We start from the raw sequence: 96,497 nt of genomic DNA, 5'->3' as shown, positions 1-96,497 counted from the left end.
CGTTGTGGCCGCCACGGATATCGGCTTCCCCGGGCTGCAGGCCGTCGGCTCCGTCGAGACCTTCCGCCTTCATGCAGATGGCACCCAGACCAGTCATGTCCGCTTCTTCCTCCTGTCCAGGATCATGTCACCAAACGCCCTCATCGAAACCGTCAGAACCCATTGGCACATCGAAAACAAACTGCACTGGGTCCTCGACGTCCACTTCTGCGAGGACGCCGCCAGAAACCGCAAGGACAACGGCCCGCAGAACATCGCCCTCCTGCGAAAGATCGCCCTCAACGTCATCCGCTCCCATCCTGACAAGGCCTCAATCAGGCGGAAAATCAAAAAAGCTGGATGGGACGAGGACTTCCTCACATCGCTCATCAGCCATATGCGATAGCCCTGCCTCAAGGGGGAGGGGGTAGAAAAGCTGTGCCGTGGAAGCCAGACTGCCACCTTGTGCCAAGACGGGGGCAGGCCTCCCCTCCCCCGCTCAGCGCACCGGCCCGAGGATCTCGAACCGGCTTGTGGCCGTCACGCCGTAGCGGCTGGTGACATACATGTCCTCCACCGTGGCGGGCGGATGGGCATAGGAGCCTGGGGTCACTGCCCGCGCCAGATAGGCGAAGGTCAGCACCGGATCGCCGAAGCGGCGCTGGTCGACGGAGACCACGAAGCGGTCCTGACGGAACTCCACATGGTCGGGCATGTCGATGGTGTTGAGCCAGGACAGCGCGCCCAGATCGCCGGAGCGGACAAGGCGCGGATTGTCGATGACAAGGCCGCCGGGCAGGCGGTCCACCACGATCAGCCGGCCGTTGTTTTCCGTCAGCGGCTCCACTTCGATCACCACCACCAGGCGGCTGTTGTAGGGCACCGCGGCGGGGGCAACCTCAGTCCCGTCCAGATCATAGATCTTGCGGGAGATGGCAAAGCCCTCTCCGCCTTCCGGCAGCGGCTCGGTTGTCTGGCCGGTCACGGTCAGCATGACGCGCTGCGGCTTGCCGCTCGTGTTCACGAAGGTGACAGCATCATCCGAGACATCCTCGCCGGAGAAACGCCAGCCCAGACGGTCCGTCTGCTCCTGACCGTCCACGGTGAAGGTGGCCTTGCGGGCCTCTTCATTCGCCTGACGGGCAGCCATCAGCATCCAGGCCATTTCCTGGGTGGAGTTATAGGCGGTCACGTCCTGCTTGGCGGCGATGAAGTCCGCCACCGGGCCGCTCGCCTTGCTCTGCCCGGCTTCCGACATATAGGTCAGAATGCCCGCAGCATCGCGCACCGGCGAGCCATAGTCCGCGCGGAAGATGCCGGCCCGCTCCAGCGGCAGGGCATCGGCAGCCTTTTCAAAGCCGCGGGCCGAGCGCTGCTGTTCACCGTAAAGGGCGAGAGCAGCGGAGACCTGTGCCTTGGCAAGCGGGGTCGAGAAATCCTCGAACTTCACATCCATATAGTAGCGCAGGTCGCCGATGGAGGCCCGGCCCGTCCGTGACAGGACATAAAGCGCATAGGCAATGCCCTCCCCGCCCGACGAGAAGTCATTGGCGTAGGAGACACGGTTCTGCAGGCTGTCGAGCGCCGCGGTATAGGCCACATCCGGCACGTCATAGCCCTTTTCACGGGCACGCACGAGGAAGTCCGTCACATAGGCGTCGAGCCAAGTGTCGCTTTCGCCATAGCTGTTCCACATGCCGAAGGAACCGGAATAGTTCTGATTCGCCAGCACGCGGGCGATGGCGTTGACGACCCGCTCACGCAGTTCCGGATCCGTGCCGAGCCCGGCATCTGCCGCCACTTCGTTCAGATACAGCAGCGGCAGGGCGCGGCTCGTCGTCTGCTCGGTGCAGCCATAGGGATAGCGGTCCAGCGCATCCAGAAGGCCGGGCACGTCAATATCCGCCTTGCCGCCGATGGCAAGGCTGACGGATGCCGTGTCCGCATGGAAGCCATCGAGGGTGGAGCTGTCCAGCACCAGTTCCTCGCCTGCCCCCAGTTCGAACGTCTCTGTCTGGGTGGAATAGGGCTGGGTATCGCGCACGCCAAGCTTCAGGGATTTGGACGCCGTGGTGCCTTCCGGCCCGGACATGGCCAGATCAATGGCCGCATCACCCACCGCCTCCATGGCCTTCACCGGCAGGCGCAGTTCCAGCTTGCCGCCCTTGGCGAGGTCCAGCGTGCGGGTGGTCTGGCCGTCTTCCAGCTCCACCGGCCCATCGATGCTGGTCACCAGCTCATAGGAACCGGCGGGACCATCCACATTGTCGATCTCGATCAGGATGCGCGAGGTATCGCCCGGCGCCATGAAGGCCGGCAGGCTGGTGCTCATCACCACCGGATCGCGCACCTGCACGTCGCGGCTGGCTTCGCCCACGCCGCTGGCGGACCAGGCAACGGCCATCAGCTTCAGGGTTCCGTTGAAGTCCGGCACGTTGAAGGTAACAGCCGCCGTGCCGTCATCGCTGACTTCAACGATGCCGGAGAACAGGGCCACCGGCTCCTCGTCGGGCGGCGGGGCCTTGAGGCCGGAGCCGCCGTCACCGCCGGAGCGCACCGTGCCGCGTGTGCCGGCCGTGCGGTCAATCAGCTGGCCGTAAAGGTCACGGATCTCGATGCCGAGGCGGCGCTGGCCGAAGTACCAGGAACTGGGCTCCGGTGCCTTGTAGCCCGTGAGATTGAGGATGCCCACATCCACGGCAGCCAGCGTCACATAGGCCTTGTCGCCCGCAGGCAGGTTGGCAAGCTTCAGGGTTGCGGTCAGCTCCTGACGCGGGCGCATGGTGTCCGGCGCGGTGATCTCCACCGCCAGCTTGCGCTCGCCCGGCTCCACCTTGCCCCAGGCAAGGCCGATGCTGCGGGCGGGCATGCGCTTGGCGTCGATGTCCATCGGCCGCAGCAGGGTCGCCATCACATAGGCCCCTGCCCCCCAGTCATCAGTCACCATCAGGCTGACTTCGGTTTCCGAACCATCCACCTCGACGGTTTTGGTTTCCAGCAGGCCATCGCCAAAGACGTTGATCACGGCAACGCCTTCCGTCTTCGGCTTCAGGCGCAGGATGGCCGTTTCACCGGGGCGGTAGGCGGACTTGTCGAGGCCCACTTCCAGCCGGTCCGGCGTATCGGAAGAGCCGCCGGCCGAGTACCAGCCGGCCGAGAATGTATCGCTGGTCTCAGCCGGCTGACTGCCGCCGAGCGAGACTTCCAGCTTGTACTCACCCCAGTTCACCGGCAGGGAGAGCCGCGCCGGACCATCGGAGGGAATGTCGATCTTGCCGGAGGACACCCGTTCGCTGGAGGTCACCGGTTCGAAGTTCCACTGGCCGTCGCTGCGGTACCACTGATAGCGGCGGTCGATGCGCGACAAGGTCCAGGTGATACCCTTGCCTGCAATCTGCTTGCCGTTTTCATCGACGAGCACGATCTCGTAATCCGCCGGGCCGCCTTCATCGACACCGCCTGAGAACAGCGGCTTCACGCCGATACGCGGACCGCCGGGCAGAACCGGCAGGTCAAGGCTGCGCTCCACATAGCGCCCACCGGTTTCCACCAGACGGGTGATCAGCGTCGAGGTGTAAAGCCCCGACGTGGGTTGCAGCTGCGGCAGGGAGAGCGGGAACGTCACCACACCATTTTCATCGGTCGCAAGGCCCTCGGGCAGGCTGGCGCGTTCCGGATAGATACCCTCGTCCGCAAGGCCGAAGACATAGCCGGGGAAGCCCGCAAGGTTGCGGACCGGGGCAGCGATGATCTCGCCCTCAAGCGTCTGGTTGGCCGCCGGGGCGCCATAGAGGAACCGCCCTTCCACCGTCACGTCCACCGGGCGGGCAAGGCTCAGGGCATCGGCCGATGCCTTCAGCGTGTAGTCTACGCGTTCCGGCTGATAGTCCTCCACGAGGAAGGTCTTTTCGGCCAGCGCGTTGCCTTTGGGGTCCAGATAAACCCGCAGCGTCCAGGAGCCCTGCTGCACACCGGCCGGCAGGGACAGGTCCTGAAGATAGCCGCCCAGACCGCCGTCATTGATCACGGTACGGGAATATTCGACGCCATCGGGGCGGATGAAGATGAAGGTCAGCGGCAGATCCGTCTGCGCCTCAGCCTTGGCCGTGCGCAGCAGCGCCTGGGCGTGCACCGTCTCACCCGAGCGGTAAATGCCCTTGTCGGTCCAGCTGAACACGTCCAGCGGCCCGGGAGCCGGACGGCCCTCGACGCCACGGTCGGACAGATCGAAGGCCGGCTTACGCAGATCGAGGAAGGAGTAGTCGCCCTGCTCTGTTTCAGCAACGACCAGCGCCGGAGCCCGGCCGCCACGGCCACGCGACAGGCCGGCCGCAAAACTGGCAAGGCCGTTGGCATCGGAGACGGTCTCGCCCAGCACCTCATTGTTGACGGCAACGAGGCGCACTTTCACGCCTGCCATCGGTTTGGCATCGGAGAGCGAGCGCAGCGAGGCAATCACCCCTTCCGTGCCCGAATAGGAGCTGAGGCCAATTTCGGAGACGATGAACCACTGGGTGGCCTTGCTGCTCCACTCGTCGGTGTTGTCGAGCTTCGACTTGGCCGACATGGCATAGACGCCCGGCTTCAGCTCAAGACCCATGTCCTCCAGCGGGATCGCCGTCGTCACGTCCTCGTTCAGCGGGCTGGCCGTCTCCACGACGCCGGACCAGACCTTCTCGCCAAGCTGTTCCTCAAGCTGCTTGCTGTCATAGTAGGACAGCTGGCGCATGAAACGCTCGTCGCGCACCACGTCCACAAGGCCGCGGTCGCCGACGCGGAAGATTTCCAGCGCCACTTCCTTGCTGTTGACGGAAACAACCGGGATCGTCGCATCCTTGCCCTTCGGCAGCACATAGGCCCGGCCGAGGAAGTGGACGGACGGCGCGCGGTCGCGGATGTAAAGCGTCAGATTGGCGGTCTTCTCCAGCTTTTCGCCATCGTTGGCGGGCACACCGGCGCGCAGTTGCATGTCATAGCGCTGGCCATGGCGCACACCGGTGACGCAAAGCTGCGAGCCTTCGGAGGTAACCGCCGTACCGTTACCGCCCTGCACTTTCACGAAGTCAGAGAAATCCCTGTTCTTTTCCAGCTCATCGGAGAAGATGACGCAGATACGCGGTTCGGCCGCATCCGCGTCCACCCGGTGATCGAGAATGCGGAAGCCGTGGTCCGCGACCATCTTTTCATAGCGCTGTGTCAGGGATGGATCGGACGGATTGAGATCGCGCGCCTTGCGCAGGCTGCGGATCGCAGGCTTCCACTCCTGCGACAGGGCAAAGGCTTTTGACAGCGCGTCAAGCGCGGCGCCCTGCTGGCCGCCGTCAGCGGCGTTGAGGTAACCATTGACCGCCGCCGAAATGCTGTTGCGGCGCAGGGCCATGCGCTGCTCCCAGTCGTCCGGCTGCTGGTTGACCTGCGCCAGAGACAGACCGGTCCATGCGGCACTGTTGGCCGCATCCACGGCCAGAAGCGAGCTGAAGGCCGCCTGCGCCTGGGTATAGGAGCTCATCAACAGGTCCTGTTCGGCCTGCTGCAACTGGGTCTCGACAGGGGTGCTGGCCGGGCTGCTGGTCCGCGTCACCTGCGAGGCATAACGCTGGGCTTCTTCCATGTAGTAGTTGGAAACGAAGCTCAGCTCGGCCCGCCGCTCGGCAACGGTGGCCTTGGAAGAGGCCCTGACCTCGACCACACGGCCGGCAACGGCACCGTTGAAGGCCTGAAGCTCGCCCTGTGCATTCTTCAGGAAGCACCAGCGGGCGGAGGTGTTGTAGGTGAAGGCCTTGCACTGGCGGTCATCAAGGCAGGCACTTTCGCAGGTGGCGATGTCCACATCCTTGACCGTGCGGTAGTCGCCGCCGAAGTAATCGGCATTGGGCACCTGCACGATGCGCTTCTGCTGGGCTGCCGCCGGGGCCACTCCGGCCAGCGGCAGAATCACCGATGCCGCCAGAAGGGCCGCGAAGCCGTGCCGCACGAAGGCCGGAACCGGAGCCGCGCTCCATCCCTCCGGCGTGAACATCCGCTTCAAAATCCGCATGATAGTGCCTCCCGGGCGGTTTCTGACGGTTTCAGGCCATTCGAACCGCCGCAACATTGCCTGCCGGCAAAAAACTGCCGGCACAGCAAAACCTCAGACGCCCCAGGCGGGGCAAAATGACCTCAAAAAATCCATCGGGAGCATCGCGGCAGGACACCCTCCGCGTCAAGCGATGCAGATCACATTTTGGGCGATGGCATGGCTGATGCGAGACACTCGAAGAGCCCGGCTGAACGGGTCCGTCCGTTATTCGGCCTTCGGACCAAGCAGCGCAGCGATGGCCTGCATCAGGCTCGCAGCTTCCGCCGCCGCCTTGCCGCGCGGATCGGTCTCGAACACGGTCAGCCCCTCGCCCATGGAAGCGGCAAAACCGGTGCGGTTGCCGAGCATCGGCGCCAGCCGCTCCAGCCCCTGCGCCCGGATGGCTTCTTCCACATCCACCGTCAGGGCCGCACGCGGCGGCACCCGGTTGAGGATTAGGAATGCGGGTGTGTCCTCACGCTTTGCCATCTGGAAGGTCTGGCCCGTGGCCCACAGGTCCACCGGGGTCGGCTGCACCGGCACCAGCACCAGTTCGGCCGCATCGATGGCCGGCCTTGCGTCCACATCCGTCTTCGGCGGGGTGTCGATGATGACGAAATCATGGTCGCGGGCGAGCGCCTTGGCCTCACGCCGCGCGCCCCAGCCGCTGGCGGTGCGCAGGGTGATGCCGGTCGTCTCCTCACCCAGCTTGCGCTCACGCGCTTCATACCAGGTTCCGAGCGAGCCTTGCGGGTCCACATCCAGAATGGCGACCCTCAGCCCCTTGGGCAGTCCCGTCACGATGCCGTTCAGGAACCCGGATGCCACATGCGCGGTCAGGGTGGTCTTACCCGATCCACCCTTCTGCTGGGCGACTGTCAGAATATGTCCCGTCATTCCTGCCCCCGCGCAAGCAATCTGCAGCAGCCTACTGGCCGCCAAGCGCCTGATAGATGCGGTAACCCGGTCTGCCCGTTACAGGCAAGCCAAAGTTTTGTTCCGCTTTCTTGATGCTCTCACGGGTTGCCGGACCGACGCGGCCGTCAACTTCGCCGTCATAGAACCCGCCGCGAGCAAGAAGCTTCTGCAATTCCAATCGCTTGGCCCGTGAAAGACCGGGATCATCCGTTGGCCAGGCTGCCGCAAAAGGCTCTCCACTCGAAATCAGCTGCGACAAAAGCGCAATCGCAAGGCCATAGGACTGCGAGGCGTTGTAGGAGAACAGCGCATCAAAGTTGCGGGTGACGAGGAAGGCCGGGCCATTGGCACCCGCGGGCCGGATCAGCCCCGCCTCCGTGCTGCCGGACAGCGGCTTGCCATCGAGGCGGCGGATGCCGCGCCGGGCCCAGTTGTCGAGGCTCGCCTTTTCCCGGCGGCCAACGGGTCCCTTGTAGTCCTTCGGCAGGCGCACCTCATAGCCCCAGGGCCGTCCCTGCTGCCAGCCCGCATCCTTGAGAAAATTGGCGGTGGACGCCAGCGCATCGGCGGTCGTGCCGACCAGATCCTTGCGGCCATCGCCGTCAAAATCCACGGCAAGGCGGATATAGGTGGTGGGCATGAACTGGGTCTGGCCGAAGGCCCCGGCCCAGGAGCCGATGAACTTCTCCGGCGGCACATCGCCCCGGCTGGCAATCTGCAGCGTCTTGATCAGCTCGTCGCGGAAATATTTGGAGCGGCGGCTGCCGGCACAGGCAAGGTTCGCCAGGGCGTGAGGCGTGTAGAAATCGCCCATGGACTTGCCGAAGTCGCTCTCGATGCCCCAGACGGCGACGACCACATGCGCCTCGACGCCATAGGCCTTTTCAACGGCAGCCAGCACCGTCTTGTGCTGCTGCAGCAGGGCCTTGCCGTCGCGGATGCGCTCTTCATCCACCAAGGTCGCCATATAGTCCCAGATCGGCGTTTCATATTCCGGCTGGCTGGTGGAGAAGCGCAGGACGCGCTCGTCCGTCTTGGCTCCGTCGAGCATGCGGGAGGCGATCTCGGGGCGCACGCCGGCTGCCACTGCATCACTCTTCAGCCGCTCCAGACAGCTGCCGAGCGCGCGGGCTTCGCCCATGCCGGCAAAGCCGCCGAGCATCGCAGCCGCAACGGCGCCGCAGGCCGCACGCCCTGTCCCCGCCAGAAATCCGCTTTTCAGAAATTCACCCGCCAGAATCTGCCTCAGCCGCACCGTCATTCTCCTCGCCTGACGCCGGATGCCCCCACCCTGCGCCGTGCCGCAAATCACCTGCCCGCATCACCTGCAATTGCAAACTGTAGCGGATTTGTGGCGGCTTCGTGAGATGCTGCGGTGCAAATTGGCCAAAAGAAGTAGAGGCTACCGCAGCAGGCGCATCAATGCGGCGGAAAGGCCGCTCGCCGGATCGCACAGATCGAAGACGATGTCGAAATGGTTGCGGCCGGGCACCACCAGTTCCGGAGCACCGAGCGCCGTGGCATAGGCGCGGGTCTGGCGGTGGAACCCGGAAACCTCATGCTCTGCGACCGCAATCACCGAGGCAGGCGCTCCCGAGGGAGCACGCAAAGGGCTGAGGGCTTCAACCTCCTGCGGCGTCAGGCTCATCCAGTCCTGCACATGGCTTCCGGCAATGGGCGCCAGCTCGAACAGGCCGCTGAGCGGCAGCGCGCCTTTCAGCACCTGCCCCGGCAGATCAAAGTCCTGCTGCCAGCCGTTCATCATGAGTGTTCCGGCCAGATGCCCGCCGGCGGAGCTGCCGGTGACCACAATGCGGTTGCGGTCGATGCCGAGACTTTCCGCCTGATGCCAGAGCCAGGCAAGGGCCGCGCGCATCTGGCGGGTGATTTCGGTGAGCGAAACGGCGGGAGCGAGTGTGTAATCCGGCACGGCGGTGGCAATGCCAAGGTCGGCCAGCAGCGGCGCCATGAAGGCCGACTGATCCTTCGACAGCGCCCGCCAGTAACCGCCATGGATGAAGACCAGCAGAGGCCGCAGCTCGCCCGCGCGGGTGCCGTAAAGATCAAGCTTTTCCCCGCTCGCCGCGTCATAGACCAGATCGAGCTTTGCCCCGGCCATCGCCTTGGCCGGGCGGGAGCGGCTACCGTACTCCGCGATGATCTGCGCAAACTGCTCGGGCGTCACACAGTTCTTCGCGGTGTAATCCGCGTCCAGCCGGTCGCGTGGCCAGGCGCCTTCGGCAATCAAAGTCGTGACAGTGGCAGGAACGTCGGACATGGCTCAATTCCTTCAAGCAGAAGCTGCGGCACTGCCCGCGTCAGAGCACCAGCGCGCCCGCGCGGTTCTCGATCAGGCGCACCAGCGACAGGGCGGTCATTTCGGAGGATTTCGGATTGGAGGCGAGCGGCTTGTTGGTCAGCATCAGCTCCATGCTGCCGAAGGCACCGCTGGCCGTGAGGCGGTGAGCATTGCCGGCAGCCGCCGGGTCCGCCACCAGCGCCACTTCCGTCCGGTCGAGACCGAGCCCGGCCATGGCGGAGATGACGGCAACATTGGCATTTTGCGGGTAGGCGGCAGCCGCTTGCCGGGCGGTGCCGGTGAAAAAGGTATGGGCCGAGGTGAGATGGTCCAGATCACAGGCCGCCATGGCCGGTGTGCCCTGCCATGCGGCGGGCGGTTTGATGATCTCGTGGCGCACATGATCGAGCCCCAGCCGGGAAGCTGCGGCCAGCGCATCAATGCCGCCGAGGGCGCCGGGGGGCACGAGGATCTGGGCGCCGGTGCCTGCGGCCAGCGCCAGCAGTTCGTCCAGCAGATCCCCTTCCGCGAAAGCCGATGTGGAGGACACGGCAAAGTCCATTCCGGCCGCAAGGGCAGCGCGGCCAAACGGGGCGACGCTCTCCCGCCCTGCGGCTTCCAGCACGAGGCCCGGCCTCTGCCCTGCCCCCTCCGTCAGCTCTTCCGGAGAACTGATGTGGCGGCACGCGTCCGGCAACCCCCCAAGATCTGCAGCCGCATCACGGGTGGCAACCGCAACAATACGGACCGGCGCCTTGCGCTCAGCCAGAACCGCCGCCACCCGGCGGGCGATGGCGCCCCAGCCGATGAGGGCGACGGCCAGCTCAGAGCCCTGCATAGGCCTGCACCTGTTCTGCGTCCCGGTCCATGTCCTCACCCGTACCGCTCCAGACCGTACGGCCTTTCTCGACCACATAGTGCCGGTCGGCAAGGCGCTTGAGAACCGACAGGTTCTTGTCGATCAGCAGGATTGACTGACCCTCGCGCTTCAGGTGCTCGATGCAGTGCCAGATTTCCGTGCGGATGACCGGGGCAAGCCCTTCGGTCGCCTCGTCAAGGATCAGCAGGCGCGGGTTGGTCATCAGCGCGCGGCCCACGGCCAGCATCTGCTGCTCGCCGCCCGACAGGGTGGCCGCCATCTGGTGCGCCCGCTCCCTGAGGCGGGGAAACAGGTCATAGACCCGCTCCAGCGTCCAGGGGTCCTTGCGCTTCAGCCGGTTGGAGGCGGTGGCGACAAGGTTCTCGCGCACATTCAGCGTGGGGAAGATCTGGCGCCCTTCCGGCACCAGCCCTGCCCCCAGCCGGGCAATGCGCTCCGGCGCAAGGCCTGCGGTGGCCACGCCCTCGAACTCGATGGCGCCGCCGCGCGGGGCCAGAAGCCCCATGATGCAGCGGACGGTGGTGGTCTTGCCCATGCCGTTGCGGCCCATGAGCGTCACCACCTCGCCCTCGCGGATCTCAAGGTTGATGTCGAACAGAACCTGGCTCTTGCCATAGGCGGCCTGAAGGTTGGAGACGCTCAGCACAGTTCGTCCTCCGCTCCGAGATAGGCCTCACGCACGGCCGGATTGTTGCGGATCTCGTCCACCGTGCCGCTGGCGATGATGCGGCCATAGACGAGCACAGAGATACGGTCGGCAAGCGCAAAGACCGCCTCCATGTCATGCTCCACCAGCAGCATCGCAGCGCTCTTGCGCGTCTCGTTCAGCATGCCGATCATCGCCTGGCTTTCCACATGGCCGAGACCAGCCATGGGTTCGTCCAGCAGCAGCAGGCGCGGCTTCATGGCAAGGGCCACCAGCAGTTCCAGCTGCTTCTTCTCGCCATGGGAGAGGTCCGACACACGCACACCACCCCGCCCGGCAAGGCCGCTGGATGCCACCCGCTCCTCCGCCTCGGCCCAGACGGAACGGCGGCCGCGGACGAGATCGAAGATGCGGAAATTGTGGCCCTCGCGCACCTGGATCGCCATGCCGATGTTCTCGAGCACGGTCATCTCGTCGAGCAGGCTGGTGATCTGGAAGGTGCGCCCAAGGCCGAGCGCCACGCGCTCCGGCACCTTGAGACCGGAGATCTCCTGACCGGCCAGCCTGATGGAGCCTTCATCAGAGACAAGTTCGCCGCAGAGCTGGTTGATCAGGGTGGACTTGCCAGCGCCGTTCGGGCCGATGAGGGCGTGGATCTCGCCCTCACGCACATCAAGGCTGACGTGATCGGTGGCAATGAGGCCGCCGAAGGTTTTCACCAGCCCCTCGATGGACAGGATGACGCTCATTGGCCGCCTCCCCTGACAAGACGTGACACGCGGGCGATGAGGGCCTGCAGGCCGCCGCGAGTGCCCAGCACCAGCAGCAGCAGGATCAGGCCGAGCGCCAGAGGCCAGTGCTCGGACCATTGCGCGAGGAATGTTTCCAGCACCAGGAAGGCGCCTGCGCCGAGGAAGGGCCCGAACAGGGTGCCGACACCGCCGAGGATGACCATGATCATCAGCTCGCCCGATTTGGTCCAGTGCATCATGTCCGGCGAGGCAAAGCGCAGGAAATTGGCCATCAGCGCCCCGGCAAGCCCCGCGCCCATGCCCGACAGCACGAAGGCGTAGAGCTTGTAGCGGTAGGCCGGGATGCCGAGGGCCGCCATGCGCCGCTCGTTCTGGCGGATGCCGGAAATCACCGCACCGAAGCTCGACTGCGTCAGGCGGCGCAGGCCGAAGAAGAACAGGACGGTTATGGCCAGCACCACGTAATAGAAGGTGGCCCTGTCGCGCATGTTGAGCCCCGGCAGCTCGTTGCTGCGGCGGATGATGATGCCGTCCTCGCCGCCATAGGCCTTCAGCGAAACGAACAGGAAGAACAGCATCTGCGCAAAGGCGAGCGTGATCATGATGAACTGCACGCCGCCGGTGCGCAGCGACAGCGAGCCGATGACCGCCGCGAAGAGCCCGGCCACCAGAACCGCCAGAGGCAGGGTGATCAGCATCTGATCCGTGCCGGGAATGAAGCCGAACAGCGGCTCGCCGCTGGAATGGTGGGTGGCGAGAATGCCCACCACATAGGCGCCGATCCCGAAGAAAGCGGCATGTCCGAAACTGACCATGCCACCATAGCCGAGCACGAAGTTGAGGCTGGCAGCGGCCATGCCATAGATGAGAATGCGTGTTGCCAGCGCCAGCAGCGAGGCCTGGCCGAATTCGGCCGTGAGCGTGGGAATGGCGGCGAGAAAGACGATGAGCAGAAGGGCAAGGATAGGCTTGCGCATCACGACCCCGCTGCAAACAGGCCCTTGGGCCGGACAAGAAGGACAAGGGCCATCAGCAGGTAGATCCCCATCGACGAGATGCCGGTGCCGAGCGCATCGGCTTCCGGCCCGGCCATGAAATTGCGCAGAAGGCCCGGCAGGAAGGCGCGCAGGCAGGTGTCGATGACACCAAGGCCGATGCCCGCCACGAATGCGCCCCGGATCGAACCGACCCCGCCGATGACGACCACAACAAAGGTCGCCAGCAGGATCTGCTCACCCATCCCCACCTGCACGGCAAGGATCGGACCGGCCATGTAGCCGGCGAGCCCCGCCAGCAGCGCACCAAGGCCGAAGACCACCGTGTAGAGCAGGCGGATATCAACGCCGAGCGCCCGCACCATCTCCCGGTTCGTCGAGCCTGCCCGGACCAGCATGCCGATGCGGGTGCGGTTGATGAGGAAATAGAGCCCCACCGCCACCAGCAGTCCCGTGCCGATGATCAGCAGCCGGTAGGGCGGATAGTAAAGCCCCGGCAGCAGTTCCACCGAGCCTTCGAAGCCGGAGGGAAGCAGCGTGAAGACCGGCGAGCGGCCGAACAGCATGACGATGATCTGGTTGAACATCAGGATGAGCGCGAAGGTCGCCAGCACCTGGTCCAGATGATCGCGGCTGTAGAGCTTGCGGATCACCAGCGCCTCGATGGCAAGGCCGGTGAGGGCAGCGGCGCCAAGGGCTGCGGGAATGCCGAGCCAGAAGCTGCCCGTCTCCCCTGCTACCCAGGTGCCCGCATAGGCGCCCACCATGTAGAGCGACCCATGGGCGAGGTTGATCACCCCCATGATGCCGAAAATCAGCGTCAGCCCGGCCGCCAGCAGAAACAGCATGACGCCGTACTGAAGGCCGTTCAGCAATTGCTCGAGTACTAGGATCATCCGCCCGTCCGGTAATTATCAGAACTATGACTGGCAAGGCACAGAGGTGCAGTCCGGCGCGCCCGTGGCGGACGTCCGGCTGGCCGCATCCGGCAGGCCTGAGGGTCAGGCCGGCAATCGGATGCGCCCTTGCGCCGTGAGACAGGTCCGGCGCAGCGGAGCCCCCCGCCACGCCGTATCTGTCAGCTTACATCTTGCACTGATCGGCGTAGGCGTCGCCATAGTCTTCAAGGAGCTTGTCCTTGGTGACGGCCACCGGCTTGCCATCGGGACCGGCGATGATATCCAGCAGATACCAGTCATGCACCGGATGCTGGTTCGGGCCGAACTTGAACTCGCCGCGCACGCTGTTGAAGTCCGCAGCGCGGACAGCTTCGCGGAACTTGGCGATATCGTCCAGGCCGCCGGTCTTGGCCAGAGCGGAGGAGATCAGCTTGGCCGTGTCATAGCCCTGAGAGGCGTAATAGGTGATGGGGCGGTTGTATTTCTTGTCCCAGGCCTCAACGAACTCAAGGTTCGCGTCGTTGGTGAAGTCACGGTTCCAGTGGGCGGTGGCAAAGATGCCAACGGCAGCGTCGCCAACGGCGTTAAGCACCACCGCATCGGTGGAGGGCTCGGACAGAACCATCGGAATGTTGCCGTTCAGGCCAGCCTGCGCATACTGCTTCAGGAAGGCGATGCCGAGGCCGCCCGGGTGGAACTGGAACACCACTTCCGGATCGGCCGCGCGGATCTGGGCCATTTCCGAGGCAAAATCGGTCTGGTCGAGCTGGGTGTAAAGCTCACCGACGATTTCACCGCCGAAGGTGCGCTTGAAGCCGTTGATGGCGTCCTTGCCGGCCTGATAGTTCGGCGCCAGCACGAAAGCCTTGTTGAAGCCGAGCTTCTTGGCGGCGGCACCGGCTGCCTCGTGCAGGGCATCATTCTGCCAGGACACGACGAAATAATTCTCGTGGCACTCGGAACCGGCGAGGTTGGACGGGCCGGCGTTCGGGGAAATATAGATCACGTCATTGTTGACGATATCGGGAACCGTGGCGCCGGCAACGTTGGAGAAGACAATGCCGGTGAGCAGCTTCATGCCGTCGTCGTTCATGAACTTTTCGGCGATCTGGCGGCCGTTGCCCGGCTTCAGACCATCATCCTCGACAACCAGCTCGACCGGAACGCCGCCCAGCTTGCCGCCTTCCATTTCGATGGCCAGCAGCATGCCGTCGCGGATGTCCTGACCGAGATAGCCGCCGGGGCCGGACAGGGTCGTGATCATGCCGATCTTCAACGGATCCTGCGCCAGGGCAGTGCCGCTCATCAGCGCAGCGATGCCCGCTGCGGCCAGAAACAGTCTCTTCTTCATCTCTTCACCCTCTGTTGTCGCCTTGCGGCAGCCAGCCGGATGCTGCCATCTTTGGTCAGCTCCAGTCTTGATCTTTTTTCCGGGGCCCAGCTTGCACAGGGTCCAGAAATATTTCAAGCCTAAAACATTTACAGATTGACCCAACCTGCAGGCGGCTCCTTGCCGGGGTGGATGGTGCCGCATTTCGGGCAGGTGCGCTTGGCCTCGTCCGCGTAGAAGGCCTTGTAGATCGGCGGCAGGTCGTCAACGATCGACTCAAGATCCACCTCGGCCCTATGCACCAGCGCCTTGCACTCGAAACAGTACCACTCCACCGCATCCAGCGCGCCTTCCGGGCGGGCCGGTTCGATGACGAGGCCGATGGAGCCTTCCTGCGGGCGCTGGGGCGAGTGGCGCACATGCGGCGGCAGCAGGAACACATCCCCTTCCCGGATCGGCACGTCGTAGAACTCTTCCCCATCATAGAGCTTCAGCAGCATGTCGCCCTTCAGCTGATAGAAAAACTCCTCAACCGGATCATCATGATAGTCGGTGCGCTTGTTCGGCCCGCCGACGACCGTGACCATCAGGTCCGCGTCCTTGAACACCATCTGGTTGCCGACCGGCGGCTTCAGCAGGTGCTTGTGCTCGTCGATCCACTTCTGGAAATTGAAGGCTTTCAATCTGGCCATTGCCGTTCTCCTCAGGGTCTTCAGACCGCTCTTGTCATTTTGGGGTAGCGGAACGCGGGATCAGGAGGCCTTGCGGGCGCCATCATCCAGCCTGAGCCCGCAAGCGTCAAATGCCGCCCGTGTACGGGCCTTCTCGTCTTCGGTCAGTTCCAGCATGGGCGGGCGCACCCGTCCGCCGGTCTGGCCCAGCAGGTCCTGCCAGTATTTCTGGTGGGCATGGGGCTTTTCGGCAGGACGCGTGTCCTTGAGCGCCCGGCGGACCGGCTCAAGGGAATCGCGCAGCGCCCGCGCCTCTTCCGCCCTGCCCGCAAAGGCCAGATCCGTGTAGGCACGCATCCGCCTGTCAGCGGCGGTCTGCAGCAGATAGGGCGGTGACGAGCAGAGATAGAGCTGCCAGTTCAGCTCCAGAATGTTGTCGAGCCACTCCTCCTCCGAGGCGGTGGAGACGAGGATCCGGTCTCCGGCGAGCGCGGTCAGCTTTTTGTACATCTCGCGCGGCACGGAATATTTGATCGCCACCACCGTCTCGATATCCGCCAGCCGGTTGCACAGTTCCGGGCTCATCAGATAGCCGCTGTCCGGGTGGGACCACAGCGCGATGCCGATATCCACCTTCGAGGCGATGGTTTCGTAATAGCGCAGCAGCGTCTCGTCCTGCGCCTTGAAGAAATGCAGGATGGGCGCGTGGACGACGATATAGTCCGCGCCGCAGGCCTGCGCGTGGCGGGCAAGATCAATCACCACATCCATGTTCTGGTCCGAGCAGGACATGATCGTCTGCGCCCGCCCGCCCGCCGTCTCGACCGCCAGATCAAAGCAGCGCTTGCGCTCGTCCACGGACATGGAGAAGAACTCGCCCTGCTTTCCGGCAATGAAAAAGCCATCGATGCCAAGGTCATCGATCCAGTGGTTCATGTTGGCGCGGAAGCCGTCCTCATCGATGGACAGATCCGCCCGGAACGGCATCAGGGCCGCTGCCCAGATGCCGCGCATGGTGGCAAAAGCATGCGCCTTGGCGTCCTTGCGTGTGTATTTCATCCTCATTGCCTTTCGGGCAGGTGCCCTCCGAGGGGCAAAGTTGCGCAGGACGGCTGCTTTGGCCGTCAGATTTCCATGCGGTGGGAAACGGTCTTCACCACCGTGTAATGCAGGATGCCTTCCGCCCCGCCCTCACGGCCAAAGCCGCTTTCCTTGACGCCGCCGAAGGGCGTCGCTGCCACCGAGGCTTCCAGCGTGTTGATGGAGACATTGCCCGCCTCCACCTCGTCGGTGATGCGGTCCACGTTGGCGGCGGAGTGGGTGAAGGCATAGGCAGCAAGGCCGTAGGGCACGCTGTTTGCCCGGGCAATCGCCTCATCCAGCGAGCGGACGGGATTGATCACCGCCAGCGGGCCGAAGGGCTCTTCCTGCATGACACGGGCATCATCGGGCACCTCCGACAGAACTGTCACGGGGTAGAAATAGCCCGGCCCCTTGGGCCGCTCTCCGCCGCACAGGAGCTTTGCCCCCTTGGCCAGCGCATCGGCCACCAGCATTTCCATCGCCTCCACCCGGCGATGATTGGCGGTCGGCCCCATCTCGGTGTCCGAAGCAAGGCCATTGCCCATCTTCACCGCCCTGGCGCGGGCAACGAAGGTGTCCCGATAGGCGCCGAAGACGGCTTCATGCGCAAAGAAACGGGTGGGCGAGGTGCAGACCTGACCGGCATTGCGGGCCTTGCGGATGGCGGAGACGGTGCCTGCCTTCTGCGCATCCGCATCCTCGCAGATGATCACCGGCGCATGGCCGCCCAGTTCCATCAGCACCGGCTTGGCGTGGCGGGCGGCGATGCCCGTCAGATGCTTGCCCACCACCGTGGAGCCGGTGAAGGCAACAAGGCGCACCAGCGGCTTGGGGATGAGATACTCGGAGATCTGCGCCGGAACGCCGAACACAAGGTTCAGCACACCCGCTGGCAGGCCAGCATCGTGGAAGGCGCGGGCAATGTGCCAGGCACCGGCGGGCGTTTCCTCTGCCGCCTTCAGGATGATGGAGCTGCCGGACGCGAGCGCCCCTGCCACCTTGCGTGCGGGCTGGCTGAGCGGAAAATTCCAGGGCGAGAAGGCCGCCACCGTGCCGATGGGCTGGTGGTGGACGATATAGCGGATGCCCGGTTCACTCGGGATCACCCGGCCATAGAGCCGTTCGGCCTCGCCGGCATCCCACTCGAAGAACTCCGCGCCGCGGATCACCTCCAGCCTCGCCTGCTGCAACGGCTTGCCATGTTCGCGGGTGATATCGGCGGCGATTGTCCCGATCCGCTCGCGCAGCAGGGAGGCCGCCGTGCGGATGATCCGCGCCCGCTCCATCGGCGCGGTGCGCCGCCACACGGCAAAGCCCTTTGCTGCCGCCTCCAGCGCGTCATCCAGATCCGCCGTGGCCGCAACGGGCAGCCTGCCGGTCTCTTGTTCGGTGGCCGGGTTGATCACGCGCAAGGTCTCGCCGGTCTTGCGCCATGCGCCGCCGATGTAGAGCTGGAGGTCCGGATAGTCGTGCATGATGGGGCCTTCTGTTCCTTGGCTCTTTCGCCCTCGCCAGCAGCCTGTGAAGCCGCAGGGCGAAGCGTGTTGAAGGCAGGATCGGCGAAAGCTGAATTATCGACAAGACAGATTTATCTGATAAATTTATACTTCATTTCATATCAATCAGACCGGTGGCGGAGTGCCCCATGAAAATCACCCTGAAGCAGATCCAGAGCTTTCTCGCCGTGGCGGAGGCTGGCAGCTTTTCTCTCGCCGCCAAGCGCCTCAACACCGCCCAGCCGGCATTGTCTCAGTCCGTCAAGGATCTGGAGACTGATCTTGGAGTGCGCCTGTTCGACCGCACGACCCGGCGGGGGGAGCTGACGGCGGCAGGCGAAGAGTTCCGCCACTCCTCCGCCAAGGTGCTGGAAGATCTGGAACATGCAGTGGAAGGCCTGCACATGCTGGCAGACCGGCGGCGCGGCAAGCTGCGCGTGGCGGCCCCGCCGCTTCTCGCCAGCTTCGTGCTGCCGCAGGTGATCGCCAGCTTTCAGGCATCTTCACCCGGCATTGCCGTGCAATTGTCCGATGTGGGCACCGAGCAGATCCTGGAGGCCGTGCGCAGCGGCAGGGCCGACTGCGCCGTCGGCACCTTTCCCCCGGCGGGCGATGACATCGAGCGCCAGCCGCTGGTGCGGGACAGCCTGATGCTGTTCTGCCGGGAGGACAGTGCTTTTGCCGCAAGGGACAGCGCGGTCTGGTCCGGCCTTGCCGAGGCGCCGCTGGTGACGCTGACGCGGGACTCCGGCATCCGCCTGCTGGTGGAAGTGGGCTTTGAAAGCGTGCGGATCGAGCCCCGGATCAGCTTCGAGGTGACGCAGATCACCACCGCCCTAGCGCTGGTGGAGGCAGGGCTTGGCGTTGCCGTCCTGCCCGCCTATGCGCGCGCCGCCGTGCGCGGGCCCGGCATTCGCGCGCTGCCCCTGGAAGAGCCGGTCATCACCCGCGAGATCATGCTGCTGAAATCCCGCGACCGCATGCCCACCCCTGCCGCACAGGCCTTCATCGAGCACCTGACCCGCGCCCTCAGACGGCTGGCGGCGGTATAAGGGGCCGGACTCAGCCCCTTCCCTTCAGCTCGCCTCCTTCAGCCGGAACCGCTGGATCTTGCCGGTCTGCGTCTTGGGCAGGGCATCGGTGAAGAGGATACGGCGCGGGTATTTGTAGGGCGCGATGGTTGCCTTCACGTGGTCCTGCAGGCGCTTGATGGTGGCGGCGTCCGGCTCGACGCCGGCGCTCAGTACCACATGGGCTTCCACGATCTGCCCGCGCTCCTCGTCCGGTGCGCCGATGACGGCGCATTCCAGCACATCGGGATGAGCCAGAAGCGCGGCTTCCACATCGGGACCTGCGATGTTGTAACCGGCGGAAATGATCATGTCGTCGTTGCGGGCGGCAAAGTGGAAGTAGCCCTGCTCGTCCTGCCAGAAGGCATCGCCGGTGATGTTCCAGCCCTCGTGCACATAGCCGGTCTGGCGGCTGTCGGAGAGATAGCGGCAGCCGGTCGGCCCGCGCACGGCCAGACGCCCCACCTCGCCGCGCGGCATCTCACGGCCCAGATCATCAACGATCCGCGCCTCGTAGCCGGTGACGGGGCGGCCGGTGCAGGCCGGGTGGCTGTCGCCGAAGCGGTTGGAAATGAAGATATGCAGCATTTCCGTTGCGCCGATGCCGTCCAGCATCGGCTTGCCGGTCTTGGCCATCCACTCCTCGTAGACCGGCGCCGGCAGCGTTTCGCCGGCCGAGACGGCGGCACGCAGGCTGGACAGGTCCGCGCCCTCGTCCATGGCCTTCAGCATCACGCGGTAGGCCGTGGGGGCAGTGAAGCAGACCGTGGCGCGGTATTTCTGGATGATCTCGATGAGGTTCGGCGGCGAGGCGGTTTCCAGCAGCGCCGCCGCCGCCCCAAAGCGCAGCGGGAACACGGCAAGGCCGCCAAGGCCAAAGGTGAAGGCGAGCGGCGGCGAGCCGACGAACACGTCGTCCGGCGTCACGCCCAGAACCTCGCGGGCATAGCCGTCCGCGATGATCAGGATATCGCGGTGAAAGTGCATGGTCGCCTTGGGATCGCCTGTGGTTCCCGAGGTGAAGCCCAGCAGGGCCACGTCATCGCGGCCCGTCTTCACCGCTTCAAAGCGCACCGGCTTGCCCAGCGCCGCCCGGTCCAGCTCCGCATCATGATTGGCGGTGCCGTCGAAACCGATGACGGTCTTCAGGTAGACAGAATCCTTGGCGCAGGCGACCATCTCGTCCATCAGCCGCGTGTCGCACAGGGCAACCGTGATCTCGGCCTTGTCGACGATCTTGGCCAGTTCGCCTGCCCGCAGCATCGGCATGGTGTTGACCACCACGGCACCGGCCTTGGTCGCCGCCAGCCAGCAGGCCACCATGGCCGGATTGTTGGCGGAGCGGATCAGCACCCGGTTGCCGGGCTTCACGCCATAATCCTCGACCAGCGCATGGGCGATGCGGCTCGTCCAGTCGGCCAGTTCCTTGTAGGTGCGCTGGCGGCCATTGCCGATCAGCGCCACATGGTCGCCGAAGCCCTTTTCCACCATGCGGTCGGTCAGCTCGACGCCCGCGTTGAGGTAGTCCGGGTAGTCGAAGCCCTCAAGCTTCAGCTCCGGCCACAGTTCCACGGGCGGCAGGTTGTCCCGGGTGAATGTATCCACATGGGCACTCGGGCCCAGTTTCAGCGCAGCTGTCATCATCAATCCCCTGGATGGTTGCCCGCTGACGCGGACCTGCGGCTCTTCCTTTTGCGGAAGCGGGTTTTCCCTTGGGCCGCCTTGTCTTGTTCCTGAACGTCGTCTTCCCAAATCTCACGATCCGCGCCTGCGGATTACTCCGGCACCACGGCGGTTGCCTCGATCTCCACCAGCGCCTCGTCTTCCACGAGGCCGGCCACCTGCACCAGCGCCATGGCCGGGAAGTGCTTGCCCAGCACCTTGCGGTAGACGGCGCCCACATCGCGCAGGCTGGCGAGATAGAGCTGCTTGTCGGTGACGTACCAGGTCATCCGCACCAGATGCTCCGGCCCTGCCCCGCCCTCGCGCAGCACCTCGACGATGTTCTTCAGCGTCTGCTCCACCTGTCCGGTGAAGTCCTTCGCCTCGAACTCCTGCTGGCCGTTCCAGCCGATGAGGCCGCCAAGGAAAAGCATGCGGCCGCTGGCGGCAACGCCATTGGAATAGCCCTTGGCGGGCTTCCAGTTGCGCGGGTTCAAAAACGCGTGCGGGCTTTCGGCGGTGGAGGCATCTGCCGTTGTCTGTGTCATGTGGCCTTCCCGTCTTCCTGCGGGGCCATCTGCCCCGTTGATTGCATTCAAATTCCGGTTCGCTCAGCGCGCCTCGCCCAGCGCGGCGCGGGCGATGACGATCTTCTGCACGTCGCTGGCGCCCTCGTAGATGCGCAGGGCGCGGATCTCGCGGTAAAGGCTTTCCACGGCAAAGCCCTTGCGCACGCCGTCGCCGCCATGCAGCTGCAGGGCCGTGTCGATGACGCGCTGGGCCGCTTCCGTTGCATGCAGCTTGGCCATTGCCGCCTCGCGGCTGACGCGGGCCGCGCCCATGTCCTTGGTCCAGGCAGCGCGGTAGATCAGCAGCGCCGAAGCATCCACCTCCAGCGCCATATCCGCGATATGCCCCTGCACCATCTGCAGCTCGGACAGCGGCGCACCAAAGAGCTGGCGCTGGCGCACGCGGGCCAGCGCCTCGTCCAGCGCCCGGCGGGCAAAGCCCAGCGCCGCTGCACCGACGGTGGAGCGGAACACGTCCAGCACCGACATGGCGATCTTGAAGCCATCGCCGCGCTTGCCGATCAGTGCCGTTTCCGGCAGGCGGATGCTGTTGAAACGCAGATGCGCCAGCGGATGGGGTGCCATCACCTCGATGCGCTCGACGATCTCCAGCCCCGGCGTGTCCGCAGGCAGCAGGAAGGCGGAAAGGCCCTTGGCTCCCGGCACTTCGCCGGTGCGCGCAAACACGACATAAAGGTCCGCAATGCCGCCGTTGGAGATGTAGGTCTTCTCACCGGTCAGGATGAAACCGCCCGGCACGGCCTCAGCCGCTGCGGTGCTGTTGGCCACATCCGAACCGGAGCCCGGCTCCGTCAGGGCAAAGGCGCTGATCGCGGTGCCGGCACGGGTGCGCTCCAGCCATGTGCGCTGCTCCGCCGTGCCGAACAGAGAGACGGCCCCCATGCCCAGCCCCTGCATGGCAAAGGCAAAATCGGCAAGACCATCATGCCGGGCCAGCGTTTCGCGGATGAGGCAGAGGCTGCGCACGTCCAGCGTCTCGCCCTCGCCAGCACCCGAGTGGCGCAGCCAACCGGCCTGCCCCAAATCGCGCACCAGCGTACGGCAGGCCTCGTCCGTGTCGGCGTGATCGACATGAAGATGGGCGGCGCACCAGGCATCCAGCGCCTCGGCCAGTTCGCGGTGGCGGGTCTCGAAGAAGGGCCAGGAGAGGAAAGAGCGGTCTGCCATTTCAGTTGCCCTCGAAAACCGGCTTCTGCTTGGCGACGAAGGCATGATAGGCGCGGGCAAAATCCTGCGTCTGCATGCAGATCGCCTGTGCCTGCGCTTCCGCCTCGATGGCCTGCTCCAGCCCCATGTTCCATTCCTGGTTCAGCTGGGTCTTGGTGATGCCATGGGCAAACACAGGCCCGGAGGCGAGCCTTGCGGCCAGCGCCATGGCTTCCTCTTCCAGCTTGTCCGCCTCATGCAAGGCATTGAAGAAGCCCCAGCGTTCACCCTCGGCTGCACTCATGGTGCGGCCCGTGTAGAGCAGTTCCGCAGCCCGGCCCTGACCGATGATGCGCGGCAGCATGGCGCAGGCGCCCATGTCGCAGCCCGCAAGGCCGACGCGGGTGAAAAGGAAGGCGGTCTTTGCCTCCGGTGTTGCCAGCCGCAGGTCGCTGGCCATGGCAATGATCGCCCCGGCTCCGACGCAGACGCCATCCACCGCCGCGATGATGGGTTTGCCGCAGCCGATCATCGCTTTCACCAGATCACCGGTCATGCGGGTGAAGGCAAGCAGGCCCTTCATGTCGAGCCCAACCAGCGGGCCGATGATGTCATGCACATCCCCGCCGGAACAAAAGTTGCCGCCATTGGAGGTAAAGACCACCACATCCACGTCCTCGGCATAGACGAGGGCGCGGAAGGTATCGCGCAGCTCGGCATAGCTGTCGAAGGTCAGCGGGTTCTTGCGGTCGGGACGGTTGAGGCTGACGCGGGCGATGCGGTCCTTCACCTGCCAGAGAAAGTGCCGGGGCTTCAGATCAGCCAGAGCAGTCATTGCGCGTCCTTCCCGAGTTTCTTCAATATGTCCTTGAGCGCGTCCAGATCCGCGTCCGTCAGCCTGGCGAAGAGCTGGTCCACCTCCCGCTCGTGATCGGCGGCCAGCTTTTCGAACTGCGCCAGCCCCTCGTCCGTCAGCGACACATGCACCGTGCGCCGGTCCGCCTCGAAGGGCACACGGCGGACGAGGCCGTCCTTCTCCAGCCGGTCCACCACCGTGGTGGCGTTGCCGTTGGAGACGAGCAGCAGGCGCGACAGTTCGCTCATGCTCAGCGGCACGCGGCGGCGGTAGAGCGCGGCCATCACGTCGAAGCGCGGCAGCGTCGTGTCATGCTCCACCCGCAGAAACTCGCGCAGATGCGCTTCCGCCATGCGGGTGACGCCGAGAATGCGGATCCAGGTCTTCAACCGGCGCTTGGACAGCGGCACGGAGGCTGCTTCCGTTTCCTGCACGGCTGTTCCCTTCTCTGCGCTCATACCTCGCCTCCCGAAATGGCCATTGCCTGCCCGTTCACCCCGTCAGATCCGGCAGCGCACAGATAAAGGGCCATGGCCGTCACCTCCTGCGGGGTGATGAGGCGCTTCTGCGGATTGGTGTCCGCAAGGGCAGCCATGGCGTCATCCCGGCTCTTGCCGGTCTTGGCCATGATGTTCTGAACGGAGCGTTCCGTCATCTCCGTATCAAGGAAGCCGGGGCAAATGGCGTTGACCGTCACCGGACGGCGGGCCACTTCCAGCGCCAGCGCCTTCACAAGGCCGACAACCCCGTGCTTGGCCGCCACATAGGGCGCCACATAGGGATAGCCCTTCAGACCTGCCGTGGACGCAATGGCGATGAGCCGCCCCCAGCCGTCCATCCGGGCTAGCCCCTCGCGGAAGGTGAGGAACACGCCGGTCAGGTTCACCGCCAGCATGGCATTCCACTGATCCAGCGACGTGCGCCCAAACGGGGCGCTTTCGGCAGCGCCCGCATTGGCAATCACCACATCCACCGGGCCTGCGGCCTCGAACAGCGCCTTCACGGAAGCCTCGTCCGTCACGTCCGCCGTCAGCGCCCGCACGCCCGGCAGGGAAGCCGCCACCGCCTGCAGCGGCTCCGCCCTGCGGCCAGTGATGATGACCTGCGCTCCGGCAGCATGGAAGCCGCGGGCAAGATCTGCCCCTGCGCCCGTGCCGCCGCCCGTGATGAGAACGCGCCGTCCTGCCACCGTCATGCCCGGATCACCTCTCCTGCTGCCCTGGCGCCATCCACCTTGGCTTTTGCCTGCTCGGCAAGGCGCAGGGCCTGATCACGCCCGGCAAGATACGGCAGCGGCCAGCTGGCCTTGCGGTCGCCCTGCTCCACCGCCGCATGCAGCGTCCAGTAGGGATCGGACAGATGCGGACGGGCAAGGCAGACCAGATCGGCACGGCCCGCCATCAGGATCGAATTCACCTGATCGGCCTCGGTGATGTTGCCCACTGCCATGGTCGCCAGCCCCGCCTCGTTGCGGATGCGGTCGGAGAACGGGGTCTGGAACATGCGGCCATAGATGGGGCGCGCCTCCGTCGTCGTCTGACCGGCGGAGACGTCGATGATGTCGGCACCCGCCTCAGAGAAGGCCCGGGCGATCTCCACCGCTTCGTCCGGCGTCACACCAGCCTCACCCACCCAGTCATTGGCGGAGATGCGCACCGACATGGGCTTGTTCTCCGGCCAGACGGCACGCATGGCGCGGAAGACTTCCAGCGGATAGCGCAGGCGGTTTTCAAGGCTGCCGCCATATTCATCGTCCCGAACGTTCGACACCGGTGAGATGAAGGACGACAGGAGATAGCCGTGAGCGGCGTGCAGCTCGATCATGTCGAACCCGGCGCGCTCCGCCATTTTCGCCGCCTCGACGAACTGGCCGAGCACCAGATCCATGTCGGCCCGGTCCATAGCCTTCGGCACCGCATTGCCCTTGGACCAGGCAATGGCGGAAGCAGACAGCAGCGGCCAGTTGCCATCCGGCAGCGGCGCGTCCATGCCCTCCCAGCCAACCTGCGTCGAGCCCTTGCGGCCCGAATGGCCGATCTGGCAGCAGATCTTCGCTGCCGTCTCCGCATGGACGAAATCCGTCAGCCGCTTCCAGCCCGCCTCATGCTCCGGCGCATAGAGGCCGGGGCAGCCGGGGGTGATGCGCCCGTCCGCCGACACGCAGGTCATTTCGGTGAAGACGAGCCCTGCCCCGCCCTTGGCCCGCTCGGCATAATGGATCAGATGCCAGTCGCCCGGCACACCATCCACCGCCTTGTACTGGGCCATGGGCGAAACGACGATGCGGTTTTCCAGCCGCATGCCGCGCAGCGTGAAGGGAGCAAACATCGGCGTGCGGCCCGGCTGGCCGCCGGCCTGCTTCTGGAACCAGTCCTCCGCCGAGCGCAGCCATTCGGGATCGCGCAGGCGCAGGTTTTCGTGGGAAATGCGCTGGGACCGGGTGAGCAGCGAATAGTTGAACTGCACCGGATCAAGATCGAGATAGCGCTCCACCTGCTCGAACCACTCCAGCGAGTTGCGGGCGGCAGATTGCAAGCGCAGCACCTCGATGCGGCGCTCTTCCTGATAGCGCTCGAAGGCCGCTTCCATGCCGGCTTCGCTGTGGAGATAGGTGGCCAGCGCAATGGCACTGTCAAAGGCAAGCCGGGTGCCGGAGCCGATGGAGAAATGCCCCGTCGCCGCCGCATCGCCCATCAGCACCACATTGCCGTTGTACCACTTCTCGCAGATCACCCGCGGGAAGTTCATCCAGACGGCAGAGCCGCGCAGGTGCGCCGCGTTGGACATGAGCTTGTGGCCACCGAGATGCGCGGCAAACACCTTCTCGCAAGTCTCGATGGTCTCTTCCTTGGACATGCGCTCGAAGCCGAAGCGGTCCCAGGTCTCCTGCGTGCATTCGACGATCACCGTCGCCGTGTCGGCATCGAACTGATAGGCATGCACCCACATCCAGCCGTGTCCGGTCTTCTCGAAGATGAAGGTGAAGGCGTCATCGAACTTCTGGTGCGTGCCGAGCCAGATGAACTTGCACAGGCGCAGGTCCACATCGGGCTTGAACACATCCGCATATTCGCGCCGCACCAGCGAGTTGATGCCGTCGCTGGCGACCACGAGGTCATAGTCCTTGCGGTACTCTTCAGCGGTCTTGAACTCCTGCTGGAACTCCAGATTGATGCCAAGCTCCCGCGCCCGCTCCTGCAGGATGATCAGAAGTTTCTTGCGGCCAATGCCGGCAAAGCCGTGGCCGCCGGAAACGGTGCGCACGCCATCATGGACGACCGCAATGTCGTCCCAGTAGGAGAAGTTGGCGCGGATCTCTTCCGTGCTCTTCGGGTCATTGCGCGCCATGTTGCCCAGCGCATCATCGGACAGCACCACGCCCCAGCCGAACGTGTCATTCGCCTTGTTGCGCTCCAGCACCGTGATGTCATGGGCCGCATCACGCAGCTTCATCGAGATTGCAAAATAGAGCCCCGCAGGCCCGCCTCCCAGGCACAGGATCTTCATTGCCGCAGTCCCTTCCGTTTGTCTTGTTGAGCATGAGCCTGCCACCAGCCGGAAATTATTTCAAGCTTGAAATATCGGCATGCAAAAGGAAACTTAATGGGCGGAGTGAGCAGGCCGATATGCGGATTCGGGAGCCGTTTCAGCATGGCGCCTTGCCATTTGGCATTAAATATCTTATTTTTTGCCAAAAGGAGCTGACCATGTTGCAGGAAATCCCCCGCACCCGCGCTGCGCCGGACGTGCCGCAGATCACCACCGAAGAAGCGGCGGCGATGGCGCGGGCGGTGATCCGGCTGTTCGAACGCTGGCAGCTTTCCGATGCGCAGGCGCGGGAGATCCTCGGCGGCCTCCCGGCCCGCACCCATGCGCGCTGGAAATCGGGCGAGCCGGGGCGCATCGACCGCGATCTGCCCCCCCGCCTCTCCCTGCTGATGGGCATCCATAAGGGCCTGCGTTATCTCTTCACCGAAGCGGAACGCGGTTACGCCTGGGTGCGCAAGCCCAACCCGGTGTTTGGCGGGCGCACGCCGGTCGAGGTGATGGCGCAGGGCGACATATTCTCGCTGGCCCGCGTGCGCGCCTATCTCGACGCGGAGCGCGGCGGCTTCTGATGAGCGCCCTGGCCCTTACGCGGGTGGAGTGGCAGAGCGCCTTCCGCCTCATCCGCTCCATCCATCCGCCGGTTGATCTGTTCGAGGACATTGCCGACCCGCAGGACTGGGAAGCGCTTGCCTCGGCCGAATCGAAGACCAATCCGCGGATCTGGGACCATCTCGGGCAACTGGATCTGGTGCCGCCGCACCGGCGGGTGAGCGGCCCCGGCGCCAGCTATCTGATGGCGCCTTTCGTCCATGTCAGCACAGACCGGCCGGGCCGCTTCACCGATGGCACCTATGGCGTCTACAGCGTGGGCAATGCAGAGGAAGTGGCGATCCGGGAAGTCGCCCATCATCACGGCCGCACCATGCGGGCCACGCAGGAAGCGCCGGGCTGGACCTCCCAGTTCCGCATGCTCACCTGCCACCTTGACCTTGACCTGCATGATGCAAGACCGGATGTCCGCTATCACCACCCGGATGACTATGCCCCCTCGCAGGCGCTGGGCCGGGAACTCAGAGCCTCAGGCGCCAACGGTATCCTCTACCGCAGCGTCCGCTGCGAAGGCGGAGAATGTGCCGCCATCTTCTGGCCGGACCTAATCCCCGTTCCCCTGCAAGCCGATCACTTCGACTTCCACTGGAATGGCACCACCGCCGACAAGGTGCGCAACTGCCGGACGGGGGCGATTTTCGGGCTTTAGGCATTAACTCGGGGGATCGACGGTGCAACTCCTCCGTTGGCCGCTGAGACCGGCAAAATGTTATCCCTCAGTCAATTTTTGGCGATACACTAGGACATCGAATTGCCGTATGCGTCTGGCCAGTCAGGCGTACGCAGGTGATTGACACGGTTTGCCTCGCCGCGCTACGGATTGCGGAACTTGGCACTTCGCGTGACTACACTACATATGTGAAGGGGCTTTTAGGGCGACCCTCAGGAGAGCGGAAATGCCGAAGCTTTCATCGATGCAGATCAAGCGGACAAAACTCCACACTTTTGCTGCGGCACTGGGCCTGCTTGGCCCTGCGGTTATACTTGCCCCTCAGTCAGGAGGCACGGTGATCAAGCGTGGTGAGAGTGTTCGTCATGCTTGGCAATCTGCGGGCGATGTACTCATTGGCGCAGCAGGGCGTTACAAGAATGAAGTCAGAAAACGAGGGCAACACGGACAGTGATCGTGTCAGCTCTGATGCCATTTCCCATACAGAGGGCATTAGAGAGCAGAGTAATCTGGATGAACTCGTTGAAACGATTGCCTACGACTCTGCCTCGAAAGTAATACCCCCGAACCAGCTCAAGGCTTTTGCCTCAAAGTTCAGAAAGGCATTCCTGTCTCAAGTGGCAGCCGGCTCAGATCCTGATCAAGTCTTTGTAATGGGTGAGATTTCCAGAACACACTCCGGCCCGCTACCGCCGCCAGATGTATTGCTTGCCTATGAGAACAGCCTTCCCGGCGCAATGGATCGCATTTTCCAAATGGCGGAAGCCGATCAGGCAGCCTATCTCGCGTCGATCGAACGGCAGCAGAAATCTGACAACACGTTCCGGCTCATATCTTATTTTGGCGGCCTTTTTGCATTCGTTCTCGCTCTTGGAACAGCCACACTCCTGAGTTTCCACGGCTACACAGACGTTGCACTCGCCGTTGTCGGTTCAGCTGCGCTTGGCGCAATCGCAGTTTTCGTGAATGCATGGCAGGGTAAAAAGCCCGAATAATACCAAAGGTCTGAGATGCAGACACATAACGCCTTGAAATTGCTCAAGCGCCGCACTGGCTTCACCAACTCTGGGAGTGTCAGGCTCATCGAGAGTTGGCATAATTCAAGCTTGAAGCGACTGGTCTATTTTGCAACAGGGGCCAGGCAAGTGGCGCAGGGGCGGTTTTTAGGCCGTTGCCCCGGTTGCCTGCTGTCTGTGGCTGCGCTAGGCAAACAGGCATGAACACGCAGATGATCCGTATGGGCTGGTGGTGGCAGGACGCTTGATTGGCGGCCTTGCGATTTCTCATGTTCTGACGTGATCGAAGTTGACCCAAAGGCCGCCGCGGCAAGACCCGCAGGCGGCCTTTGGTCTGTCTGGGGTCTGGCTGGGGAAAGCCTGGACCTGAACTGGAGGATGGACGAATGCCGGTACCGGCTGAGCAGACTTTCAAGACCAAGGGCGGCATTGCCGTCACACGCGGCGCACGCCCGGCAGACTATGCGGAGGGAACCTCCCGCTGGATCGACCGGCTGGATGCAGAGCGCGGCGCGGTCCTCTCCTCCTCCTATGAGTATCCGGGCCGCTACACCCGCTGGGACATGGCACTGGTCAATCCGCCGCTTGTGCTGGAATCGGCCGGGCGCAACGTCGAAATCCGCGCCCTCAACGCCCGTGGCCTCGTTCTGCTGCCCGCCATTGCCGGGGTGCTGTCAGCCCATCCGGACGTGGAAGCCTTTGCTGCCACCGAAGGCCGCATGACCCTGACGGTGCGCAAGCCCGCTGCCCCCTTCCGCGAGGAAGACCGCTCGCGTCAGGCCTCCACCTTCTCCGTGGTGCGGACCATCAAGGAGCTGTTCGCCTGCGATGACGATCAGCTCGGCCTTTACGGCGCCTTCGGCTACGACCTTGCCTTCCAGTTCGAGCCGATCGAGTTGAAGCTGAAGCGCCCGGCGGACCAGCGCGATCTGGTGTTGTTCCTGCCCGATGAAATCCTCATCGTCGATCACCATGGCCGCCGCGCCTATGTGCTGGAATATGACTTCGAGGTCGATGGCAAGCGCACCCACGGCCTGCCGCGTGATGGGGAGAAACAGCCCTATCAGCCGGCCAATGAAGATCCGGGCCGGGGCGACCATGAACCGGGCGAATATGCAAAGATCGTGGACCGGGCCAAGGAATATTTCCGCCGGGGCGACCTGTTCGAGACCGTGCCGGGCCAGACCTTCTACGAGCCCTGCGCCAACCCGCCCTCGGCCGTCTCCCGCCGCCTGCAGCAGATCAACCCCTCGCCCTATTCCTTCTTCATCAACCTCGGCAATGCGGAATATCTCGTCGGCGCCTCCCCGGAGATGTATGTCCGCGTCACCGGCGGGCGGCGGGTGGAAACCTGCCCCATCTCCGGCACCATCCGGCGCGGCAAGAATGCCATCGAGGATGAGGCGCAGATCCGCAAGCTGCTGAATTCCGCCAAGGACGAGGCGGAACTGACCATGTGCTCGGACGTGGACCGCAACGACAAGAGCCGCGTCTGCGTGCCCGGCTCGGTCAAGGTCATCGGCCGCCGCCAGATCGAGATGTATTCCCGCCTGATCCACACGGTGGACCATATCGAGGGCATCCTGCGCGAGGACATGGACGCGCTCGACGCCTTCCTTTCCCACGCCTGGGCCGTCACCGTGACCGGTGCGCCGAAACGCTGGGCGATGGAGTTCATCGAGAACAACGAGAAAAGCTCCCGCGCCTGGTATGGCGGGGCCATCGGTGCGGTGCTGTTCAACGGCGACATGAACACCGGCCTCACCCTGCGCACCGTCCGCATCAAGGACGGCGTCGCCCAGATCCGTGCCGGTGCGACGCTGCTCTATGACAGCATTCCGGAAGACGAAGAGGCCGAAACCGAGCTGAAGGCCGAAGCCATGCGCGCCGCCGTGCGCGAGGCGGGGCTGGCCGTGAAGGCCACGGAAACCGTGCGCGAGAAGAAGCCCGGAGCGGGCCTCAAGATCCTGCTGGTGGACCACGAGGACAGTTTCGTCCACACGCTGGCCAACTACTTCCGCCAGACCGGCGCCGATGTGGTCACCTACCGCACGCCCGTTGCCGACCACGTGTTCCATGACGTGAACCCGGACCTGGTGGTGCTCTCCCCCGGTCCCGGCAGCCCGAAGGACTTCGACTGCGCCGCCACCATCGGCCGTGCCCGCGCGCGCGGACTGCCGCTGTTCGGCGTCTGCCTCGGCCTGCAGGCTCTGGCCGAAGGGCTGGGCGGCGAACTGGGCCAGCTGGACGTGCCGATGCACGGCAAGCCCTCGCCCATCAGCCTCACCGGCAATTCGGTGCTGTTCGAAGGCTTGAGCTCGCCGGTCACGGTCGGCCGCTACCACTCGCTGTTTGCGAAGAAGGACAAGCTGCCCGCAGACTTCCGCATCACGGCGGAGACGGAAGACGGGGTGATCATGGCCATCGAGCACACCAGCGAGCCGATCGCCGCCGTCCAGTTCCACCCGGAAAGCATCATGTCCCTCGACCAGGACGCCGGCCACCGCATCATCGAGAACGTGGTGACCTGCCTGGTGAAGACGCGCCGGGCGTAGGGCTTACCTGTCACAAGAAGAAGACCCGGCAGGCTCGCCCTGCCGGGTCTTTTGCTTTCCTGCAGTTCTCACCGCCGCCAGGTCTTCACCGCAGACAGCATCAGGCTGGTTTCGGTGGCGGAGACGCCTTCGATGAGGCGGATGCGGTGGAGGGCGGCGTCGAAGGAGGCGAGATCCGGGGTGGCGAGTTCGATCACCAGATCCCAGCGGCCATTGGTGGTGTGGATCGAGCGGGCCTCCGGCATGCCGCTGAGGCGGCGGATCACCGCATCGGCCCGCTTGCCCTCGATGGCCAGCATCATCATGGCGCGGATCGGCAGGTCCTGCCCCTCGTTGCGCAGAACGGCGGTGAAGCCCTGGATCTCGCCGCTTTCCACCAGCCGCGACAGGCGCGCCCGCACGGTGGCGCGGGAGAGTTTCAGGTCCAGCGCCAGATCCGAGATCGAGCGGCGGCCATCCGCCCGCAGCGCTGCGATCAATGCAAGATCCGTATCGTCCAGCATGCGGCATCCTTCCAGTTTGGAAAGTTTAGCTTATCACTTTGGATGGTCTACTGCCCAGAGTGCGCAATTTTTTGTCTTCAGACTGCCATCTGATGGCTGCACTCTGGAAGAGATGCAGATCCGCAGTGAAGGAGGCCGAGGGATGACGCAGATTGCGCTTGTGGGAGCACCGGTGGAAGCAGGCGCAGGGCGCAGGGGCTGTCTGATGGGACCGGCCGCCTATCGCACCGCGGGCCTTCAGGAAGAGCTGGAAGCGCTCGGCCTTGTTGTGGAGGACCACGGCGACGTTGTGCCGGATCAGGCGCTCGACGTTCCGGACACGGACCCGAAGCTGAAGAACCTGCGTGCCGTTGCCGGCTGGACGCGGGCGCTTTACCGCAAGGCCCGGTCTTTGGCGGCGGGGCCGCAGATGCCCATCTACATGGGCGGCGACCATGCGCTGGCTCTTGGCACCCTCGCCGGGCACGCAGCCCATGCGGCCGGTGCCGGGCGGCCGCAATTCGTGCTGTGGCTCGACGCCCATTCCGACATCAACACCTTCGAAAGCACGGTCAGCGGCAATCTGCACGGCACGCCGGTTGCCTTTGCCTGCGGCTTGCCGGGCTTTGACGTGCTGCTGGGGGAGAAGCTGGACACGCCTATATCGCCGGGCAACCTCTGCCTGCTGGGTCTGCGCTCGGTCGATCCGCCGGAGCGGGCGCTGATCCGGGAATTCGGCATCACCGCCCATGACATGCGGGCCATTGACGAGAACGGCATCGCCCGCCTGCTGGAGCCGTTTCTGGAGCGCTGCGCCCGCGCCAACGGCTTCCTGCATGTGAGCCTTGATGTGGATTTCATCGACCCGGACATCGCTCCGGCGGTCGGCACCACCGTGCCGGGCGGCGTCACCTTCCGCGAGGCACATCTGGTGATGGAGATGCTGCATGACAGCGGCCTCGTAACCTCGCTGGATCTGGTGGAACTGAACCCCTTCCTCGACGACCGGGGCCGCACCGCCCGGCTGATGGTGGACCTGACCGCGAGCCTCTTCGGACGGCGCGTCATGGACCGCCCCACCCGAAGCTATTGACCCGGAGCCAGAAAATGACCACCACCGCCAGCCATCCGGCACAGGATGCCCCCTCGCCTCTCGCACTGGTACCCTTCGTCAGCGTCGGCAACATGATGCGCATTCTGAATGCAGTGGGCGTCGAGGCCTTCATCGAAGGGCTTGCGGCTGTGATCGAGGAGGATTTCCGCCGCTGGCCGCTGTTCGACAAGACGCCGCGCGTCGCCTCCCATTCGAGGGAAGGTGTCATCGAGCTGATGCCTGCGTCGGATGGCGTTGCCTATGGATTCAAATATGTGAACGGCCACCCGAAGAACACCCGCACCGGCCGCCAGACCGTGACGGCCTTTGGCGTGCTGGCAGAGGTGGAGACGGGCTATCCCGTTCTCCTCTCGGAGATGACGATCCTCACCGCCCTGCGCACCGCCGCCATGTCGGCGCTCGCGGCAAAATATCTGGCCCCGGCCGATGCCCGCTCCATGGCGATCATCGGCAATGGCGCGCAATCGGAGTTTCAGGCGCTTGCCTTCCGCAAGCTTCTGGGTGTGGACCGTTTGCGGCTCTATGATATCGACCCGGCGGCCAGCCGCCGCTGCGCCCGCAATCTTGAAGGCTTCGGCTTCGACATCACCGTCTGCTCCAGCGCGGAAGAGGCGGTTGAAGGTGTTGCCATCATCACCACGGTGACGGCAGACAAGCAGCGGGCGACCATCCTCACCGACAACATGGTGGCCAGCGGCCAGCACATCAACGCGGTGGGCGGCGACTGCCCCGGCAAGACGGAACTGCACCGGGATATCCTGCTGCGCTCGTCCATCTTTGTCGAATATACGCCCCAGACCCGCATCGAGGGCGAGATCCAGCAGCTTGCGGCAGATCATCCGGTCACGGAACTGTGGCAGGTGATTGCCGGAGACGCGCCGGGCCGCCGGTCGGCGCTGGAAACGACGCTGTTCGATTCCGTCGGCTTTGCGGTGGAGGATTTCTCTGCCCTGCGTTATCTGCGCGGGCTTTTGAAGGATCTGCCCTACTGCGAAATGCTCGATCTTCTGGCGGACCCGGATGATCCGCGGGATCTGTTCGGCATGGTCCTGCGCGCCAGTTCCTCTGGCTGACGGATCCAGCGCGGGAAATATCATGCAACGGGACAAGGGATGTCAGATCCGGTCAGCACTGAGTCGGATCAGCATCCGTATCAAGCCCGTTTCCACACCTTGAGCTCAACCTCGGCGCGATATTTTCCAGATAAAGTTTCAAATTCAAGAAACAAACTTCTCATGATGCGAAGGTCTTTTCGCCGTAGGCGATATAAACATTTATCACCCTTAGTAATACAATTCAAAAAACCTACATTTCCTTCTCTCTCAAAGATTTTCACGTGACAAGAGTGCAGCCTATGACATACCAAAGTTGCGCATCAGAGACATAGCTGCTTACCAGTCCTGCAGGAACCGGCGGAAGCCCCCATGCAACGCAACGTGATTATTGAATTGATGAGCATGATCGCCGGCTTCTTCGGCGGCATCGTCATTTCTTACATTTTCGGCTGGGGCCTTCTGTTCGGCATGCTTGTGACGGTAAGCCTCGGCGTTTTTGGCGATTGGCTTTACGGCCGCAAGGCGCGGGGGCGCGAGGCGCGCAGCCGCCGGAACTGAGGGCCGGTGCCTTGAACTGGCCAAAAGAAAAAGCCGCCGGCAGAACCGGCGGCTTTTTCTTTTGGTGGCCATGCCGCCAGCTTACTTGCGGGTCAGCTGGTCCACATCACGCACGGCGCCGCGGGCGGCGGAGGTGGTGAGAGCGGCATAGGCCTTGAGGGCTGCCGAAACCTTGCGGGTGCGCGGCTTTTCCGGCTTCCAGGCATCAGCGCCTTTGGCTTCCATCTTCGCCCGGCGTTCGGCCAGCACTTCGTCGCTCACATCCACGCGGATGATGCGGTTCGGGATGTCGATGACGATCGGATCGCCATGCTCCACCAGACCGATCGCGCCGCCTTCCGCCGCTTCCGGGGACGCATGGCCGATGGACAAGCCCGAGGTGCCGCCGGAGAAACGGCCATCGGTGATGAGCGCGCAGGCCTTGCCGAGGCCCTTGGACTTCAGGTAGCTCGTCGGATAGAGCATTTCCTGCATGCCGGGGCCACCCTTCGGGCCTTCGTAACGGATGACCACCACATCGCCTGCCTTGACCTTGCCGGTGAGAATGTCGCTCACCGCCTGATCCTGGCTTTCGCAGATATAGGCCGGGCCGGAGAACTTCAGGATGCTCTCGTCCACGCCCGCCGTCTTCACGATGCAGCCATCCAGCGCGATATTGCCAAAGAGCACGGCAAGGCCGCCGTCCTTCGAGAAGGCATGCTCCGCCGAGCGGATGACGCCGGTCTTGCGGTCGGTATCAACGCCTTCGCTGTAGCGGCGCGACTGGGAGAAGGCTTCCTGCGTCGGCACGCCGCCGGGGGCAGCCGAGTAGAAAGTATGCACCGCTTCGCTCGAGGTGCGCACCACATCCCAGCGGTCAAGCGCATCCTTCATGCTGGCGGCATGAACCACCGGCAGCGAGATGTCGATGAGGCCGGCACGGTCCAGTTCGCCCAGAATGCCCATGATGCCGCCAGCGCGGTGCACGTCTTCCATGTGCACATCCGGCACAGAAGGCGCGACCTTGCAGAGCACCGGCACGCGGCGCGACAGCCGGTCGATATCGGCCATGGTGAAGTTCACCTCGCCCTCATAGGCGGCGGCGAGAAGATGCAGAACCGTGTTGGTGGACCCGCCCATGGCGATGTCCAGCGTCATGGCGTTCTCGAAGGCCTTGAACGAGGCGATGCTGCGCGGCAGCACGCTTTCGTCGTCCTGCTCGTAGTAGCGGCGGGCGAGATCGACGATCAGGTGGCCGGCTTCCACGAACAGGCGCTTGCGGTCGGCGTGGGTGGCCAGTGTCGAGCCATTGCCCGGCAGCGCCAGGCCCAGCGCCTCGGTGAGGCAGTTCATCGAGTTGGCGGTGAACATGCCCGAGCAGGAGCCGCAGGTGGGGCATGCGGAGCGCTCGATCACCTTCACGTCCTCTTCGGACACACGGTCATCGGCTGCTGCCACCATGGCATCCACCAGATCCAGCGCCTTGGTGGTGCCGTCAGCCAGCACCGCCTTGCCCGCTTCCATCGGGCCGCCGGAGACGAAGACCACCGGAATGTTGAGGCGCATGGCGGCCATCAGCATGCCCGGGGTGATCTTGTCGCAGTTGGAAATGCAGACCAGCGCATCGGCGCAATGGGCGTTGACCATATACTCGACCGCATCGGCGATGATCTCGCGCGAGGGCAGCGAATAGAGCATGCCGTCATGGCCCATGGCGATGCCGTCATCCACCGCGATGGTGTTGAATTCCTTGGCAACACCGCCTGCCTTCTCGACCTCGCGGGCGACAAGCTGGCCAAGGTCCTTCAGGTGCACATGGCCCGGAACGAACTGGGTGAAGGAGTTGGCAATAGCGATGATCGGCTTGCCGAAATCGCCGTCCTTCATGCCCGTGGCGCGCCACAGGCCGCGCGCGCCGGCCATGTTGCGGCCGTGGGTGGAGGTTCTGGAACGATAGGCGGGCATCTGGAACTCCCTGGGATTGTCCTATTGGCGGTCTCTTTGTCCGCCTCACGCTTGCTGCGTGCTTCAAATGTAGGGTTTGGCAGGTTTTTGGGGCGAGCGAAAGGGCAGAAAACCCAAAAAGAGTACGCTGCGGTACGGTTCCGGTAAAAGTTCCGCTATAGTTAGCCATTGACCTCACAATCGGATCAGAATAGTTATCCATATGGCTAACCAACAGCAGCCACTCGACGCCCTGTTTCATGCCCTGTCGGATCCCACCCGGCGGGCAGTGCTTCAGCGTCTGGGCGCGGGAAGTGCCAGCGTCAAGGATCTTTCCGGACCCTTTTCGATGGCCCTGCCCTCGTTTCTCAAACACCTCGCTGTCCTCGAGGACAGCGGGCTGATTACAACGCATAAGTCGGGCAGGACCCGAACCTGTAACCTCAACAAGGCGGCTTTTGCGCCGGTGGACGACTGGCTTTCAAGCCAGAAGGCGATGTGGACGGCACGCACGGACCGGCTGGCGGCCTTTGTCGAGGCGGAAACCGCATCTGAGGAGGACTGACATGTTTGATCCCGCGCTTGACCTCGAAATTTCCCGCATCATCAAGGCGCCACCGGCCGCGATCTGGAACGCCTGGAAGGATCCGGCCGCGCTCGCCAAGTGGTGGGCACCGGAACCGGTCGTGACCGAGGTACACCAGCTCGACCTGCGGCCTGGCGGCGCCTTCGAGACGACGATGACCCTGCCGGACGGCACGAAGATGAACAATATCGGCTGCTTTCTCGATGTGATCGAGAACCGCCGGATTGTATCAACGGACGCTCTTCTGCCGGGCTACCGGCCGCGCAAGGAAGGTTTCATGACCGCGATCATCACGCTTCAGGAGGTCGATGGCGGCACGAACTATGTCGCACGTGTCCTGCATGGGAATCGCGAGGACAAGGACATCCACGAAAAGATGGGCTTCCACGATGGCTGGGGCACCGCCCTGACGCAGCTGGCAAATTTCGTCGAAGGCCACTGACGGAAAACGGCCTCGCGGTTGGGGGTGGCCGCGAGGCCGTCCCGGCTGGCACACAGAGAGGACTGCACCAGCCGGAAAGCATGTTCAGGCTCAGGTTCAGGCTGGGGCTCAGGCGGCCGCGCTGCCCTCAAGGGCCGGATAGTCGGTGTAGCCCTTGGTGCCGCCGCCATAGAGCGTGTCGCGGTCCAGCTCGTTGAGCGGGGCGTCACGGCGCAGGCGCTCCACCAGATCCGGATTGGAAATGAAGGGGCGGCCGAAAGCGACCATGTCCGCGCGGCCGCTTTCCACCGCCTCGATGGCGCTCGCCCGGTCATAGCCGTTGTTGGCGATGTAGATGCCATTGAAGCGGGCGCGCAGGGCGCCGATGTCCTCGCCCGGCTTCAGCTCGCGCGTGCCGCCGGTCTGGCCTTCCACCATGTGCAGATAGGCAAGGCCGTAGCCGTTGAGAATGTCCACGGCGCGGGAGAAGGTCTCGACCGGGTTGTCATCATGAATGCCATTGGCATTGGAGAAGGGGCTGAGGCGCACGCCCACCCGATCCGCGCCGATGGCATCCACCACCGCGTCCATGACTTCCTTGAGGAAACGGGTGCGGTTTTCCAGGCTGCCGCCATAGGCATCCGTGCGGGTGTTGGAGCCGGTGCGCAGGAACTGGTCGATGAGATAGCCATTGGCTGCGTGTATCTCGACGCCGTCGAACCCGGCGGCAATCGCGTTGCGGGAAGCCTTCACATAATCAGCGACGATGCCGGCGATCTCGGAGGTCTCCAGCGCGCGCGGCTGCGGCGTGTCGACAAAGCCGTTGCCGTCATAGACCTTGGACTGGGCAGCAATGGCGGACGGCGCAACCGGTGCGGCGCCGCCCGGCTGCAGCACATTGTGCGAAATGCGGCCGACGTGCCAGAGCTGGATCACGATCTTGCCGCCCTTGGCGTGAACGGCATCCGTCACCTTCTTCCAGCCCTCCACCTGGGCATCGGAATAGATGCCCGGCGTCCAGGCATAGCCCTTGCCCTGCGGGCTGATCTGCGAGGCTTCGGTGATGATCAGGCCGGCGCTGGCACGCTGGGCGTAATACTCCACGTGGATGTCATAGGGCGTATCATCTTCGGCGCGGGCGCGGTTGCGGGTCAGTGGCGCCATCGCAATGCGGTTCGCCAGCTTCATGCGGCCAGCCTGAACGGGGGAGAAGAGCTTTGCTTCCGTCATGATGTCTTCCTTCTTCCGGGTTGCTTTCCGCCCTTTCTGGATCAATCAGTCCATAATTGGGCGGGATTTGAGATCTGGTTATGCGTGAGGGGGTCTAGGCGGGGACGGCTTGCGGCGGAGCCAGAAGCCGGGCAAGCCCTTCGTCCAGCGCCGAGGTGATATAGGCCTCGTCCAGGCCGGACTTGCGCAGGGTCAGCGTGCCGATGGCAAGCGCGGCCAGCGCCCTTGCCCGGGCCCGCAGGGGCTCCGGCCCGTTTTCATCCAGCGCCTCGGCGATAATCGCCTCGATCCGCTCCAGATGATGGCGGCCAAGCGCGGCCACCTCCTCGTTCTGGGGGGCAAGCTCGGTGATGCAATTGACCAGCAGGCAGCCATGCTTGCCGCCGGACGGGTCCGCCAGCGCCCGCAGCATGGTGGCCACAGCCTCTGCCCGGTGCGCATGCGGCGCATCACCGATGGATTTCAGCGCCTCAAGCGCCGTTGCAGAATAGCGCCGCAGGGCGGCCAGCAGCACATCCTGCTTGGAGCCAAAGGCGGCATAAAGGGAGGAACGGCTGATGCCCATCGCCTGTGTCAGGTCGTCCAGCGACGTCGCCTCGAAACCCTGACGGCGGAACAGCTCCAGCGCCGCACGCAGAACCTCACCCTCGTCATAGGAACGCGGGCGGCCCGGACCGGCAGTTGCACCGGCAGCAGAGAGGCGTGGTTCGGCAGTCTTTTTCGTCATGGCCTTGAATATGGACTGCTCAGTCCGTAATTCAAGGGGGACACGAACAGGCCACCCTGCCTGTCCACCCTTTGCACCGCAAACAGCACGGAGGCGCATATGCTGCCCTACAGCATGCTGGATCTTTCCCCCATTCCCGAAGGCTCGGACGCGCGTGATGCGCTGGCCAGCACGCTGGATCTTGCCCGCCATGCGGAAGACCTCGGCTTCATCCGCTACTGGCTGGCCGAGCACCACAACATGCCCGGCATCGCCAGCGCGGCCACGGCCATCGTCATCGGTCAGGTGGCCAATGCGACGAAGCGCATCCGCGTCGGTGCGGGTGGCATCATGCTGCCGAACCATGCTCCGCTGGTGGTGGCCGAGCAGTTCGGCACGCTGGCGACCTTCTTCCCCGGCCGCATCGATCTGGGTCTTGGCCGTGCACCCGGCACCGACATGGGCACCGCCCGCGCCCTGCGCCGCACGCTGCAGGCCTCCGATGACTTTCCGGCCGATGTAGAAGAGCTGATCGGTTACCTCTCCCCGGCCCAGCCCGGTGCGCAGGTGCGGGCCATCCCCGGCGAAGGCACGGAAGTGCCGGTCTGGATCCTCGGCTCCAGCCTTTATGGCGCGCAGCTGGCAGCTCACTTCGGGCTCCCCTATGCCTTTGCCTCGCATTTCGCGCCGCAGGCGCTGGATCAGGCAGTCACCATCTACCGCAGCCGCTTCCAGCCGTCCCGCCATCTTGAGCGCCCGCATTTCATGCTGGCGGTGAATGCCTTTGCCGGGGAGGATGACGCGGAAGGCATCTATCTGCGCTCTTCCATGCAGCAGGCCTTCGCCAACCTGCGCAGCGGCCGGCCCGGCCCCCTGCCCCGGCCTGTCGGGAACATCCAAGCGGTGCTCGATCCGCAGATGCTGGCCATGGTGGAGATGGCGCTCTCCTGCAGCGTCACCGGCGGGCCGGAAACCATCCGCAGCCAGCTTGCCAGCCTGATCGAGCGCTACCAGCCGGACGAGATCATGTTCAACGGCAACATCCACGATCCCGCCGCCCGCAAGGCGTCCTTCACCCGCACGGTGGCCGCCCTTAAGGACGTGACGGGAGCGATGGCACCCCAGGCGGCCGGGTGAAAATCCGGCCATGGTGGGCGCCAGGGTCTGGACTGTGCTAGGCTGGGGCCAAGGAGCTTCCTGATGCCGACTGTCCGTGCCTTGTTTCCTGTCTTCTGTCTCGCCGCCAGCCTTACGGCGGCGGGAGCGGTGCCGCCTGCGGCCGCTCAAGGGCAGGACATGACGTGTGATGCCTCCGCGCGGGACTTTGCCAATGCCCACGCGGGCGGCGGGCGGGACATGGGCACCAGCATTCTGGAAGGCGCGATGAGTGGCACGGTTGCCGGCGGCGCCTGGGCTGGCCCTTCCGGCGCAGAGCGCGGCGCCCGCGCGGGAGCAGCGCTTGGCGTGCTCGGCACCATGGCGCAGGACCCGCGCGTCTGGCAGGCACTTTACGACAGCGCCTACCGGACCTGCCTGACACAAAGATACAGCACACCGGGACACAGCGCGCCTGCTTACGGTGTGCCTGCCTATGGCGCCCCGGTTTTCGGCGGGCAGGCTCAGGGCGCGCAAATGCCACCGCTGCCGCCCCAGCCGCCTGCACCATCCGTGCCTCTGGAAGAGTTTCAGTCCTCGGGCGCGCCCTGCGGCTCGAGCGCCAGCTACCGCAAATTTGCGCCCGGCACCCAGCCCTCGACATTTACCGCAAGATCCGGCGGCAACTGCCAGTAGGGCTGGCACTCAGGCCTTGAGGCTTGCCGTGGCCTTTTCCAGCGCCAGATGAAGCTCGCCGAGCCTGCGCTTCAGGTCGCGGATTTCCGCAAGATCCAGCCCTGTTGCCCCGCCAATGCATTCCGGGATCGCCTGCCCGGCCTTGCGCATGTGCGCGCCCTTGTCCGTCAGCTTGACGCGCACCTGCCGCTCGTCTGCCGCATCACGGCGGCGGGCGACAAGCTCCATGGCCTCCAGACGCTTCACCAGTGGCGTCAGCGTGTTGGATTCCAGCCCCAGCCGCTGGCCGAGCCCGCCAACCGTCTGGTCATCCTCCTCCCAGAGCACCATCATCACCAGAAACTGCGGATAGGTGAGCCCCAGCCCCTCCAGCAGCGGCTTGTAGGCGCGGTTGAAGGCGTGATTGGCCGAATAGATGGAAAAGCACAGCAGGTCCCCAAGGGTGCGAGGACTGGAGCCGCCGGCACTTTCGGGGGAACAGGTGGATGGGGTCATGGGTTACTCCTTCAGGAGAAGAATTTAGTTCGCGCACGATTGAATCGCAACGCTTGACAAGCAGGTATAACCAGCCTATCTATCTCTTGCGATTAAATCGCACACGACTTAAATACAGGAGACCGAAATGCCCGTGAACGTTCTGTACACCACCGCAGCCCGCGCAACCGGTGGCCGTGACGGCTCCGCCGAGACTCTCGACGGCACCTTCAAGGTCAGCCTCTCCACCCCGAAGGAACTGGGCGGCGCAGGCGGCGACGCAGCCAACCCGGAAAAGCTGTTTGCCGCCGGCTACTCGGCCTGTTTCCTTGGCGCCATGAAGTTCGTGGGCGGCCAGACGGGCGTAAAGGTTCCCGCCGACACCACGGTCACCGCAACGGTGGGCATCGGCCCGCGTTCGGAAGGCGGCTTCGGCCTTGAAGTTTCCCTCGCCGTTTCCCTGCCGGGCCTGCCGCAGGAGCAGGCGCAGGAGCTGATCGAGAAGGCGCATCAGGTGTGCCCCTATTCCAACGCCACCCGCAACAACATCGACGTCAAGCTGTCGCTCGCCTGAGCGAAAGCCCTGTCTGACGGACCGGCGGCAGGAGCCATCCTGCCGCCTCCCTTTTGTAGGCGGTTGACGGCTTCCGCCTGACGGGCCACCCTCTCGCAACCTTGGAGAGACGGAGTCGCCCGATGAAAGCCCTTTCCCGCAGCAGTCTCATCCGCACCGCTGCGCTTGCCCTTCTGACCGGCCTTGCCGCCACGCCCGCCTTCGCGGCGCAGCAGAAATGCGGCGGCGATTTCAAGACGTTTCTTGCAGGCGTGGAGCAGGAAGCCGTCGCCAGCGGCGTCCCGCAAGGCATTGCGGCGCGCGCTCTTGCCAATGCCCAGATCGACAAGAAGGTCCTCTCGCGCGACCGGGGACAGGCTGTCTTCAGGCAGACCTTCACCGAGTTCTCCGCCCGCTCGGTCAGTTCCGCGCGCCTGCAGCACGGCGCCAACAACATGAAGAAATATGCGCAGGTCTTTGCCCGCGCCGAGGCGGAATACGGCGTTCCTGCCGCCGTCATCACCGCCTTCTGGGGGCTGGAGACGGATTTCGGCGCCGTGCAGGGCGACTTCAACACCTTCAACGCCCTCGCCACACTGGCGCATGACTGCCGCCGCCCGCATCTCTTCCGGCCGCAGTTGATTGCCGCCCTGCATATGGTGGCCCATGGCGATCTGGATCCCGCCACCACCACCGGCGCTTGGGCAGGCGAAATCGGCCAGGTGCAGATGCTGCCCGAGGACATCATCCGCTATGGCGTTGATGGCGATGGCGACAACCACGTGGACCTGAAGAACTCTGCGCCCGACGCCATTCTGACGGCGGCGCATTTCATCCAGTCTCTCGGCTGGCAGCGCGGCCAGCCCTGGCTCATCGAAGTGGAGACGCCGGACAACCTGCCCTGGGCGGACAGCAGCCTCGACAAGACCAAGCCTGTCTCCGAATGGGCAGGCCTTGGCGTCAAGGCCCGCAGCGGCGCGTTGCCAACCGGCGCCCTGCCCGCGTCTCTCATTCTGCCGCAGGGGCGCAAGGGGCCGGCTTTCCTCGCCTTCCCCAATTTCGGCATTTACCTGAAATGGAACCAGTCCTTCATCTACACGACGAGCGCCGCCTATTTCGCAACGCGCCTCGCCGGTGCGCCGGTGCTGGCCAAGACATCGCCGGAACCGGGGCTGGATGATGCCGGCATGCGGGCGCTTCAGACAAAGCTGCAGGCCCGCGGCCATGACGTGGGCAAGATCGACGGCATCCTCGGCTCCGGCACCCGCCGCGCCGTCCAGGCCGAACAGCAGCGCCTCGGCATCCCAGCCGACGGCTGGCCGACGCCGGCCTTGCTGCAGAGGCTGTGAGGGAAAGAGGCTTGCCGTCCGTTGTCAGCCACAGCTTCGCGGGCAATGTTTACAACGGACTGCCAGTCAGGCTTCCTGGTTACGGTTTGAGGAAAGCCTGTGTTCTGGTCATTCCGGCACGGCGTTTCAGCTCCCCTCCCCCTGGTGGGGAGGGGTTAGGGGTGGGGGGAAGGCCTTTCCGGCTGGCAGAGTATCCATTGATTACAGACAGTCTCCCCTCTCCAGCCTCTTCAGGAAGAGTTTTTTCAAACCCTTGCAGGCTCAGAGCCCCCCACCCCTTACCCCTCCCCACCAGGGGGAGGGGGGCGGAGGCGCACTGCCATCATGCCGGTGCATTCTTCCTTCGTGCGTCCAATGTAAATACTGCAACCTTCATGGAGACGACAACGGAGCAGGAACCCTGCCAAACGAAAAAGCCCGGAACCGTAAAGCTCCGGGCCTTTCTATTTCACACGCCGGAACGCGGTTACTTCCAGCTCTGATGATCGGCAGCGGTGCAGCCGTAGGGTGCGCGGTCGTGGCCGAAGCGGGCCTTCAGCTGGTCACAGCCCCAGCGGTTGAGCGGCTCGGGCATCATGTTGTTGATCTCCATGCCCGGCTGCTGGAACGCGGTGGGCGAGCTGGTCACGTACCAGACCCAGAAGCCAACGGCACCCACGAACATCAGCAGGATGATGCCCACGAAAGCCTTCACACCGCGCATCACCACCTGACCGGCCGACGGAGCGGGAGGACCCGCCATCGCCTGCGTGGCAGCCCCTTCATCGGACGGCACGTCGAGGCCTTCCAGCGGCCGCAGAGCGGTCTGGCGCTCTTCCTCCGTCATCTCGATGCGGGCAAGCTGATCATCCAGCAGCACCGGCAGGGCCGAATTGCCATGGCGCACGGCAAGAGCCACCGCATGGCCATTCTGCTGGCCGACAATCATCGGCAGCTGGCCGTTTTCCAGCCGCGTATGGGTCACCCGGCCCGTCTTGTCCTCGGCGAGATTGTCCGTATAGGTGATGAAGAGGCTGTCCTTCCTTGTCTCAAATCCGGTCACTTCGACCGGGATTTCCTTCAAGACGGCCGGATTGCGCAGGCGCTTCTGCACCCCAAGGGCGCGGATATACTGGAAGATATTGTAGAGGCAGATACCGAACAGCAGCAGGCAGAAGCCGCCAAGCGTCAGGATACGGTTCCAGAGCTTGTCGAGGCCGAGCGTCAGCGTTGCCAGTTCCGGGTTGTCACGGGAGATGACGACGCCCGCCTCATAGTCCCCCATGTGAATGTCGAGGAACATGATGCGCACATCGCTCTGATAGGCCTTGCCGTCGAAACTATAGGCAACCTGTGCCTTGCAGTCGGTGAAGACGCCGCGCCGGGTGGTGCACTGGCCGTTGCGCACATCCCCTTCCACTTCAACCGGATTGAAGCTGATGCGGATGTCACGCCAAAGATCCGGCCCTTCCCATGCGAGAAGGAAAATGCCGAGCGCCAACACGATGGGCACTGCCCAGAACAGCGCCTTCGGCATGGATACAACATCCCCCTTCAGGGAGAGGGGGCGTGCGGGTAAATCAAGCAGTTGGGGTGCCATGAGACCTCTTTCTCGCAACTAGCAGGTGCGTCCCTGCGAGTTCTACGGAGATGCAAAGTCCAGAACTGGCATCCACATCACAAAGTTCCGCTTTGGCGGCTGTGTGAGCAGATTTCTTCATGGCTGCGGAAGAGGTCTGTGGAAAAGCGCAAGAATGCGCGCTCCTGCCCGGCAGTGATACGCCGCCAAACAAAAACAAACGCCGCATCAAGTCCTGATGCGGCGCCTTGCAATCTGCCCCATGGGCATCAATGATTTGCTGCATCAAGCCAAGGCCGGCATCAGCGCGGGGCCATACGGATGGCACCATCAAGCCGGATGGTTTCGCCGTTGAGCATTTCGTTCTCGCAGATGGCCTTCACCAGCTGCGCATATTCGGCGGCCTTGCCGAGGCGCGAGGGGAACGGCACCTGCTCGCCCAGCGACTTCTGCACGTCCTCCGGCAGCCCCAGAAGCATGGGCGTTTCAAAAATGCCGGGGGCGATGGTCATGACGCGGATGCCCGACTTCGACAGGTCACGGGCGATCGGCAGGGTCATGCCGGCAATCCCGGCCTTGGAAGCGGCATAGGCCACCTGCCCCACCTGCCCGTCAAAGGCGGCGACAGACGCGGTGGAGACGATGACGCCGCGCTCGCCGTCTGCGTTCAGCGGGTCCTGCGCCGACATGCCGGTGGCTGCATGGGCGATGCAGCGGAAGGTGCCGGAAAGATTGACCGCGATCACCTTCTCGAACAGCTCCAGCGAATGCGGCTCACCGCGCGAGGTGGTCTTGGCGGCAGGGGCAATGCCCGCGCAGTTGACGAGAATACGTTCCACGCCATGGGCGGCGCGGGCGGCGGCAAAGCCGGCCTTGACGCTCTCCTCATTCGTCACGTCGACGCTGACGAACAGCCCACCGATCTCCTTCGCAACCGCTTCGCCCTGCTCCACGTTGCGGTCGAACAGGGCCACCTTCACGCCGCTGGCGGCCAGAAGCCGGGCCGTCGCCGCGCCCAGGCCCGACGCACCACCGGTGACAACAGCCGCAATGGCGGATGAAAGCTGCATGAGTTCCTCCTGTATATATATCGATCAAGCCAATGATTCATATCGTCTTTTACCGCTTTCATTGACGAAAGCGTCATATACAGGAGACTCTGCGCCGAAAGTCGCAGGCGGTCAAGCCGGACAGCCTTCGGCGAAAGAGGGGATGGCGGAGCAAACTTCCGTAGCGGAGGCGGGGACGCGGAAACAGGGGCACCCGCCCCGGTAAGACCAAGGCTTCCGCTGCTCACGCATCACGCCTTGAAACGGCTCAACGCCGCACGGGCTTGAGAAAATCCCCGCCTGCGGCTTTATGGCCGCAGGATCATGCCTTCCATGGCGGTCAGGCAGCCTGGATAGGCGGCACTTGCGGCGGCGGCAATCTCGTCCATGCCATCATCCATGCGGCGCGGGTCGTGGTGGAAGAGGACGGGCGTCTTCACCCCGGCCTTCTGCGACAGTTCCACCGCCTTCTGCCACGTGGAATGCCCCCAGCCGCGATAGGTGGGATATTCCTCATCCGTGAACATGGCGTCGTAGATCATCACATCCGCGCCTGCGACGAAGCGCTCCACATTGGCGTCGATCTCAGGATCGCCATGCTCGTGGTCAGTGATGATGCAGATGGATTTGCCCTGAAAATCGAAGCGGTAGCCGCAGGCCCCGCCCGGATGGTTGAGGCGGATGGTGCGGATCGACAGGCCATCCTGCCGCGGCAGGTTTTCCCCGGCGCGGAAGCTGCGGAAGGTCACTGCCTTCAGCGTGTTGGCGGCCACGGGGAAGATCGGGGGCGACATGATCCGGCAGATGATATCGGTCAGGTCCGTATCGTCCTGAAAGTGACCGGCCCAGGCATTGATGGTGAAAGAGGGGTCATAGGCGGGCTTGAAGAAGGGCAGGCCGCAGATGTGATCGAGATGCGTATGGGTGAACAGCAGGTCAAAGGACCGGCTGCCCTGGGCGCACAGGTCCGCACCGAGCTTACGCGCGCCAGAACCGCAATCGACCAGAACGAGCGCGTCCCCCGCCCTCAGTTCAAAACAGGTCGTCTCGCCGCCATACTTCAAGGTGCCGGCCCCAGGAGTGGGGGTCGAACCACGCACGCCCCAGCACCGGAGCCAGAAATCTTCCGCCACGCGGCCTCTCCCTATGCTGCCGCTTCACCAGACCTGGCAGCGGCCAGATCGCGGGTGGTGCGCTCAAGACGCTGGGCCAGAGTTCTCATCACTTCCAATGACATATCAGGAAATTCTTTCAAAAGTTTCAGGAAATCGTCCTTGCTGACAGACAGCACATCCATATCGGTTCTGGCAACCAGCGTCGCGGTTCGCGGCACATCGCAGAGAATGGCGATCTCGCCGACAATGGAATGCTGGCGGGCGATGGCCACGGTCTGGTCCTGGCCGTTGCTGCGCACCTGCACATCCGCCTCGCCCTTCAGAATGATGAAGGCCGTATCGCCCTCCTCGCCCTGCTCGCACAGATGCTCTCCCGGCTGAAAGCCGATCCGGTCACTGATAAATGCCAGAAGCCGCAATTTGGTTTCATCGATGCCCCGGAACAGGGGCACCTTGCGCAGGGCGTCGACTTCCAGATCGAGAGACACGGCCAACCTCCATTACACCATTACTTGCAGCCAGAGCTTGTTTCAGGCTTGTTCTTCCCTGTTGTCCTGCCGGACGGTCCGGCCCTGATCCATGATCACGGCCTGATCGAATTCCGAGGCTATGTCAGCATGCGCCGTTCCGAACAGTACCGTACGGCCCGCAAGGATCTCCCGCAATATGCGGCGCAACTGTTTGTCATCCTCACCGGGACCGGCGGCAACATCGTCCAGAATAGTGACCGGCGCATTTTTCAGCAGGCCTCTGACGAGTGCAAGCTTGCGCCGCTGGCCGGCGGACAGGCGCGAGCCGCTGACACCCACATGGTAGTCAAAGCCGGTGAAGATGATCGGCTCGCGCAGCCCCTCCTCCTCCACAACCTGCCGCACCAGCGCGTCGATCCGCTGGCGCGCATCGCGCCTGTCGAGACGGGCGCGGCCGAAGAGCAGATTGTCCTCGATGCTGAGAGGCGGCAGATAGACGGCCGGATCAACCGCGATGAAATTGCGGCTGCCGTTCACCACCTTGTGCCGGAAGTCGCGCCGGGCCTCGACAACCTTCGCCCGCATGTCCTCGTCCAGAACGCCCAGGCGGTGGCGGGCGGGAATGAGGCGGAAGGCCAGCGTCACAAGGCGCGCCCGGTCAGCCGGCGTGATCGTGTTCTTCAGGGCTTCGGAACGGAAGGCCCGCACGATCCGGTCAAACTCGGGCAGATCATCCTGCGTGATGAAGGAATAGGTGCTGAGCAGCCCTGAATCGCCGCTGACATTGGCAAAAAGCTCCACCATCGTCTCGGCAATGCGCAGGCCCAGCAGCTGCAGCTTCGTCTCCAGTCCGGTGTCAGACAGGAACTGCTTGACCTCCGGCATGGACGGCATCTGGTCCATCATCACATTGGGATCAGAGGGCACGGCAAAGAACAAGTTCTCGGCCAGCGAGGCATTCTGGTTGAAGGCGTTGACGTCCCACAGTTCGACCAGCGCGGCGATGCGGCCATCTTCGGCAATACGCTCGCCAATGTGGGCGCGCACGGCCAGAAGGCGCTCGACAAAGCCCGGATCGCGCGCCGGATCAAAGCGGGACTGGAGGCCAAGGCGGTAGATGTCCCCCTCCATCCCGGCCGCAGACAGCAGCGCCAGCGCCAGTACGTCCAGATCCTCCCGCGAGGCAACGCCCGCAGCCCGCAGATCTTCCCAGGTGGCATGAATATCATGCAGCGGATTGCGGGTCTCCCGCGCCTCGCGCAGGGCCCGCAGGAAGCTGTCAAGATCCTTGCCTGTGCGCTGCACCTCGTTCTGTGGCCGGTGCTTCAGCCCGTAATAGAGATTGTCGCGGATGGTGCCGGTCCAGATGTGCACCGCGCCGCCCACATAGGCGATTTCCCGGCCGAGAGTTGCCTCACCCAGCTTCTCCAGATCGTGACCGCCAATCTCCACCCGGCCCGAAGTGGGACTGACCAGCCCTGCGGCAAGTTGCAGCACTTCCGAACGGCCGGAGCCATCTCCGCCGGCGATGGCGCAATGGGTGCCTTCCGGCACATTGAGGGAAATGCCGAACACTTCCTGACCTGCCGCGCCGCCGGAGAAGCTGACATTGTGCATCTCGAGCGCACCCGTGAGGCTGGTGCGCTCATCGGCCACCAGCCGTTCGACCGGATAGATGTCTGCGGCGTCGAAGTTTTCCACAACGGTCTGGTATTTCACCTGCACGTCAGCGACGAGCTGGTAATAGGCCAGCAGTTCCTTCCAGGGGCCGGCCAGATCCTTGTAGGCGGCAATCACCGCCAGCAGGGCACCGATGCTGAGATTGCCCTGGATGACCAGATAGCCGCCGATCAGATAGAAGAAGAACGGCGTCAGCTGGTTCATGAAGTTATTCACGAACTTGATGAAATATTTCCGGTTGTAGATCTCGTAGCGGATCTTGAAATTTTCATAGAGACGGTCGGCAATATCGGCAGAGTGCAATGCGGAGGTATCGTTGGCGTGGATCTCATGCACGCCGGTGATCGTCTCTCCCAGCTTGTCGGAAATGACGCGGACGTTCTTCACGCGCTGGCGCGACAACAGCACGACCTTCCGCTGAAGCTTCGGGATGATATAGGCCTGAAGCGGATAGGAGCTGACGGCGGCGAGGCCCAGCAGCGGGTCCTGCATGAAGATGAAACCCACCTGCACCACCAGAAGGCCGCCCTGATAGGCGGGCAGCGCTATGGCATCGCCGACGAAACCGCCCACATCCTCCACCTCGGCGGTGATCATCGGGATGATTTCGCCGGAGCTCACCTTCCGGAAATGCGGCAGGCGGAACCTGAGCACACGTTGAAAAAGTTCAAAGCGCAGGCGGCGCAGCATGCGCTCGCCCAGCCGCCCCTTGTAGACGTTGATCCAGAGCTTCAGCCCGTTGCTGACGACAACGAGGGCCAGAAACGTGAGGCAGAGCAGGAAGAGATAGGAGATCTGGTCAAACTCAAATCCCTGAAACTCCCTCGGAAAACCGTCACCCTGCACCGCATCGTTGACGATCTGTTTTGGCAGCTCCAGCAGGATGTAGCTGATCGGATAAGACAGGACTGTGAGAAAAAGAATGAAGAGCTGCTGCCGCGCACTGAACTTCCAGATGAAGCGAAAAAGGCTTTTTTCCATAGGTGAAGTCCAGTCTGGCGAAACTGCGGCCATCCTTGTACTGGTATGACGTTGCCAGTTAACTCGCAACGCCGGATATGCCATAGAGGCAGAAAGTTTTTCTGATCCGCCCCAAAACTGCCGGAATTCAAGAGAGCAAAAGCGCAGGACGGACAGGGATTGGCTTCAGGCCGGAGCGGCTGACGCTCACGGAAAGCCGCGACAGAGACACAAGACGGGGCATGCACGCGGGGGCACATGAAGTCCGAATCGCCACGAATCCTGATCTACAGCCATGACTCCTTTGGCCTTGGCCATCTGCGCCGGTGCCGTGCCATCGCGCAGTCACTGGTCGGCAAGTTCGACACGCTGTCGGTCCTGATTCTCTCCGGCTCGCCCATCATCGGCAGCTTCGAATTCCGCTCGCGGGTGGATTTTGTCCGGATTCCCGGTGTCATCAAGCTGCGCAACGGGGAGTACACCTCCCTGTCGCTGCATCTCAACATCGACCACACGCTGGAGATCCGCTCCTCCATCATCGAGCATACGGCGCAGGTCTTTGCCCCGGACATCTTCATCGTCGACAAGGAGCCGCTGGGCCTGCGCGGCGAGGTGCTGGGCACGCTGGAAATGCTGAAGGAAACCGGCACCCGGCTGGTTCTGGGGCTGCGCGACGTGATGGATGACCCGCAGATCCTGCAGCAGGAGTGGGAGCGCAAGAACGTGCATCCCGCGCTGGAAGACCTTTATGACGAGCTGTGGGTCTATGGCCCGGAAGGCATGTGCGACCCACTGGCCGGGATCGACCTGCCGCAGTCGGTCTTCGACAAGATGCTCTACACCGGCTTCCTGCGCCGCGACATGCCCAAGGGCGCAAAACTGTCCGAACCCCTGCCCTTTGGCGATGAGCCCTTCATTCTGGTCACGCCCGGCGGCGGCGGCGATGGGGTGGAGATGGTCGACTGGGTGATGCGGGCATATGAATCGCACGGGCGGCCGCTGTTTCCCGCCCTGATCGTGCTTGGTCCCTTCATGCCGGGAGCCGCCGTAACGGATTTCATGGCGCGCGCCGAACATCTGCGCGACGTGCATATCATGCGCTTCACGCCGCAGATCGAGCCTTACCTTCAGGCGGCAACGGCCATCGTCGGCATGGGCGGCTACAACACCTTCTGCGAGATCCTGTCCTTCGACAAGCCAACGCTGCTGGTGCCGCGCATCATCCCGCGCCGGGAGCAGGCGATCCGCGCCGCCCACGCCGAGGAAAAGGGCCTGCTGACGGTTCTGCCGATCGAGCGCTATCCGGAGGTCAAGCCCATGCTGAACGCGCTCGCCGCACTGCCCGGCCAGCCTCGCCCGTCCATGGCGGGTGTCGACAACCTTCTTGGCGGTATCGAGGTGATCGAGACACGCGTGGAGGAAATCCTGTCCGCACGCTCCCGCTTCCAGCAGCCGCGCCGCTCCGCCGTCTGAGCGCGCCCTTCCAGATCAAGACCAGAGGCCCCTCCCATGTCCCGCATTGCTGTTGTCGTGAAAGGCTATCCGCGCCTGTCGGAAACCTTCATCGCGCAGGAAATCCTCGGGCTGGAGCGCCGGGGCATCGGCCAGCTGATCGTTGCGCTGCGCAAGCCCTACGACCCCTTCATTCACGAGTTGCACCGGCAGATCAGCGCCGAAGTGCTGTACCTGCCGGAATATCTGAAGGACGATCCGAAGCGTGTTGCCCGCGCCCGCCGCTGGGCGGAGCAGCAGCCCACCTATGCCGCTGCCCGCGCCCTGTTCGAGGCGGATCTGAAGCATGAGAGCAACGCAGGACGGCACCGGCGCTGGGGTCAGGCCTGCGTCTTCGCCCATGAACTGCCCGAAGATGTGACGTGGATCCACACCCACTATCTGCACACGCCCTGTTCGGTGGCGCGCTATGCGGCGCATCTGTCCGGGCGCGGCTGGTCCTTCTCGGCCCATGCCAAGGACATCTGGACGAGCCCGGAATGGGAGCTCAGGACCAAGCTCGATGACGCTGCCTGGGGCGTGACCTGCACCTCCGTCAATGTGGATTATCTGCGCGGCCTTTCGGCCGACCCTGCCAAAGTGGAGCTGGTTTATCACGGGCTGGATTTCACCGGCTTTCCCGAACCCTCGGGCCGCCCCTCCACCCGCGATGGCAGCGGCGAGCCGGTGCGGCTTCTGTCCGTCGGCCGGGCCGTGGCGAAGAAGGGCTATGACGATCTTCTGACCGCCCTCGCCCGCCTGCCGCAGGGGCTCAACTGGCATTTCACCCATATCGGCGGCGGCGAACTGTCGGACACACTCAAGGCGCAAGCGGACAAGCTCGGCCTTTCCGCCCGCATCACCTGGATGGGTGCCCGCCCGCGTGAGGAGGTGATTGCCGCCTCCCTTGAAGCTGACCTCTTCGTGCTGCCCTCCAAGGTGACGAAAAGCGGCGACCGGGACGGGCTGCCCAACGTGCTGATGGAGGCCCAGTCCATGGGCCTGTGCTGCCTGTCCACCGCCGTTTCCGCCATCCCCGAGCTGATCGACAACGGCGAAACCGGCATTCTGGTGCCCCCGGCAGATCCCGCAGCACTGGCCGAAGCGATGGCCCGGCTGATCACCACGCCCGCCCTGCGTGATGAACTCGGGCTTGCCGCCTCGCGTAAGGTGCGGGCCGAATTTGCCACTGCGCCGGGGCTGGACCGGCTGGCGGTGAAGTTCAAGGCGCTGGTCTGACGGGATGCGCGCCGCCTTCTACGCGCCGATGAAACCTGCCGATGATCCGGTGCCCTCCGGCGACCGGACCTTTGCGCAGCTTATCCTGCGGGCGCTGGAGACGGGCGGCCATGACACCCGCGTGGCCAGCCGGCTGAAGACATGGCGCGCCGCGCCGAAGGACCTGCCGGAGGCCCATGCGGCGGCACAGGGCGAAGCAGAGCGGATCATCGGTGGCTGGGAAGCCGAAGGCTGGCGGCCGGAGGTGTGGGTGACCTATCACCTCTATCACAAGGCGCCGGACTGGATTGGGCCTGCGGTGGCGGACCATTTCGCCATTCCCTATGTGGTGCTGGAGGCAAGCCGGGCGCCCAAGCGCCAGACCGGCCCTTGGGCATATGGGTTTGCCGCTGCCGATGCGGCCCTTCAGCGGGCTGACGCGGTGGGCGCGATCCACCGGGCCGATGCGGGCTGCCTTGAGCCGGTGCTGCCGCCGGATGTGCTGCATCTCTTCCCGCCGTTTCTCGATGCAACGCCGTTTCTGAAGCCGCGCCCGGCCCTCTCCGAAGAAGGCCCCGTGCGGCTGCTGGCTGTGGGCATGATGCGCCCCGGCGACAAGGAAGCCTCCTACCGGGTTCTGGCTGAGGCACTGGCGCAGCTGATGGATCTCGACTGGGAGCTGACCCTCGTTGGCGGCGGACCTTCCCACGAGGTTCTGACGCCGCTGTTTCCCGCCGCCCGTTGCCACTTCGCCGGGGCCCTGCCGCCCGAAGCGCTGCCTCAGCAGTATCTCTGCCATGATGTGTTTGTCTGGCCCGCCATCCGCGAGGCCTTCGGCTTCGTCTTTCTGGAGGCGCAGGCAAGCGGGCTGCCGGTGGCAGGCGGCGCCACCTTTGGCGTACCGGATATCGTCGAGGATGGCCGCACCGGGCTGCTGTCCCCCGAAGGTGACGCTGGCGCCCTTGCCGCCAGCCTGCGCCGCCTGATCCAGAGCCGGGGCCTGCGCAGCACCATGGGAGAGGCTGCCCGCGCCCATATTCTCGCCCGGCATGATCTCGCTGCAGGCGCTGCCCGGCTCGATGCCCTTCTCCATACGGCGCAAAAGCATTATCTGGGTGTGAGGACAAGACCTTGATGACCAGCACATCCACACGCCCCTTGCACGCCTTCATCCATGTTCAGCACCTTCTCGGCACTGGCCACGCGGTGCGGGCGGCCGCCATCGGGCAGGCGCTGGCGGCACGCGGCGTGGACGTGACGCTGGCGACCGGCAACATTCTGCCGCCGACGCTGGATGTCACCGGCCTCACCGTCATCGCCCTGCCGCCGGTGCGCAGCCCCGATGCGGTGTTCAACCGGCTGGTGACACCGGAGGGCATTGACATTGACGAAGCCTGGATGGCCCGCCGGGCAGAGGCCACGATGGCGGCCTTCACGGCGCGGCCCGTCGATATCCTCCTCACCGAAACCTATCCCTTCGGCCGCCGCCAGTTCGAGTTCGAGCTGGCACCGCTTCTGACCCATGCCCGTGCCTTGCCGCAGCGCCCGCTGACCGCCAGCTCCATCCGCGACATTCTGGTGCGCAAGCAGCAGCTCTGGAAGGAAGAGTGGATGGCGGATCAGGCACTGGCCTCCTATGACCGGGTGCTTGTTCATTCCGATCCGGATTTCGTCGAGCTTGGCGACAGCTTCCCCTTCGCGGACCGCATTGCCCATCTGGTGCGCTACACCGGCTATGTCAGCACGGACGGGCGTCCCGAGGCACCCGGTGAGGATGGCCGGGACGAGGTGATTCTCTCCTGCGGCGGCGGCGCCGTCTCTGCTGCGCTGATCGAGGCCGCTCTTGGTGCCCGCGCCCTGTCTGCCCGCGCCAATGACGCACGCTGGCGTCTGCTGGTGGGCCACGACGTGGAGGCGGACGCCTTCGCCTCCTATGTGGCACGCACGCCGGACGGCGTGATCGTGGAGCGGGCACGGCGGGATTTCCCGAACCTGCTCGCCCGTGCAAGGCTGTCCGTCAGTCAGGCGGGCTACAACACGGTGCTCGATATCCTGCGGGCGGGCGTGCCTAGCGTGCTTGTGCCCTTTGCGCAGGTGAAGGAAACCGAGCAGACCCAGCGCGCCGAAGCGCTGGCCGGCCACCGCCGGGCTGTCATGCTGGCCGAGAAGGACCTTTCTGCCGCAGCCCTTGCGCGGGCGGTGGATGAGGCCTTGTCCCTGCCCCATGCCGCCACCTCCGTGCGCCTTGGCGGCGCGGAGGCGAGCGCCGACATTCTCCTCAAGGATCTGGAAGAGTTCCGCACATGACGATTGAGCTTGCCGCGTTCCGGGACAGCCTCAGGGCGCATCTCGACTGGTTTGCGGAGCGGGACCGGAAAGTGCGTTTCTGGTGGCGCGATGATGATGCCATTGAGCCGACGCCTGCGCTTGAGGCCATCCTTGGCCTTGCCCGTGCCCACAAGGTGCAGGTGGCCCTTGCCGTCATTCCCCGAAACGCAACGCAAGCGCTGGCGCAGCGGCTGGCGGAGGATCCCCATGCGGTGGTGCTGCAGCATGGCTGGCAGCATCTCAACCACCAGCTCAAGGACCTTGGCGAAAAGGCCGCCGAATTCGGCACGCGGCGGGATGAAACGGAAGCGCTGGCGGAGTTGAAGGCCGGATACGAGAGGCTTGGCCAGCTGTTCGGGCCGCGCTTTGTGCCTGCCATGGTGCCGCCCTGGAACCGGATTGCCCCCGGCATCATCCGCCTTCTGCCGGAGGCCGGGCTGACAGGCCTGTCCACCTTCACCTGGCACTACCACGGGCCGCATGTGGTGCAGGCGCATGTGGACATCATCAAGTGGAAGAAGGACCGGCGCTTCATTGGCTGGAAGAGTGCGAGGAAGCGGCTCGACCTGCAGTTTCTGCGCCGCCGCAACACGGACGGCGAACCGCTGGGCATTCTCACCCATCACCTCGTTCACGACGAGGGGTGCCAGGCGTTTCTCGAAGACTTTCTCGCCATCGCCGCGCACCATCCCGGTGCAGACTGGCCGGACGTGCCGGGCCTCTTCAGCGAGTAATACAAGCACTCAACGAGCTTGATTTATTGGGTGCTGGTCAAGCCCGTGCGGTGCATGAGCAATTTCAAGGCCTGATGCGTCAGCAGCGAAAGCCTTGGCATGAGAAACTGTCATTGCGCGGCAGCGGCATCCTTGCAGGTGCAGCAGAGGCCGCGCAGTTCGATCACCGTCTTGTGCAGGACGAAGCCTTCGCCCTTGGCCCAGCCGCTGAGCCGCTTGGAGACCTCTTCATCGGCAAACTCGGTCACTGAGCCGCAGGTTTCGCAGATGGCAAAGGCCGTGCTGGCGTGATCCTCGCAGGAAGGATGGCGGCAGGCGACGAAGGCATTGAGGCTTTCCAGCCGGTGCACCATGCCCATTTCAACGAGCTTTTCCAGCGCCCGGTAGACCTGCAGCGGCGCACGGAACCCCTCCACCCTCAGCTTGTCGAGGATGGTATAGGCCGTCAGCGGCCCTTGCGCCTCTTCCAGCGCGCCGAACACGAGGTTCTGGTTGCGCGTCAGGCCCGAGCGGTCGTGGTGATGGTGGTGATGATGATGGTCGTGGTGGTCACTCATCGTCGTTTCCTTCTCTCCGCCGCCGGTCAGCCCTGGCCCACACTGTCTGCGCGCCGCTTGCGGCCCAGCATGGCCCACGCTGGAAACAGGCTTACACCGAAAAGCAGCATAGCCGCCACCACGATGGAAGGTCCTGAGGGCGTGTCAAAATGCAGTGAGGCAAAAAGCCCCATGACGACGGCACAGGCCCCGACCAGCGCCGCGACCACCGCCATCTGCTCGGGCCCGCCGGACAGCCGCCGGGCGGCCGCAGCAGGAATGATCAGCAGAGCGGTGATCAGCAGCACGCCGACAATCTTCATGGCAATGGCGATCACGGTCGCCATCAGCACCATGAAGATGAGGTTGGCCCGCTGCGGCTGCATGCCTTCTGCTTCGGCCAGATCCGGATTGACGGTGGCGGCAAACAGCGGCCTCCAGATCATCGCCAGCACGACCAGCACGGCTGCGCCGCCTGCATAGATGATGCCGATGTCCAGCCGCGAGACGGACAGGATATCGCCGAACAGGAACCCCATCAGGTCCATGCGGATCCAGGTCATGAAGGCAAGGCACACGAGGCCCAGCGCCAGAGACGAATGAGCCAGCAGCCCCAGCAGCGCATCGGACGACAGCCCGCCGCGCCGTTGCAGGGTCAGCAGCAGCAGCGACACCAGCGTGCAGATGACGAAGACCGCCAGCGTGATGTTGACATTCAGCAGGAACGCCAGCGCCACACCCAGCAGCGAGGCGTGGGACAGGGTGTCGCCGAAATAGGCCAGCCGCCGCCAGACGATGAAACAACCAAGCGGGCCCGCCACCAGCGCAACGCCGATGCCGGCCAGAATGGCACGGGTGAAGAAATCATCCAGCATGGCGCTCATCCTTCTTCACACCGCCACAAGGCTCTGCGCCTGCTTCATGGGCGTGATCATGTCCATGGTGATGGTGACCATGATGGTCATGACTGTGGCCATGGCTGTGATCGTGATGCCCGTCGCCCGGATGGCAGCTGTCGGTGACCGAGCCATCCGCATGGCGGACGCGGCCATCAGGCAGATGCTCGTGATCGTGACTGTGCTCATAGACCGCCAGCGCCCCTGCGGCACGGATGCCGAAGAGTTCGCGGTAGGCGCTGGAGCGGGCGACATTGACCGGCGTGCCCCGGCAGCAGACATGGCCATTGAGGCAGATGACCTGATCGGTGGCGGCCATCACCACGTGCAGGTCGTGGGAAATCATCAGGATGCCGCAGCCGATCCGGTCGCGCAGGTCCTTGATCAGGTCGTAGAGCAGGATCTCGCCGTTGTAATCCACGCCCTGCACCGGCTCGTCCAGCACGAGGAGGTCCGGCTTGCGGGCAAAGGCGCGGGCCAGCAGCGCCCGCTGCATTTCGCCGCCAGAAAGGTTGCGCATCTCGGCCTTGATCAGATGGGCGATGCCGGTGGCGGACAGGGCCTCGACGGCTTCGGCTTCGGACAGCGGCGACGTCAGGCGCATGAAGCGGCCGACCGTCAGCGGCAGCGTCCAGTCGATGGCAACCTTCTGCGGCACGTAGCCAACCCTGAGCCCGTGCTTGCGGGCCGAAGTGCCCTCCGTCGGCGCGATGATGCCGAGCGACATCTTGGCCGTCGTGGACTTGCCGGATCCATTGGGGCCGATGAGCGTGACAATTTCACGCGGGGCCACGGTCAGATCGACGCCGCGCACCAGCCAGCGGCCGTCGCGCTGCACGCCGGCATTGGACAATTGGATGAGATGGGAACCGCTGGGAGACAAGCCGGTTGCTTTCCAGTGTGAGGATCGGGGTTGCCGCGACTTATCTCATACGTTATACGATCACGCAAACAATGTAACAACATAACATCACAAGTTCCGCCTGACGCGCCTCCTGCGCCGGGCCTTTCCCCCGAGGACTGAAGGAGACTTCCCATGTCCCAGACTTCCCGCACCGGCTCCAAGAGCCGTCTCGCCCGCGCAGCACTGGCCGGCACGGCCCTGATGCTGCTCAGCCTTTCCCCTGCACTCGCCGCGCCCAAGGTCGTTGCCTCGATCAAGCCGGTGCACAGCCTCGTTGCCGCCGTCATGGACGGCGTAGGTGAGCCCTCCGTCATCGTCGATGGCGCCGCCTCGCCGCATACCTTCGCGCTGAAGCCTTCAACCGCCAAGCTGATCGCGGATGCGGATGTGGTGTTCTGGGTCGGGCCGGAGCTGGAGCCTTTCCTCTCAAAGCCGCTCGAAACGCTGGGCGAAAAGGCCGAGGCCATCGAACTGTCCGAAGCGCCGGGCGTCAACAAGCTGCCGGTGCGCGAGGATGCCAATTTCGAGCCGCATGACCATGGTCATGAAGAGGGCGAAGCAGGACACAGCCATGCGGGGCATGATCACAGTCATGGCCATTCGCATTCACATGACCACGGCCATGGCCACGAGCATGGCGAGTTCGACGCCCACGTCTGGCTGGACCCGGAAAACGCCAAGGCCATGGCGGACGACATCGCCCACCACCTGTCCGAAGCCGATCCGGAGAACGCGGCCACCTATGCCGCCAATGCCGCTGCGCTGAAGGAAAAGCTGACGGCGCTGGAAACCGAGCTCGCCGCCGAGCTGGAGCCGGTGAAGGACAAGCCCTTCATCGTCTTCCACGATGCCTACCAGTATTTCGAACAGCGCTTCGGCGTGCGGGCGGCCGGCTCCGTCACCCTCAGCCCGGAAGTGCAGCCGGGTGCCGAGCGTGTCGCCGCCCTGCGCACCAAGCTGAAGGACCTGGGTGCCGTCTGCGTCTTCTCCGAGCCGCAGTTCGAGCCGAAGCTGGTCAGCGTGCTCATCGAAGGCACGGATGTGCGCACCGGCGTTCTCGACCCGCTGGGCGCGGATGTGGCCAATGGCAAGGACCTCTATTTCGAGGTGACCCGCAACATGGCCGCCTCGCTGAAGTCCTGCCTGTCTGGCGCGAACTGATCGCGCACATAACGGCAAGGCTGAAACATCAAGGGCGCGGAGATGATCCGCGCCCTGTTTTTCGTTGAACGACAGTCATTTCGTCATGGCATGACTTGATCATGCCATCCATGCCGAGACCTCTCACAACGGGCAGTCAGCATGGGAAGACAGCAATGTTGAGGCCTCGCCGGGCAGAAGCGTCACGGCATGGATGCCATGGCCGTAGCCATGGCATGACGAATACGGTTTGCGTTCCCCGCAACCGGCGGCCCCGCATGTGCCCGCCTTCAGACTCATACCAAGGCTCCGGGATGCTGACGCATCACGCCTTGAAATTGCTCAGGCGCCGCACGGGCCTGACCAACTCTCGATGAGTCGAGCTCATCGAGAGTTGTTATCAAATCCCCTCGCCGGCCGCGAAATAGCCGATGGCGGGGATGATGCCTTCCCGGCGCAGGTGGTTGAGCACTTCCTCGGCCAGAACCTCGGCCTCACGCCCTGCGGTCTTGAGGTGCAGTTCCGGGTTTTCCGGTGCTTCATAAGGGCTGCTGATGCCGGTGAAGTTCGGGATCTCGCCCGCCATCGCCTTCTTGTACAGGCCCTTGGGATCACGCGCCTTGCAGTCGTCCAGCGGCGTGTCCACGAAGATCTCGATGAACTCGCCCGGTTCCAGAAGTTCGCGCGCCATCTGCCGCTCGGCCTTGAAGGGCGAGATGAAGGACACCAGCGTGATCAGGCCCGCATCGGTGAAGAGCTTGGCCACCTCGCCGACGCGGCGGATGTTTTCCACCCGGTCGCCGTCGGTGAAGCCCAGATCCCGGTTGAGGCCGTGGCGCACGTTGTCGCCGTCGAGCACATAGGTGTGCCGACCTTCCAGATGCAGCTTCTTCTCCACAATGGAGGCGATGGTGGATTTGCCGGACCCCGACAGCCCGGTGAACCACAGCACCACCGGCTTCTGCCGCAGGCTCTCGCTGCGGGCCGCCTTGTCCACGTCCAGCGCCTGCCAGTGGATGTTGCTGGCCCGGCGCAGCGCATGGGCCACCATGCCCGCTCCCACCGTCGCATTGGTCATGCGGTCGATCAGGATGAAGGCACCCATGGTGCGGTTGGCGCCGTAGGCCTCGAAAGCAGCCGGAGCGGCCAGCGATATGTTGCAAAGACCAATCTCGTTCAGTGCCAGCGTCTTGGCTGCCGTCTGCTCGAAGGTGTTGACGTTGATCTTGTGGCGGATCTCCGTGACCGATGCGGTGATCGTGCGTGCGCCGATCTTCATCAGATAGGAACGGCCCGGCAGCAGGGCGTCTTCCGCCATCCAGATCACATGAGCGGAGAGCTGGTCTGCCACATCCGGGCGCGCCTGAACGGGCGCCAGCACATCACCCCGGGAAATATCGATCTCGTCCCGAAGGACGATGGTGACTGCCTCACCGGCGCTCGCGCTGTCCACATCACCGCCAGCACCCAGAATGCGGGTGACCGAAGACGTCTTTCCGGAGGCGGCGACAACCAGCTCCTCTCCCACGGACACGCGGCCGCTGGCGATGGTGCCGGAATAGCCGCGGAAGTCGAGGTTCGGGCGGTTCACCCACTGGACGGGGAACCGGAAGGTGCGGGCCTCCTCAGCCCCGTTCACATCGACGCTTTCCAGATGCTCCAGCAGCACCGGACCATCATACCATGGCATGCGGGCGCTGCGGGTGGTGACATTGTCGCCATAGCGGGCGGAGATGGGGATCGCCTGGAGCGTCTCGAAGCCGAAGCCACGGGCCAGCTCCTCGAAGGCCTGACGGATTTCGTTGAAACGCTCCTGCGAGAAATCCACGAGATCAATCTTGTTCACCGCCAGCACCGCGTGGCGAATGCCCAGCAGCGAGGCAATGAAGGCGTGGCGGCGGGTCTGGGTCATCAGCCCGTGGCGGGCATCGACCAGCAGCACGGCGAGATCAGCCGTCGAGGCACCAGTCGCCATGTTGCGGGTGTATTGCTCGTGGCCCGGCGTGTCGGCAACGATGAACTTGCGCTTGTCCGTGGCAAAGAAGCGGTAGGCCACGTCGATGGTGATGCCCTGCTCGCGCTCGGCCTCAAGACCATCCACCAGCAGGGCCAGGTCCATGTCCTCGCCCACGGTGCCGTGCTTGCGGCTGTCCTTTTCGAGTGCCGCAAGCTGGTCCTCGAAGATCAGCTTGGTGTCATAGAGCAGGCGCCCGATCAGGGTGGACTTGCCGTCATCAACACTGCCGCAGGTGAGAAAGCGCAGCTGGTCCTTGTTTTCCTGCGAGCGGATGTAGTCGAGCACGGCCTCTTCGGACGTGAGGTTTTCGGAGAAGTCCATGATCAGAAATACCCCTCGCGCTTCTTCTTTTCCATGGAGGCGCTGTCGTCGTGGTCGATCAAGCGGCCGGAGCGTTCGGATGTGCGCGCAATCAGCATCTCGCGCAGAACAGCAGGCAGCGTATCAGCCTCAGATTCAATGGCACCGGTCAGCGGATAGCAGCCGAGCGTGCGGAAGCGGACGGATTTTTCTTCCACAGTCTCCCCGGCACGCAGCTTCATCCGGTCGTCATCGACCATGATCAGCATGCCGTCCCGCTCCACCACCGGGCGGGGTGCGGCGTAATAGAGCGGCACCATCGGGATGTTCTCCGCCAGGATGTACTGCCAGATGTCCAGCTCGGTCCAGTTGGACAGGGGGAAGGCGCGGATGGATTCGCCCTTCGCCACGCGGGCGTTGTAGAGGTTCCACAGCTCCGGCCGCTGGTTCTTCGGGTCCCAGGTATGGGCCGCCGTGCGGAAGGAGAAGACGCGCTCCTTGGCGCGGGACTTTTCCTCGTCGCGGCGCGCGCCGCCAAAGGCCGCATCGAAGCCGTATTTCGTCAGCGCCTGCTTCAGCGCCTCGGTCTTCATGATGTGGGTGTGGACCTGCGAACCATGGTCGAAGGGGTTGATGTTCTGCGCCAGCCCGTCCGGGTTGGTGTGAACGATCAGTTCCAGCCCGAGCCGCTTTGCGGTCTCGTCGCGGAAAGTGATCATCTCGCGGAACTTCCAGCCCGTATCCACATGCAGGAAGGGGAAAGGCGGCTTGGAAGGATAGAAGGCCTTCATCGCCAGATGGAGCATCACGGAGGAGTCCTTGCCGATGGAGTAGAGCATCACCGGATTGCGGAACTCTGCCGCCACCTCGCGGATGATGTGAATGCTCTCCGCCTCAAGGCGCCGGAGATTGCTGAGCCGGTCTGACATGCGATTGCCTTCTTCCACTCCCTCTTCCCGCCGCGTTGCTGCACCGGGAACATGTGCGCGAGACTATAGGGCGCTGCCCTTGCGCATAAGAAACAGTTTTGCGCAGTTTGCCGGAAGCCGGACCTTTACTCCCGCTTTTTGGGGTCCTGGGAGAAATCCCTTCGGCAGCATCAATTCAGGTGTCATGCGTCCAGGCAGGCTTGGACCCGGGCCAAAGCCGTGAGACATGGGCATGTATCAATCCATCAGCGCGCCATTCCGGCGGCAAAGCGCAGGCAGGCCTGCATCAGGATCAGCGCCGGTGTCGGCGGCGTATCAGCGCGGGTGGTCAGCCCCACCGGCCCCAGCGTTTCCGCCGTCTTCACCGGCAGTTCCACCAGATCGCCGTTGGCAATGTCGCGGGCGACCACGCCGCTGGAGATGATCCACACCGCGTCACTGTCCAGCGTGTAGATGCGGCCGAACGTGTCGGAGATGGTCTCCACCCGCTTGGGCAGATGGGTGACGCCGTTGGCAATCAACAGCCGCTCCACATAGGGCCGGATGATGGCCTCTCGCGTTGGATAAAGCACGGTGAAATCCGCGATCCGGGCCAGATCCGCCGAAGGCTCATCCAGCAGCGGATGCCCCCGGCGCACCACCAGCGACACGCTTTCGGAATAAAGATGCGTGAAGGAGAGCCCCTGCATCTGTTCAGGATCAGCCAGCCGCCCGACGACGAGATCCAGTTCTCCCACCCTGAGACGCCCTAGCAGGAAGCGGTTGGGCCCAGTCTCCATCGTCAGAACCGTGCCGATGGCCTCTGCCTCGAAGCGCTGCACCGCCTGCGGGAAGATGCGCGCTGCGACGCTGGGCAGCACGCCGACATTCAGGAACGAATCCCCCGACATGCGCGCCTGCGCCACGCTGTCGAGCCCCTGCTTCAGCGCAGCAAGGCTGGCGCCTGCATAATGCAGCAGCACGTCGCCGAACTGGGTCAGTTCCACGCCTTTGCGCGAGCGTTCGAACAGGCGCACGCCGAGAATGTCCTCCAGCTCCTTCAGGGTCTTCGAAACAGCTGGCTGGGTGATGGCCAGCGCATCGGCGGCTTTCACCAGACTGCGCCTGCGGGCAACCTCCAGAAAGCACTGGATGTGGCGGTATTTCACCCGGCCATCAATGATCATCCATTCCCTCCGGTTATGCTGACTGGACAATTTGTCATTTTACATAACCGATGGATGAATGAAATAGTCTGCCTCAGGAGAAGACGTGTTCCAGATGGGGCGCTACGAGTTCACTTACCGCTTTCGCGCAAGAGACTTCAGACTGAAGATGGCTTGCTGCACAGCATCTCAGCCCCCCTCCCCCTCGTGGGGAGGGGTAAGGGGTGGGGGCTCTGAGCTTGCAACTACCTGAAGGATTTGCCGCCTTTTGAAGAGACCTTCAAAAGGAAGTGCGCCCCAAGAGCATTTGTTTCTCTGGCTGCCGGATAGGCTTCCCCCCCACCCCTACCCCCTCCCCACGAGGGGGAGGGGGGCGGAAAGGCCTACCAAAGAAACGGGAATTGGGGCCTGCGAGACAGTCCGGAATGAACATCGCCCGCAAGGGAAACGCGGCAAGAGGGAGAGAGTGCGTTGCAGATGATCCGCGCAAACGGTGTGTGCCTGCATGTGAGCGACAGCGGCGAGCAGCACCTGCCTGTTCTCGTTTTCGCCAATTCGCTTGGCACGGACTTCCGATCCTGGGACCGGGTGGCGGCGCATTATTCCGGCAGGTTCCGGATCCTGCGCTACGACATGCGCGGCCACGGCCTGTCCGAGTGCCCCGATGGCCCCTATTCCATTGAAGATCTTGTTGCCGACCTCGACCAGCTTCTGGCGGCGCTCGGCATCACCTATGCCATTGTCGTGGGCCTGTCCGTGGGCGGGCTGGTGGCGCAAGGTCTGGCGGCTCTGCGCCCCGGTCTGGTGCGGGCAGCGGTGCTCAGCAACACGGCGGCCAAGGTGGGCACGGCGGAAATGTGGGCCCAGCGCATCGCCGCGATTGAAGCGGCCGGAATTGCCTCCCTGTCAGAACCCATTCTGGAACGCTGGTTCTCCGCCGCCTTCCGCAAGAGCCGCCCGGAGGAACTCTCCGGCTGGCGCGCCATGCTGACCCGCACCACGCGGGAGGGTTACACCGGCATCTGCCATGCGCTGGCTGGCGCAGATCTCACCGCTTCCACCGCCAAGCTGAAGCTGCCGGTGCTGGTGATTGCGGGCAGCGAGGATGGCTCGACCCCGCCCGACCTGGTGCGTGGCACTGCTGATCTCATCGAAGGCTCACGTTTCACCCTGATTGAGGGGGTGGGCCACATCCCTTGCGTCGAGGCGCCGGAGGCCTTCTGCGCTGCCGTCGATACTTTCCTTGAGGAGCATTCCCTTGTCTGACCGTTCCCCCGGCTCGCGCCATGCCACCGGCATGAAGACCCGCCGCTCCGTTCTGGGCGATGCCCATGTGGACCGGGCCATCGCCAACCAGACGCCCTTTGACGAGGACTTCCAGACGCTGATCGTGGAAAGCGCCTGGGGCACGGTCTGGGCCGATGACAGTCTGACAAAGCGCGAGCGCAGCCTTGTCACCATTGCCCTGCTGGCCGGGCTCGGCCACCATGAGGAACTGGCCATGCATGTGCGGGCCAGCGCCAACACCGGCGCCAGTGCTCGCGACATCCGCGAAGCGCTGCTGCATGTGGCAATCTACGCCGGGGTGCCTGCGGCCAACACCGCCTTCAAGATTGCCCGCGAAACCCTGGCCGCCAACGGGCGGATGGGCGAAGTGGAGGAAATGCGCAAACCTGCTGATCTGGATCAGGGAGGCCAGTCATGAGCGAGACCCCAAGCAACTTTCCGAGCCCGGGACTGGGCGACTATTACCAGCGCGAGCTGTCCATGCATCCGCCAGCCTATGCGCCGGGCTACAAGAGCTCCGTCCTGCGCTCGCCGCAGAAGGCGCTTCTGTCGCTGGAACAGGGCATGGGCGAGATCACCGGCCCGGCCTTCAACCACAACGACCTCGGCCCGCTCGACAATGACATGATCCTCAACTACGCCAAGACGGGGGAGCCCATCGGCGAGCGGATCGTGGTGCATGGCCGCGTGCTGGACGAGAACGGCCGCGGACTGCCGGAAGTGCTGGTGGAAGCCTGGCAGGCGAATGCAGGCGGCCGCTACCGCCACAAGAAGGACACCTATCTCGCCCCGATCGACCCGAACTTCGGCGGCTGCGGCCGCACCCTGACGGACGAGAACGGCTACTACTTCTTCCGCACCATCAAGCCGGGCCCCTATCCCTGGCGCAACTACATCAACAGCTGGCGCCCGGCCCACATCCACTTCTCGGTGTTCGGCCATTCCTTCACGCAGCGCCTGATCACCCAGATGTATTTCGAGGGCGACCCGCTCATCGATATCTGCCCGATCGTCAAGACCATCCCGGATGCCGGTGCCATCGAGCGGCTGATCGCCCCGCTGGACATGAAGGCCTCTGCACCGCTCGACTATCGGGCCTACCGCTTCGACATCGTGCTGCGCGGCCGCCGCTCCACGCTTTTCGAAAACCGTCTGGAAGGAAACTGAACCATGGTTCTGCCGCTTCCCTATCTTCAGGAAACCGCCAGCCAGACGGCAGGCCCCTATGTCCACATCGGGCTTGCCCCGCAGGCAGCCGGGTTCGACATTTTCGAAAAGAACTTCAGCCATGTGGTGGCCGGGCCAAACACGCGCGGTGAGCGCATCCGCATCGAGGGCCGCGTCTTCGACGGCTCCGGCACGCCGCTGAAGGATGTGCTGATCGAGAGCTGGCAGGCCAACAGCGATGGCCGATACAACCACCCGGAAGACAAGGGGCCAGGCCAGCTTGATCCGGATTTCCGGGGCTGGGGCCGCAGCTGCTCGGATTTCGACACCGGCGTCTTCGTCATCGAAACCATCAAGCCCGGCTCCGTGCGCTGGCGTGACGGGCGCCCGCAGGCCCCGCACATCAGCCTGTGGATCGTCGCACGCGGCATCAACATCGGCCTCAACACACGGCTTTATTTCTCCGACGAGGAAGAAGCCAATGCCAAGGACCCGGTCATCAATCTGGTGGAGCACCCGGTGCGCCGCAAGACGCTGATCGCCCAGCGCGGGGAGCGGAATGGCGAGGTGGTCTATACCTTCGACATCCACATCCAAGGTGAAAACGAGACGGTGTTCTTCGACATCTGACCGCAGGCGGACAAGATACGGACCTGACCGGGGGGAGATCCAGATAGCCCATCAAGCCCTGATCAGGAACCGTGCATGGAGCCGGGCCAAAGACGGCCCGGCTCCAGTCTTTTCTGCGCTGCTCCAGCACCCGGCATCCGGCCCGCCCTTGGCGGGCTCTTGCCGTTCCAGTACCAATAGCCGCCAGTGCCATTTCCGGCCGCATCAGGGACAGCCATGACCGTCAGCCCCTTCGATTCCCCTCTCCTCTCCGGCCTGCTGCAGGATGGCGAAACGGCGGCGCTGTTCAGCGATGCGGCCGCCCTTGCGGCCATGCTGGAGGTGGAGGCAGCTCTCGCACTTGCGCAAGGGGACTGCGGCCTCATTCCGCCGGACGCTGCGAAGGCGATCAGCGCGGCGGCAAGACACCTGACGCTGGACCCGGCCGCCCTTTCGTCCGCCACCGCGCAGGATGGCGTGCCTGTGCCTGCACTGGTCGCGGCCCTGCGCAAGGCCGTGCCGGCAGAGCATGCTCCCTTCGTCCATTGGGGCGCGACCAGTCAGGACATTGCCGACACCGGTCTGGTGCTGCGGCTGTCGCAACTGGCAGACCTTTTCGAAACGCGCCTGCGTAATCTCGCCCGCCTTCTCCTGCGCATGGCTGAGGCACACCGGGCAACGCCCATGGCGGCGCACACCCGCATGCAGCAGGCAACGCCCACAAGCTTCGGCCTGAAGGCTGCCGTGTGGCTGGCGCCGCTGCTGGCGCATCTGGAACGTCTTGCTCAATTGCGCCCGCGCCTGCTCCGACTGTCGCTGGGCGGGGCTTCCGGCAACCTTGCCGCGCTGGCCCCGCATGGGCTCGCGGTGGAAGCAAAGCTGGCCGAACGGCTGGGCCTCACGATTTCGCCCGTGCCCTGGCATGTGAGCCGCGACGGGCTGATGGAATTTGCGAGCTGGTGCGCCCTCGTCACCGGCAGCCTCGGCAAGACCGGGCAGGACATTGCCCTCCTCTCCCAGAACGAGATCGGCGAGTTGCGCCCCGGCAGCGGCGGCGGCTCGTCCACCATGCCCAACAAGGCCAACCCGGTGGGCGCCGAAGTGCTGATCGCCCTCGCCCGTTACACCGGCGGCCAGCTTGGCACCCTGCAGCAGGCAGCCATCGCCGAGTATGAGCGCAGCGGCGCGGCCTGGCTGATCGAGTGGCTGAGCCTGCCGCAGATCGCTGCCGCCACCGGCAAGGCGCTCGCAACCGCCACCAGCCTGCTGGACAGCCTCGTCATCGACACCGCCCGCATGCGTGCCAACATCGAGGCGAGCAACGGCCTGCTGCTGGCAGAGGCCGCCAGCTTCGCGCTCGCCGCCACCATGCCCCGTCCGCAGGCGCAAGATTTGGTAAAGAAAGCCTGTGCTACAGTCCTCGCAACCGGCACCCATCTCTTCGATGTGCTGGCCGCCATGACCCCGGTTCCCGCAGACTGGAGCACCCTCAAGGACCCTGCGCTCCACATGGGTGAATCGGCGGCGCTGATTGACCGGATTGTGGAGTCGGCTCAGGCACTTGGCCTTGAGAGCTGAGAGACAGATTCGGCTTCTTCACACATTGATTCAAGCACTTGGCATTTTGAATCCGCTTTTCCGGCCAAATCGGCGGAGGTGATTCATGTGGCAGGTGCAAGCGGCTGATGCCGCTGAGTCAGTGTGTTGAGACGGTGAGTCAGCAGCCGCTTGTATCAAGGCATCCGGGATGCTGACGCATCACGCCTCGATAATGCTCGAACGCCGCACGGAATTTGGTCTTAGCGGCAACCGAACTGGTCCATCAGTTCCCGCACCTTCTGCAGATTGCGCTGCGTGCTGTCACCGCAGACCTTTTCGCAAGGCACCCCATCACCGTCGCCGTCCGCACGGGAATAGCCGCAGACACACCAGAGATAGACGGCCTCCTCGCAGGAGCGCACCGTTCCGCAGGAGCCGCCGCAGCTGAACCGCTGCGCCACCTGCAGCTCATCCAGGGCAAGGGAGAATGGCTCCGCCTCAGCGCGCACCTGTTGCGCGGCGGCAAGCAGGATGGCGATCATCGCCAGGACAACACGCATGGCCAAGCAACTTCTTTCGTGAACCGGCTTCCATTGTAACAGATCTGCAAAGCCGGAAAAACCGAAGGCGCCGGTTTCCCGGCGCCTTGCAACTCATTGGCATTGATCGGCAACTTACTGTGCAGCGCCTTCCGGAGCGGCGCCCGGGGTAAGGAACACCTGTCCCGGATAGATCAGGTCCGGATTGCGGATCTGGTCCTTGTTGGCCTGATAGATGGTGGTGTAGCGGAAGCCCGTGCCATAGAGTCGGCGGGAGATGTTCCAGAGATTGTCGCCCTTGCGGATGATGACATTCGGCACCTGCGGGGCAGCAGCGGCATCGGACGCGCCTTCAGAACCGGCTTCCTCGACCTTGCTCAGAACGATCTCCTGCGGCTCGGCCTTGCGGAACGATACGGCAGCACGGGCCAGAACCGCACCGGTGACCGGGTCCACATGGTCGGCACGAACCTCGACGTCACCAACCGGAATCTCAGCCGTGGTTTCCAGCAGCCAGCGGCCATCCCCGTTGGCCTTCGTTTCACCAACCAGAGCATCGGCCACATAGATGCGCAGCAGCGCATCCGCCGTGCTGGTGCCAGCCACATAGAGCTTGCCATCCTCGGACTCGACCGCTTCCACGGTGACCGGCGCGATGACGGGCTTGACCTCTGCTGCGGGCGCTTCTGCGGGCGCAGGCGCGGCAGCAACCGGTGCAGGCTCGGGCGCGGCCCGGGCCGGCACGGCCGCCTGTTCCGGAGCGGCCTCCGCGGCAGCTTCAGGAGCGGCGTCTGGGGTTGCGTCTGAGGCTGCGTCTGGGGCTGCTTCAGCAGTGGCTTGCGGGGCAGCTTCAGGTGCAGATGCAGGTTCCGGTGCAGATGCTGCCGCCGGTTCGGTGGTGCCGGCCTCCGGCACGGCGGTTTTAGCGGCCGCAGGCGCCGGCTCGGCAGCAGCTGCTTCTGCTGCAGGCTCTCCTTCGGGCGCTACCGCCGGTGCCGCTTCAGCTGCTGGCGCGGTCTCCTCCGGCTTCGGAGTGGCCTCAGCGCTCGCCACCTCGACAGCGGCGGGCTGCTGCAGCACGCTGGACGGCGCATCCGGGCTGTTGAGGACGATCAGAGGACGTTCCTGACCGCTGCCCGGAAGGGAAACGGTCAGGCGCTGCGCCGACTCGATGGTCTTCCCGTCAGCCGTTTCCATGCGCAGCAGCATGTCGTAGTCGCCGGGCGCCAGCGGCTTGTCGAGGACCATCGACCATTCCCCTGCCTCATTGGCTGTGGCGGTGCCGATCACCTCGCCATTGGCCAGCAGAGACACCTTCGAGCCCGGTGCCGCACGGCCCGCAATCACGGCTGCGCCATCGGCTTCAATTCCAGCAACGTCAAAGCTGGGAGCTTCCGGTTCGGGAGTTGCGGCAGGTTCAGCCGCCGGGGCCGGGGACTGGACTGCGGCCGGCTGGGACGCGGTATCAGGAGCCGTTGCCGCCGGGGCCTCGGCCTGAGCTGCAGGGGCGGCCGTCTGACTTGCGGCTTGCGGGGCACTTGCCGTTTCCCGGGGCGCTCCCGCATCCTTCTGGCTCAGATAGCCTGTCAGCAGCGCAATGATCCCCACGACCACGGCAATGACCAGACTGACGGTAACCCCTTTACGTGTCATCTCAGACCCCAAACCCTGATTGGAGGTGCGGCGACTCTCTTCAACAGCCGCGCAGCTCGCCCCCTGCCACATGCCCGGCTGCACCGGACACCCAATTTCTGAACAGTTCCCCAGCGTTTCACGAAGAACACCACAAGATCTAGCAGATTCGCCGCATAAACGGCATTTTGCACAAGGCACGCAAGCTTTGTTGCCGCAGGCAATGCTTGACCATGGCTGTCTGCCAATGCCAAACATTTTGCCATGACGAATCTCAAAAGCATTTGTGTCTATTGCGGATCAAGCTTCGGCCATGACGCAACCTATCTGGACGCTGCCCGAAGCCTCGGCCGGTTGATCGGCGAGGCAGGGCTGTCGCTTATCTATGGCGGCGGTTCCGTTGGCCTTATGGGGGCAGTCGCCAAGTCCGCCCTTGATCATGGGGCACAGGTAACCGGCATTATCCCGGAGTTTCTCGAGCAGCGCGAAGTCATGCTGCATGAGGTGAGCGATCTCATCGTCACCCGCGACATGCACGAGCGCAAGAAACTGATGTTCCAGAAGTCGGATGCTTTTGTCGCCCTGCCCGGCGGTATTGGCACTCTGGAGGAGGTCGTCGAAATGATGACCTGGGCCCAGCTGGGACAGCACCGCAAACCGGTACTTCTGGCCAATATCAACAGTTTCTGGTCTCCGCTCCTGGAACTCCTCGACCACATGCGTAACGAGGCTTTCATCCGGCTCGAGCAGGATGTGCCCTATCTCGTTGCTTCTGACACTGCCAGTATCATTCCGATGCTGCAGGAAGCCTTCCAGTCCTCACAAAACGCCCAACTTGTTGATGCCGCAGCGGGACTTGAGAACTTCTGACAAGGTATACGTATAACTGCCTATAACAACTCAAGGAAGTATTTGCCGGGGCACACACCTATAATTCGAGCGCCCGGGCAAACTATTGATATTTTGACTCTTTCCCCGCCGCCGGCACCGCGTCAAATTAGTCATTTGAGAAAAATTGACGCGTCAGGATAACTGTTTGTTTGTGATTGGCATTCACTATTCTCGAAACTTTTATCAATGCCGGCGGACAGATATGCAGAAGATCCTTCTCGTCGAGGATGCCGCCTTCTTTGAGAAGGCTGCACTCAAGAAACTCGCTGAGATCGGAGAGCGCCGGATCACGGTGGCAAGGACCCTTGCCCAGGCGGAAGCCCAGCTCACAGGCGGCGGCGAAGCCTTTGAGCTGGCCCTTGTCGACCTGACCCTGCCCGATGCTCCGGACGGTCAGATTGTGGACCTGTGTATCTCGCACAGGGTTCCCACGGTCGTTTTCACCAGCCGCTTCGAGCCCCACCTGCGCAAGGCGATGCGTGACAAGGGGGTGCTCGACTACATCATCAAGGATAGCCCTTCCAGTCTCGACTACCTCGGCGATCTGGTGCAGCGGCTGGGCCGGAATTCGTCCATTGGCGTGCTGGTCATCGATGACGCGGTGGTCGAGCGGACCTATATGAGCGAGACGATTGCCCGGCACCGCTACAAGATGTTTGTGGCCAGTTCCGCCAAGGAGGGCATGCAGTATCTGCAGGATTATCCGGAAATCCGGCTGGTCATCGTGGATTACTTCATGCCGGAGGAAGACGGATTCTCGTTCCTGAAGGCAATCCGGCGCAAGCGCAGCCGGGAATCCCTCGCCGTCATCGGTATTTCCGGATCCGAAGACATGGAAAACCGCATCCGCTTTCTGAAATACGGCGCCAGCGACTTCCTGCACAAGAGCTGTCCGCCGGAAGAACTGCTGCTGCGGGTTTCCCAGAACCTCGATGTCATCGACCGTTTTGCCGATCTCAGCGACCGCAGTTTCCGGGACGCTCTGACCGGGCTCTACAACCGCCGCTTCCTGTTCAGTGAAGGCATCCGCCTTGTTTCAGAAGCCCAGGAGCGCGGCGAAGTCCGCTGGCTGGCGCTGGTTGACGTGGACAAGTTCAAACATGTCAACGACACCTACGGCCACGAAGCCGGAGACCGGGCGCTGATTGCCCTGTCGGACGAACTTCTGCGGCTTGCAGGCGAAGAAGGTCAGGCGGTCCGGCTGGGCGGTGACGAGTTCTGTGCCGTATTATGCGGAAAGAGCGAAGCAGAGGTCATGACCCGCGTCGAAGCCTTCCGCTGCCGGCTGCAGAGCCTCGACATTTCGTCCGGCGAGCAGACCTTCCGCATTGCCGCCAGCATTGGCCTGTCAGTCATCCCCGGCCATGACTTGTCGGAAGCCATCCGGACCTCCGACGCCCGGCTGTATTCCGCAAAGGACTCCGGACGCAACCAGCTCGTTGCCTCTTGAGCCTTCGCGTTCAGTCACCCCTGCCTCGGGCGGCAGGGGCTGATCTTATACCAATGCTTGATGAGCTTGACTCATCGAGCATTGGTTAAGCCCTTGCGGCGCTTGAGCATTTTCAAGGCGTGATGCGTCAGCATCGAAAGCCTTGGCATTAGGGGTCCTATCCCGCCGACTTCAACAGCGCATAGGTGATGGAATCCGTCAGCGCCTGGAACGAGGCATCGACGATGTTGGACGACACGCCGATGGTGAACCAGCGCTGGTGCGTGGTCTTGTCGTGGCTTTCGATCAGCACGCGCGTGATGGCGCCCGTGCCGCCATCGAGGATACGCACCTTGTAGTCCACCAGCTCCAGCCCCTCGATGGCCGACTGATACTTGCCCAGATCCTTGCGCAGCGCGCCGTCCAGCGCGTTGACCGGGCCGTTGCCCTCACAGACGGACATGCGGGTTTCCCCGTCGATGTCCACCTTCACCACCGCCTCGGACATGGTGACCTGCTCGCCCACCGCATTGAAGCGCCGCTCCACCATGACGCGGAAGGACTTCACCTCGAAGAAGCGCGGCACCTTGCCCAGGATGCGCCGGGCCAGCAGCTCGAAGGAGGCATCGGCCGCCTCATAGGCATAGCCCTTGGCCTCGCGCTCCTTCACTTCCGTCAGCAGCGCATCCAGCTTCGGATCGGCCTTGTCCACGTCAATGCCAAGCCGGGAGAGCTCGCCCAGCAGGTTGCTCTTGCCCGCCTGGTCAGACACCAGAACCTTGCGCTTGTTGCCAACGCTTTCCGGCTCCACATGCTCATAGGTCTTGGGGTCCTTGAGCAGGGCCGAGGCATGGATGCCGGCCTTGGTGGCAAATGCGCTTTCGCCCACATAGGGGGCATGGCGGTCCGGGGCGCGGTTCAGCATCTCGTCGAAAGTGTGCGAGATGGCCGTGATGTCCTTCAGCCGCTCCGGCCGGACGGAGAGTTCCACCGTATCCCTGTAAGGCGCCTTCAGCATCAGCGTCGGGATCAGGCTGATCAGATTGGCATTGCCGCAGCGCTCGCCGATGCCGTTTAGCGTGCCCTGGATCTGGCGCACGCCAGCCTCCACCGCCGCCAGCGAATTGGCCACCGCCTGGCCTGTGTCATTGTGGGCGTGGATGCCCAGATGACTGCCCGGCACCACCTGCTTCACCCGGGCGATGATCTCCTTCACCTCGCCCGGCAGGGTGCCGCCGTTGGTGTCGCACAGCACCACCCAGCGCGCGCCCGCTTCATAGGCCGTGCGGGCGCAGGCCAGCGCGTAGTCCGGATTGGCCTTGTAGCCATCGAAGAAATGCTCGCAGTCGATCATGGCTTCGCGGCCAGCAGCAACAGCGGCCTGCACCGTGTCGCGGATGCTTTCGAGGTTCTCCTCGTTGGTGCAGCCGAGCGCCACTTCCACGTGGTAGTCCCAGGACTTGGCCACAAAGCAATTCGCATCCGCCTTGGCCTCCAGCAGCAGCTGCAGGCCCGGATCGTTGGAGGCGGAGCGCCCTGCCCGCTTGGTCATGCCGAAGGCGGTGAAGCGGGCGGTCTTCGTCCGCTTTTCCGAGAAGAACTCGGTATCCGTCGGGTTTGCACCCGGATAGCCGCCCTCGATGTAATCGACACCCAGCCGCTCGAGCAGTTCTGCAATCGCAATCTTCTCCGCGATGGAAAAGTCGATGCCGCTGGTCTGCGCCCCGTCACGGAGCGTGGTGTCGAACAGGTAGAGTTTCTCGCGGGTCATTGTCTGGATACCGGTTTCTGGCTGTTTTTTTAGCTTCAAGCCTCGGGAAGGCCTGCGAACATGTCGGTGGCGCGGATCAGCCGGTCGAGGATGCCCGGCTCGTTGAAGGCGTGCCCCGCCCCTTCGATGAGGTGGAAATCCGCCCGCGGCCAGGCCTTGTGCAGGCCATAGGCATAGCGCACCGGGCAAGGCATGTCGTAGCGGCCATGGACGATCACGCCCGGAATGTCCTTCAGCTTGCCCGCGTCGCGCAGCAGCTGCCCCTCTTCCAGCCAGCCGCCATGCATGAAGAAGTGGTTCTCGATGCGGGCGAAGGCATGGGCGAATTCGTCCTCGCCGAACTGCTGGCTGTTGTCGAGGCTCGGCAGAAGGGTGATCGTCTCCCCCTCCCACAGGCTCCAGGCCTTGGCCGCCTCCACCCGCACACTCTTGTCCGGATGGGTCAGCAGGCGCTGATAGGCCGCCATCATCGCTTGGCGCTCGCCCTCCGGCACCGGCGCCTGAAACCTTTCGTATTTCTCCGGGAACATTTCGGAGACACCGAACTGGTAGTACCAGTCCAGTTCCGCCTTGGTCAGCGTGTAGATGCCGCGCAGCACCAGTTCGCTCACGCGCTCCGGATAGGTCTGGGCATAGGCCAGAGCCAGCGTCGAGCCCCAGGAGCCGCCGAAGACAAGCCACTGGTCCACGCCCGCCAGCTTGCGCAGGCGCTCGATGTCCTCCACCAGATGCCAGGTGGTGTTGGCTTCCAGTTCCGCGTGGGGCGTGGAGCGGCCGCAGCCGCGCTGGTCGAACAGCAGCACGTCATAGTGATCCGGATGGAACAGCCTTCTGTGCGCCGGCGAAATGCCGCCGCCCGGCCCGCCATGCAGGAACACCGCCGGCTTTTTGCCCGGTGTGCCGGAGCGTTCCCAGTAGATGGTGTGACCATCGCCCACATCGAGCATGCCGGAGGCATAGGGCTCGATTTCGGGATAAAGGCCGCGCAATTCCGTCATTGGATCATTCCTTCCTCAGGCCACCTTCCGGCGGCCAGACGTCTGTATCATGATCGGGGTGCTGGAAGCTGACGATGGCAGCCAGAAACGCCGCCGCCGCAACATCCTCCTCCGTCTTGCGTTCCGGCAGATCCGGCACCGCATCGGCATAAGGCAGCTTGCCCTCCACCCCATAGGCAACAATGGGCACGATCCCGCACGGATCGTCAAAGGCAGCAATGGAGATGGCCATGCCGTCCGGCGCCTCATAGGTCAGCGGCGTGCCGCAAGCGGAACAAAAGCCGCGCGACACAACGTTGGAACTGCGGAAAACGGCCCGCTCCCCGCGCGTCCACTCCACGCTGTCCGCCTCGCGCACCGACACCAGCGGCGCATAGAAGCCGCCGAAAGCCTTCTGGCACATGCGGCAATGGCACACCGACGCATGCCCCAGCTGCCCCCGCACCCGGAACCGCACCGCCCCGCACTGACACCCGCCAGACCGTTCACTGGTCATGATTGGTTCTCCCTGCTGCAACTCGCCATACCTCGCGCCTAGCCATGACACACAACACTGGCCAGTTTGCATTCTACTGCCGAGCCCCCCACCCCTTCCCCCTCCCCACCGGGGGGAGGGGGGCTGTGAGACCTTGCTTCACGTCACTTTCAGACCGGAGGAAACTCAACACAAAGGAAGTTTTCCCTTACCCGCAGTGAGGAGGCCTATTTGAAGCCCTGCCTATCCGCCCCCCTCCCCCTCGTGGGGAGGGGTTAGGGGTGGGGGGCACACTCTCGAGGGACGCCCAGCTCAAGTCACCCGGCACTCCCCTGCAGCCCCAACCGCCTCAGCACATCTTCGACCACGCCCTCAAGATTATGTTCAACATCCGCAGCCGCATAACGCCAGACTTGAAACCCTTCCTTCTGAAGCCACCTGTCCCGGGTTTCATCCCTTGAAACTTGAACCCCGGTCCCATGCACCTCACCGTCGGCCTCGATAACCACACGGCGCGAGAGAATTGCGAAATCCGCGACATATGGACCAACCGGAGCCTGGCGCCGCACGTGAATTCCATATGCCTTCAACTGTCTCAACTGCACCCAAAGCGCTTTTTCCTGAAAGGTCTGCTCCCTCCTCAAGCTGACCGCCCGGCGTCGTGTGTCCTTCGAGATTGCGGTCAAGTTACACACCCCTTTTGCCTGCAGTCAGTCGCGCTTTGAAGCCCAGCTTCCTTGCAACCGCAGAGCCCCCCACCCCTTACCCCTCCCCACGAGGGGGAGGGGGGCTGAGAGGCTTTGCCAAGATCCACTTCCAGAGGAGAGGAAGCTCATCACAAAGGAAATTTTTCCCTCAACCGCAGTGAAGAGACCAGCCTGAAGCACTGCCTATCCGCTCCCCTCCCCCTCGTGGGGAGGGGTTAGGGGTGGGGGGCAGACTCTCGAGGGACGAAAGGCCCCTCAGCGCTTCACCTCCCACGTGGTCACACGCTTGCCCGTTGCAGCGTCCTTGCCGTCCTTGAGCTGGATGCCCATGGCGGAGAGTTCGTCGCGGATGCGGTCGGCTTCAGCCCAGTTTTTGGCTTCAAGACTGGCAAGGCGGTCTGCAACGAGGGTTTCGATGCGGCCCGTATCCACGCCCTCCAGCACAGCAGCAACAGGCGCGAGCCCGAGCAGACGCGCACTGGCCCAGTAGACCGGAAGCAAGGCACTGTCCTTGGCGGCGTCCTGCGCAAGGCCATGCAAGGCCTGCACGGCAGCAACCGTATTGAGGTCATCCGTCAAGGCAGCCAGAATCTCCGCTGCCGGAGCCCCATCGGCGTCCTGAACCTCTGGCCACTTCGCCAGCAGCCGCTCAGCCTCCTCCAGCCGTTTCACCGAAAAATCAATCGGCTCGCGGTAGTGCGTCATCAGCATGGCAAGGCGCAGCACTTCGCCGGGCCATTTGCGGCCGCCGAATTTTTCCGTGTGCAGCAGGTCATGGATGGTGACGAAGTTGCCCTCGGACTTGGACATCTTGCGCCCTTCCACCTGCACGAAACCGTTGTGCAGCCAGAAGTTTGCCATGACGCTGGTGCCATGGGCGCAGCAGGACTGGGCGATTTCGTTTTCGTGATGCGGGAAGATGAGATCCAGCCCGCCGCCGTGAATGTCGAATACCTCGCCCAGATGATGGGCGCTCATGACCGAGCATTCGATGTGCCAGCCGGGGCGGCCACGGCCCCAGGGGCTGTCCCAGCCCGGCTCTTCCGGGGAAGACAGCTTCCACAGCACGAAGTCGCCCGGGTTCTTCTTGTGGGCGTCAACGGCAATGCGCGCGCCTGCCCTCTGGTCCTCCAGATTGCGCTTGGACAGCTGGCCATAGGCCTCCATGGAGCCCGTGTCGAACAGCACCTCGCCCCCGTCTTCCGTCTGCGCCACATAGGCATGGCCGCGGGCAATCAGCGTCTCGATCATCGAAACCATGCCCGCAATGTGCTGGGTCGCGCGCGGCTCATGGTTCGGCTCAAGGCAGCCCAGCGCCTTCACGTCCGCGTGGAACTGGTCCGCCGTGGTGGAGGTCACCCGTGCGATGGCATCGTTCAGCGGCAGGCCGGGAAAATCACGCAAGGCGCGGGCGTTGATCTTGTCATCCACGTCCGTGATGTTGCGCACATAGGTGACGTGATCGGCCCCGTAGAGATGGCGCAGCAGGCGGTACAACACGTCAAAGACAATGACAGGCCGTGCATTGCCGATATGGGCGAAGTCATAGACCGTCGGCCCGCACACATACATGCGCACGTTCTGCGGATCGATCGGATGGAAGACATCCTTCGTCCGGGTGAGCGTATTGGTCAGGCGCAGAACCGGGGCGTCCGGGCTGGCATTCGTCATGACACGTCGTCTCCTGGCCTGCTGGCCGGGGGCGTCCGTCTCTTTGGAATTGGCGCAAGGAGGGAACGGCCACAGCCAGCAAAGGTGCTAGCTGCAAATAATGGTGATCGGAATGAGGGTCCGGCTGGCCGTATTCATGGCTCTGTTGTGACCGGTTTCCCGTTTCCGGTCAAGCATTCATCTGCCGCGCCGCGCAGGCCCGAGGGCCCGGTTCCCTCAAGATCCAAACACCTGTTCACGAAGCTGAACGCCAGCTGAATTTGCCCCTCAGACCCGGTTCAGCGCGCCCCAGCCACAGTAGCGCCATGAGTTGAACACAGCCCGCCGCAGCGGCCGGGCAAGATGAAAATGGGGCCTGTCATGTTTGCACGTCTTGTCTCGGTCTGCTTCGTTCTCGCCATCATCGCCTCCCCCTTCGCCGGCCTTGCAGCCCTTGCCTCCAGCAAGCCGATGCCCTTCGGCGTCTCCGCCCAGAAGAGCATGTGCATGACCACCGGCGTCAGCTGCGGTGCCGGCCACATCCTGCTGCCGGCCATGATCCGGGGCTGAGCGCACCGGCAGGCTGCAGCGCTCTTTCAGAAAGCCTGAAGACAGTGTAACGGCGCGGCTTGAAACAATCGGGTCTAGGTGCCATCTTGCGCCCATGGAAACCAAGGCTCTGGAAGAAAAGGCCGAAGCGGCCACACAGTTTCTCAAGACCATCGCCTCGACGCCGAGGCTGATGCTCCTGTGCATGATGGCCGACCGCGAGTGCAAGGTCGGCGATCTGGCCGAACAGACCGGCATGCGCATGCCCACCGTCTCCCAGCAGCTCAGCCTGCTGCGCGCGCAAGGGCTCGTGCGCACCCGCCGGGAAGGCACGACGATCTATTACCGGCTGGCGAGTGATGCGGCACGCGATGTCATGGCGGTGCTTTACGCGCATTTCTGCTCGCCCGATGCAAAGCCTCAGGAAGCGCCGCAGACCGAGGACGAGGAAGAGCCCGCGCTGTAAGCCAGTGCGGACTTCTGCCTGTCATTTATCCAGAAAATCAGCACAGCGCGGCGCTTCGCCACTGCCCCATGGCATGATGGGAACGGTGGAGGTGGAGTTCTTCGGGCTGCCTTCCACCAGCTTGTCGGAATAGACGAGATAGACCAGCACATTGCGCTTGGTGTCGCAGCCACGCACGATCCGCATTTTCTTGAACAGGAACGACCGGCGCTGGCGGAACATCTCCTCGCCCTGCTCGAAGCGCGCCTTGAAGCTGACCGGCCCGACCTGACGGCAGGCGAGCGAAATATCGGAGACTTCCTCCGCCACACCGAGCCAACCCTCGATGCCGCCCTTTTCCGGAACGGTGAAATGACAGGCGACACCCTCCACCACCGGATCGTCGATGGCATAGGTTGCAAGCTTGTGGTCGGGCGTGAGGAACTTCCACACGGTGGACTTCTTGAAGATGAGATCCGGCTGCTCCGCCGCGAGGGCCGAACCCGCCGCAAGCAGAAAAGCCAAAAGACCACCTGCGAGCCTTCCGGCCACGCCTCCGTGTCTGATGCTCATGCCCGTTGCCCTTTCCTGTCACGCAGATCAATGTTCCTTTTATGTGGCCGCTCCCGCAGCAATTTTCCATAGCGGGCACAAGCTGCAGCCACAGCCGCACGGGGTGCGCCGCCTGCAAGACCAGTTTCAGCAGGAAGCTGGTCTTTATGTTTTCCTTATGCGCCCTGACTGACTTCCCAATCGAACCCTGATGCCGTTTGCGGCGATTGTGTGCCGGTCACAACAGGAGACCGGATCATGTCCGACATCATCTTTCTCGCGCTTGGATGCGGCTGCCTTGGGGGGCTTGCCCTCTATGCCCGCGCCCTCGACCGGCTGTGAGGACGAAAAGCCATGTTCGAGCTTTTGTCCGGCCTCGCCGTGGTTTGCGGCCTTGGCATCTACCTCGTGGTTACGCTGCTGCGGCCCGAGCGGTTCTGATCCTCTACGGAGCGCACCCATGACCTTTTCCGGCTGGCTGCAGATCGGCCTGTTCTTTCTGGCTGTTCTCGCCATCATCAAGCCTCTCGGGCTTTACATGGCGCATGTCTTTTCAGGCAGGCGCACATGGCTCTCCCCTGTTCTCGGTCCTGTCGAGAACAGCATCTACAAGGCAGCAGGTGTCGATCCGCAGCGCGAACAGGGCTGGCTTGGCTACACGCTTGCCATGCTGACCTTTTCGCTGACGGGCTTCCTTGCCCTTCTTGCCATCCTGCGGCTGCAGCATCTGCTGCCGTTCAATCCGCAGGGCTTTTCCGGCATGCCGGCGGATCTCGCCTTCAACACGGCCGTCTCTTTTGTCACGAACACCAACTGGCAGAACTATGGCGGCGAGACCACGCTGAGCCATTTCAGCCAGATGGCCGGGCTGACGGTGCAGAACTTCCTGTCTGCTGCCACCGGCATGGCGCTGGCCGTCGCCTTCACCCGCGCCTTCGCCCGCTCCAGGGCCAGCACCCTTGGCAACTTCTGGACCGACATGACACGGGCGGTGCTTTACATCCTGCTGCCACTGGCCATCCTCGTGGCCCTCCTCTTCGTTGCCATGGGCCTGCCGCAGACGCTGAACGGGTCTGCCACTGTGACAACGCTGGAAGGCGCGCAGCAGGTGATCGCCCTCGGGCCCGTCGCCAGTCAGGAAGCCATCAAGCAGCTCGGCACCAATGGCGGCGGCTTCTTCAACGTCAACGCCGCCCATCCGTTCGAAAATCCGACGGCCTTCTCCAACTATCTCAACATGTTCGCCATGCTGAGCGTGTCGTCCGCCCTCGTTTATGCCTTTGGCGTGATGGCAGACTGCCGCCGTCAGGCCTGGGCGCTGCTCAGTGCCATGGCGCTGCTGCTGATCGCCGGCGTTGCCGTGACCTACTGGGCGGAAACGCAAGGTAACCCGATCCTGACCGCCCTTGGCGCGGATGCGGCGGGCGGCAACATGGAAGGCAAGGAAGTGCGCTTCGGTCAGGCCATGACCGCGCTCTATGCCGCCGTTACCACAGGCCTTTCCAATGGCGGCGTCAACGGCATGCACGGGTCATTCACCGGCCTTGGCGGGTTGGTGCCGATGTTCCTGATCCAGCTTGGCGAGGTTCTTCCGGGCGGCGTGGGCTCGGGGCTCTATGGCATGCTCGTCTTCGCCCTGCTCTCGGTCTTCGTGGCGGGCCTCATGGTCGGCCGCACACCGGAATTTCTGGGCAAGAAGATCGACGGACGCGAGATGAAGTTCGCCATGCTGGCCGTGCTCATCCTGCCGCTGGTGATCCTCGGGTTCACGGCCGTGTCCGCCATGCTGCCCACGACCCTTGCCAGCCTTGGCACCGGTGGCCCTCATGGCCTGTCGGAGATGCTCTATGCCTATACCTCGGCTGCGGGCAACAACGGCTCGGCCTTCGGCGGGCTCAGTGGCGACACACCCTGGTACAATACGACACTGGGGCTCTCCATGCTGCTCGGCCGCTTTGCCTATGCAGTGCCCGTGATGGCCATTGCCGGATCTCTGGCGGCGAAGGTCAAGGTCCCTGCCTCATCCGGCACCTTCCCCACCGATGGGCCGCTGTTCACCGGCCTTCTCATCGCCATCATTCTCATTCTCGGCGGTCTGCAGTTCTTCCCGGCTCTCGCCCTCGGTCCCATTGCCGAACACCTGGCGATGCTTGCCGGCCAGACCTTCTGAAAGGGTTATTCCCATGTCCACTGACACAAGGGATGCCAAGGGGCAGAAGCTGCCTCACGGCCCGAACATGCTCTCCCCTGCAATTCTGCTTCCCGCCTTGCGTGATGCGGTCGTGAAGCTGGACCCGCGCCAGCTGGTGCGCAATCCGGTCATCTTCGTCACCGAAGTTGTGGCGGCACTGGTGACCGTGCTGTTCGCCCGTGATCTGGTGCTGGGAGCGGAAGACACCGTCTTCTCCGGCCAGATTGCCGCATGGCTCTGGTTCACGGTGCTGTTTGCCACCTTTGCCGAAGCTGTCGCCGAAGGACGCGGGCGGGCGCAGGCGGACAGCCTGAAACGCACCAAATCCGAACTGACCGCCCGCCGCCTGCTGCCGGACGGCAGTACGGAAAGCATCCCCGCCGCCAGCCTGTCCGTAGGTGACGAGGTGCTGGTGGCTGCCGGGGAACTGATCCCGGGCGATGGCGAGGTGATCGAGGGCGTTGCCACGGTCAACGAAAGCGCCATCACCGGTGAATCGGCCCCGGTCATCCGTGAATCGGGCGGCGACCGCTCGGCGGTGACGGGCGGCACGGAGGTGCTGTCCGACGAGATCCGCGTGCGCATCACGGTCGCCCCCGGCTCCAGTTTCGTGGACCGGATGATCGCCCTCATCGAAGGCGCCCAGCGCCAGAAGACGCCGAACGAGATCGCCCTGTCGATCCTGCTGTCTGGCCTGACGCTGATCTTCCTCTTCGTCTGTACCGCTGTCTGGGGCCTTGCCGCCTATTCCGGCGCGGTCATTTCCGTAACGGTTCTGGCCGCCCTGCTGGTGACGCTGATCCCCACCACCATCGGCGGGCTGCTGTCGGCCATCGGCATTGCAGGCATGGACCGGCTGGTGCGCTTCAACGTCATTGCCACCTCGGGCCGTGCCGTTGAGGCCGCAGGCGACGTGGATACGCTGCTGCTCGACAAGACCGGCACGATCACCTTCGGCAACCGCATGGCCAGCGACTTTGCTGCCGCACCCGGCGTCAGCACGCCGGAACTTGCGGAAGCAGCCCTTCTGGCCAGCCTTTCCGACGAGACGCCGGAGGGCCGCTCCATCGTGGCGCTTGCCACGGGCGACTTCGGCATCGCCCAGCCGCAGGTGACGCCTGATGCCGTCATCGCTTTTTCCGCCGAGACGCGCCTGTCCGGGGTCGATATGGGGGAACGCCGCCTGCGCAAAGGTGCGGTGGATGCAGTGCTGGCCTTTGCGGGCCTCACAACTGCCACGGCGCCGGCAGAGTTTTCCCGCGCCGTTGACCGGATCGCCCGAAGTGGCGGCACACCGCTGGCGGTGACGGATGGCAAGCGGCTGCTCGGCGTCATCCACCTCAAGGACGTGGTCAAGCCCGGCATCAAGGAGCGGTTCGCCGCCCTGCGCGCCATGGGCATCCGCACGGTCATGGTCACCGGCGACAATCCGGTCACAGCCGCTGCGATTGCCTCGGAAGCCGGTGTTGACGATTTTCTGGCCAGCGCCACGCCCGAAGACAAGCTCGCCTATATCCGCCGCGAGCAGCAGGGCGGGCGCCTGATCGCCATGTGCGGCGATGGCACCAACGATGCCCCGGCCCTTGCGCAGGCAGACGTGGGTGTTGCCATGCAGACCGGCACCCAGGCGGCCCGCGAAGCTGCCAACATGGTGGATCTGGACTCCAGCCCCACCAAGCTCATCGAGATCGTGGAGATCGGCAAACAATTGCTCATGACACGCGGCTCGCTGACCACCTTCTCCATTGCCAATGATGTGGCCAAGTACTTCGCCATCATCCCGGCGCTGTTCATCGCCGCCTATCCGGCACTTGGCAGCCTCAACATCATGGGCCTCGCCTCACCGCGTTCGGCCATCCTGTCTGCGGTGATCTTCAACGCGCTGATCATCGTGGCCCTGATCCCGCTGGCGCTGAAGGGCGTTGCCTACCGTCCGGCAGGCGCGGCCTCCCTGCTGCGGCGGAACCTTGCCATCTATGGCCTCGGCGGCCTGATCCTGCCTTTCGCAGGCATCAAGCTGATCGACATGGCCGTCAGCGCTCTGAATCTGGTGTAACCCCATGCTGAACCATCTCAGACCCGCCATCGTGCTCACCCTCGCCATGACCATCCTGACCGGACTGGCCTATCCGCTCGCCATCACCGGGGCCGCGCAGGTTCTGATGCCGGGAGCGGCCAACGGCAGCCTGATCGAGCGGGACGGAACTCCCGCAGGCTCGCTCTACATCGGCCAGGCCTTCAGCGATCCGCGCCACTTCTGGTCCCGTCCTTCCGCAACTCCGGACACGCCTTACAACGCAGGCGCCTCGTCCGGCTCGAACCTCGGCAGCACCTCCGCCGAACTGAAATCGCGGGTGGACGCAGAGGCTGCAAGGCTGACCGCCAGCGGTTTGACCGTCCCCCTGCCAGCCGATGCGCTGATGGCTTCGGGCTCCGGCCTTGACCCGCATATCTCGCCGGCTTTCGCGCTGGCGCAGGTGCCGCGCGTTGCTCAGGCGCGCAGCATTGCCGAAGCGAAGGTCAGAACCCTGCTGCGCGAGCACACCGAAGAGCCGCTGCTTGGCCTGTTCGGAGAACCTCGTGTAAACGTGCTGGCGCTTAATCTGGCGCTCGACAGCCTCAAGGAGTGAGCCGCATGGCCGAGGAAGACCGCAGGCCAGACCCGGATGCCCTGCTTGCCCTTGCAGACAAGGACAGGCGCGGCAAGCTGACGGTCTTCCTCGGGGCTGCCCCCGGTGTCGGCAAGACCTTCGCCATGCTCAGCCGCGCCCAACGCCTCAAGGCCGATGGCATCGAAGTCGCTGTTGGCGTTGTCGAAACCCATGGACGCAGCGAAACCGCTGCCTTGCTGGAGGGGCTGAATGTCCTGCCGCGCAAGCGGGTGCTGCACCGCGGGCGCATGCTGGAGGCCTTTGATCTGGACGGCGCCCTTGCGCTCCGGCCGCGCATTCTGATCGTCGATGAACTGGCCCATTCCAACCCGGAAGGCAGCCGCCACCCGAAGCGCTATCAGGACATCGAAGAGTTGACGGGCGCAGGCATCGATGTGTGGACCGCCCTCAACATCCAGCATCTGGAAAGCCTTGCCGATCTGGTGACGCAGATCACCGGCGTCACCGTCCGCGAGCGGGTGCCGGATGTGGTGCTGAAACGCGCCGATGAGGTGATCCTTGTCGATCTTACCCCGGCAGAACTGATCGAGCGCCTGCATGAAGGCAAGGTCTACCTGCCGGACAATGCCCGCCGGGCCACGGAACGTTTCTTCCGTGTCGGCAACCTGACCGCATTGCGCGAGCTGGCCTTGCGGCGCACGGCTGGCCGTGTCGATGACCAGATGGTCGACTTTCTCAAGCAAAATGCCATTGAAGGCCCCTGGGCCACGAGCGAGAGGCTGATCGTTTGCGTGGGAGCGGATGAGCTTTCGGAGAAGGTCGTCCGGGTTGCGAGCCGTCTTGCCTCGGGCCTCAACGCGCCGTGGATTGCCGTCTCGGTGGAACGGGCCGACCGGGAAACGGAAACGAGCCCGGGTCTTGCCCGCATCGAACACATCCTACATCTGGCAGAGCAACTGGGCGCCGAGACCCGGCGCATCATCGGCACCGATTTCGTGGAGGAAATCCTGCGCCTTGCCCGGCGCGAGCATGCCACCCAGATCGTCATCGGTGTACCCAGGAACCGTGGCTGGCGGCGCTTCTTCTCCCCCTCCCTGCCCGAAGCGCTCTCCCGCAAGGCATCCGGCATCGGCCTGCATCTGGTGATGCAGGAAGGCAAGGAAGCGCCGCGCGCCCTTGCCTGGCGCCCCCGGTTTTCCTGGAAGGACCTGCCGCATGCAGCGGCAACGGCTATGCTCTTTGCCACAGGTGTCACGGCCTTCGGGCAGGTGATCGATCTCTTCGTCCATCTGCCCAACATCTCGCTGCTGTTCCTGCTGGCGGTGCTGGGGGCAGCCGTCACCTCGGGCTATACGGCGGCCCTTCTGGCGGTGATCTTTTCGGCGCTCTGCTATAATTTCTTCTTCATCGACCCGCGGCATACCTTCACCATCGCGGCGCCGCACGAGGTGTTCTCGTTCTTCGTGTTCTTTTGTGTGGCCGTGATTGCGGGCGGCTTTGCCTCGCGCATCCGCGAACAGGCGGAAACGGCGCGCAAACGCGCCACTGCCCTGCAATCTCTCTATGACTTTTCGCGCAAGATCTCCGGTACGGAGAAGGCGGAGGACGTGTTCTGGGCCTCCGTGTCCCAGTTGCAAGCCAGCCTGAAACGCAACATCGTCATGCTTGTGCCGGAGAACGGTGACCTACGCATTGCTGGTGCATGGCCACCGGATACGGACCTGGACGTGACCGCGCTGACCGCCGCCCGCTGGGCTCTGGACAAGGAGGAGCGCGCCGGGCACGGCACAGGCACGCTGCCCAACTGCCGCTTCGAATTCCGCCCCTTGCTCAGCCCGCACGGGCCCGTTGGAGTGTGCGGGGTGGAGCAGACGGACGAGCGTATCGGCATCAATGAAGAACGGGCACTGTCAGCCATTCTGGATCAAACAGCCATCGCCATCGACCGGGCCCGCCTGTCGGAAACCAGCGCCGCCCAGACCGCACGGCAGGAGAGCGAGCGTTACCGCGATGCGCTGCTGTCCTCCATCTCGCATGACCTGCGCACCCCGCTGGCGACCATCACCGGGTCGGTTACAAGCCTGCGCCAGTTGGGCAGGCGCATGAGCCCGGAAAGTCAGGACGATCTGCTGCAGTCCATCGAGGAGGAAAGCAGCCGGATGAGCCGCTTCGTCGCCAACCTGCTCGATATGACGCGGATCGAGGCGGGCAGCCTCGAGCCCCGGCGGGAATGGCTGGATGTGACCGACGTGATCCAGTCCTCCGTCGAGCGGGCAAGGCGTTACTTCCCCGGCAAGGTGATCGAAACCGGCATTGCGCCGGGTCTGCCGCTGATCCGCGGCGACAGCGTGCTGCTGGGGCAGGTGCTGTTCAACCTCCTGGACAATGCCATCAAATATGGCGGGCAGGAGCCGGTGAACGTTTATGCAAGGCAAGACGGGGAGGACGTGCTCATTTCCGTCACAGATCTGGGCAAGGGTATTCCGCCGGAGGATCTGGAGCGGATTTTCGAGAAATTCTACCGGCGCGGCAAGGCAGATGGCCGGGCGCCCGGAACCGGGCTTGGCCTTGCCATAGCACGCGGTTTCGTGGAAGCCATGGGCGGGCACATCCATGCCGAAAGCCCGGCCATCCGACGCAAGGGCACCCGGCTGGTCATGCGCTTTCCCGCAGGTCCCGCACAGGAAGGAAAATTGCCAGAATGACAGGACAGTCCTCCGGCGCGCGCATCCTTGTCGTTGACGACGAGCCGCAGATCCAGCGGTTCCTCAAGCCTGCGCTGACGGCAGCAGGCTATGACGTAGTGGAGGCGGCAACCGGCGGCGAGGCGCTGAAGGCGGTGGCGATCGCCGCACCTGATCTCGTCATCCTCGATCTCGGCCTGCCGGACATGGACGGCAAGGATGTGGTCGCCAGCCTGCGCGGCTGGAGCACCCTGCCGATCCTGATCCTTTCCGCCCGCGACCGGGAAAGCGAGAAGATCGCCGCACTGGATCTGGGGGCCGATGACTATATCGAAAAGCCCTTCGGCATCGGCGAGCTGACCGCCCGCATCCGCACCGCCCTGCGCCACCGGGGGCAGGCCGAAGCCGTGCCGCAGGTGCTGGAGACGGACGGGCTTGTGATCGATACCATCCGCCGCACTGTCTCTCGTGATGGCAGCGAGATCCGGCTGACACCAAAGGAATACGACCTGCTCGCCCTGCTTTCCCGCCATGCCGGGCGCGTCGTCAGCCATCGCATCCTGCTGACCTCGGTCTGGGGCCCGGCACACGGGGATGACCTGCAGTATCTGCGCGTCTTCATCAGCCAGTTGCGCCAGAAGATCGAGCGCGACCCCGCCTCCCCCGCCATCCTGCGCACGGAACCCGGCGTCGGCTACCGGCTGATGACGGGGGAATGAGGGGCGCGCATCAGTTGCGCCAGAGCAGAAGACGGAAACCCGCCACGCCGAAGACCAGAGCCAGCGTTCCCTCGATCCAGCGCCGGGCACGCTGATAGATCCGGATCATTGGCCCCGTTGAGAACACCAGCGCATAGCCCGCGAAGACCGTAATCCCGAGAAGCACACAGCCGCCGATGATGGCATGAAGCGTATGGGCCGGAGAATTGGGCCGCAGCCCGAGCGTCATGATTGCCATCCACCCGAGAACGGCCTTGGGATTGGTGAGATGCAGCAGCATGCCGCGCCGGTAGAGCGCGCCCTTGCTGGCGGGCAGTCCGTTGCCCCGGCTCTCAGGCGCCTGAGCCGAAAGCGCCGACCGGGCGGCCTTGAAGGCAAGATACAAGAGGTAAAGCCCCCCTGCGATCTTCAACACGACCAGTGCCTCGGCATAGGCGGTGAGAATAGCCGAGATGCCCGTGGCGGCGAGCAAGGCCCAGCACATGCTGCCCGTGACGACGCCGAGCGCAAGCGCCACCGCCGGAGCGCGGCCCCGGCTCATCGCAACGCCCATGATGGCCATATTGCTCGGGCCGGGGCTGGCCGTTGCGATGACATAGGCCACATAGACGGGCAGCAACTGTTGCAGAAGATCGAGGTTCATCGATGTGCGCTTTCTGAAATGGCCTCAGGAGTGGGCCGCTCGCTGTAGCGGCGGCCAACAGCCCAGCCGGAAAATGCAAAGCAGGGAATCAATCAGACAAGATCTCCACGGAAGACCAGATGGATCTTGTTTCCATCGGGGTCCCGCAGATAGGCGCCGAAATAGCCGGGTGCATAGTGCGGACGCGGGCCCGGCGGCCCCTCGTCGCGGCCCCCGGCAGCCAGCCCTGCGGCATGGGCGGCCCGAACGGCTTCCGCGTCAGGCGCAAGAAAAGCCGTCATTGCGCCGTTGCCGGCAGATGCAGGTTCACGGTTGAATGGCTGATAGGCGTAGAAGCGTGGCAGGGTTTGACCGGGGTTGACCCAGCATAGCGATGCTGGGCCGCCATCCGGAGCCACAGGCCGCTGCCGCAGGCCAAGAGGCTGCAGGACAGCGTCATAGAACCGGCCAGCCCTTTCCAGATCACTGACGCCGACCGTGATGTGACTGAACATGGACGCTCCTGCCTTTGCCTGACATGACACTATTGCCAATCAGCCGGGCAAGACAAGGCCCCATTCATGAGGCCATGCAAAGGCTTGCGGGTTTCCCCTTACGCCGCATCCTCGCTGGCCGCCGCGCGGCTGAGGCGGCTGATGGCGATCTGTTCGCGTTCCGCCGTCCAGATCTGCGGCACGTCGATGCCCTTGGCTTCGTCATAGGCGCGGGCGATGTTGAGCGGCATGATGCGGTCGTAGCCCGGCAGCTTGCCGTAGCGCGGGTCCATCGCATCGCGCACCGCATCGTTGGTGGCCTTGAGGTCCAGTCCCTGATCCACACAGGCCGCCGCCGAGGCGCGCAGGGTTTCGATGAATTCCTTGGTGCGGGTGATGGCATCATTGACCATCTGCGCTCCGCGCAAGGGCGCGCCAGATCCGGCAACCAGCGCGTTGCCCTTGAAAGCGCGCAGGCGCTCCAGCGTCTTCACCCAGTCGCCAAGGTGGCCATCGGCGGCATAGGGCACCCCACCGGGATTGAGCAGGTCGCCGGCAAAGATGGTGCCCGAATCCGGCACCCAGACCACGATGTCCCCCATCGTATGCCCGCGCCCCAGATGCATGAGCCGGATCTCGCGCGAGCCAAGCCGCAGCGACAGGGAGGAGGCAAAGGTCAGCCCCGGCCAGACAAGGGAATTGCTGACGGCAGGCGCACCATCAGATGCACGGCGGCGCTCGCATTCGAGGTTGGCCTCGCCCCGCTCCTCAATCAGGCGGCGGGTGAGGTCCGAGGCGAGGATTTCGCCCGGCTCCAGTGCGTGCGCTCCGGCAGTGCGCCCGGCGTGGTAATGGGTGAGCACGAGATAGCGCACCGGCTTGCCGCTGATCCGCTCCAGCGCCTCGGTGATGCCCTGCGCTGCCTCGACGCTGGGCGGGGCATCAACCACGAGAATGGCCTCATCACCGCGCACGGCGCCGATTGTTGGAAAGCCGTCCCGCATCAGGGCATAGCAGCCGCTGGCCACTTCCGACACGGAAACGGCGGGAATCTTGCCTTCCGGCGCCTTGCTGTCTTCGCTCATGGCGTCCACTTTCGTTCTGGCGGGGCCCTGAGGCCCGCGTTGCTGCCGGGCGCTTGTGGCCCGCCGCGCCGGAGAGATGCGGGAACAGGGCGCAATGCGCCTGCCTCCGCTCATCGCTCACATCTCATCACTTCAACGTGAGAGTTCAGCGCGGACCGGTTCGATTCGCAAACAATTGCAGGCAAATCATGGCAGCCCCCGTTTTTTATCAACAAGAACAGCCGGGCCCCGGCAAGGGATTCAGATCTTTGTCAGAAAAGAGGAGTGAAGAAGGCAATATTCGGCCGTGACATCTGTGGCACTACAGCCCGGCCTACGGCGGACCGGCCCATGCCGGAACAGGTGTGAAGAGCCTTGTCTGCCGGACTTCTTTTGGCTTGCTGCAGTGCGGTGGAGCGATGTCTGGTTCACGCCGGGCATGGGGCAGCCAGACGTGTTAACTCCGGCTGGCCCGTTGCTTGCAAAGGGTCAGCTCAGCCCCGATAGTTGCGTTGGGGAAAGTTGGGAAGCAGGCCTGGCCTGCACAAGTGACCGGGCCGCCGGACGGCCGGGTTGGGGATGGCTGTCACCATGAAGCGCGTAAAGTTCAGGCTTCTGGCCCTTTCTGGCCTCATGGCCCTTGCCATGGGGGCTTCTGCTGCGCATGCACGCAGTTCCACCTGTGAAACCCTTGCCCGGCAGCTTTCCCGTCTTGAAACAGCTGGCACATCCTCCTCTGCTTCAAAATGGGACGAAGCTGCGGAGGCACAGGCCCGCTCGATCAAGGCGGCGCGGCGCGATGCGGCCTATTACCAATGCGGACTGGCGGGCGCCAATGCACGGTGCCCCTCTCTCCTCGACAAGATCCAGCGCATGGAGGCCAACCTCGCCAAGATCGAGCGCCAGCGCGTCAAGGCGGGCAAGGCAAATGCAGGCCGCGGCGGCACAGCGGCGAACCGGGCGGAGATCCTGCGCATCCGCAAGGATATGGTGCGCAACATGTGCCCGGGTGAAGGCAACACGCGGGCCCTGCGGGAAGCTGCGGCCCAGCCGAAACTGGCGCCGCAGCAGCCGAGAGGACTTCTCACCCGCACTTGGGGCCAGCCAGACGCGCCGGCTGCGCCCATGGCACCGCTTCAGCCCGGGCGCAAAACCGTCATGCTGCCGGTGCAGCCGGAGCGGCGTGCCGCCGTCGACACGGTTCCCCAGGAACTGGAGCGCACCCGCGACGGCCTTGCCTATCCGGTCTATAACTTCCCGCGCAATGCCACCTACCGCACCTTGTGCGTGCGCACCTGCGATGGCTATTTCTTTCCCATCAGTTTCAGCGCCCGGCCGGGCCAGTTCGGCCAGGATGCAGCGGCCTGCAATGCGATGTGCCCAGCCGCGGAAACGGGCCTGTTCGTCTACCGCAATCCGGGCGGCGATCCGGAGGACATGATTTCGCTGGCGGGCGAGCGCTACAGCGAGCTACCCAACGCCTTCCGCCACCGCAAGGAATATGTGAACGGCTGCAGCTGTCAGGCCGCCCCCTCCGCCCAGCAGGAGGCCGCTCCGCTGACACCGGTCTCCGGAGCGGCAGGCGGCATTTTGACCTTGGCCGGAGGACGTGTTGTCGCTGGACAAGGCGCTGCCAACCCGCAGACGGATGCCATCCGCATGTCCATGCCCCCTGTAAGCGCCGATGACATGCCGCTGGATGCAGACCCGGACACGGCGCAGAACCTGCGCGAAGGGTTTGATGCCTCCAGCCTCGTCACCGCGTCCCTTCCCGCAACGGATGTGCCGCTTGCAGCAGAGAGCATGCGCCCGTCGCTGCCCGTTCTGGAGAGAACACCAGAGCAAAGCCCCGCCGGGGCTGAGCAAGCGCTGGACGGCACGCAGCCTGATCAGCAGGCCGCCTCACCGGAAGCATCTGCGGAGGATGCCAGAGGCGAGGCGCGCGGGCCTGTCAGGAAAGTCGGGCCGCAGTTCTTTCCCGACCGATAAGCGGCAGCAGCGCCTTCATGTCGGGGCCATGACCGTGGCCGGTCAGAGCGAGGCGCAGCGGCATGAACAGGGTCTTGCCCTTGCGCCCCGTCTTCTCCTTCAGAAGGCCGGTCCAGATGCCCCAGCTTTCGCCATCCAGCGGGCCTTCGGGCAGGAGAGCGAGGGCCTCGGCCAGATAGGTCCGGTCCTCTTCCGCCACCTGCTCTGCATCGGCTGGCAGATCGCCAGAAATGATGGCCCACCAGCTGGCGGCATCACCAAGGCGGGCGCAGTTTTCCCGCACCGCCAGCCAGAAGGCTTCGCCGCCGCCAATGCCAAGCGCAGCAAGGCGCGGCGCGGCCTCCTCGAAGGTCATGGCATGGACAAGCCGGGCGTTGAGGCTGTCCAGTTCCTGCGGGTCGAACTTGGCGGATGAGCGGGAGATGCCGGAAAGATCCAGCATGCCTGCCAGCGTGTCCATGTCCCGCACCGGCTCAACGGCATGGCTGGTGCCGGTCAGCACCGCCAGCGAGGCAACGGCCATGGGCTCGATGCCAGCTTCCCGGAGGGAGCTGATGGACAGCGCGCCCTTGCGCTTGGACAGGCCCTCCCCGTCCAGCGTGGTCAGCAGGTTGTGGTGGGCAAACCGCGGCAGCGGCGCCCCCAGCGCCTCAAAGATGGCGATCTGCACCGCCGTGTTGGCAACGTGATCCTCTCCGCGGATGACATGGGTGATGCCCATGTCCGCGTCATCCACCACAGAGGTGAAAGTGTAGAGATAGCTGCCGTCCGCACGGGCGAGAACCGGATCGGACAGGGAGGCAAGGTCGATGGACTGGCTGCCACGGCACAGGTCGTCCCACGTGACATCCGTGCGGCGCGGGGCCAGCGGGTCGCCGTCATGGTTGGGCAGCAGAAAGCGCCAGTGCGGCTGGCGGCCCTCGGCCTCCAGCTTTGCCTTGTCCTCCGCCGTCAGCTTCAGGGCAGCGCGGTCATAGACCGGCGGCCGGCCCATCGCGCGGGCGCGGGAGCGGCGGCGCTCCAGCTCGTCCGCCGTTTCGTAACAGGGATAGAGCAGGCCAGCCGCCTTCAGCTTTTCCGCCGCCGCATCATAGAGCGCGATCCGGTCCGACTGGCGCACCATCAAGTCGGGCTTGACGCCGAACCAGGCGAGATCCGCCTCGATGGCATCGGCATATTCCCGGCGCGAGCGCTCCAGATCCGTGTCGTCGAAACGCAGCACGAACTGGCCGCCGCTCTTCAGGGCATAGAGCCAGTTGAGAAGCGCGGTACGGCTGTTGCCGAGGTGGATGAGGCCCGTCGGAGAGGGCGCGAAGCGGAGCTTTACGGTCATGCGTTTCCCCTACCCTCAGTCCGCCGTGCTGGCAAGATCATCCCGCTTCAGCAGCACGCGGGAAGCACTGGCGAGCGCAGCCGTCATCACCACGCAATAGAGCGAGAAGCCGAGGATCTGGCCGTCATAAGGCACGCCGAAATCGATCAGCCAGCCCGCCAGCCCCGGCCCGAGTGCAGAGGCAAAGACCATGAAGGCAAAGACGACCGAGCGCACTGCGCCCAGGTGCCGGGTGCCGTAAAGCTCCGGCCAGAGCGCACCGGTGAAGGTGGCCACAAAGCCATTGGAGAGGCCGATCAGCGCCATGAAGATGAAAGGTGCATAGGCCGCATGCACCAGCGCCAGAACCGCCGTGCCGCAGGCAAGCGGCACCAGCATGAAGGGCAGGATGCGCCGCGCCGTGAAGCGGTCGATCAACTGCCCCAGCACCAGCGACGACAGCACCGCCGAAGCCGACATGACGATGAAGGCCATTGCGAAGAGCTCCCTTGTCCAGCCGCGCAGGTCCACCAGATAGGCCTGATGAAACAGCACCGCCGTGACGATGAAGGGCGGGGCGAGAACTCCGGCAGAGACGAGATAGAACATCGGATCACGCAGCACCTCGGCCCGCGTCCAGTGCCGCCGCTCCACCACCTTCACATCGCTGGCCGTGTTCACCGGCACCCGCTCCTTGCGCAGGAGCAGCAGCACGACGGGCAGCACCAGCGCCAGCATGACAGCCACCGCCACCCACCAGCCCTGCCGCCAGCCAAAGGTGGTCATGATGGCAACGAAGGTGACCGGCATGATGGCTTCCGAGGCCGGGAAGCCGAGGCCGATCACCGCCACGGCGCGGCCGCGCTGCGCATCAAACCAGCGCCCGGCGGCTGTCATGGCGGTGTTGCTCATCATGCCCTGGCCGAAAAGACGCAGGCCATAGAGCGCAATACCGGCCATCCAGATGGAGGTGGCCGACGCCATCAGGGCGCAGAACAGCCCGAGCATGACCATGACGCCGGCTGCCACCTGAGCCACGGAAAAGCGGTCCAGCACCCGGCCAAGGGTGGGCAGCGTCAGCGCGCTTCCAAGCGTTGCGGCCATGTAGAGCGAGCCGAAGGCGCCGTTGCTGAGGTCCAGCTCCGCCCGCACATCACCTGCGGACAGGGAGATGAAGAAGGTCTGCCCGAAGCCGGAAAAGGCGGTCATCAGGAAGGCAGCCCCAAGCCAGCGGGCATTGCCGGAGAGAAAGGCTCCATAGGACTGCGGTTTGCTCATGGCATGCCACCGGCTCCAAACCTGCTGAGACAGCGTTTATGCCCGGTTGCAGATCTTGCTCCATGTCATCTCCCCCTCAAGGGGGGAGAGGAGTTGGTGCCATACTGACAGGAGCAAACAAGTCCGGGTCAAACACTGCCCCTTGCAGTGAAGCCAGCCCTTTCTTCCCGGTGAATCAGAGGCTTGCGCGTGGCGGGTCAGCGGTCGCGGAAGCGGTTGGTGATGGGGTAGCGCCGATCGCGGCCGAAGTTGCGGCGGGTGATCTTGACGCCCGGAGGAGCCTGACGGCGCTTGTATTCGGCGATGTAGAGAAGGTGTTCCACCCGCTCGATGGTCGCGCGCTCATAGCCCAGCGCCTCGATCTCACCGATGGACAGTTCATTTTCGACCAGTCCCTGCAGAATGGCATCCAGCACCTCGTAAGGCGGCAGGCTGTCCTGATCGGTCTGGTTTTCGCGCAGTTCGGCCGTCGGGGCCTTGGTGATGACATGGGCGGGGATCATTTCCCCCGCCACGCCCTTCGCACCCTGCGGCAGATGGGCATTGCGCCAGGCGGCAAGCCGGTAGACCTCGGTCTTGTAGAGGTCCTTGATCGGGTTGTAGCCGCCGTTCATGTCGCCATAGAGCGTGGCGTAACCGACGGACATTTCCGACTTGTTGCCCGTGGTCAGCACCATGGCACCAAACTTGTTGGAGATGGCCATGAGAATGACGCCGCGGCTGCGTGACTGCAGATTTTCTTCCGTGATATCGGCCGTGCGGCCCGCAAAGAGCGGCGCCAGAACTTCGGTGAAGCCGGTCATCGGCGGCTCGATGGGCACGATGTCGTAGCGGATGCCGAGCGCCTTTGC

87 protein-coding genes (1 of these 87 running past the window's edge) are annotated in these 96,497 nt (G+C 64.1%); 37 read left to right on the top strand and 50 right to left on the bottom strand.

Annotated features, from left to right (window positions below; translation table 11 throughout):
* The coding region (locus tag IF10I1_RS05985) for an ISAs1 family transposase (RefSeq protein ID WP_186424398.1) at window positions 1-385 on the top strand (385 nt) is incomplete at its 5' end.
* A gap of 93 nt (window positions 386-478) precedes the next feature.
* On the opposite strand, the gene IF10I1_RS05980 is transcribed toward IF10I1_RS05985, so the two are convergent.
* The 13 genes from IF10I1_RS05980 to IF10I1_RS05920 all read right to left on the bottom strand — a co-directional run bounded on the left by IF10I1_RS05980 (window position 479) and on the right by IF10I1_RS05920 (window position 17,985).
* Complete coding sequence (locus tag IF10I1_RS05980) at window positions 479-6,016, bottom strand: alpha-2-macroglobulin family protein (RefSeq protein ID WP_208977380.1); 5,538 nt, start codon at window positions 6,014-6,016, stop codon at window positions 479-481.
* Between the two features lie 246 nt (window positions 6,017-6,262).
* Complete coding sequence (gene parA, locus IF10I1_RS05975; protein WP_050471283.1) at window positions 6,263-6,934, bottom strand: ParA family partition ATPase; 672 nt, start codon at window positions 6,932-6,934, stop codon at window positions 6,263-6,265.
* Window positions 6,935-6,965: 31 nt separating this feature from the next.
* On the bottom strand, window positions 6,966-8,216 hold the full coding sequence (locus IF10I1_RS05970; RefSeq protein ID WP_186393789.1) for a lytic murein transglycosylase: 1,251 nt from the start codon (window positions 8,214-8,216) through the stop codon (window positions 6,966-6,968).
* Between the two features lie 141 nt (window positions 8,217-8,357).
* The gene (locus tag IF10I1_RS05965; RefSeq protein WP_186393790.1) at window positions 8,358-9,233 is read right to left on the bottom strand and encodes an alpha/beta hydrolase; all 876 of its coding nucleotides are present in this window, start codon (window positions 9,231-9,233) and stop codon (window positions 8,358-8,360) included.
* Between the two features lie 40 nt (window positions 9,234-9,273).
* Window positions 9,274-10,092 (bottom strand): aspartate dehydrogenase, encoded by an 819-nt coding sequence (locus IF10I1_RS05960; RefSeq protein WP_186393791.1) that lies wholly within the window; start codon window positions 10,090-10,092, stop codon window positions 9,274-9,276.
* The gene (locus IF10I1_RS05955; RefSeq protein ID WP_058900237.1) at window positions 10,079-10,780 is read right to left on the bottom strand and encodes an ABC transporter ATP-binding protein; all 702 of its coding nucleotides are present in this window, start codon (window positions 10,778-10,780) and stop codon (window positions 10,079-10,081) included. The genes IF10I1_RS05960 and IF10I1_RS05955 overlap by 14 nt, the downstream gene beginning before the upstream one ends.
* A complete protein-coding gene (locus IF10I1_RS05950) occupies window positions 10,774-11,529 on the bottom strand; it encodes an ABC transporter ATP-binding protein (protein ID WP_058900238.1) in 756 nt (251 codons plus the stop codon). The genes IF10I1_RS05955 and IF10I1_RS05950 overlap by 7 nt, the downstream gene beginning before the upstream one ends.
* Window positions 11,526-12,509, bottom strand: coding sequence for a branched-chain amino acid ABC transporter permease (locus IF10I1_RS05945; protein ID WP_186393792.1), 984 nt, complete (start codon window positions 12,507-12,509; stop codon window positions 11,526-11,528). Before IF10I1_RS05945 ends, IF10I1_RS05950 begins: the two co-directional genes overlap by 4 nt.
* On the bottom strand, window positions 12,509-13,423 hold the full coding sequence (locus IF10I1_RS05940; protein WP_094463730.1) for a branched-chain amino acid ABC transporter permease: 915 nt from the start codon (window positions 13,421-13,423) through the stop codon (window positions 12,509-12,511). The genes IF10I1_RS05945 and IF10I1_RS05940 overlap by 1 nt, the downstream gene beginning before the upstream one ends.
* Before the next feature lie 187 nt (window positions 13,424-13,610).
* Window positions 13,611-14,777 (bottom strand): ABC transporter substrate-binding protein, encoded by a 1,167-nt coding sequence (locus tag IF10I1_RS05935; protein ID WP_186393793.1) that lies wholly within the window; start codon window positions 14,775-14,777, stop codon window positions 13,611-13,613.
* Window positions 14,778-14,905: 128 nt separating this feature from the next.
* Complete coding sequence (locus tag IF10I1_RS05930) at window positions 14,906-15,448, bottom strand: 3-hydroxyanthranilate 3,4-dioxygenase (RefSeq protein ID WP_019962580.1); 543 nt, start codon at window positions 15,446-15,448, stop codon at window positions 14,906-14,908.
* Between the two features lie 60 nt (window positions 15,449-15,508).
* The gene (locus IF10I1_RS05925) at window positions 15,509-16,486 is read right to left on the bottom strand and encodes a dihydrodipicolinate synthase family protein (protein WP_186393794.1); all 978 of its coding nucleotides are present in this window, start codon (window positions 16,484-16,486) and stop codon (window positions 15,509-15,511) included.
* Window positions 16,487-16,551: 65 nt separating this feature from the next.
* On the bottom strand, window positions 16,552-17,985 hold the full coding sequence (locus tag IF10I1_RS05920; RefSeq protein ID WP_186424397.1) for an NAD-dependent succinate-semialdehyde dehydrogenase: 1,434 nt from the start codon (window positions 17,983-17,985) through the stop codon (window positions 16,552-16,554).
* A 170-nt stretch (window positions 17,986-18,155) separates the two neighbouring features.
* On the opposite strand from IF10I1_RS05920, the gene IF10I1_RS05915 reads away from it, so the two are divergent.
* Window positions 18,156-19,058, top strand: a complete 903-nt coding sequence (locus IF10I1_RS05915) for a LysR family transcriptional regulator (RefSeq protein WP_186424396.1) — start codon at window positions 18,156-18,158, stop codon at window positions 19,056-19,058.
* Window positions 19,059-19,082: 24 nt separating this feature from the next.
* Here the strand turns inward: IF10I1_RS05915 and IF10I1_RS05910 are convergent, their stop codons facing one another.
* The 7 genes from IF10I1_RS05910 to IF10I1_RS05880 all read right to left on the bottom strand — a co-directional run bounded on the left by IF10I1_RS05910 (window position 19,083) and on the right by IF10I1_RS05880 (window position 26,837).
* Window positions 19,083-20,717, bottom strand: coding sequence for an AMP-binding protein (locus tag IF10I1_RS05910; RefSeq protein ID WP_186393796.1), 1,635 nt, complete (start codon window positions 20,715-20,717; stop codon window positions 19,083-19,085).
* 134 nt (window positions 20,718-20,851) lie between these two features.
* A complete protein-coding gene (locus tag IF10I1_RS05905; protein ID WP_019962585.1) occupies window positions 20,852-21,286 on the bottom strand; it encodes a RidA family protein in 435 nt (144 codons plus the stop codon).
* A gap of 63 nt (window positions 21,287-21,349) precedes the next feature.
* Window positions 21,350-22,495, bottom strand: coding sequence for an acyl-CoA dehydrogenase family protein (locus IF10I1_RS05900; RefSeq protein ID WP_186393797.1), 1,146 nt, complete (start codon window positions 22,493-22,495; stop codon window positions 21,350-21,352).
* Between the two features lies 1 nt (window position 22,496).
* A complete protein-coding gene (locus IF10I1_RS05895; protein ID WP_058900245.1) occupies window positions 22,497-23,309 on the bottom strand; it encodes an enoyl-CoA hydratase family protein in 813 nt (270 codons plus the stop codon).
* Complete coding sequence (locus IF10I1_RS05890; protein ID WP_058900246.1) at window positions 23,306-23,788, bottom strand: MarR family winged helix-turn-helix transcriptional regulator; 483 nt, start codon at window positions 23,786-23,788, stop codon at window positions 23,306-23,308. Before IF10I1_RS05890 ends, IF10I1_RS05895 begins: the two co-directional genes overlap by 4 nt.
* Window positions 23,785-24,525, bottom strand: coding sequence for an SDR family NAD(P)-dependent oxidoreductase (locus IF10I1_RS05885; protein WP_019962589.1), 741 nt, complete (start codon window positions 24,523-24,525; stop codon window positions 23,785-23,787). Before IF10I1_RS05885 ends, IF10I1_RS05890 begins: the two co-directional genes overlap by 4 nt.
* On the bottom strand, window positions 24,522-26,837 hold the full coding sequence (locus IF10I1_RS05880) for a bifunctional salicylyl-CoA 5-hydroxylase/oxidoreductase (protein WP_186393798.1): 2,316 nt from the start codon (window positions 26,835-26,837) through the stop codon (window positions 24,522-24,524). The genes IF10I1_RS05885 and IF10I1_RS05880 overlap by 4 nt, the downstream gene beginning before the upstream one ends.
* Window positions 26,838-27,037: 200 nt before the next feature.
* Here IF10I1_RS05880 and IF10I1_RS05875 point away from each other — a divergent pair, with 200 nt between their 5' ends.
* The 4 genes from IF10I1_RS05875 (at window position 27,038) to IF10I1_RS05860 (ending at window position 31,729) form a co-directional block, all read left to right on the top strand.
* Window positions 27,038-27,448, top strand: coding sequence for an MbcA/ParS/Xre antitoxin family protein (locus IF10I1_RS05875; RefSeq protein WP_186424395.1), 411 nt, complete (start codon window positions 27,038-27,040; stop codon window positions 27,446-27,448).
* Window positions 27,448-28,137 (top strand): RES family NAD+ phosphorylase, encoded by a 690-nt coding sequence (locus tag IF10I1_RS05870; RefSeq protein WP_186393800.1) that lies wholly within the window; start codon window positions 27,448-27,450, stop codon window positions 28,135-28,137. The genes IF10I1_RS05875 and IF10I1_RS05870 overlap by 1 nt, the downstream gene beginning before the upstream one ends.
* Window positions 28,138-28,523: 386 nt before the next feature.
* On the top strand, window positions 28,524-29,153 hold the full coding sequence (locus tag IF10I1_RS05865; RefSeq protein ID WP_186393801.1) for a DUF2335 domain-containing protein: 630 nt from the start codon (window positions 28,524-28,526) through the stop codon (window positions 29,151-29,153).
* 407 nt (window positions 29,154-29,560) lie between these two features.
* Window positions 29,561-31,729: an anthranilate synthase component I gene (locus IF10I1_RS05860; protein WP_186393802.1), complete on the top strand. Its 2,169-nt coding sequence runs from the start codon at window positions 29,561-29,563 to the stop codon at window positions 31,727-31,729.
* Between the two features lie 68 nt (window positions 31,730-31,797).
* Here IF10I1_RS05860 and IF10I1_RS05855 read toward each other — a convergent pair whose 3' ends face one another.
* Window positions 31,798-32,229, bottom strand: coding sequence for an Lrp/AsnC family transcriptional regulator (locus IF10I1_RS05855; RefSeq protein ID WP_050471403.1), 432 nt, complete (start codon window positions 32,227-32,229; stop codon window positions 31,798-31,800).
* A gap of 145 nt (window positions 32,230-32,374) precedes the next feature.
* On the opposite strand from IF10I1_RS05855, the gene rocF reads away from it, so the two are divergent.
* The 3 genes from rocF (at window position 32,375) to IF10I1_RS05840 (ending at window position 34,938) form a co-directional block, all read left to right on the top strand.
* Window positions 32,375-33,304, top strand: a complete 930-nt coding sequence (gene rocF, locus IF10I1_RS05850; RefSeq protein ID WP_164477521.1) for an arginase — start codon at window positions 32,375-32,377, stop codon at window positions 33,302-33,304.
* Between the two features lie 14 nt (window positions 33,305-33,318).
* Complete coding sequence (locus IF10I1_RS05845; protein WP_186393803.1) at window positions 33,319-34,398, top strand: ornithine cyclodeaminase; 1,080 nt, start codon at window positions 33,319-33,321, stop codon at window positions 34,396-34,398.
* A 351-nt stretch (window positions 34,399-34,749) separates the two neighbouring features.
* Complete coding sequence (locus IF10I1_RS05840) at window positions 34,750-34,938, top strand: hypothetical protein (RefSeq protein ID WP_050471259.1); 189 nt, start codon at window positions 34,750-34,752, stop codon at window positions 34,936-34,938.
* 81 nt (window positions 34,939-35,019) lie between these two features.
* Here IF10I1_RS05840 and ilvD read toward each other — a convergent pair whose 3' ends face one another.
* Entirely contained in the window at window positions 35,020-36,882 is a 1,863-nt protein-coding gene (ilvD, locus tag IF10I1_RS05835; protein WP_186393804.1) for a dihydroxy-acid dehydratase, read from the bottom strand.
* A 202-nt stretch (window positions 36,883-37,084) separates the two neighbouring features.
* Between ilvD and IF10I1_RS05830 the strand changes: the two genes are divergently transcribed.
* Together IF10I1_RS05830 and IF10I1_RS05825 are read left to right on the top strand one after the other, a co-directional pair.
* Window positions 37,085-37,426, top strand: a complete 342-nt coding sequence (locus IF10I1_RS05830) for a helix-turn-helix transcriptional regulator (protein ID WP_058900256.1) — start codon at window positions 37,085-37,087, stop codon at window positions 37,424-37,426.
* 1 nt (window position 37,427) lies between these two features.
* Window positions 37,428-37,889, top strand: coding sequence for an SRPBCC family protein (locus IF10I1_RS05825; protein WP_122519757.1), 462 nt, complete (start codon window positions 37,428-37,430; stop codon window positions 37,887-37,889).
* A gap of 108 nt (window positions 37,890-37,997) precedes the next feature.
* On the opposite strand, the gene IF10I1_RS05820 is transcribed toward IF10I1_RS05825, so the two are convergent.
* Window positions 37,998-39,098 (bottom strand): alkene reductase, encoded by a 1,101-nt coding sequence (locus tag IF10I1_RS05820; protein ID WP_122521185.1) that lies wholly within the window; start codon window positions 39,096-39,098, stop codon window positions 37,998-38,000.
* 94 nt (window positions 39,099-39,192) lie between these two features.
* Window positions 39,193-39,825 (bottom strand): TetR/AcrR family transcriptional regulator, encoded by a 633-nt coding sequence (locus IF10I1_RS05815; RefSeq protein ID WP_186393805.1) that lies wholly within the window; start codon window positions 39,823-39,825, stop codon window positions 39,193-39,195.
* Window positions 39,826-39,924: 99 nt separating this feature from the next.
* Here IF10I1_RS05815 and IF10I1_RS05810 point away from each other — a divergent pair, with 99 nt between their 5' ends.
* Both IF10I1_RS05810 and IF10I1_RS05805 read left to right on the top strand, forming a co-directional pair.
* Entirely contained in the window at window positions 39,925-40,941 is a 1,017-nt protein-coding gene (locus IF10I1_RS05810; protein WP_186393806.1) for an LLM class flavin-dependent oxidoreductase, read from the top strand.
* A 63-nt stretch (window positions 40,942-41,004) separates the two neighbouring features.
* The gene (locus IF10I1_RS05805) at window positions 41,005-41,595 is read left to right on the top strand and encodes a hypothetical protein (RefSeq protein ID WP_186393807.1); all 591 of its coding nucleotides are present in this window, start codon (window positions 41,005-41,007) and stop codon (window positions 41,593-41,595) included.
* Between the two features lie 9 nt (window positions 41,596-41,604).
* On the opposite strand, the gene IF10I1_RS05800 is transcribed toward IF10I1_RS05805, so the two are convergent.
* Entirely contained in the window at window positions 41,605-42,090 is a 486-nt protein-coding gene (locus IF10I1_RS05800) for a MarR family winged helix-turn-helix transcriptional regulator (protein ID WP_186393808.1), read from the bottom strand.
* A 127-nt stretch (window positions 42,091-42,217) separates the two neighbouring features.
* Here IF10I1_RS05800 and IF10I1_RS05795 point away from each other — a divergent pair, with 127 nt between their 5' ends.
* Both IF10I1_RS05795 and IF10I1_RS05790 read left to right on the top strand, forming a co-directional pair.
* Entirely contained in the window at window positions 42,218-42,643 is a 426-nt protein-coding gene (locus tag IF10I1_RS05795) for an organic hydroperoxide resistance protein (RefSeq protein ID WP_058900261.1), read from the top strand.
* A gap of 122 nt (window positions 42,644-42,765) precedes the next feature.
* On the top strand, window positions 42,766-43,971 hold the full coding sequence (locus IF10I1_RS05790; RefSeq protein WP_186393809.1) for a lytic murein transglycosylase: 1,206 nt from the start codon (window positions 42,766-42,768) through the stop codon (window positions 43,969-43,971).
* Between the two features lie 466 nt (window positions 43,972-44,437).
* On the opposite strand, the gene IF10I1_RS05785 is transcribed toward IF10I1_RS05790, so the two are convergent.
* From IF10I1_RS05785 to IF10I1_RS05765, 5 genes are all read right to left on the bottom strand, one after another.
* On the bottom strand, window positions 44,438-45,487 hold the full coding sequence (locus IF10I1_RS05785; RefSeq protein ID WP_186393810.1) for a hypothetical protein: 1,050 nt from the start codon (window positions 45,485-45,487) through the stop codon (window positions 44,438-44,440).
* A gap of 344 nt (window positions 45,488-45,831) precedes the next feature.
* A complete protein-coding gene (locus IF10I1_RS05780) occupies window positions 45,832-46,599 on the bottom strand; it encodes an SDR family NAD(P)-dependent oxidoreductase (protein ID WP_186393811.1) in 768 nt (255 codons plus the stop codon).
* Window positions 46,600-46,886: 287 nt separating this feature from the next.
* Complete coding sequence (locus tag IF10I1_RS05775) at window positions 46,887-47,711, bottom strand: MBL fold metallo-hydrolase (RefSeq protein WP_122519750.1); 825 nt, start codon at window positions 47,709-47,711, stop codon at window positions 46,887-46,889.
* Window positions 47,712-47,722: 11 nt separating this feature from the next.
* Window positions 47,723-48,181: a cyclic nucleotide-binding domain-containing protein gene (locus IF10I1_RS05770; RefSeq protein ID WP_050471401.1), complete on the bottom strand. Its 459-nt coding sequence runs from the start codon at window positions 48,179-48,181 to the stop codon at window positions 47,723-47,725.
* 42 nt (window positions 48,182-48,223) lie between these two features.
* Window positions 48,224-50,824 (bottom strand): ABC transporter ATP-binding protein, encoded by a 2,601-nt coding sequence (locus IF10I1_RS05765; RefSeq protein ID WP_186393812.1) that lies wholly within the window; start codon window positions 50,822-50,824, stop codon window positions 48,224-48,226.
* A 237-nt stretch (window positions 50,825-51,061) separates the two neighbouring features.
* Between IF10I1_RS05765 and IF10I1_RS05760 the strand changes: the two genes are divergently transcribed.
* The 5 genes from IF10I1_RS05760 to IF10I1_RS05740 are packed head-to-tail and all read left to right on the top strand — an operon-like array spanning window position 51,062 to window position 56,574.
* Window positions 51,062-52,276, top strand: a complete 1,215-nt coding sequence (locus tag IF10I1_RS05760) for a glycosyltransferase family protein (protein ID WP_122519749.1) — start codon at window positions 51,062-51,064, stop codon at window positions 52,274-52,276.
* Between the two features lie 36 nt (window positions 52,277-52,312).
* A complete protein-coding gene (locus IF10I1_RS05755; RefSeq protein ID WP_186393813.1) occupies window positions 52,313-53,533 on the top strand; it encodes a glycosyltransferase family 4 protein in 1,221 nt (406 codons plus the stop codon).
* A gap of 4 nt (window positions 53,534-53,537) precedes the next feature.
* Complete coding sequence (locus tag IF10I1_RS05750) at window positions 53,538-54,647, top strand: glycosyltransferase family 4 protein (RefSeq protein WP_186393814.1); 1,110 nt, start codon at window positions 53,538-53,540, stop codon at window positions 54,645-54,647.
* Window positions 54,647-55,819, top strand: a complete 1,173-nt coding sequence (locus IF10I1_RS05745; protein ID WP_186393815.1) for a glycosyltransferase family protein — start codon at window positions 54,647-54,649, stop codon at window positions 55,817-55,819. The genes IF10I1_RS05750 and IF10I1_RS05745 overlap by 1 nt, the downstream gene beginning before the upstream one ends.
* Window positions 55,816-56,574 (top strand): polysaccharide deacetylase family protein, encoded by a 759-nt coding sequence (locus IF10I1_RS05740; protein ID WP_186393816.1) that lies wholly within the window; start codon window positions 55,816-55,818, stop codon window positions 56,572-56,574. Before IF10I1_RS05745 ends, IF10I1_RS05740 begins: the two co-directional genes overlap by 4 nt.
* 110 nt (window positions 56,575-56,684) lie before the next feature.
* Here IF10I1_RS05740 and IF10I1_RS05735 read toward each other — a convergent pair whose 3' ends face one another.
* Genes IF10I1_RS05735 through IF10I1_RS05725 form a run of 3 tightly spaced genes read right to left on the bottom strand, consistent with a single transcriptional unit; the run spans window position 56,685 to window position 58,889 of the window.
* Complete coding sequence (locus IF10I1_RS05735; RefSeq protein ID WP_050471242.1) at window positions 56,685-57,131, bottom strand: Fur family transcriptional regulator; 447 nt, start codon at window positions 57,129-57,131, stop codon at window positions 56,685-56,687.
* A gap of 26 nt (window positions 57,132-57,157) precedes the next feature.
* On the bottom strand, window positions 57,158-57,985 hold the full coding sequence (locus IF10I1_RS05730) for a metal ABC transporter permease (protein ID WP_186393817.1): 828 nt from the start codon (window positions 57,983-57,985) through the stop codon (window positions 57,158-57,160).
* On the bottom strand, window positions 57,975-58,889 hold the full coding sequence (locus IF10I1_RS05725) for a metal ABC transporter ATP-binding protein (protein ID WP_186393818.1): 915 nt from the start codon (window positions 58,887-58,889) through the stop codon (window positions 57,975-57,977). The genes IF10I1_RS05730 and IF10I1_RS05725 overlap by 11 nt, the downstream gene beginning before the upstream one ends.
* 153 nt (window positions 58,890-59,042) lie before the next feature.
* On the opposite strand from IF10I1_RS05725, the gene znuA reads away from it, so the two are divergent.
* Window positions 59,043-60,071: a zinc ABC transporter substrate-binding protein ZnuA gene (gene znuA / locus IF10I1_RS05720; RefSeq protein ID WP_186415442.1), complete on the top strand. Its 1,029-nt coding sequence runs from the start codon at window positions 59,043-59,045 to the stop codon at window positions 60,069-60,071.
* A gap of 379 nt (window positions 60,072-60,450) precedes the next feature.
* Here znuA and cysN read toward each other — a convergent pair whose 3' ends face one another.
* The 3 genes from cysN to pcaQ all read right to left on the bottom strand — a co-directional run bounded on the left by cysN (window position 60,451) and on the right by pcaQ (window position 64,459).
* A complete protein-coding gene (gene cysN / locus IF10I1_RS05715) occupies window positions 60,451-62,388 on the bottom strand; it encodes a sulfate adenylyltransferase subunit CysN (protein WP_186415441.1) in 1,938 nt (645 codons plus the stop codon).
* A gap of 2 nt (window positions 62,389-62,390) precedes the next feature.
* On the bottom strand, window positions 62,391-63,296 hold the full coding sequence (gene cysD, locus IF10I1_RS05710) for a sulfate adenylyltransferase subunit CysD (protein WP_186415440.1): 906 nt from the start codon (window positions 63,294-63,296) through the stop codon (window positions 62,391-62,393).
* A 245-nt stretch (window positions 63,297-63,541) separates the two neighbouring features.
* Window positions 63,542-64,459 (bottom strand): pca operon transcription factor PcaQ, encoded by a 918-nt coding sequence (pcaQ, locus tag IF10I1_RS05705; protein WP_208977467.1) that lies wholly within the window; start codon window positions 64,457-64,459, stop codon window positions 63,542-63,544.
* Between the two features lie 453 nt (window positions 64,460-64,912).
* On the opposite strand from pcaQ, the gene pcaD reads away from it, so the two are divergent.
* The 5 genes from pcaD (at window position 64,913) to IF10I1_RS05680 (ending at window position 69,082) form a co-directional block, all read left to right on the top strand.
* Window positions 64,913-65,707 (top strand): 3-oxoadipate enol-lactonase, encoded by a 795-nt coding sequence (pcaD, locus tag IF10I1_RS05700; RefSeq protein WP_371341205.1) that lies wholly within the window; start codon window positions 64,913-64,915, stop codon window positions 65,705-65,707.
* On the top strand, window positions 65,700-66,146 hold the full coding sequence (pcaC, locus tag IF10I1_RS05695) for a 4-carboxymuconolactone decarboxylase (protein WP_019962627.1): 447 nt from the start codon (window positions 65,700-65,702) through the stop codon (window positions 66,144-66,146). Before pcaD ends, pcaC begins: the two co-directional genes overlap by 8 nt.
* On the top strand, window positions 66,143-66,895 hold the full coding sequence (gene pcaH, locus IF10I1_RS05690; RefSeq protein WP_058900275.1) for a protocatechuate 3,4-dioxygenase subunit beta: 753 nt from the start codon (window positions 66,143-66,145) through the stop codon (window positions 66,893-66,895). Before pcaC ends, pcaH begins: the two co-directional genes overlap by 4 nt.
* 3 nt (window positions 66,896-66,898) lie before the next feature.
* On the top strand, window positions 66,899-67,525 hold the full coding sequence (pcaG, locus tag IF10I1_RS05685; RefSeq protein WP_186393824.1) for a protocatechuate 3,4-dioxygenase subunit alpha: 627 nt from the start codon (window positions 66,899-66,901) through the stop codon (window positions 67,523-67,525).
* 216 nt (window positions 67,526-67,741) lie between these two features.
* On the top strand, window positions 67,742-69,082 hold the full coding sequence (locus tag IF10I1_RS05680; RefSeq protein WP_186393825.1) for a 3-carboxy-cis,cis-muconate cycloisomerase: 1,341 nt from the start codon (window positions 67,742-67,744) through the stop codon (window positions 69,080-69,082).
* Between the two features lie 221 nt (window positions 69,083-69,303).
* On the opposite strand, the gene IF10I1_RS05675 is transcribed toward IF10I1_RS05680, so the two are convergent.
* Window positions 69,304-69,603, bottom strand: a complete 300-nt coding sequence (locus IF10I1_RS05675) for an excalibur calcium-binding domain-containing protein (protein ID WP_244284748.1) — start codon at window positions 69,601-69,603, stop codon at window positions 69,304-69,306.
* Between the two features lie 114 nt (window positions 69,604-69,717).
* Window positions 69,718-71,235 (bottom strand): LysM peptidoglycan-binding domain-containing protein, encoded by a 1,518-nt coding sequence (locus tag IF10I1_RS05670; RefSeq protein ID WP_186424394.1) that lies wholly within the window; start codon window positions 71,233-71,235, stop codon window positions 69,718-69,720.
* Between the two features lie 243 nt (window positions 71,236-71,478).
* On the opposite strand from IF10I1_RS05670, the gene IF10I1_RS05665 reads away from it, so the two are divergent.
* Together IF10I1_RS05665 and IF10I1_RS05660 are read left to right on the top strand one after the other, a co-directional pair.
* Window positions 71,479-72,084 carry a TIGR00730 family Rossman fold protein gene (locus IF10I1_RS05665; RefSeq protein WP_186393827.1) on the top strand — a complete coding sequence of 202 codons (606 nt, stop codon included), beginning with the start codon at window positions 71,479-71,481 and terminating at the stop codon, window positions 72,082-72,084.
* Between the two features lie 223 nt (window positions 72,085-72,307).
* A complete protein-coding gene (locus IF10I1_RS05660) occupies window positions 72,308-73,555 on the top strand; it encodes a diguanylate cyclase (protein WP_050471228.1) in 1,248 nt (415 codons plus the stop codon).
* A 157-nt stretch (window positions 73,556-73,712) separates the two neighbouring features.
* Here the strand turns inward: IF10I1_RS05660 and cimA are convergent, their stop codons facing one another.
* The 5 genes from cimA to cysS all read right to left on the bottom strand — a co-directional run bounded on the left by cimA (window position 73,713) and on the right by cysS (window position 79,156).
* On the bottom strand, window positions 73,713-75,305 hold the full coding sequence (cimA, locus tag IF10I1_RS05655; protein WP_186424393.1) for a citramalate synthase: 1,593 nt from the start codon (window positions 75,303-75,305) through the stop codon (window positions 73,713-73,715).
* 35 nt (window positions 75,306-75,340) lie between these two features.
* Window positions 75,341-76,303, bottom strand: coding sequence for a prolyl aminopeptidase (gene pip, locus IF10I1_RS05650; protein ID WP_186424392.1), 963 nt, complete (start codon window positions 76,301-76,303; stop codon window positions 75,341-75,343).
* 4 nt (window positions 76,304-76,307) lie between these two features.
* Window positions 76,308-76,799: a GFA family protein gene (locus IF10I1_RS05645; protein WP_186424391.1), complete on the bottom strand. Its 492-nt coding sequence runs from the start codon at window positions 76,797-76,799 to the stop codon at window positions 76,308-76,310.
* A gap of 296 nt (window positions 76,800-77,095) precedes the next feature.
* The gene (locus IF10I1_RS05640; RefSeq protein WP_186424390.1) at window positions 77,096-77,464 is read right to left on the bottom strand and encodes an endonuclease domain-containing protein; all 369 of its coding nucleotides are present in this window, start codon (window positions 77,462-77,464) and stop codon (window positions 77,096-77,098) included.
* A gap of 276 nt (window positions 77,465-77,740) precedes the next feature.
* A complete protein-coding gene (cysS, locus tag IF10I1_RS05635; protein WP_186424389.1) occupies window positions 77,741-79,156 on the bottom strand; it encodes a cysteine--tRNA ligase in 1,416 nt (471 codons plus the stop codon).
* Between the two features lie 360 nt (window positions 79,157-79,516).
* On the opposite strand from cysS, the gene IF10I1_RS05630 reads away from it, so the two are divergent.
* Window positions 79,517-79,705, top strand: a complete 189-nt coding sequence (locus tag IF10I1_RS05630) for a hypothetical protein (protein ID WP_026355305.1) — start codon at window positions 79,517-79,519, stop codon at window positions 79,703-79,705.
* A 94-nt stretch (window positions 79,706-79,799) separates the two neighbouring features.
* The gene (locus IF10I1_RS05625; RefSeq protein WP_019962642.1) at window positions 79,800-80,150 is read left to right on the top strand and encodes a helix-turn-helix transcriptional regulator; all 351 of its coding nucleotides are present in this window, start codon (window positions 79,800-79,802) and stop codon (window positions 80,148-80,150) included.
* A gap of 21 nt (window positions 80,151-80,171) precedes the next feature.
* Here the strand turns inward: IF10I1_RS05625 and IF10I1_RS05620 are convergent, their stop codons facing one another.
* Window positions 80,172-80,702 (bottom strand): CreA family protein, encoded by a 531-nt coding sequence (locus IF10I1_RS05620; RefSeq protein WP_186393833.1) that lies wholly within the window; start codon window positions 80,700-80,702, stop codon window positions 80,172-80,174.
* Window positions 80,703-81,035: 333 nt separating this feature from the next.
* On the opposite strand from IF10I1_RS05620, the gene kdpF reads away from it, so the two are divergent.
* From kdpF to IF10I1_RS05590, 6 genes are read left to right on the top strand one after another with little or no spacing between them, the layout of a single operon-like run.
* Entirely contained in the window at window positions 81,036-81,122 is an 87-nt protein-coding gene (gene kdpF / locus IF10I1_RS23130) for a K(+)-transporting ATPase subunit F (RefSeq protein ID WP_081625930.1), read from the top strand.
* 19 nt (window positions 81,123-81,141) lie between these two features.
* Window positions 81,142-82,851 carry a potassium-transporting ATPase subunit KdpA gene (gene kdpA, locus IF10I1_RS05610; RefSeq protein ID WP_186393834.1) on the top strand — a complete coding sequence of 570 codons (1,710 nt, stop codon included), beginning with the start codon at window positions 81,142-81,144 and terminating at the stop codon, window positions 82,849-82,851.
* Between the two features lie 13 nt (window positions 82,852-82,864).
* Window positions 82,865-84,928, top strand: a complete 2,064-nt coding sequence (gene kdpB, locus IF10I1_RS05605; RefSeq protein ID WP_208977377.1) for a potassium-transporting ATPase subunit KdpB — start codon at window positions 82,865-82,867, stop codon at window positions 84,926-84,928.
* Window positions 84,929-84,932: 4 nt separating this feature from the next.
* Window positions 84,933-85,502, top strand: coding sequence for a potassium-transporting ATPase subunit KdpC (kdpC, locus tag IF10I1_RS05600; protein ID WP_186393835.1), 570 nt, complete (start codon window positions 84,933-84,935; stop codon window positions 85,500-85,502).
* A gap of 5 nt (window positions 85,503-85,507) precedes the next feature.
* Complete coding sequence (locus IF10I1_RS05595) at window positions 85,508-88,189, top strand: sensor histidine kinase KdpD (protein ID WP_186393836.1); 2,682 nt, start codon at window positions 85,508-85,510, stop codon at window positions 88,187-88,189.
* Complete coding sequence (locus tag IF10I1_RS05590; protein ID WP_186393837.1) at window positions 88,186-88,887, top strand: response regulator; 702 nt, start codon at window positions 88,186-88,188, stop codon at window positions 88,885-88,887. Before IF10I1_RS05595 ends, IF10I1_RS05590 begins: the two co-directional genes overlap by 4 nt.
* A 10-nt stretch (window positions 88,888-88,897) precedes the next feature.
* Here IF10I1_RS05590 and IF10I1_RS05585 read toward each other — a convergent pair whose 3' ends face one another.
* From IF10I1_RS05585 to IF10I1_RS05575, 3 genes are all read right to left on the bottom strand, one after another.
* Window positions 88,898-89,530 (bottom strand): LysE family translocator, encoded by a 633-nt coding sequence (locus IF10I1_RS05585; RefSeq protein ID WP_186393838.1) that lies wholly within the window; start codon window positions 89,528-89,530, stop codon window positions 88,898-88,900.
* Between the two features lie 92 nt (window positions 89,531-89,622).
* Window positions 89,623-90,024: a VOC family protein gene (locus IF10I1_RS05580; RefSeq protein ID WP_186393839.1), complete on the bottom strand. Its 402-nt coding sequence runs from the start codon at window positions 90,022-90,024 to the stop codon at window positions 89,623-89,625.
* A 98-nt stretch (window positions 90,025-90,122) separates the two neighbouring features.
* Window positions 90,123-91,088: an MBL fold metallo-hydrolase gene (locus IF10I1_RS05575; protein ID WP_019962652.1), complete on the bottom strand. Its 966-nt coding sequence runs from the start codon at window positions 91,086-91,088 to the stop codon at window positions 90,123-90,125.
* A 570-nt stretch (window positions 91,089-91,658) separates the two neighbouring features.
* Between IF10I1_RS05575 and IF10I1_RS05570 the strand changes: the two genes are divergently transcribed.
* The gene (locus IF10I1_RS05570; RefSeq protein ID WP_186393840.1) at window positions 91,659-93,056 is read left to right on the top strand and encodes a DUF2865 domain-containing protein; all 1,398 of its coding nucleotides are present in this window, start codon (window positions 91,659-91,661) and stop codon (window positions 93,054-93,056) included.
* On the opposite strand, the gene gltX is transcribed toward IF10I1_RS05570, so the two are convergent.
* The 3 genes from gltX to IF10I1_RS05555 form a co-directional block, all read right to left on the bottom strand.
* Complete coding sequence (gene gltX, locus IF10I1_RS05565) at window positions 93,019-94,389, bottom strand: glutamate--tRNA ligase (protein ID WP_186393841.1); 1,371 nt, start codon at window positions 94,387-94,389, stop codon at window positions 93,019-93,021. The two genes, IF10I1_RS05570 and gltX, sit on opposite strands and share 38 nt — an antisense overlap.
* A 15-nt stretch (window positions 94,390-94,404) precedes the next feature.
* Complete coding sequence (locus IF10I1_RS05560) at window positions 94,405-95,646, bottom strand: MFS transporter (RefSeq protein ID WP_186393842.1); 1,242 nt, start codon at window positions 95,644-95,646, stop codon at window positions 94,405-94,407.
* A gap of 197 nt (window positions 95,647-95,843) precedes the next feature.
* Window positions 95,844-96,497, bottom strand: partial view of an NAD+ synthase gene (locus tag IF10I1_RS05555; protein WP_186393843.1) — the end only. Its footprint extends 1,035 nt past the window's final position; only the last 654 of its 1,689 coding nucleotides appear in the window; its start codon lies off the right edge, out of view; its stop codon occupies window positions 95,844-95,846.

It is taken from the genome of Pannonibacter sp. I15F10I1 (genome assembly GCF_900185665.1).
Lineage (GTDB): Bacteria > Pseudomonadota > Alphaproteobacteria > Rhizobiales > Stappiaceae > Pannonibacter > Pannonibacter indicus.
This window is presented reverse-complemented; position numbering and strand designations above follow the sequence as displayed.

What these genes read in the sequence shown, in the direction of transcription:
- IF10I1_RS05740 (WP_186393816.1), top strand. Translation starts at nt 55,816, where the DNA reads ATGACGATTGAGCTTGCCGCGTTCCGGGACAGCCTCAGGGCGCATCTC.
- rocF (WP_164477521.1), top strand. Translation starts at nt 32,375, where the DNA reads ATGACGCAGATTGCGCTTGTGGGAGCACCGGTGGAAGCAGGCGCAGGG.
- IF10I1_RS05940 (WP_094463730.1), bottom strand. Translation starts at nt 13,423, where the DNA reads ATGATCCTAGTACTCGAGCAATTGCTGAACGGCCTTCAGTACGGCGTC.
- cysD (WP_186415440.1), bottom strand. Translation starts at nt 63,296, where the DNA reads ATGTCAGACCGGCTCAGCAATCTCCGGCGCCTTGAGGCGGAGAGCATT.
- parA (WP_050471283.1), bottom strand. Translation starts at nt 6,934, where the DNA reads ATGACGGGACATATTCTGACAGTCGCCCAGCAGAAGGGTGGATCGGGT.
- IF10I1_RS05675 (WP_244284748.1), bottom strand. Translation starts at nt 69,603, where the DNA reads ATGCGTGTTGTCCTGGCGATGATCGCCATCCTGCTTGCCGCCGCGCAA.
- IF10I1_RS05965 (WP_186393790.1), bottom strand. Translation starts at nt 9,233, where the DNA reads ATGTCCGACGTTCCTGCCACTGTCACGACTTTGATTGCCGAAGGCGCC.
- IF10I1_RS05950 (WP_058900238.1), bottom strand. Translation starts at nt 11,529, where the DNA reads ATGAGCGTCATCCTGTCCATCGAGGGGCTGGTGAAAACCTTCGGCGGC.
- IF10I1_RS05880 (WP_186393798.1), bottom strand. Translation starts at nt 26,837, where the DNA reads ATGAAGATCCTGTGCCTGGGAGGCGGGCCTGCGGGGCTCTATTTTGCA.
- IF10I1_RS05735 (WP_050471242.1), bottom strand. Translation starts at nt 57,131, where the DNA reads ATGAGTGACCACCACGACCATCATCATCACCACCATCACCACGACCGC.
- IF10I1_RS05780 (WP_186393811.1), bottom strand. Translation starts at nt 46,599, where the DNA reads ATGCAGCTTTCATCCGCCATTGCGGCTGTTGTCACCGGTGGTGCGTCG.
- IF10I1_RS05575 (WP_019962652.1), bottom strand. Translation starts at nt 91,088, where the DNA reads ATGAGCGAAGACAGCAAGGCGCCGGAAGGCAAGATTCCCGCCGTTTCC.
- IF10I1_RS05845 (WP_186393803.1), top strand. Translation starts at nt 33,319, where the DNA reads ATGACCACCACCGCCAGCCATCCGGCACAGGATGCCCCCTCGCCTCTC.
- cysS (WP_186424389.1), bottom strand. Translation starts at nt 79,156, where the DNA reads ATGACGAATGCCAGCCCGGACGCCCCGGTTCTGCGCCTGACCAATACG.
- IF10I1_RS05580 (WP_186393839.1), bottom strand. Translation starts at nt 90,024, where the DNA reads ATGTTCAGTCACATCACGGTCGGCGTCAGTGATCTGGAAAGGGCTGGC.
- IF10I1_RS05900 (WP_186393797.1), bottom strand. Translation starts at nt 22,495, where the DNA reads ATGGCAGACCGCTCTTTCCTCTCCTGGCCCTTCTTCGAGACCCGCCAC.
- IF10I1_RS05825 (WP_122519757.1), top strand. Translation starts at nt 37,428, where the DNA reads ATGTTTGATCCCGCGCTTGACCTCGAAATTTCCCGCATCATCAAGGCG.
- IF10I1_RS05795 (WP_058900261.1), top strand. Translation starts at nt 42,218, where the DNA reads ATGCCCGTGAACGTTCTGTACACCACCGCAGCCCGCGCAACCGGTGGC.
- ilvD (WP_186393804.1), bottom strand. Translation starts at nt 36,882, where the DNA reads ATGCCCGCCTATCGTTCCAGAACCTCCACCCACGGCCGCAACATGGCC.
- pcaG (WP_186393824.1), top strand. Translation starts at nt 66,899, where the DNA reads ATGGTTCTGCCGCTTCCCTATCTTCAGGAAACCGCCAGCCAGACGGCA.
- IF10I1_RS05930 (WP_019962580.1), bottom strand. Translation starts at nt 15,448, where the DNA reads ATGGCCAGATTGAAAGCCTTCAATTTCCAGAAGTGGATCGACGAGCAC.
- IF10I1_RS05935 (WP_186393793.1), bottom strand. Translation starts at nt 14,777, where the DNA reads ATGAAGAAGAGACTGTTTCTGGCCGCAGCGGGCATCGCTGCGCTGATG.
- IF10I1_RS05805 (WP_186393807.1), top strand. Translation starts at nt 41,005, where the DNA reads ATGCCGACTGTCCGTGCCTTGTTTCCTGTCTTCTGTCTCGCCGCCAGC.
- IF10I1_RS05560 (WP_186393842.1), bottom strand. Translation starts at nt 95,646, where the DNA reads ATGAGCAAACCGCAGTCCTATGGAGCCTTTCTCTCCGGCAATGCCCGC.
- IF10I1_RS05820 (WP_122521185.1), bottom strand. Translation starts at nt 39,098, where the DNA reads ATGACGGAAGCAAAGCTCTTCTCCCCCGTTCAGGCTGGCCGCATGAAG.
- IF10I1_RS05915 (WP_186424396.1), top strand. Translation starts at nt 18,156, where the DNA reads ATGAAAATCACCCTGAAGCAGATCCAGAGCTTTCTCGCCGTGGCGGAG.
- IF10I1_RS05885 (WP_019962589.1), bottom strand. Translation starts at nt 24,525, where the DNA reads ATGACGGTGGCAGGACGGCGCGTTCTCATCACGGGCGGCGGCACGGGC.
- IF10I1_RS05730 (WP_186393817.1), bottom strand. Translation starts at nt 57,985, where the DNA reads ATGCTGGATGATTTCTTCACCCGTGCCATTCTGGCCGGCATCGGCGTT.
- IF10I1_RS05875 (WP_186424395.1), top strand. Translation starts at nt 27,038, where the DNA reads ATGTTGCAGGAAATCCCCCGCACCCGCGCTGCGCCGGACGTGCCGCAG.
- IF10I1_RS05920 (WP_186424397.1), bottom strand. Translation starts at nt 17,985, where the DNA reads ATGCACGACTATCCGGACCTCCAGCTCTACATCGGCGGCGCATGGCGC.
- IF10I1_RS05665 (WP_186393827.1), top strand. Translation starts at nt 71,479, where the DNA reads ATGACGAATCTCAAAAGCATTTGTGTCTATTGCGGATCAAGCTTCGGC.
- IF10I1_RS05790 (WP_186393809.1), top strand. Translation starts at nt 42,766, where the DNA reads ATGAAAGCCCTTTCCCGCAGCAGTCTCATCCGCACCGCTGCGCTTGCC.
- IF10I1_RS05755 (WP_186393813.1), top strand. Translation starts at nt 52,313, where the DNA reads ATGTCCCGCATTGCTGTTGTCGTGAAAGGCTATCCGCGCCTGTCGGAA.
- IF10I1_RS05905 (WP_019962585.1), bottom strand. Translation starts at nt 21,286, where the DNA reads ATGACACAGACAACGGCAGATGCCTCCACCGCCGAAAGCCCGCACGCG.
- IF10I1_RS05925 (WP_186393794.1), bottom strand. Translation starts at nt 16,486, where the DNA reads ATGAAATACACACGCAAGGACGCCAAGGCGCATGCTTTTGCCACCATG.
- IF10I1_RS05840 (WP_050471259.1), top strand. Translation starts at nt 34,750, where the DNA reads ATGCAACGCAACGTGATTATTGAATTGATGAGCATGATCGCCGGCTTC.
- IF10I1_RS05895 (WP_058900245.1), bottom strand. Translation starts at nt 23,309, where the DNA reads ATGACTGCTCTGGCTGATCTGAAGCCCCGGCACTTTCTCTGGCAGGTG.
- kdpA (WP_186393834.1), top strand. Translation starts at nt 81,142, where the DNA reads ATGACCTTTTCCGGCTGGCTGCAGATCGGCCTGTTCTTTCTGGCTGTT.
- IF10I1_RS05980 (WP_208977380.1), bottom strand. Translation starts at nt 6,016, where the DNA reads ATGCGGATTTTGAAGCGGATGTTCACGCCGGAGGGATGGAGCGCGGCT.
- IF10I1_RS05765 (WP_186393812.1), bottom strand. Translation starts at nt 50,824, where the DNA reads ATGGAAAAAAGCCTTTTTCGCTTCATCTGGAAGTTCAGTGCGCGGCAG.
- IF10I1_RS05800 (WP_186393808.1), bottom strand. Translation starts at nt 42,090, where the DNA reads ATGACCCCATCCACCTGTTCCCCCGAAAGTGCCGGCGGCTCCAGTCCT.
- kdpF (WP_081625930.1), top strand. Translation starts at nt 81,036, where the DNA reads ATGTTCGAGCTTTTGTCCGGCCTCGCCGTGGTTTGCGGCCTTGGCATC.
- IF10I1_RS05585 (WP_186393838.1), bottom strand. Translation starts at nt 89,530, where the DNA reads ATGAACCTCGATCTTCTGCAACAGTTGCTGCCCGTCTATGTGGCCTAT.
- IF10I1_RS05760 (WP_122519749.1), top strand. Translation starts at nt 51,062, where the DNA reads ATGAAGTCCGAATCGCCACGAATCCTGATCTACAGCCATGACTCCTTT.
- IF10I1_RS05745 (WP_186393815.1), top strand. Translation starts at nt 54,647, where the DNA reads ATGACCAGCACATCCACACGCCCCTTGCACGCCTTCATCCATGTTCAG.
- IF10I1_RS05625 (WP_019962642.1), top strand. Translation starts at nt 79,800, where the DNA reads ATGGAAACCAAGGCTCTGGAAGAAAAGGCCGAAGCGGCCACACAGTTT.
- kdpC (WP_186393835.1), top strand. Translation starts at nt 84,933, where the DNA reads ATGCTGAACCATCTCAGACCCGCCATCGTGCTCACCCTCGCCATGACC.
- IF10I1_RS05890 (WP_058900246.1), bottom strand. Translation starts at nt 23,788, where the DNA reads ATGAGCGCAGAGAAGGGAACAGCCGTGCAGGAAACGGAAGCAGCCTCC.
- pcaH (WP_058900275.1), top strand. Translation starts at nt 66,143, where the DNA reads ATGAGCGAGACCCCAAGCAACTTTCCGAGCCCGGGACTGGGCGACTAT.
- gltX (WP_186393841.1), bottom strand. Translation starts at nt 94,389, where the DNA reads ATGACCGTAAAGCTCCGCTTCGCGCCCTCTCCGACGGGCCTCATCCAC.
- IF10I1_RS05830 (WP_058900256.1), top strand. Translation starts at nt 37,085, where the DNA reads ATGGCTAACCAACAGCAGCCACTCGACGCCCTGTTTCATGCCCTGTCG.
- IF10I1_RS05570 (WP_186393840.1), top strand. Translation starts at nt 91,659, where the DNA reads ATGAAGCGCGTAAAGTTCAGGCTTCTGGCCCTTTCTGGCCTCATGGCC.
- IF10I1_RS05910 (WP_186393796.1), bottom strand. Translation starts at nt 20,717, where the DNA reads ATGACAGCTGCGCTGAAACTGGGCCCGAGTGCCCATGTGGATACATTC.
- IF10I1_RS05670 (WP_186424394.1), bottom strand. Translation starts at nt 71,235, where the DNA reads ATGACACGTAAAGGGGTTACCGTCAGTCTGGTCATTGCCGTGGTCGTG.
- IF10I1_RS05960 (WP_186393791.1), bottom strand. Translation starts at nt 10,092, where the DNA reads ATGCAGGGCTCTGAGCTGGCCGTCGCCCTCATCGGCTGGGGCGCCATC.
- IF10I1_RS05620 (WP_186393833.1), bottom strand. Translation starts at nt 80,702, where the DNA reads ATGAGCATCAGACACGGAGGCGTGGCCGGAAGGCTCGCAGGTGGTCTT.
- kdpB (WP_208977377.1), top strand. Translation starts at nt 82,865, where the DNA reads ATGTCCACTGACACAAGGGATGCCAAGGGGCAGAAGCTGCCTCACGGC.
- IF10I1_RS05970 (WP_186393789.1), bottom strand. Translation starts at nt 8,216, where the DNA reads ATGACGGTGCGGCTGAGGCAGATTCTGGCGGGTGAATTTCTGAAAAGC.
- IF10I1_RS05945 (WP_186393792.1), bottom strand. Translation starts at nt 12,509, where the DNA reads ATGCGCAAGCCTATCCTTGCCCTTCTGCTCATCGTCTTTCTCGCCGCC.
- IF10I1_RS05810 (WP_186393806.1), top strand. Translation starts at nt 39,925, where the DNA reads ATGCTGCCCTACAGCATGCTGGATCTTTCCCCCATTCCCGAAGGCTCG.
- IF10I1_RS05870 (WP_186393800.1), top strand. Translation starts at nt 27,448, where the DNA reads ATGAGCGCCCTGGCCCTTACGCGGGTGGAGTGGCAGAGCGCCTTCCGC.
- znuA (WP_186415442.1), top strand. Translation starts at nt 59,043, where the DNA reads ATGTCCCAGACTTCCCGCACCGGCTCCAAGAGCCGTCTCGCCCGCGCA.
- IF10I1_RS05680 (WP_186393825.1), top strand. Translation starts at nt 67,742, where the DNA reads ATGACCGTCAGCCCCTTCGATTCCCCTCTCCTCTCCGGCCTGCTGCAG.
- cysN (WP_186415441.1), bottom strand. Translation starts at nt 62,388, where the DNA reads ATGGACTTCTCCGAAAACCTCACGTCCGAAGAGGCCGTGCTCGACTAC.
- IF10I1_RS05865 (WP_186393801.1), top strand. Translation starts at nt 28,524, where the DNA reads ATGCTTGGCAATCTGCGGGCGATGTACTCATTGGCGCAGCAGGGCGTT.
- cimA (WP_186424393.1), bottom strand. Translation starts at nt 75,305, where the DNA reads ATGACCCGCGAGAAACTCTACCTGTTCGACACCACGCTCCGTGACGGG.
- IF10I1_RS05660 (WP_050471228.1), top strand. Translation starts at nt 72,308, where the DNA reads ATGCAGAAGATCCTTCTCGTCGAGGATGCCGCCTTCTTTGAGAAGGCT.
- IF10I1_RS05860 (WP_186393802.1), top strand. Translation starts at nt 29,561, where the DNA reads ATGCCGGTACCGGCTGAGCAGACTTTCAAGACCAAGGGCGGCATTGCC.
- IF10I1_RS05785 (WP_186393810.1), bottom strand. Translation starts at nt 45,487, where the DNA reads ATGCCGAAGGCGCTGTTCTGGGCAGTGCCCATCGTGTTGGCGCTCGGC.
- IF10I1_RS05590 (WP_186393837.1), top strand. Translation starts at nt 88,186, where the DNA reads ATGACAGGACAGTCCTCCGGCGCGCGCATCCTTGTCGTTGACGACGAG.
- IF10I1_RS05645 (WP_186424391.1), bottom strand. Translation starts at nt 76,799, where the DNA reads ATGACCAGTGAACGGTCTGGCGGGTGTCAGTGCGGGGCGGTGCGGTTC.
- IF10I1_RS05750 (WP_186393814.1), top strand. Translation starts at nt 53,538, where the DNA reads ATGCGCGCCGCCTTCTACGCGCCGATGAAACCTGCCGATGATCCGGTG.
- IF10I1_RS05595 (WP_186393836.1), top strand. Translation starts at nt 85,508, where the DNA reads ATGGCCGAGGAAGACCGCAGGCCAGACCCGGATGCCCTGCTTGCCCTT.
- pip (WP_186424392.1), bottom strand. Translation starts at nt 76,303, where the DNA reads ATGACGGAATTGCGCGGCCTTTATCCCGAAATCGAGCCCTATGCCTCC.
- IF10I1_RS05630 (WP_026355305.1), top strand. Translation starts at nt 79,517, where the DNA reads ATGTTTGCACGTCTTGTCTCGGTCTGCTTCGTTCTCGCCATCATCGCC.
- IF10I1_RS05815 (WP_186393805.1), bottom strand. Translation starts at nt 39,825, where the DNA reads ATGACGAAAAAGACTGCCGAACCACGCCTCTCTGCTGCCGGTGCAACT.